Source organism: Pseudomonas sp. Hz4, assembly GCF_054898165.1.
On sequence record NZ_CM142719.1, the window covers coordinates 2,572,295 to 2,683,228 of the forward strand.

Here is a 110,934-nt window from a genome sequence, read left to right on the forward strand (position 1 = left end):
TGTGATGCGAACCGGCAGGCGTGATCGCCTGAGGAGGTTTTCAAATGAGTTCCTCATCGCCAACCCTCTTGCAGGACCGGACCGCGGCCGGTCGACGTCTTGTGGAGCCGTTACTCAAATACGCGCATAGACCCGATGTCATCGTCCTCGCCTTGCCCCGTGGCGGTGTGCCGGTCGCCTATGAAGTGGCTACTGCCCTGGAGGTTCGCCTCGACCTGATGCTGGTGCGCAAGCTCGGGGTTCCGTCCCATCAGGAGCTCGCCATGGGCGCCATCGCCAGCGGCGACATCCAAATCCTCAATGAACACGCGTTGCGGGCCCACCCGATTGATCAGGCCACGTTCGACACCGTGGTCGCCCGGGAAACCCGGGAGCTGTTGCGCCGCGAGCAGGTTTACCGGGGAACGCGCGCGCCTGTGCAACTCAAGGGTCAGGTGGTAATTCTGATCGATGACGGCCTGGCGACAGGCGCCTCGATGATGGCGGCGATCCACGCGGTACGTGTGCAGGCGCCGTCTCGTATCGTCGTCGCCGTGCCGGTGGCGCCGATTGAGACGGCGCAGGCGCTGCGCAGCGAGGTGGATGAGCTGATATGCCTGCTTATTCCCGACTGGTTCATGTCGATCGGCCGTTGGTACATGGACTTTACCCAGACCTCGGATGCCGAGGTCATCAAGCTGTTGCAGCGGGCCTGGCTGCGAGAGTCCAGCGCCGCTCAACAGCTTTCCGGTCATTAGTGTTGATGCTTGACTCTGTCCCACGGGGCAGAGTCTATGGTTGTCCTCGCCAAAACGGATGCTTGGTCAAGCGAGGGGGACAATTGTATGAGTCAGTTATGTCTGGTCACGGGGGCCAATGGTCATTTGGGCAATTCCTTGGTCAGAGCCTTGCTCGATCAGGGTTACCGAGTTCGCGCTGGGGTTCGTGATGCAAACGATACGGCAGCGTTCGAGGGGCTGGATTGCGAAAGGGTGTATGCCGAACTGCTCGACGAAGCGGCCATGCTCGAGGCGTTGAACGGAGTCGACCTATTGTTTCAGGTCGCGGCGGTGTTCAAGCACTGGGCGAGGCATCCGCACGCCGAGATTATCGAACCGAATGTGGAGGGGACACGTCGCGTTTTGCAGGCGGCGAAGAAGGCCGGGGTCAAGCGCGTGGTGTATGTCAGTTCCGTTGCGGCCATCGGTCAGAACGGCCAGGCGCTCGATGAAGAACACTGGAATGACGAGGACGAGAATGCCTATTACGCGTCCAAGATTCTGTCGGAGCAAATGGCCTGGCGCACGGCGCAGGCCCTGAACCTTTGGATGGTCTCGGTGTTGCCCTCGGCGATGATCGGCCCCAACGCGGCAAAGCTGACTGACACCATGAAATTTGTCGATTCGATCAGACGGCGACAGATGCCTCTGGACCCGGGCTTTCATTTCAATTTTGTCGACGTGCGAGATGTCGCGCTGGGGATGATCCTCGCGGCAGAAAAAGGCCGGTCAGGGCAGCGCTACATTCTGGCGAATGAGCGATCCTCTTCACTGGCCGAGATCATTGAAGCAGCGAACGCGGTTTTACCTGGCTATCGCCAACCACCGCCGGCACCCAAATGGCTGTTGGTCGCTGTGGCGTGGATGCAGGAGCGTTGGGCTGGCTTGACGGGTCGGCCTGCCGAAATGTTACTCAGTCAGGTCAGGATGTTCCATGACGTTAAGCAGGAATACGACATCACCAAGGCCAGGGCCGAATTGGGCTTCCGTCCACGAGCGCCGGAAGTCGCCCTTCAATCGGCGTTCATCTATCTAGGCCAGCGCTCGACGCTGCTTTATGAGGCGTCGCCACTGTCCCCGGTTCAAAAAGTGAATTGATCTCGCTTTTGAGTTCGCCGAGGTGAATAGCCAGCGCTTGCAAACCGGCTATTTGCTCGACGATTTGTTGGCACTTCAGGTCGATCGCCTGGTTGGTCAGTTCCAAGGGAAAGGCGTTCAGCGTGTTCTTGGCAGCGATCAGTGGAACCATCTCTGCGAGCTTGAAGCCGGCGACCTGTGCCCGACGGATAAGGCGCACGAGCGTAAGGTGATGTGAGGTGTAGACGCGATATCGACCCTGGCGATCCGGTTCCGGGATCAGACCCATTTGTTCGTAAAGTCGAATGGCTTTCGGGGTGCAACCGGTGAGCCCGGCGAGTCTTCCAATGAACATCAGCAATCCTTCTCGCCACGCGAGTTGCTATCGTAAATCCGCAAGCCATCCTATCGCAGTCCGGTTTGCTGGCAAGCCGTTGCCTGTGAATAGCTGATACCTGACGGCAAGAGCGGGACCCGCTGATCATCATCGTCAATAGCGACTCAAGACGGATGCGCGGTCTCTAGCCAGTCTTCAAACCGGGTCGCTCCGACAATGGGCTTATCGCCTGGCGTGAGGGATTTGTCATTGATCGGGGCACCAAAGTAAGGAACCGTGTCGTCCGAAACCGCCTCGCGCGGGTCCTTGGTGTGTTTGAGGTACTCACTCACGAACTCGACAATGGGGCGGCGATCCGGGCCGGCCACTTCCACGGTCTGATTGATCGGCGCTTTTTGAGCGATAGCCGTCAGTGCGGCCGCGACGTCGACCGAGGCCACCGGTTGCAGCGCGGCAGACGTTAGATGGATGGTGTTGCCCTCCTCGCGACCTGAGTAAGCAATGGCACTAATGAATTCGAAGAACTGCGTGGCCCGCAGGATGGTGTAGGGAACGCCCGACGCCTTGATGAGTTTTTCCTGGGCCATCTTGGCCCGAAAATAACCACTGTCGAGCATACGTTCGGTGCCGACGACTCACAGCGCGACATGGTGTTTGGTGCCGGCTACCTTTTCGGCAGCGAACAGGTTGTGCCCGGCGGTTTCGAAAAAGTGCAACGCCGCGTGGTTCTCGAATGAGGGCGAGTTCGCCACGTCGACCACCACGTCTGCGCCTTTTAACGCCTCCGTCAGCCCTTCGCCGCTGATGACATTGACGCCGGTGCTCGGCGACGCCGCCAGGGCTTCATGCCCCAGATCCTGGAGGTTCTTGCAGACTTTGCTGCCGATCAGACCACTTCCTCCGATGATGACGAATTTCATGGCCTGTCTCCCGATGCGGTGAGTTGGACCGTCATTAAACACCCGGACGGCGGCCGTTTCGGGGCGGCCATTGGCGTGGGCCGACAGGTGGTCGGAAGTCTGAGTGCCAGGTGGAATAAACGGCGTTTTTTTGCTTTAGTCCACCTATCGCTGGCTAACGTTGTGCGGGCGCTTCAGCTCATGACGGGAGCCCCGACCGGAGAATCCCATGAAACATCGATTCCCGACCTGCGCGGTGCTGGTTGCCGCCCTCGCATTCGGCGTGTTGCCTTGCGTCCAGGCGGTCGAGTACACGCAGGTGAATGAAACCGCCAGCACGATATCCTTCACGTATAAACAGTTCTCATCGCGGGTATACGGCACGTTCGGCAAGTTCGAGGCCACGCTTGATTTCGACACGGCGAACCCGTCAGCAGCCCACACCGCGCTCACCATCCAGCTCGACAGCATCGATGCCGGAAGCAGCGACGCCAACAGCGAACTGCAAAAACCTGCCTGGTTCGACTCGGCAACGTATCCAGTGGCGACGTTTGAATCGATCGGCGTGAAGGTATTGAGCGACAACCGTTACTCGATTACCGGCAAACTCACGCTCAGGGGAATCACGCGTGAAGTGGATGTACCGGTGCTGCTGAAGTCCGAGAATGACATAGGGATTTTCGATGGCCAGTTAACGCTCAAACGCAGCGACTTCAAAGTCGGTGAAGGTGAATGGGCCGACGGTGTCGTCTCCGACAAGATCAATATCCGGTTTCGCATGGTTGCGCCGGAGCAGTGACTCGGTCAGCGGGTTTAATAATCACGGCGTCAATGCAGATCAGGACTCATCAATCGAGCCAACGCAGATCGTTCCCACGCTCCCGCGTGGGGAATGCCTCAACGGACGCTCCGCGTTCGGCTCCGGTAGGGACGCGGAGCGTCCCGGGCCGCATTCCCACGCAGAGCGTGGGAACGATCGTCCTGCGGCAGCGATCCATCGTTATTGGCGCCTGACGAGCCCCTTCGCCACAGGGACTCGTCCATGCCGGCGAGTACTTTTGTGAGCCGCGCAGTTCCAGCACGTTATGATAGGCACGTCCGCCCCAGAGTCAGAGCCACGAATGCCCCAGATCACCCATTTCAAAACCCCGTGCCCCGAGCACATCAATAGCCAGATCCTGCAGATGGTGGTCGATTACCTGACCGACATCAGCATGGTCGCTATCGCGCCGAGCAACCTGTTGTACAACGTGTACCAGTACGCGATCGGCTACGAGGTTCATCTCTATCTGGAAGCATTGAACGGGGCGAAAGGGATAGCCGTGGAGTTGCTCGTCGCGACCGACGAAGACGACCCGGAGAAGGTTGTCGGCTTTCTGTTGTACCTGCCGGTCAAGGACGATCCTGAGGCGTGCGGCGTGGCGTATATGGCGGTGCATGCGAGCCATCGGCGTCAGGGTGTCGCCCGAAAGATGCTGCGGGAGATGGTCGGCCGCTATCCGCATGCCGAACTGACGTGCGCTGTGACCAAGGTTGCGTATTTTGAGGCAATGGGATTTCAGCTAGTGGGCGTGCGCGGTACTCAGGTGCTGATGAACACCCGTGACCATGGCACCGACGGCTTGATGGCCCTGCTGGACGTGGCGTCGATCTACAGCTCGCTGGAGGTGCGACAGATTCATACGTACCTGCTGCAAAAACACGGTAAGCGCGCGATGCTCGATGCGGAAAAGCAGCGTGACCGGCATCTGGACCAGATGACGCGCAAGGCGAAAGAGTGTGTCCGCGAGCGACTGGGTGAAGGTGCGGTACTCGCCCATTCCCCTCGACTGCGGTTGGTCTAGTCACCTTCGACGCAATGCAAAAAAAGCCCTTGTGCGGGCAACGCGCCAAGGGCTTTTTGGTATCTGTTTCAGGCATCAACCCCGGCGACCTCTCCAGCGTCTCCACGCGCACTCCTTTCAACCATCCCCACGATGGTTTCAAACAATTCGTCCTGTGCCTGCACGGCGGTGATTTCTCCATTTGCCGCGGCGTGGGACAAGGCTTCCGCCGCACCGAGCATCGCCCGCAATCCCGCTGCCTTGATATCACCCGAGCCAGCAAAAGGGGCGAGGGCGGTCCAGCACTTGTTCAGGAAAATCGCTTCGTACTCGCGTTTGATCTTCTCCAGCTCCGGGGAGCTGGCCAGTGCCGCGATGACGCCGGGGATTTCGTTGCCCTGAAGCAACACGCAGTCGACGTACGACGAAGCGATCACCCTGGCGGTGCCGGGCAAAGTCGGTTCGCTGTTCTGAAGCGCAGTATCCATCAGCGCAGTCTGTCGGGCATCGAAGTCCTGGTAGAGCGCCGCCAGTAACCCGGATCGCGTGGTGAAGTGATCGTAAACCACCGGTTTGGTCACCCCGGCTTGCTCGGCGAGCCGACCCAATGTCAGCGCGTCCGTGCCTTCTTCCCGAACGAGTTGCCAGGCGACGTCCAGCAACTGGCGTTGGCGGTCCTCCCGGGACATTCGTCGTCGCGGTGGCGGGGTGGAATCTTGCGCGTCTGATTCGGTGGTTGACATGGCTATGTACCAAAAGTAACTTACTGATCGTAACTTACCAAGAGTATATAAGGTCCGCCTTGTGCTCTCAATCAGGAGTTTTCAGCATGCACGCGCTTATCGTTGTGGCTCATCACGATCCTCGTTCGTTGACGCAAAGCCTGGCCGCGCAAGTCGCTCAGGGCATAGCCCTGGACGATCCCGGTCATACCATTGAAATCGCCGACCTCTCGGCCGAAGGGTTCGATCCGAGGTTCAGCGCCGCTGATCTGGCAGTGCATCACCGGGAGGCACCGCCCCCTGCTGATGTGGTTGCCGAGCAAGCGCGGATAGACCGCGCCGATGCGCTGGTGCTGGTTTATCCCGTCTACTGGTGGTCGATGCCGGCGCTGCTCAAGGGCTGGATTGATCGGGTATTTGCCAACGGCTGGGCGTTCGATTTCGGTGCAGATGCCAAGCTGGAGAAGAAGCTTGGCCATCTGCAAGTTCACCTGATCGGAGTGGGCGGTGCCGACGCTGCAACCTACGCCCGGCACGGTTATGCCGAGGCCATGAAGACGCAGATTGACCATGGGATTTTCGATTATTGCGGTGCGCAGGTGGTGACGTCCGAACGGCTGCTCGAATCGGAAATTCAGGATCCGGCGGTTCATCTGGATGCCGCACGGGCCTTGGGGCGCGAGCTCTTTGCGGCATCCAGCCCCATCACCTCTGCTAGGCCTGTTCGCCTGGCCAACCCGCCCGACGCAACGCGTTGAGCAGCGTCCCGGCGTCCAGTCCCCGCACCGCATGGCCATTGCCTTCGGCAGTGTCGGAGGCCAGCAAGGCATTGATGATCGCTTCCTCAACCGCTTCGGTGGCGGCCAGGAACAACTCGCTGATGTGGTCGTTGTTGACCATGCTCAGGTTGTTGCAGGTCGGTGCGCCTTTGCCTTCATACGCGGCCGGTGGCACGTGTTGGTTGCCGGTGGCGAAAGCGATGAAGATGTCGCCGCTGTGGTCTTCATTGCCGCCGCCGGTGCGGGCGAGGCCGAGGCTGGCGCGCTGCGCGAGGCGCGTGCACTGGTGTGGCAGCAACGACGCATCGGTGGCCAGGCAAACGACGATCGAACCCATGCCAGGATGCGGCAAGGACGCCTTGAGGAACGGCGAGTCGGCGTTTTCCATGTAGCGCCCGATGGCGCCGTGCTCGGTTTGTCCCTGGGTCGCTCGACGCGGTTCAGCCCTGAAGAGCAGGGCCGCCTGCTCTGTGTGCGTGATTGGGTGCTGGCGGCGATGCGACGTCACCTGCAATTGATGCCGCCGGAAGGTCCAGCCGCCGAAGCGGTGGCCGGGGATCTGGCGACCTTGCTGGATCGCCTCGACGCGCGCCTGTCGGTGCGGGAAATCGAAACGGCGCGACTGATTCTCCAGGGCTTCTCAAGCAAGGCCATCGCCCAACAGATGGGCATTTCCCCGGAGACGGTGAAGGTGCACCGGCGCAACCTCTATCACAAGCTCAATGTGAATGGGCATGGTGAGTTGTTTGCGTTGGTGCTCAATCCTCCAGCCTGAACACCAACGCCTTCAACCCGCATTCAACATCGGCGTCCGGAAATTCCGGCGGATTGTCCAGCCGTTGCTCGAAACGCAGGCTCGGTGCTTCGCGGGTGACGCCGTCGATGAGAAAGTCCGCACCGAACGCCGGATCGTTCATGCACGCCAGAACCGTGCCCTGGGGGCCGAGCAATTCCGGCAGCCGACGCAGCACGCGCTGGTAGTCCTTGGTCAGCAGAAAACTGCCTTTCTGAAAGGACGGCGGGTCGATGATCACCAGGTCGTAAGGGCCCTTGCCGATCACCTTGCCCCAGGATTTGAACAGGTCATGACCGAGGAACGTCACCTTGCTCAAGTCGTGGCCGTTGAGCCGGTGATTGTCGCGGCCACGGCTCAGGGCCGGGCTCGACATGTCCAGATTGACCACGTGCGTTGCACCACCTTCGATGGCCGCCACCGAGAATCCACAGGTGTAGGCGAACAGGTTCAGCACGCGCTTGCCCTGGGCATTGGCCCGCACCCAGTCGCGGCCGTAACGCATGTCGAGGAACAGGCCGGTGTTCTGTTTACGGCCCAGGTCCACCCGGTAATGCAGACCGCCCTCGGTGATCGTCATCTCGTCGATCGCGTCCCCCAACAGCCACTCGGTGGTGCTTTGCAACAGGTAGCGATGTTGCAGCAACAGCGTGTGCGCGCCGGATTGCGTCCACGCAGGCGATTGCGTGACGTCCATCAGCTTCTGTTCCAACGCGTCCAGTTGCGATGCTTCGGGTTCCTTGAACAGCGACACCAGCACCACGCCCTGCAGCCAATCGACAGTCAATTGCTCCAGTCCCGGCCAGCACCGGCCACGGCCGTGGAGCAGCCGACGGGTTTCGGCGGGGGGCGCTGCCAGGGCCGTCAGTAAATGGTCGTGGAGGGTGGAGAGGGCGTCTGAGTTCATCGGGCAGCGTCGGCAATGAGAAGGGGCGCATTTTAAACACAATTGCGGCGCGAGGACCGCTGCAAGGCGCCGAGAGTTATCACGTTTAATTTAACTTTACGTGAGGATTTGGCGATCTATCGGCTCACATAATCGGCTCCAACGATCAACCGCCGGGAGCCCATCATGTCGCAGCTACCTGCTTCACCCACGGTCAGCACATTTCCCCGCTGGCTACGGCTGACCCATTGGCTGAACGCCCTGGCGGTGCTGGTCATGGTCACCAGCGGTTGGCGAATCTATAACGCGTCCCCACTGTACGACTTCAGTTTTCCCAAAACGATCACCTTGGGTGGCTGGCTCGGCGGGGCGTTGCAATGGCATTTCGCTGCGATGTGGCTTCTGGCCGCCAACGGCCTCATCTATCTGATCATCAACCTCGTCAGTGGTCGTCTCAAACGGCGCTTTTTCCCGGTGTCGCCTAAAGGTGTCTTGCATGACCTGTGGGCGGCGTTGCGAGGGCGGTTGGGGCATGCCGATCTGAGTCATTACAACCAGGTGCAACGGGTGGCGTACCTGTTCGTGATGGTCGACATCACGCTGCTGGTGATTTCCGGGCTGGTGTTGTGGAAGTCCGTCCAGTTTCCGCTGTTGCGTGAACTGATGGGCGGTTACGAAGGCGCACGGCACGTGCACTTCATCGCGATGTCGCTGTTGGTGGCCTTTGTCGCGGTTCATCTGGTGATGGTCGCGCTGGTTCCCAAAACGTTGTGGGCGATGATTGTCGGTCGCAAGGAGCCCGTATGAAAAGGCGCATCGAAGGAACAGGGCTGGATGAGTCGTCCATCCTGACAGACGCCAGAAAGATCCTTGCACCGCAGATCGAGGACCGCTCACGACGATCGTTCCTGATGCGCGGCCTGACCCTCGGCGGCGTGGCCATGTTGTCCGGCTGCAACCTCACCGACAACGCAAGCGTTGAAACCGCGTTGTCCTCCATGTCGCGATTCAACGACCGGGTGCAGGGCTGGTTGTTCAACCCCAACGCACTGGCGCCGACCTATCCCGAGTCGATGATCACCCGGCCGTTTCCCTTCAATGCCTTTTATGGCATCGAAGAGGCGCCGACGGTGGAGGAAGAGCGTTATCGACTGGAAGTGACCGGGCTGGTCGCGGACAAGCGCAGCTGGCGGCTCGAAGAGCTGCGAGCCATGGCGCAGACCGAACAGATTACCCGGCACATTTGCGTCGAAGGCTGGAGCGCGATCGGGCGCTGGGGCGGCGTACGGTTCAGCGACTTCCTGAAGCGGGTCGGTGCCGACACGGATGCCAAATATGTCGGCTTCAAATGCGCGGACGACTACTACACCAGCATCGACATGGCCACCGCACTGCATTCGCAAACCTTGTTGACGCTGACCTATGACGGCGCGGTGCTGCCTCGCCAATACGGCTTCCCGATGAAGCTGCGCATGCCCACCAAGCTGGGCTACAAGAATCCCAAACACATTCAGGCGATGTTCGTCACCAACACCTATCCGGGTGGCTACTGGGAAGACCAGGGCTACAACTGGTTCGGTGGCAGCTGATGGCGCCTGGGTACTTCACTGCGCAGCGCTCGCTGCGCTCATCCACAACCTGTGCTTCAAGGAGTTTCATCATGAAAAAGTTAGCGACCACCGTACTGTCCATGTGCCTGGCATTTGGCGCCACCAGCGTGTTTGCCGCCGATGCAACAACCCATAACGGCATGAGCAACGACAGCATGAGCAAGGACTCGATGTCCAAAGACGCCATGCAAAAGGACACGATGAAAAAGGATGCCATGTCCAAGGATTCCATGAGCAAGGACACGATGAAGAAAGACACCATGTCCAATGACGCCATGGGCAAGGACGAAGTGAAGAAGGACGCGATGTCCAAGGACACCATGAAAAAAGACGCCCCGTCGTACTGATCCGAACACCGTCAAATGGGGGTATGACTTGAAGTCATGCCCTCATGACTTTTAATGGTTACAGCCCCGCAAACCCCCAGTGTTAAAAAATCGCAAACACAGCTCATCAACAACAAAAAAGAGCGTTTGCACCCATGACTAATCCTCACTGCCGCGTCCTCGCCAGCCCCGTGCTGCGCTCTTCGAACCCCGACATCTGCCACGTGATCCTCAAGATTCGCGTGCACTTCTGATCAACCCCAAATCCCTGAAGAGTAATAACTCATGAAAGAACTCGACCTGTACATCGGTGAAGGCTTCGAAGGCCCTGGCGTGAATGCCGCGCACATCAACATTCTGGTCGGTCCGCGCAACGGCCCGGCAGGGCAGGCGTTTGCCAATAGCCTGGCATCGCCAAGCCAAGGGCATTGCCCGTTCATGGTGATCGCCCAGCCGAACATTCCGGTCAAGCCGATGACCCTTTACGTCAACAAAGCCGCGATCAGCAGTGACCTGCACGGCAACGCCACGTGGGGCGCGTCGCAGGCCGGGATCGCCAAGGCTGTGATTGAAGCGCTGCTGGACGGCACCTTGCCGCCGGAAGCCGAAGACGAGTGGGCCATCGTGACCGCGAACTGGGTCAACCCGGCCTGCGACGACCTGGATGCGGTTTACCTGAACAACTACAACGCCTGCCGCACGGCGATTCGTGCGGCGTTGACCGGCAAGCCGGAAACCGCGCAACTGGCGGATGTGGTCAATCACATCAGCAACCCTTTCTACACCCCAAAAGCCTGAGGTCCGCGCCATGCAATACATTCGTTTGGGCAACTCCGGCCTGCAAGTCTCCCGCCTCTGCCTGGGCACCATGAACATGGGCACCCCGGACTGGAAACCGTGGATCTTCGATGAGAAGAAAAGCGAGCCCATCGTCGCGCATGCGCTGGACAACGGTGTGAATTTCATCGACCTCGCGGACTTCTACTCCGCCGGTGTCGGCGAGGAAGTGGTGGGGCGCATCGTCAAGCGCCTGGCCCGTCGCGAAGACCTGGTGATCACCACCAAGGTCGGCTACGGCACTCGCACCGGGATCAACGCCAGCGGTCATTCGCGCAAGCACATCATGGACAGCATCGATGCGTCGCTGAAGCGTCTGAACATGGATTACGTCGATGTGTTCATGCTGCATTACTTCGATGTGAATACCCCGGTCGAAGAAACCATGAGCGCCATGAACGACATCGTGCGTTCCGGCAAGGCGCGATACATCGGCGTCTCGACCATGCTCACCGGGCAACTGGCTAAAATTCTCGTGGCCTGCGAGCGCCATGGCTGGGTCAAGCCGATCAACATGCAGCTGCAACTGAACTGCGCCTACCGCGAAGAAGAACGCGAGATGATCCCGTTCTGCCGTGATCAGGGTTTGGGCGTGTCGGTGTTCAGTCCGTTGGCTCGCGGGTTGTTGACCGGTGATGTGCAATCGACTCGCAACCAGACCGACTTTTTTACTCAGCAGATGTACAGCGACGAAGCTTCGTTCGAGATCGCGCGTTCGGTGCAACGCGTGGCCCGTGCTCGCGGCGTGTCCAACGCACAGATCGCGCAGGCTTGGGTCGCCAATCATCCGGGCGTGGATTGCATGCTCGTGGGCGCCGACACCACAGAACAGTTCGACAGTGCCTTGGCAGCGCTGGAGACCAAACTCGATGCAGATGAGCTCTACGAGCTGGAACGCAATTACACCCCGTGCGACGTGATCAACGATTACACCGCCGGCAAACGTATCTTGCGTTCGGCCCGTCCGGGTCTGGAGCGCTTCAACCTGACTGAGGCTGTGGCATGAGCGCGCTGATCCGCAACGGCAACTTCATCGACGGCCAATGGTTCCGCGGTGGTTCGACCTACTCGGTGTTCAACCCGGCCAATGGCGAGTTGATTACCGACGTACAAAAAGCCGGCACTGAAGAAACCAACCGAGCCATCGACGCCGCCCACCGCGCTTTGCCAGCCTGGCGCACGTTGACTGCCAAGGAACGCAGCCAGAAGCTCAAGCGCTGGAGCGAATTGATGCTGAGCAATCAAAAGGATCTGGCGACCCTGCTCAGCCGCGAACAAGGCAAACCGCTCGCCGAAGCCATGGGTGAAGTGGTCTATGCCGCGAGCTTTCTGGAGTGGTTCGCTGAAGAAGCCAAACGCGCTTACGGCGACGTGATTCCAAGCCACAAGGCTGATGCGCGGATCATCGTGGTCAAGGAAGCCATCGGTGTAGTCGCTGCGATCACCCCGTGGAACTTCCCGCTGGCCATGGTCACCCGCAAGGTTGGCCCGGCACTGGCGGCGGGTTGCACGATGATTCTCAAGCCGTCGGAAGAGACGCCTTTGTCGGCCTTCGCCCTGGCGGTGCTGGCTGAACAGGCAGGCATTCCGGCCGGTGTGTTCAACATCGTTTCCGGCGACGCCGTGGCCATCGGTGGTGCGTTGCAAGCCTCCAGCATCGTGCGCAAACTCTCGTTCACCGGTTCCACCCGCACTGGCAAATTGCTGATGCGTCAGGCCGCCGACACATTGAAAAAAGTCTCGCTGGAACTGGGCGGCAACGCGCCGTTCATTGTCTTCGACGATGCTGATCTGGACGCTGCCGTGAAAGGCGCGATGGCCTCGAAATTTCGCAACACCGGACAAACCTGCGTCTGCGTGAACCGCTTCTTCATTCAGGAGGGCGTCTACGAAGCCTTCACCGGCAAGCTCGCCGAGGCGGTCGCCGCAATGCGCGTGGGCAGTGCGCTGGAGGGTGAAACCGAGCAGGGTCCGCTGATCAACGCAGCGGCGCTGGCCAAGGTCGAGCTGCATGTGGGCGATGCGCTGGAGAAAGGCGCCAAGCTGTTGTGCGGCGGTCGTCGCCATGCGCTGGGCGGCACTTTTTATGAGCCGACCATCCTCACCGAAGCCAACAGCGACATGCTGATCGCTCAGGACGAAACCTTCGGCCCAGTGGCCGCGTGCTTCCGCTTCAAGGACGAGGCCGAGGTGCTGCAACGGGCCAATGACACGCCGTACGGTTTGTCGGCTTATTTCTATAGCCGCGACATTGGCCGGGTCTGGCGCATGGCCGAAGGCCTGGAAGCCGGCATGGTGGGGATCAACGAAGGGATCATTTCCACGGAAGTGGCGCCATTCGGTGGCATCAAGGAGTCGGGCCTCGGTCGCGAGGGTTCGAAGTACGGTCTGGAGGACTACCTGGAAATCAAATACCTGTTGATGGGCGGCCTTTAAGCCCACCAACGTACCTGTGGGAGCGAGCTCCCACAGGGTACGTTGGTGTTCTATGGATTACTGACCAACCCCAACCAATCCGTAAACAACCGCACCTTCGACAGTCCCAGTTTGTCATTCGCCACATCCAGCCAATAACCATAGGGCCCCACCACCTCAACCGGGGTGATCGGCAACAGGCTGCCATTCGCAAGTTCCTTTTCGATCATCTGCCGATCAATCACCGCCAACCCGCCACCGGCCAGCGCCGTGTGAATCACCTGATCCAGGGTGCTGAATTCCAGCCCTTGACCGGCATCGATATCCTCACGGCCCATCGCCGCCAACCAGTTCTCCCACACCTTCAAACGCTTGCCGTCGTGCAGGATGTGCAGCAATGGAAACTGGCGCAGATCCGGCGGTTGGCCATTGATAAACAACTCCGGACTGGCCACCGCCATGTGCCGTTCCATCACCAGCAACTGACTGCTGCAGTGGCTGGCCGCTTCGAGACCGAAACGAATGTGGCAGTCGATTTCCGCAAGGTTGTCGTGGCCGGTCTGGTTGGTCACGCTCAAGCTTATGTCGGGGTAGCGTTGGCAGAACGCGCGCAAGTGCGCCGATAACCAACGCGTGGCCCAGGTCGGTGGCGCGGCGATGCGCAGGCGTTGGCGCAGGTTGGGTACGCGCACCGCTTGCAGAGCGCGTTCGACATGGTCGAAGGCATCGCTCAGTTGCGGGGAGAGGGCGAGACCGGTTTCGGTCAGCGACAGGCCCTGCGGCGTGCGGATGAACAGCGCCACACCGAGATAATCTTCGAGCTGCTTGATCTGACGGCTGACCGCGCCTTGGGTGACGTTCAGCCCCAGGGCCGCCTGGCTGAAACTGCGATGACGCGCAACTTCTTCAAAGACGCGCAGCATGTTGAGCGAGGGCAGTTGACGCATGAAAGGGTGACTCCGGACCGGCCTCGGGTGTCGGGTCGGTTTATTGTTTTTGGATTGTTTTATGGTGCCTATCTGACTATTGGGGAGGGTCTGATGCAAGTGTTGTTTGGGCTATTCGCGAGCAGGCTCGCTCCCACAGATTACTCATTCAATCTGTAGATACTCTGCTCGCGAAGGCGCTTTCAGAAACGCCAAATAATGTGGATCAGAAGTAATACCCAATGTTCATGTACAACTGATTCTCCCACTGGTTACTACCCCCAGCCCCCAGACTCTGTGTATAGCTGCTGCCACCGATATACGGATCATTCTTGCCATACAGCCACTCAGTCGCGATCCACAGTTTGCTGAAGGAAAACGAGGTGCCCAGGATCAACCGCTGCGAAGTCTTGAACTCATCGGCGGATTTGTCGAAGGCGCTGTAGTTAGCGTACAGCTTCACGCCGCTGATCTGGTCGAACAGGTACTTGCCGCCGACGTCGTAGCTCAGGTCTGCCACGTACAAATTTCCGCGACTGGCGACGTTGTAGGTGCCGTCGTAACCGCCGAGGGTGACCACTTCATCGGTGCCGGCGTTGCGCGGCGACATCTGTTGCCGCGCCGCTTGCAGTTGCACGCCCCACGGGCCGTTCTTGCCGAGGTAGTGCACGGCCACGGCGTTGCGGCGGCCGTCGTTGTCGGTGTCCTTGTTCTGCAGGGTCGAGGTCAGGCCGGAGATCCCGACTTCGGATTTCCACGGCCCCAGGTCCAGGGCCTTGGCCACCCGCAGCACCACGGTGTTGCGTTCCTGGTTGTCGCTGCCATCGCCAACGTAGCTGTCGGCCCCGGACACCACGCTGGAGTAAGTGACGCCTTTGCTGGTGCCTTTGCCTTGCCACGCCGGGCGCAAGTAGTAGCCGGCCTGGATATTCCAGTCGCCACTTTGCTGGATGTACTTGGCGCCGACCTGTTGCACATCTTCCAGGCCGATGACGTTGCCCAGGGTTTCGTAAAAGGTGCTGCCGAAGTAGGGCTGCAAACCGAACGGCACCGTGTTCAGGCCGACCTGCACTTGCTGGTCGGGGTTGAACTTGTAGCCGGCCCACGCAAACTTGGCGAATTGGATATCGCCGTAGTTCTTGGTGTACTGGTAAGGGTAGGAGCGTCCGTAGAAACGGTACTGGGCCTCACCGATCCAGGTGTCGGAGTTGTACTTGGCGCTGAGGAACACCGTGTCCAGGCCAAACTTCTGGATGTCGCGGTCCGGGTCATAGTCCCAACGCGCCCGAATGGCGCCGCCAAGGTCGAGGTTGTCGCTGACCTGCACCGCCATGGCCGGGGCCGCGAAGGCGCCGAGCAGCGCAATTAGAGCGATGGAACGGACCGCAAGAGGGGTCGTTGTGCGCACAGTGATACTCCTGATTTTTTAATTATCGTTGGCAACAGCAGCCCGGGCCGCAGCGAACGCTGCGGCATGGGGAAAGGGTTATGGGGTCAGTTGGCTTAAGGTCGGATCAGCCTCAGCGGTGGTGCGGCGACAGATACCACCGGTATCGCCGAAGCGCCGGGTGCTGCCGCCAGCAAGGTCTGGGTGTAGGTGTTTTGCGGTCGCAGCAACACCTGCTCCGCCGTGCCGTATTCCACCACTTCGCCCTTGTGCATCACCGCGATGTAGTCGCTGATCTGCGCCGCCACGCGCAAGTCGTGGGTGATGAACAAAATGCTCAGGTTGAGGCGCTGTTGCAGCTCGGCGAGCAACTCCAGCACCTGCTTTTGCACCGAGACATCCAGCGCCGAGACGCTTTCATCGGCGATCAACACTTGCGGACGCATCGCCAGGGCCCGGGCGATGCCGATGCGCTGGCGCTGGCCGCCGGAGAACTGCCGCGGCTTGCGCTTGAGCGCATCGCGTTTGAGCCCGACTTGCTCCAGTAAATCGCCGGCCTCGGTCCACGCATCCTTGGCCGATAACCCGCGCAGTTGCGCCGCGCGGGCGATGATGTCGCCGATTCGATGGCGCGGATTGAGCGAGCCGTAAGGGTCCTGAAAAATCATCTGGATCCGCCGCCGATTGGCCGCCAGCGCCGAACCGCGCAACGCGAGGAAGTCCGTGTCACCGACCCAGACATGACCGCTATCACTTTCTACCAGCCGAATCGCGGCTTTTACCAACGTGCTTTTGCCTGAGCCGGACTCGCCTACAATCGCCAGGGTCTTTCCCCGAGGCAATCGCAGCGACACATCCTTGAGCGCCGGCACTAAACGGCCACCGACGTTGTAGGTTTTGGTCAGATGTTCTATGCGCAACGCCAACTCACCCTCGGCACACGGTGCGTGCAATTCGGGATGCAGCGCCGGCACGGCGGCGATCAACTTGCGGGTGTACGGGTGTTTCGGCGCATTGAGCACTTGATCGCACTCACCGATTTCCACCAGCACGCCGCCCTCCATGACGGCGATGCGATCAGCGATTTGCGCCACCACGCTGAAGTCGTGGGTGATGAACAGAATGCCGTGCTGTCCGCGACCGCGCAGGTCGCACACCAGTTTCAGCACCTGGGCTTGAGTGGTCACGTCCAGTGCGGTGGTCGGTTCGTCGGCAATCAATAAGTCCGGGTTCATCGCCAATGCCATGGCAATCACCACCCGTTGGCATTGGCCGCCGGAGAGTTGATGGGGAAAGCTGTTGGCGATCAGTGGCGGGTCGGGCAATTGGGTCGAGTCGAGCAGGGCTAGCATGCGTTCCCGGCGCTCGGCGGCGGGCATGGTCGGTGCGTGAATGTCGAAGATTTCCTCGACCTGCTGACCGATGCGAATTGCCGGGTTCAGCGCCGCCATCGGTTCCTGGAAAATCATCGCGATGCGGTTGCCACGCAACTTGCGCAACGTGTGTTCGTCCATCTGACAGATGTCATCGCCAAAGAAATCGATCACCCCTCCGCTGTGCCGCAGTCCCTTGGCGTAATCACCCATGATCGCCGCCGAAAGCACCGATTTGCCGGAACCTGACTCGCCGATCACGCAGAGAATTTCACCCTTGCGCACGTCGAGGCTGATGCCTTTGACGGCATGACTGCGGTCGGCGCCGGCAGGCAGTTCGATAGAGAGATTCTCCACTCGCAGCACCTGTTGCAAGTTCTGTTGCTGACTCATGCTCAACTCCTTGTGCCTTTCTGGGCGTGTTCGTCCAGACCGTCCGCCAACAGGCTCAGGCCCAGCATCAGGGTGGAGATGGCAATGCACGGGAAGATCACCAGGTGCGGGAAGGCGATGGCCATGCTGCGGCCTTCGTTGATCATGCCGCCCCAGTCCGGGGTTGGCGGTGGCAGGCCGAGGCCGAGGAAGCCGAGGGCGCCGATCATGATCGCGGTGTAGCCGATGCGCAGGCAGAAATCGACGATCAACGGGCCGCCGCAGTTAGGCAGGATTTCCACCAGCATGATCCGCAGCGACCCTTCGCCCTGGGTGATGGCGCTGAGCACGTAGTCCCGGGATCGAATGTCGATGGTCAGTGCGCGCATGATCCGGAAGATCGCCGGGGCGCTGGTGAAGGTCACCGCGATCAGGATATTCAGCGCCGAGGCGCCCAGGGCGATGATGATCACGATGTACAGCACCAGCACCGGAAACGACAGCACGGTGTCCGCGACATACGACAGCAACCCATCGACCCAGCCATTGAAGTAACCGGCGCACAGGCCCATGGCGATGCCGACGGCGAATGCGGTCAGCGTCGCGAGGATCGACCAGAACAACACCGTGCGCGTGCCCCAGATCAGCCGAGAAAGAATGTCCCGGCCGATCATGTCAGTCCCCAGCAGGAAACTCAGGCCGTTGCCATCCGGGCTCATCGGCGTCAGCAACGGCGTGAAGCTTTCCAGTGGATCGTGGGGCGCCAGCCACGGCGCGAACAGCGCCATCACCACCCAGCCGCCGACCAGCAGCAAACCGAGCAACGCCAAGGGGTGTTTGAACGAAGTGAGGACGTTCATTGGCCGCCTCCGCCAAGACTGCGCAAGGTGATGCGCGGGTTGAGCCAGGTGTAGGCCAGGTCCGAGAAGATTTTGGTCGCGCCGACGACGATGCCGCTAATCATCGCGCAGGCTTCGATCAGGTAGACGTCATGGTTCAACGACGCGGTGTAGAGCAGCGAACCGAAGCCTTTGTAGGCGAAGAACACCTCGACCACGATCACGTTCGACAGCAACCAGGGGATGTACAACATGATCACGGTGATCGGCGCGATCAGTACGTTGCGCAGGGCATGACGCAGCACGATGCGTGAGGTGGACGCGCCTTTGAGGCGGGCGGTGCGGATGTACGGCGCCTGCATCACTTCGACCATCGAGGCGCGGGTGATCCGGGCCAGATAACCGATGCCGAACAGGCAGAGCACCATCAGCGGCAGCGCCAGTTCCACGGGGTTGAAACCGTCGCTCATGCGGCTCACGCCCGGCAGCCAGTTGAGCCAGAACACGAAGATCGCCGAGACAAACACCGCGCTGGCGAAGTCCGGGATCGAGGTGGTGACGATCGACAGAAACGACACCAGCCGATCCACCGCCGAACCCTGGCGAATGCCGGCCAGGATGCCAAGGGTCAACGCCACGGGCACCATCACCAGCAAGGCCAGCCCGGCGAGGATCAACGTTTGCCCGAGGTTCGGCAGTAGCAGGTCAATCACAGGAGTACGAAAATGCACCGAGGTGCCCCAGTCGCCGCTGAGAAAATCCTTCAGCCACACCAGATAACGCCAGACAAAGGGTTGGTTGTAACCGTGTTCCACCAGCCACGCGGCGCGTTGGTCGGCGGCGGAGTAGGGGCCGAGGACGTTGATTGCGACGTCCTCGATGTTCAGCTCCAGGGCCAGGAACACGATTACCGACACTGACAGCAAGGTTGCCGCCAGCGCCAATAGCTTGCGCAATAGAAATTCAGCCATGCTCGCACGCTCCGGCTAATCAAGGGATGACGGCCCGCCGCACCGCAGTGGGCGAGCCTGGTTGGGGGCGCTTGAGTCAGGCGCTCAGCCAGACTTCATCCATTGGGTAGAAGTCCGACGGGTGAACCTGGAAGCCCTGGACCTTTTTGCTCGCGGCAGTGAACTTGTCGCCCCAGAACGGCTGCACCATGACGCAGGCGTCTTGCAGGATTTGCTCAACGCTTTGCATCGCTAGGGCCCGTTGTTTCGGGTCGATGATGCCCATGGCCTTATCCAGCGCGGCATCGAAAGCCGGGTCGCTGTAATGGCTTTCGTTCCAGGCCGCGCCGCTGCGGTAGGCCAATTCCAGCGACATCACGCCCAACGGGCGATGCGCCCAATAGGTGAGGCTGAACGCGGCTTTGTCCCAGATCGGCCAGTACTGGGTGGCCGGGATCACTTTGAGATTTATGCGGATGCCGGCCTCGGCGCAGTTTTGTTGCAGGATCTGGGCGCAATCCTGTTCGTAGCGGCCCTGGGTGTTGCCGACGATCAAGTCGATGTCGATGCCGTTCGGATGCCCGGCTTCAGCGAGGAGTTTCTTCGCGCCGGCCACGTCACGAGCGCGTTTGGGCAACGGGAAGTATTCCGGGTGGGACGGGGCGACGTGGTGGTCTTCGCCCAAGGTGCCCATGCCGCGATAGGCGATTTTCAGCATCTGCGCGTTGTCGGCGCAGAGCACCACCGCTTTGCGGATCCGCACGTCGTCGAACGGCTTCTGGTCGCAGGCCATGCGCATGACAATGGTTTGCGCTGATTTGCAGGTCAGCAACTGCGCACCCGGCAAGCGTTTGGCCAGGTCGAGTTCGGCGACCGTTACCCGGTACAGCACGTCTACTTGGCCAGCCTGCAACGCGGCGAGGTGGGTGGAAATATCGGTGCCCATGTCGACGTAGCGCAACTCGTCGAGGTTGGCCGGTTTGCGCCAGTAATCGGCACGCTTGGCGAAGGTCGCTTGCTTGTTGACCGCGAACGACACCAGTTTGAATGGCCCGGTGCCCAGCGGGTTTTTCGCCCAGTCGTCACCGGCCTTGAAGCTGCGGTGAACGATCGCGCAGGTGAAGGCGTTGAGCATTTCCGGAATCGCCAGCATCGGCCGCTTGAGCACCAGGCGGAACTGGAAGTCGCTGACTTTTTCGAAGGCCGTAATGTCCTGGAATGCGGTGCGGTTGACCGACTTCGAGTCGGCGGCAATCCAGCGCTCGATGTTGTGCTGCACGTCCTCGACGTTGAAGGTGTCGCCGTTGCTCCACTTCACGTCCTGACGCAGGTTGAAAGTCCAGGTCTTCAGGTCGTCGGACGGGCTCCAGCTCTCGGCCAGGTACGGGTGTGTGATGTTGTCGGCGTCGACCCAGGTCAGGTATTCCAGCGAGTTGCGCAGCAGGTTCGAGGCTTCGATCCAGGTGATCAGCATCGGGTCCTGGATTTCCTGAATGGCGCAGGCAAACCGCAGCGTGCCGCCCTGGCGCGGCGGCACGGCCTCGGCGGCGCGGGCCGAGTTACCCAGCAGGGCGGAACCGAGGAAGGTGCTGGCGCTGGCAGCGGTGATGCCCAGCAGCGCGGCGGTACGCAGGAACTGGCGACGGTTGATCTCGCCAGTTTTGACTTGGGTGCACAGGTCGGTGACTGCTGGATGCGGCAGGGCGCCGTCCAGAGTTGTTAGCTCGTCGAGATGGGGCATGGGGCAGCTCTCATGTTGTTTTTATTTGAGATGGCCGCAGTTTTGTCATGGGCGTAAAGATCGACAAACGATAAATTCAACGCGCAAACGTTCGATAAAAGCATGTTACTGAACGCAGGGAAGGCCGGGGCTTGAATTAGACGGCCCGTCATCGGCCAATGAGGTCAACTGTGGGAGCGAGCTTGCTCGCGATGGCGGCGTATCAGTCGACATTGATTTGACTGACACACCGCTATCGCGAGCAAGCTCGCTCCCACTCAAAGCCAAATCAGGCCAGACCACACAAATCGTCCTGCATAACACAAAAATGCATGTTACTCAGGAAATTTCCCGCAAGCCGTGGGATGCTTGGCGCTCGTCAGCCCCTGCGCGAGTAATCTTCATGAAACGCAAAATGCCCGCGCTCAATGCGCTCAAAGCCTTCGAAGTGGCCGGCAGCACCGGCAGCTTTACCCGGGCGGCGGAGTTGCTCAATGTCACCCAGAGTGCAGTCAGTCGGCAGGTACGTCAGCTCGAAGAACAGCTCGGCGAGAACTTGCTGGAGCGCCGGCATCATCACCTCGAACTGACCAGCGCCGGTCGGGTGTTGCTGCGGGCGCTGCATCAATCCTTTGACAAGATCGAGCTGACGGTGCGCAGCATCCAGCAGAAATCCCACGCCAATCGCCTGCACATCAACGCGCCGCCAACCTTCACCAGTCGCTGGTTGATGCCGCGCCTCGGACGGCTGCGGGAGAAGCACCCGGAACTGGAACTGAGCATCACCACCCGTTTGCAGGACAGCCTGGCGGAAACCAGCACCCTGGACTGCGCGATCCGGTTCGGCGATGGCGAATGGGATGGGCTGGACAGCTCGCTGCTGATCCAGGAGCGGCATATCGCGGTGTGTGCGCCGTCGTTGTATGCCCGGGAATGGAGCGAGGGCGGCATTGACCTCAATCGCCTGACCCTGCTGCATGTGCTGGCCCGGGAAGACCAGCGCTACCTGACCTGGAAACACTGGCTCGACGCGGCGAAAATCAGCGGCGTCGACACCCAGGGCGGTTATGAATTCGACCTGCTGGACCTGGCGATCCGCGCGGCCACCGACGGTTTGGGCATCACCATTGCCGACTGGCACATGGTCGCCCCGGAGCTGGCCAGCGGGCAGTTGACCCAGGTGCTGAACGTGCACGTGGAAGGGCATCAATCCTACTGGCTGGTGACCCGGCCGGAGCAGACCTTGATGCCGCAATTGCAGGTGTTCAGCCAGTGGTTGCAGGAGGAAATCTGGTTGGCGCAACGCCAGCTCGAACCCTCCACCGCCGCCCACTAATCTCCCCCAAAACCCATGTGGAACAGGGAACTTGATGTCGTTCGCGGGTAACGTGCAATTTTCGAATGTTCCCCCGTTCAATAAATCGTTTGTTCAACCCGCCCAGGATGCCAAGACTGGGGAACTGGATAAAAACAACGATGGGCGATGCACATGCGACTCGAGCGAAACTTTGTAAACGGTCACTTCATTGAGCCTGCCAGCGATGCGCTGATTGCAGTCTACAACCCGGCGACCGAAGCCTTGGTCGGCCAGGTTTCAGCGGCCACCACCGCTGAAGCCACCGCAGCTGTCGATGCCGCCGCCGCTGCCCAGAAGGTCTGGGGCAAGCTCACGAGCATCGAACGCGCCGAACACTTGCGTTCATTCGCCGACGCCCTTGAAGCCTGTGCCGAAAATATCGGTGCAGCGCTGGCCGCCGAATCCGGCAAGAGCGTTGTCGATGCCAGCAACGAAGCCCGTTACGCCGCGCAGATCACCCGTTACCACGCCGAGTGGGCGCGCCGGATCGAAGGCGAGATTATTCCCAGCGACACCCCGAACGAAAACCTCTTCCTGCACCGCGAGCCGATTGGCGTGGTCGCCTGCCTGATACCGTTCAACTATCCGGTCTACACCTTGCTGCGCAAAATCGCCCCGGCGCTGATTGCCGGCAACACCGTGGTGGTACGCCCGAGCAACAACACCCCGACCTCGGCATTTGAAATCGCCAAGGCTGTGCAGCAATCCGGTTTGCCGGCGGGTGTCGTGAATATCCTGACCATGGACCACGCCACGGCCGCAGCGGTTTGCACCCACAAGGCCGTCGGTTTGATCACCCTGACCGGCAGCGTCAACGCCGGGCGCATCGTGCTCGACTATTGCAAGGCCAACATCGCCAAGCCATCGCTCGAGCTGGGCGGTAAAACCCCGGCGATCATTGAAGCTGACGCCGACCTTGAAGCCGCCGCCAGCGCAATCGTGGCCTCCAAGACCACCCATTGCGGCCAGTTGTGCACGGCGGTGGAGCGGGTCTATGTGCAGGAAAGCGTCTACGAACAATTCCTCGCGCTGCTTAAAGCCAAGATCAGCGCAGTGAAGTTCGGCGACCGCGCCACCGACGCCAGCCTGATGGGCCCGTTGGTCAACGCCAGTTCGCAACAGAACATCCACGCCATGGTCGAGCGCGCCGTCGCCGACGGTGCTGTACTGGAAACAGGCGGTTTTATCCCGCAAGGCAACGGTCATTTTTACCCGCCGACGCTGCTCAGCAACTGCCGCCAGGACATGGAAATCATCCAGGAAGAAATCTTCGGCCCGGTGCTGCCGGTGCTCAAGTACCGCGACATCGACGAAGCGCTGGCCATGGCCAACGATCATCAGTTCGGTCTGTCCTCGGTGCTGTACACCGAGAATTACCGCACCACCATGAAAGTCGCCAACGCCATCGAGGCCGGCGAGTTGTACGTCAATCGGACCCCGGCCGACCCGTATCAGGGCTTCCACGCCGGCTGGAAACGTTCCGGTCTGGGCGGCGATGACGGCAAGCACGGCATGCTCGAATTTACCCAGACCCGTCTGGTCGTCATGAAGTATTGATCCACCCGCACCACGCCTCACGCCACACCCATAAAAACAATTATTTGGGGCACCCGGACCACCGGCTGCCCGAGGTCTCACAGATGTCCAAGCCTGCAACCACTGTTGCCGCTGTTCAGGGTTCGAACGCGGGTGCGAAAAGCCACAGTGACAAGGGAAGTCGCTATGTCCAGTTGATGTTATTGGTGCTGGCCGCCGGGGCGATCTACCCGATCCTGTACCTGCGTCAGGTCTACCAGACCACCATGCTCGAAGTGTTCCAGATCAACCACAGCGAGCTGGGTTATCTGTACTCGATGCTGGGGACGATTTTCCTGCTCAGCTACTTGCCGAGCGGCTGGCTGGCGGACCGGATTGCACCACGGTTCCTGATTTTCTTTTCGCTGGTGGCCACCGGAGCCCTGGGGCTTTGGTATTCCACGGCGCCGTCGATGACCGGTTTGATGATCATCTTCGGTTGCTGGGGCCTGACCACTGGCCTGACGTTCTGGGCCTCGGTGCTCAAGCGGGTGAAGATGATTGCCCATCACACTGAACAGGGCCGGTTCTTTGGCATACTCGACGGCGGTCGCGGCCTGGTGGAAGCCCTGCTGGCGACGGTTGCTCTCGGTCTTTTCGCCTTCGCCACCGAAACCCGTGGCGAGTCAGCCGCCGAAGGCTTCAAGCACGTGGTCTACCTGTACGCCTTCACCTGTATCGCCATCGGCTGCGTGCTGGTGCTGATCAAGGACCCGAAGTCGATGGAAGACACGGCGGCGGTGGAGAAGGGCAAATACAACTTGCTCAGCGACCTGACTACGTTGGTGAAAATTCCTGAGCTGTGGCTGGTAACGGCCATCGTGTTCTGCGGCTATCACATCTTCTGGGCCACCTACAGCTTCTCCGATTACCTGCAAGGCGGCGGCATGACCGCGGTCATGGCCGGCACCATCACCACCATAAAATTGTGGATGCGCCCGATCGGCGGTATCGGCGGTGGCTGGCTGGGTGACAAGTTCTCGAACATTTCGGTGCTGATCGTGGCGCTGTTTTTGGCGACATTGGCGATGGTCGGCCTGATCGTGTTCCCGGCACTCAACAGCATGGGCCTGCTGATTGGCACGGTGATTTTCATCGGTTTGATGACCTACGCCATTCGCGGCTTGTACTGGGCGATCCTCGACACCTGCAATATTCCGCTGCGCATCACCGGCCTGGCCATCGGCATTGTCTCGGTGGTCGGTTACCTGCCGGATGCTTTCATTCCCTTGATCAACGGCTACCTCACCGAACATTTCCCCGGTGCCTTTGGTTACAAGCTGTATTTCGGCTACATCGCCTTCGTCGGCCTGCTCGGGATCCTCGCGGCCCTGACCTTGCGCGCTCGTATCAACCGTCAATCTTTGATCAAGACTTCTTTGAATTAAACAGGTGCCTGAGATGAAAATCGTCGCCCTTGAAACCCATATCGTTGCCGTACCGCCACCGCACATCGGCGGCATGTACTGGCTGTTCGTCAAGCTCAAGACCGATTGCGGCATCGAAGGCGTGGGCGAAATCTACGCCGCAACCTTCGGCCCCAAAGCCATGCTGCCGATCATCGAAGACGTGTTCGAACGCTACCTGCTCAATCACGATCCTCACCACATCGAACGCTTCTTCCGTCAGGCCTATTCGAGCGGTTTCACCCAGCGTCCGGACCTGACAATGATGGGCGTGGTCAGTGGTCTGGAGATGGCGTGCTGGGACATCATTGGCAAAGCGGCGAACAAGCCGGTGTATGAACTGCTGGGCGGCAAGGTCAATGAACGCCTGCGTTCCTACACCTACCTGTACCCGGTCAACAGCAAAGGCGAGTACGACTACGACGACCCGGACCTGGCCGCCGAATGCGCCATCGAGAACATGAACAAAGGCTTCACCGCCGTGAAGTTTGACCCGGCCGGGCCTTACACCGCGTACTCCGGGCACCAGATCTCGCTGGAAGTGCTGGAGCGTTGCGAAACCTTCTGCCGCAAAATCCGCGAAGCGGTGGGCGACAAGTGCGATTTGCTGTTTGGCACCCACGGGCAAATGGTGCCGTCCTCGGCGATCCGCTTGGCCAAGCGCCTGGAGAAATACGATCCGCTGTGGTTCGAAGAACCGGTGCCGCCGGGTCAGGAAGAGGCCATGGCGCAAGTCGCGGCCAAAACCAGCATCCCGATTGCCACCGGCGAACGGCTGACCACCAAGTACGAGTTCTTCAAGCTGTTGCAGGCTGGCGGTGCGTCGATTTTGCAGATGAACGTGGCCCGCTGTGGCGGTCTGCTGGAAGCCAAGAAAATCGCCAGCATGGCCGAAGCCTATTACGCGCAGATCGCCCCGCACCTCTACAACGGGCCGATTGGCGCAGCGGCGAGTTTCCAATTGGCCACGTGTACGCCGAACTTCCTGATCCAGGAAAGCATCATGACCTGGGGCGGTTTCCATGCCGAAGTCCTGACCAAACCGTTGCAATGGGAGGACGGCTACATCATCCCGTCCACCGAGCCGGGACTGGGGGTGGAGCTGAACATGGATGTGGTGCGCAAGCATTCGCCGTATACCGGCGAGCGCCTGCACCTGCAAATGGCGCCAACCCCGGCTGACGTCAAAGACACATCGCCAGCCAGAGGCTGACGGGAATGGCGCAGCCCGCTCCCACAGGTTTTGCGCCTCCCCATCGGGCGGTTTTTTTTGTACAACGACTTACGCGGTAACCGTGCATGACTTACGACTACATCATCGCTGGCGCAGGCGCCGCAGGTTGCATCCTTGCCAATCGGCTCTCGGCATCGGGCAAACACTCGGTGCTGCTGCTGGAAGCGGGCGGCAAGGACAGTTCCTTGTGGTTCAAGATCCCGGTCGGCTTCGCCAAAATGTATTACAACCCGACTTTCAACTGGATGTACTACAGCCAGCCGCAAAAGCAGCTGAACAACCGCGAAATCTATGCCCCGAGGGGCAAGGTGCAGGGTGGTTCGGGCTCGATCAACGCGATGATCTACGTCCGTGGCCAGGCACATGACTTCGACGACTGGGCGGCCAACGGCAACGACGGTTGGGGCTTCAAGGAGGTGCTGCCGTACTTCCGCAAACTGGAAAACCATCCGTTGGGCGACAGCGAGTACCACGGCGGCAGCGGCCCGATCAGCATCACGCCAATGAAGGGCCAGACCCATCCGATTTGTGACGTGTTCCTCAAGGGTTGCGATGAACTGGGTTATCCCCATAGCGACGACTTCAACGGCCCGAAATTTGAAGGCTCGGGCATTTACGACGTCAACACCCGCAACGGTCAGCGTTGCTCCAGCAGTTTTGCGCATCTGCATCCTGCACTGAGCCGGCCGAACCTGACGGTCGAGCATTACGCGCTGGTGGACCGGGTGTTGTTCGATAACGGTCGGGCGACCGGGATTTCCATCGCCCAGCACGGCGTGGTGCGCACCTTTACCGCCAACAAGGAAGTCATTCTTTGCGCCGGTGCCGTGGACACGCCGAAGATTCTGCAATTGTCCGGTGTCGCGGATCAGGCATTGCTGGCCAAACACAACATCCCGGTGGTCAAACACTTGCCGGCGGTGGGGCGGAACCTGCAAGACCACCTGTGCGCCAGTTACTACTACAAGGCCAGCATCCCGACGCTCAACGATCAACTGAGCTCGCTGTTCGGTCAGTTCAAACTGGGTTTGAAGTACCTGTTCACCCGCAAGGGCGCACTAGCGATGAGCGTCAATCAGGCCGGCGGATTCTTCCGTGGCAACGAACTGCAGGCTAATCCGAACCTGCAGTTGTACTTCAATCCGCTGTCGTACCAGATCCCGAAAAACAACAAGGCCAGCCTCAAACCCGAACCTTATTCAGGCTTCCTGTTGTGCTTCAATCCCTGCCGCCCGACCAGTCGCGGGCACATCGAGATAGCCTCGAAAAATCCGCGGGACGCGGCGCTGATCGACCCGAATTACCTGAGCACGCAAAAGGACATCGACGAGGTGATCCAGGGCAGCCGCTTGATGCGCAAAATCATGCAGGCACCAGCGCTCAAGGGCATCACCGTTGAGGAAGTATTGCCGGGGCCGGTCGTCGAAACGGATGAACAGATGCTGCAGTATTTCCGCGAGAACAGTGGTTCGATTTACCACCTGTGCGGCTCATGCGCCATGGGTGTGGACGAGCAAAAATCGGTAGTCGACAAACGCCTGAAAGTGCACGGCCTGAAAGGTCTGCGTATCGTCGACGCGTCGATTTTCCCCAACGTCACCTCGGGCAATACCCATGCCGCAGTGCTGATGGTGGCGGAGAAGGGCGCCGACCTGATTTTGCAGGACGCCTGATTTCATCGTTTGCCTGTATCAAAAATGAATTTTCCGCCGAGTCCGCTGCTCATACCTGATAGGCAGCGGAGTTGAGCCCGCGAATTTATTTTTGGCAATCAGGGAGTGGCACAGTCATGAGTCCAGTATCGATGGCGGGCGATCATCTCCCTGGCGGGTTGATTCTTGTGGTTGAGGACGACCCGCTGATCCTCGAGTTTCTCTGTGAAATTCTTAAGGAGGAAGGCTTTGTGGTTGAACCGCATGTCAGCGCGGATGCCGCATCAGCGTATTTGGAGCAACACTCGGACGGCGTCTGTCTATTGCTCACGGACATCACCATGCCGGGCAAACTCAATGGCGCGGGCTTGGCCAATCTGTTTGGCGACCGCTGGCCGGACAAACCGATCATGATCATGTCTGGCTTCGAAACGCCGCTAAGCGCCGGGGTCAGGCATTCGGTTTCATTCATCCAGAAACCGTGGGCGCCTAGGAAGTTACTGGACTGTGTGGACGGTGCCTTGAAGTCGAAACGTACCCTGTAGAACCTGCGGCAACTTCTACCTCGCCAATGCTACATTGCTCGGCGAACCCGCCTGGCACTTGCGAGAGGAAGCCCCCCCTTTGTCTGCTCACGACTCCATCTTCAACACCCCGTACCGCGCTTTTCTGTTCGATATGGATGGCACCGTCCTCAATTCCATCGCCGCTGCCGAGCGGATCTGGGCGGCCTGGGCCTTGCGCCACGGCGTAGATGTCGACACCTTCCTGCCCACCATCCATGGCGTTCGCGCCATCGACACCATCAATCGTCTGGCGTTGCCCGGGGTGAATGCCGAGGCTGAAGCGGCGTTCATCACTGAGGCAGAAATCGAAGATGTCGAGGGGATCATTGAGGTGCCTGGCGCGGCAGACTTTCTGAAGTCGCTGCCCGTCAACCAATGGGCGATCGTCACCTCGGCGCCGAAGGCACTGGCGCTGCGGCGGATGGCGGCGGCGGGCATTGCGCAACCTTTGGTGATGGTCACTGCCGAAGACGTCAGTGCCGGCAAACCCGATCCCGCGGGCTACCGACTGGCGGCTGAGAGGTTGGGCGTTGAACCTGCCGATTGCCTGATTTTCGAAGACGCCAGCGTGGGAATTCTCGCGGCCGAGGCGGCGGGCGCGGACCTGATCGTGGTGACCTCGACCCACGACCATCCGCTCCAGACCCCGCACGCCACACTTACCAGCTATGAGTTAGTTATCACGCTATTGGACCCCAACGGGCATATCCGCCTACAGAAAATCTGATAATGAAATGGCTACCCCCATCGCGCCCTGAGCCTCTCCTCAAAGCGGTTTTTGCTGTGTCCAGCTCGCTGGTCAACGGTGAGCCGTGCCGGAACAAGGACTGTCAATAAACCTTTTCGTCGTACACGGTGCTGGTCTTCCAGCACTCTCGCCGATGCCCCAAACCGCGAGGCCGAAATAGGCGAGGGTGGTGACAATGGCGAAAAACGCCAGTTTGGCCGAGATTTTCATCTGTATCTCCACGCGTGGGCCCGACACGTTTCATCCTACGCCGAGCGGGCATTGCGTCGAATCACCTGTGGCGGCTGCCCAAACGCTCGAAGGAAAGCTTCGCGCATGCGGCGGCAGTCGCTGAAGCCCGACTCCTCGGCGATTTGATCGAGGGTCAGTCGCCCGCGCTCCAGCATCTGACGCGCCGTTTCCAGACGCAGGTTTTCGATGGCCTTGGCCGGCGATTGACCGGTTTCCGCCCGGAAGGCTCGGCTGAATTGCCGAGGGCTGAGGCGCGCGACGTCCGCCAGTTGCTCCACCGACAACGTCTCGGTGAGGTGTTCTCGCGCATAGCCGAGGACGGTTTGAATGCGGTCGGATTTCGCTTCCAGTTCCAGCAGCGCCGAGTGCTGCGACTGGCCGCCCGCGCGGCGGTGGTACATCACCAGTTTCTGCGCCACGGAACGGGCCAGTGCGGCGCCGTGATCCTTTTCGACCATGGCCAGCGCCAGGTCGATGCCGGCGGTCATCCCGGCGGAGGTCCAGATCGAACCGTCGACGACGTAGATGCGGTCTTCTTCCACTTTGATCGACGGAAACCGCGCTTGCAGCTCCCGTGCATAAGCCCAATGGGTGGTGGCCCGCCGTCCGTCGAGCAAACCCGCCTGGGCCAGGACGAATGCTCCGGAGCAGATCGACGCCGTTCGTCGTGCGGTTTTAACGTTTGCGCGCAGGTAATTCAGCACACCCTCGGGTGCCTGCTCGAGGATCGCATCGCCGCCCACCACGATCACCGTGTCGAACACCTGCTCACCAAAGGCCTGCGTGCCGACACTCAAACCGCCGGAGGCGCGCAACGTGCGGCCATCTTCGGACACGACGCTCACTTCATAGAGCGTCTCGCCAGCGCTGAAGTTGGCGTACTCGAACACCGGCATGGCCGCCAGCGCCATGGACTGGAACCCTTCAAACACTACAAACGCTACGGAAGTCATTGAGGTGTCCTCAAAAGGTCATGTCCGAAAAACGTACTTTAAACGTCATTTGAGACGAGCGTAAGTCAATCTATAACGGTTCACACCGGCGAAGATATCGCCTCACTGTGAAGGAAATCGACATGGCCCTCTCATCCAAAGGCACCGCACTGATCACTGGCGCATCTTCGGGCATCGGCGCGGTGTATGCCGACCGACTCGCCCGACAGGGTTACGACTTGATTCTGGTCGCCCGCAGCCAGGCGAAACTGAACACCCTGGCCAACCATCTGAGTAACGAAACCGGCCGCGCCGTGGAAGTGGTCGCCGCCGATTTGAAAGACAAGGCCGACTTGCTGCGGGTCGAGGCGATTCTGCGCTCCGACGCCAGTATCACCCTGTTGGTCAACAATGCCGGGGTCGGCGCTGTCATGCCGCTGCTCGGCAGCCCCGTGGATGACATGGAAGACATGATCACCCTCAACGTGACCGCGTTGATGCGCCTGGCTTACGCGGTGGTGCCAGGCTTTGTTGCTCGCGGCACCGGCACTGTGATTAATATCTCTTCGATCGTTGCCATCGCCCCGGAAATTCTCAACGGCGTGTATGGCGGGACCAAGGCGTTTGTTCTCGGCTTGAGCCAATCCATGCATCACGAGCTGGCGGACAAAGGCATTCGTATCCAGGCCGTGCTGCCCGGTGCCACCGCCACCGATTTCTGGAGTGAGGCCGGCAACCCGGTGGAAAACCTGCCGCAAGAGATCGTGATGTCTGCCGAGGACATGGTCGATGCCGCGTTGACGGGGCTGGCGAGCGGCGAAGTGGTGACCCTTCCGGGCCTGCACGAAGGCGATCAGTGGGACGCCTACGAAGCCCAGCGTCAGACGCTTTCAGGTTTGTTCGGCAATTCCTCGGCGGCACCGCGTTATCGCTGAGACGGTAACCGCCGGGGCAGGGTGAACTAAGCTTGGATTAGGGCCGTTCACCCTTAAGGAATTCCACCATGCTTCACATTAGAACCCCGTTGATTCTGCACCCGGGCCTGTCGACGCCGGCCCGGCGGATCTGGCTCAAACTGGAAAACCTGCAACCCAGCGGCTCGTTCAAATTGCGCGGCATGGGCCTTTTGTGCAGTCAGGCAAAGGCGCAGGGCAAACGCAAAGTCGTCTGTCCTTCCGGCGGCAATGCCGGGTTTGCCACCGCCGTGGCTGCCGCCAGCCTGGGGTTGAAAGCCTGCATTGTGGTGCCGCACACCACACCGGAAGCCACCCGCGCACGGATCAGGAAAACCGGTGCCGAGGTGATTGTCCACGGCAAGCTCTGGGACGACGCAAATCAACGGGCGAAGGAACTCTCACAGCGCGCGGACACCGAATACGTGCCGGCCTTCGATCACCCGGTGTTGTGGGAAGGACACAGCACAATGGTCGATGAAATCCTCGAGGATTGTCCTCAAGTCGATGCCGTGGTGACGTCGGTTGGGGGCGGTGGTTTGCTGGCGGGCATCCTCACCGGGCTGATTCGCCATGACCGCATGGATTGCCAGATCATCGCTTGCGAAACCCGGGGGGCGGCTTCTTTTGCGGCCGCGGTTGCTGCCGGGCATCCGGTCAGACTGCCGCGGATCGACACCGTTGCCACTTCGCTTGGTGCTGCTCAGGTAGCCGCCTGGCCGGTGCAGCACATCCTCGACTTCCCCCACGAGTGTGTGGTGCTCAGCGATGACGAGGCGATCATGGGCGTGGTCCGTTACGCCAACGACTTGCGTCAGTTGGTCGAGCCGGCGTGCGGCGTTTCGTTGGCGATTGGATACCTGGACCATCCGGCGATTGCTGATGCCCATGATGTGGTGATTGTGGTGTGCGGCGGCGTGAGCATCAGCGCGCAATTGGTGGCGGGTTGGGCGCGTTTATCAGGCGCTGAAGCAAGGTAGGGCTGCAAACGCTATCCGGGCGCCGCGAGCCCCACCGCTATTTTTCAGCCTTCAAATGCCATCCTGGACGAGAATCGCTCTGGCCAGCTCTTCGTCGCTGGCGTTGAGACCGGGATTGTCCTGACGAATCTGTTTTAAGACCGACTCCAGATAAACCCCACGAATCGCACCGCCACTGGCAACAAAGCTGGAGGCGTCATCCCGGGCAGGAATCATGAGTTTGTCGTCCTTGAACGTCGAGTACAGCGATGCGGAAACCCCGGCTGACGTGGCGACATCGCCTGTATCCACTTTGGCAATAGCGGAGCCGAAGGGTAAACACAGCAGAAGGGAAGAAATAATTATCAGACGGCGCATGACGGTGTCCTCTAAAAGCGTGAAGCAAAAAAGGAAGTACCTCATCTATTAGGAGGCGTGGCAGTCGTCAGGAGTTCCCTGTCGATGCGTGATCAGTCCAAAGACTGCCAACCTGGTGGCGTGGCGACTATCAGGCTCTGCTGGCAATCGAGCACCAATCGCGCACCGCCGAGTTCACTGCTGCCCACCTCCAGCGTAAACCCATGCAGGCTGACAATTGCCGCGACAATCGACAGCCCCAGCCCAAACCCGCTTTTCTGGTTGCCAGCGTCGGCGCGATAAAAGCGTTGGAACACCGCCTCGCGCTCTGCCTGCGCAATACCAGGCCCCGAATCGAGCACTTCGATTCGCGTACGCCCGCCTTCATTGAGCCCACGCAAAATCACCTCGCCACCCGGCGGTGTGAATTTGATCGAGTTGCTCAGCAGGTTTGCCACGGCTTCGAACAACAGCGCTCGATCGCCGTTCAACGCAGGCAACGACTCGGGCAACTGCAGTTGAAAAACCAGCTCACCTTCTTCTGCCAACGGCAGATAAAACTCGTGCAACTCTTGCAGCAACGGCACCGGATCCAGCTGCACAAAACCTGAGCGGCGCTGACGATCTTCCAGCTCGGAAATCCGCAGCAACCCGCGAAAGCGCGCCATCAAGGTATCCGCCTCGCCGAGCACTGAATCCAGTTGCACGGCCAGCGTTGAACCCTCGTCAGCTTGCTGCTGAATCCGGTACAGCTGCGCCCGCAGGCGGGTCAGCGGCGTGCGCAAGTCATGGGCGATGTTGTCGCAGACGCCCTTGACCTCGTTCATCAAGCGCTCGATGCGTTCGAGCATGGCGTTGACGATGGCGGCGAGCATATCCAGCTCATCGCGGCGATTGGACAGTGGCAGTCGCCGGGTCAGGTCGCCGGCAACGATAGCCTCGGCGCTGGCCTGAATCCCGCGTATTCGTCGCAGTGGCCGACGGCGCAACAGGTGCCAACCGGCAATGCCCGGAAGGATCGTCAACGTCACGCCCCAGAGCAACGCATGAAGGATGATCCGGGTGACGGCGAACAACGAACCGTTGTCCCGCACCAGCACCAGCCAGCGTCCGTCCTTTGTCTGGGTCGCCACCGCATCGCAGCTGTCGGCGGGCAGGGTCGGGTCGTCGGAATCGGCGCAGTCGCTGAGCATGTGGATCTTGCCGTCCAGCGGCAGGCCTTCGGGAATATGGCGCAGAGCGCCGCTAAGGTAGCGATGCTGGTCATCGAACAGTCCATAGGCGTCGATGCCGCGAATGTCGAAGGTCATGCTGACGGCGAGGGCGTCTGCCAGTTGTTCGCCCGAAAAGTGCGAAAACAGGTGCTGACGTTGCATCAGCGAGTGTTTGGCCAGGTTGTCCAGGTAAGCCGAAACCTCGTAGTACATGACCCCCATGAGAATCCCGCTCCAGAGCACGAACAGCGAACTGTAAAGCGCCAGCAAACGGCTGCTGGAAGAGCGCCAGCCGTTAGAGGGGTTCAGCAATGACATAACCCGAGCCTCGCACGGTTCGAATCAGTGGGACATTGCCTGGCGGGTCGATTTTCTTTCGCAGCCGGCCGATGTGCACGTCGATCAGGTTGGTGCCGGGGTCGAAGTGGTAACCCCAGACCTCTTCGAAAATCATCATCCGCGACAGAATCTGCCCGGTGTTGCGCATCAGGAATTCCAGCAATTTGTACTCGGTGGGCAACAGCGTCAGCAGCTGACCGTCGCGACTGGCTTCATGGCTGATCAGGTTCAGCTCCAGATCCGCCACCCTCAGCGTGGTGGCCTGGGCGGTCACGGTGTTCTGCCGACGCAGCAAGACTTCCACTCGGGCGGCCATTTCATCGGTGGCAAACGGTTTGGTCAGGTAGTCGTCACCGCCAGCGCGCAAGCCGCGCACACGCTCATCGACGTCGGAGAGGGCGCTGATCATCAGGATCGGCGTGGCCACGCCCATGGCCCGCAACGTGGTGACAATCGCTAGACCATCCAGCTCGGGCAGCATGCGGTCGAGGGTGATCAGGTCGTAGTTGCCACTGACCGCGCGCGCAAGGCCTTCTCGGCCGTTGTCGACCCAATCCACGTCGAGGCCGTGGCTGCTCAATTCGGCGACGATTTCCCGGGCAGTCACGGCGTCGTCTTCGATGGTCAAGATGCGGGTCATAGGGCGGGCCTTGATTAAGAGTTCACAACGTTGCGCGGCATTTTGCCAAGAAATGAACTCAGACTTTCTAAATAAACCTTCATGCAGGCGCCTATGGGGTCAATGCATAAAACCCGCTGCGATTGGCAGATCCTTGCAAATTGCATGGTCATGGGAAGCTGAAATTTTATAACTTATTGAAATATCGCGATTTATTGAAAGTTGGTAACTGGCACGGTGACTGCAATTCCTCCTTTGAAGAGTTGTAACACCATCTTTCCTGCCTGGAGCGGTATAACAATGAATAGATCCTCTGATGGTTTCTCTCCTGCCTTCGAAGAAACGAGTACGCTTTCTGGCGTGTCCTGGGGGGCGATATTCGCAGGGGCCGCTGCGGCGGCGGCGTTGTCGCTGATCCTCGTGTTGCTCGGCTTTGGTTTGGGTTTTTCGGCAGTGTCGCCTTGGGCCAATGAAGGCATGAGCGCCAAGGGCCTGGGTATTTCAACGATTGTCTGGCTGGCCGCTACGCAAATCGTTGCTTCCGGGCTTGGCGGTTATATCGCCGGTCGTCTGCGGGTGAGATGGGCGTACATGCACGGTGATGAGGTTTACTTCCGTGACACCGCCCATGGTTTTCTGGCCTGGTGCGTGGCGACGCTGGTGACGGCGATGCTGGTGGTCGGCTCGGTCAGCAGCATTGTCAGCGGTGGTGTGCAGGCTGGGGCAAGTGTGGTCGGTGGCGCCGCGAGTGCCGCGACTCAGGCTGCTGGCACTGCGGTCGGCAAAAGCGACAGTGACCAATATGGTTACTTCGTCGACAGCCTGTTCCGCGATGATCGTCCGACTGCGGTCAGTGATGACGCCGTTCATGGCACCGTGACGCGCATCTTCGTGCGCAGCCTGAGCAATGACGGTCAACTGGCTGCCGAAGATCGCACCTATCTGGCGCAACTGGTGGCTCAACGGACCAACCTCACTCAAGCGGACGCTGAACGTCGCGTTGATGAAGTGTATGCCCGCACGCAAAAAACTGTGGCCGACGCCAAACTCGCTGCGAAACAAGCGGCGGACACCGCAGCCAAAGTCGCTGCCTGGACTTCGCTGTGGATGTTCATTGCACTGCTGATTGGCGCGTTTTTCGCCAGCCTTGCTGCAACTTTCGGTGGCCGTCGTCGGGATGCGGTCGAGTACCTCGAAACCGACGTTTATGTATCCACCACTTCAGTACCTGTTCGTTAACCCAGGAGAACTCTCATGCGCTCACTACTGCTGCTCTTTCTTGGCATACCCATCCCGATCATCATCCTGATCGCTCTGTTTACCTGATACCGCTGGGGCTCATGCCTGCGCCGCTTCTGCCTCTGGTGGAAGCGGCGTTTTTGTGTGAATGATATTTACAATGTTGTTGACGGGTAGTCCGCCATATCGCGAGCAAGCTTGCTCGCGATGGGGACAAATCTATCTACTCGATTGGCGTACTCACAAACACCTCAAGCCCCTCGGCATACGCGGTAAACGCGCTGATCCGCGGAAACCGCACAGCCTCAACCTGATCCGGTACCACCAGATTGGTAAAACTCCAGGCCACCGCCAAGGTAATTCCGTCCTGATCAATCGAACCGTCAGTTTTCAGCGGCTGCTTTTCCAGCTCCCGCTCCAGCGCTGAATACGCCGCCGCCAATTGCTCTTCGACCCGTTCCACCCACGGTTCGAATTGGATCTCCGCCGGGCGCAGGTTGCGTTCGTAGTAGAGCTGCACGGATTTCTCGCAGGCCACCAATCCCAGACCGATCAGGCGCAACGCGCGCAGTCGTTGATCGAGATCACCCGGCATCAGACGCTTGCCGGGGTCGGCCAGCGCTTCCAGGTAATCGATGATCAGCGTCGAGTCCATCAACACCTCACCGTCATCCAGCACCAGGGTGGGGGCCTTGACCACCGGGTTGATTTGCTGGAATTGCTCGAAGTGCCGAAACACCGAAACCGATTGATGTTCCAGCGAGATGCCAAGGCGTTTGGCAGAGATGGCGACGCGCCGTACGTAGGGCGAATCCAGCATGCCGATTAACTTCATTCAACCACTCCTTTAGATGTCCATTCGGGATGGACTACCTTAGCTGAGGTTCCGCGCGCTGCAACCGGCGACGCGCTAATCCTCGAAGCCCACCTGTTCGTGAATCTCATCCACCTTCAATTCCAGCCGATAGGCCACGGCGATGAACAGCGCCTGGCACAGGCACAGCGTTGCACTCAACGAACGGAAGGCAAACGAGCTACCTTCGTTGACCAGCAGCACGGTGTTGGCGCGCTTGGCCAGGGGCGAGAGGTTGCTGTCGGTGATGATCAGGGTTTTTGCCTGATTGTGCTGGGCGATGCGCAGGCAATGCTGGGTTTCCTTGCCGTAGGGCGTGAAGCTGATGGCGATTACCAGGTCATTGGCGCGCACGCTGCGCATTTGCTCGCGGTAGCTGCCGCCGAGGCCGGAGACCAAATGAATGCGCTTGTTGGTGTGCTGCAGGTTGTAGACCAGGTAGTCGGCCACCGCGAACGAACGACGCACCCCGACCACGTAGATGTTGTCGGCATTCACCACCAGGTCGACAGCTTTGTCGAAGGCCTGGTCATCCAGTTCCAGTCCCAGTCGTTCGATGCCCGAGAGGGTCGCATTGATGCACTCGCGCGCCAGGTCGCCGCCGCTGGCCTTCTGCGACTTGTTGGCGATCATGCTGCGAATGCGCTGCTGGTAGTTCTGAACCGGCGTGGTCTTGTGGGTATAGGCTTCGCGGAACAACGCCTGCATTTCGCTGAAGCCGCTGAACCCGAAGCGCTGGGAAAACCGCACGATCGCCGAGGGGTGCACTTCGCACTCGCGGGCGATGTCGCTGATGCGGTCAACCATGATCCGGTCGCTCTGCTGGCTCATGTAGCTGGCGATGCGCTTGAGCTGGCGCGGCAGGCTTTCGTATTCGTGGGTGATCAGTTGCAGCAGACGCTCGGCATTGATCGGGGGGCTGGCGAGATCGCTGTCGGGCGTGCTCTCGGTCGTCGCCGGCTGATCGGTGCGGGTCATAAGGAATCCTTCTGGCTTGTTCTTATAGGGACGACAGAGAACGTCATCCCCTGACAATAGGTTGGCTGTGCGCAGTCTACAGGGTAGGCCGGAATAAAATCTTGAGCGTGCAGTCAGTACGCGCTCTGCTGAAACGATGCACTGCCTCTGTCACGCTTTCACCAAAGCTTATTGGAAAAAATATTCCACGTAAAAAATATTTGGAATAATTATTGATTGTTCGGTCCCGGACGTTTTAGTCTGCATCCACCCAGCGTGTTCGGCGCGGTCATCGCCCCGAATGCAGGCTGATAAAAATAACAGGAGCCAACATGGGCCAGACTCGTTTTGCCAGTGGGCGTCAATTGGATCTGATTTGCCTGGGGCGCCTTGGCGTCGACCTCTATGCGCAGCAAGTCGGAGCGCGATTGGAAGATGTTTCAAGCTTTGCCAAGTACCTCGGTGGATCATCCGCCAACATCGCATTCGGCACCGCTCGGCTGGGTCTGAAATCGGCGATGCTGAGCCGGGTCGGGGACGACCACATGGGCCGCTTCCTCGTGGAATCCCTGGCCCGCGAAGGGTGCGATGTCAGCGGCATCAAGGTCGATCCGGAACGCCTGACCGCCATGGTTCTGCTGGGCCTCAAGGATCGCGAAACCTTTCCTTTGGTCTTCTACCGCGAAAACTGCGCCGACATGGCGCTGCGGGCCGAAGACATCAGCGAAGCCTTCATTGCTTCGAGCAAAGCCTTGCTGATCACCGGCACCCATTTCTCCACCGACGGCGTCTACACGGCGAGCATCCAGACGCTGGATTACGCCGAGAAGCACAACGTCAAACGCGTTTTGGACATCGACTACCGCCCGGTGCTCTGGGGCCTGGCCGGCAAGGCGGACGGTGAAACCCGCTTTGTCGCCGACCAGAACGTCAGCCAGCATGTGCAGAAAATTCTCCCGCGTTTCGACCTGATCGTCGGCACTGAAGAAGAATTCCTGATTGCCGGCGGCTCCGAGGATTTGCTCACCGCGCTACGTAATGTGCGGCGCCTGAGTGCGGCGACCCTGGTGGTCAAGCTCGGCCCGCAGGGCTGCACGGTGATTCACGGAGTGATTCCGGTGCGTCTCGAAGACGGCGCCATTTATCCTGGAGTTCGGGTAGAAGTGCTCAACGTATTGGGTGCCGGCGATGCCTTTATATCGGGCTTCCTCGCTGGTTGGCTGGAAGACGCCAGCGACGAGCGCTGCTGCCAGTTGGCCAATGCCTGCGGTGGTCTGGTGGTGTCGCGTCACGCCTGCGCCCCGGCCATGCCAACCCGTGCCGAACTCGACTATTTGTTCAACAGCCCGGTGCCGATTACCCGGCCGGATCAGGACGCCACGCTGCAACGTCTGCATCAGGTCAGCGTGCCGCGCAAACAGTGGAAGCAACTGTTCATTTTTGCCTTCGACCATCGCGGGCAACTGGTGGAATTGGCGCACAAGGGCGGTCGCGACCTGAGCGCTATCGGCGAACTCAAGCAACTCTTTATCAACGCCGTGGAGCGGGTCGAAGCCGACTTGCGCAAACAGGGCATCGAGGCCGATGTCGGGCTGCTGGCCGATCAACGCTTCGGTCAGGACGCGTTGAACGCCGCCACCGGTCGCGGCTGGTGGGTGGCGCGGCCGGTGGAAGTGCAGGGTTCGCGGCCATTGGCGTTCGAACATGGGCGCTCCATTGGCAGCAACTTGATCGCCTGGCCGCAGGAACAAATCATCAAGTGCCTGGTGCAATTCCACCCCGACGACGAGCCGCTGCTGCGACTGGAACAGGAAGCGCAGATCAAGGGTTTGTATCAGGCCTCCCAAGTCAGCGGTCATGAGCTGCTGCTGGAAATCATCCCGCCCAAGGATCATCCATCGACCCATCCGGACGTGCTGTATCGCGCCCTGAAACGCCTCTACAACCTGGGTATTTACCCGGCCTGGTGGAAGATCGAAGCGCAGAGTGCCGAGGAGTGGAAACAACTCGACGAACTGATTCTGGCGCGTGATCCGTACTGCCGTGGTGTGGTGTTGTTGGGGCTGAATGCACCGGCAGCGGCACTGGCCGAAGGGTTTCAACAGGCCAGCCAGAGCCAGACCTGCCGTGGTTTCGCCGTGGGCCGGACGATTTTCCAGGAGCCGAGCCGCGCGTGGCTGGCCGGTGAAATCGATGACCAAGCGCTGATCAGCCAGGTGCAGGGCACGTTCGTTGAACTGATCGATGCCTGGCGTAAAGCCCGGGCCTGACGAAACACCGTGGGATCCTGTGGGAGCGAGCCTGCTCGCGAAAGCTGACTGACAGTCAACATTAATGGCGCCTGACACACCGCCTTCGCGAGCAGGCTCGCTCCCACAAGGGTTCCATGCGGGTCTTACTGATTTATGTAAAACAACAAAAGGTGCAGCCATGCCCGCTATTCGAATTGGCATCAACCCGATCTCCTGGAGCAACGACGACCTGCCGTCCCTCGGTGGGGAGACGCCGCTGAGCACCGCCCTGAGTGAAGGCAAGAAGATCGGCTACGAAGGTTTCGAACTCAACGGCAAATTCCCCAAGGACGCGAAGGGCGTCGGTGATGTGCTGCGGCCTTATGACCTGGCGCTGGTGTCCGGCTGGTATTCCAGCCGTCTGGCCCGCCGCTCGGTGGCCGAAGAAATCGAGGCCATCGGCAGCCATGTCGAGCTGTTGGCGAAGAACGGCGCCAAGGTGCTGGTTTACGGCGAAGTCGCCGACTCCATTCAAGGCCAGCACATTCCCCTGGTTGAACGCCCGCGTTTCCACACCGAACACGCCTGGCAGGAGTATGCCGACAAGCTCACTGAGCTGGCACGTTTCACCTTGTCCCAAGGCGTGCGCCTGGCGTATCACCACCATATGGGCGCCTACGTGGAATCCCCGGCGGACATCGACACGTTGATGGCGTTGACCGGCAGTGAAGTCGGTCTGCTGTTCGATTCGGGCCATTGCTACATGGGCGGCGGCGAACCGTTGCAGGTGCTGCGCAAACACATCGAACGCGTCTGCCACGTGCATTTCAAGGACGTGCGCAAACCGGTGGTGCAGCTGGCGCGCAACAACTTGTGGAGCTTCCCGGACTGCATCATCAACGGCACGTTCACCGTGCCCGGTGACGGCGATATCGACTTCGGCGCCTTGCTCGACGTGTTGCTGGCGGCCGATTACCACGGCTGGCTGGTGGTCGAAGCCGAGCAGGACCCGGCGGTGGCACCGAGCTACGTCTATGCCAAAAAAGGCTACGACACCTTGCGCACGCTGCTCGACGAGAGGACTAAGTGATGAACCTGCTGGTCAAAAGCAATGCCCGTGGCCGGACTATGGTCGAGCTGGGTAAAGGTGAGCTGGAATACGTCGGCTTCGCCGCTTACCGCTTGAGCCTGGGAGAAACCTTGCCGGTGTCGGCCGGTGATAAAGAACTGTGCCTGGTGCTACTCAGCGGCCGGGTCAGCATCAAGGGCGAAGCACCGGGGCAGGGCGCGTTCGACTGGGACAACATCGGTGATCGCCAGTCGGTGTTCGAAGACAAATCGCCCTTCGCTGCGTACTTGCCGCCTGGCAGTCAGGCGCAAGTGGTGGCGCTCAGCGACGTGCAGATCGCTGTGTGCGCCGCACCCGGTTCGACGAGCAACGGCCTCGCCCCACGGCTGATCAACCCCGACACCATGAAGCGCAGCGTGCGCGGCAAAGGCGCCAACACCCGTTACGTCTGCGACATTCTGCCGGACACCGAACCGGCCCATTCGCTGCTGGTGGTGGAAGTGCGCACGCCGTCGGGTCACTCGTCGAGCTACCCGCCGCACAAACACGACACCGACGATTTGCCGCACCAGAGCTTTCTCGAAGAAACCTATTACCACCAGATCAACCCGCCTCAGGGCTTCGTGTTCCAGCGGGTGTACACCGACGATCGCAGCATCGATCAGGCCATGGCCGTGGAAAACAGCGACCTCGTGGTCGTGCCCAAGGGCTACCACCCGGTCAGCGTGCCGTACGGTTACGAGTCGTATTACCTGAACGTGATGGCCGGCCCGAAACGTGTCTGGCAGTTCCATAACGATCCGCAGCACAGTTGGCTGCTTGATCTCTGATTTTCAACGTCTGAATTCAACTTCTGCACGGAGAACACGATCAATGAGTGACGCCCCGGTAATCGGCCATTACATCCACGGTCAAGTGCAAGACAGCAGCGAGCGGTTCAGCAACGTCTTCAATCCGGCCACCGGCAGCGTCCAGGCGCGCGTCGGGCTGGCCAGCGAGAAGACTGTCGACGAAGCCGTCGCCTCGGCCCTGAAAGCGTTTCCTCAATGGTCCGAACAATCGTCGCTACGCCGTTCGCGGGTGATGTTCAAGTTCAAGGAATTGCTCGACCAACATCACGATGAGCTGGCAGAAATCATCAGCCGCGAACACGGCAAGGTGTTTTCGGACGCCAAGGGCGAAGTCACCCGTGGCATCGAAATCGTCGAGTACGCCTGCGGTGCGCCGAACCTGCTGAAAACCGAGTTTAGCGACAACATCGGCGGCGGCATCGACAACTGGAACCTGCGCCAGCCGCTGGGCGTGTGCGCCGGAGTCACGCCGTTCAACTTCCCGGTGATGGTGCCGCTGTGGATGATCCCGCTGGCACTGATCACCGGTAACTGCTTCATCCTCAAGCCGTCCGAGCGCGATCCGTCCGCCAGTTTGCTGATGGCCCGTCTGTTGAGCGAAGCCGGTTTGCCGGACGGTGTGTTCAACGTGGTTCAGGGTGACAAGAGCGCGGTCGATGCGTTGCTGCAACACCCGGACATCGAGGCGATTTCCTTTGTCGGCTCGACACCGATTGCCGAGTACATCCACCAGCAAGCCACCTCCCGCGGCAAGCGCGTGCAGGCGTTGGGCGGGGCGAAGAATCACATGATCGTCATGCCCGACGCGGATCTGGATCAAGCCGCGGACGCCTTGATCGGTGCCGCTTACGGTTCGGCCGGCGAGCGCTGCATGGCGATCTCGATTGCCGTGGCGGTGGGCGATGTCGGCGACCCACTGATTGCCAAACTGCTGCCGCGTATCGATCAGCTCAAGGTCGGCGACGGCCTGAAGGGCGACAGCGACATGGGGCCGTTGGTGACCGCCGAGCACAAGGCCAAAGTCGAAGGTTTCATCGGCGAAGGCGTGGCCCAGGGCGCGCAGCTGATTGTCGATGGCCGCAACTTCAAGGTGCCGGGCGCCGAGAACGGCTTCTTCGTCGGTGCGACGCTGTTCGATAACGTCACGACCGAGATGAGCATCTACCAACAGGAAATTTTTGGCCCGGTGCTGGGCATCGTTCGGGTGCCGGACTTCGCCAGTGCCGTCGCGTTGATCAACGCCCACCAGTTCGGCAACGGCGTGTCCTGTTTCACCCGCGACGGCGGCATCGCCCGAGCTTTCGCCCGCACGATCAAGGTCGGCATGGTCGGCATCAACGTGCCGATTCCGGTGCCGATGGCCTGGCACTCCTTCGGCGGCTGGAAGCGCTCGCTGTTCGGCGATCACCACGCTTACGGCGAGGAAGGCATCCGCTTCTACAGTCGCTACAAAAGCGTGATGCAGCGCTGGCCCGACAGCATCGCCAAGGGCCCGGAATTCAGCATGCCGACGGCCAAATAATTCACCTGTGCGGAGAACAACAATAATGAGCAAACCCTTGCGTTTCGCCCTGAACCGTATGGTCGCCCCACGTTTGTCCCTGCCCGCGTTCATTGAGCTGGCGGTGACCCTCAAGGCCGACGCGATCGAAATTCGGAACGACCTTAAAGACGTCGAGATCGAAGACGGCACCGCGCCCGAGCGCGTCCGTGAGTTGTGTGACGCCAACGGCATCACCGTGCTATCGATCAACGCGCTGTATCCGTTTGATGTGTGGAATGACGAGCGCCGCGCACACGCCTTGAAACTCGCCGCTTATGCCCGAGATTGCGGCGCTCAAGGGTTGGTCATGTGTCCGCTCAACGACCGTGCCGACCCGCGTGACGAGGCCGCACGTGTTTCAGGTCTGCGCACAGCGTTGAGTGAACTGGCGCCGATCCTGCGCGAACACGGCATTCTCGGTTTCGTCGAGCCGCTGGGATTTAAAGAGTGCTCGCTACGCCGTAAACGCACGGCGGTGGAGGCGATCAAGGCCATCGGCGGGCTGGATGTGTTCCGTCTGGTTCACGACACCTTCCACCATCACTTGGCCTGCGAGCATAAATTCTTCCCCGAGCTGACCGGGTTGGTGCACATCTCCGGTGTCGAGGATGCCGAGGCACCGTTGGCGACCCTACGCGACGGCCACCGAGTGCTGGTGGGCGAGGGCGACATCCTCGGCAACGCGGCACAAATCGACGCCTTGCTCAGCAGCGGTTACAGCGGCTACCTGTCGTTCGAACCGTTTGCCGACAGTGTCCATGGCCTGGTGGATATCCAACAGGCGATCGGCGCGAGCATGGATTACCTGCAAAAATCCCTGGCCTGAAAGGTGCGGTTATGACCACAACAAGACTGACCATGGCCCAGGCCCTGGTGAAATTCCTCGATAACCAGTACATCGAGGTCGATGGGGTTCAAAGCAAATTCGTCGCCGGGATCTTTACCATTTTCGGCCACGGTAATGTGCTCGGCCTGGGCCAGGCCCTGGAACAGGACAGTGGCGACCTGATCGTCCATCAGGGCCGCAACGAGCAAGGCATGGCCCACGCGGCCATCGGTTTCGCCAAACAACACCTGCGGCGCAAGATCTACGCCTGCTCTTCATCAGTAGGGCCGGGCGCGGCGAACATGCTGACGGCCGCCGCGACGGCGACCGCCAACCGCATTCCCTTGCTGCTGTTGCCCGGCGATGTCTACGCCTGCCGCCAACCGGACCCGGTGCTGCAACAGATCGAGCAGTTCCACGACCTGAGCATCAGCACCAACGATGCCTTTAAGGCCGTGAGCAAATACTGGGACCGCATCAACCGTCCCGAGCAACTCATGACGGCGGCGATCCACGCCATGCGTGTGCTCACCGACCCTGCCGAAACCGGCGCGGTGACCCTGGCCTTGCCACAAGATGTGCAAGCCGAGGCCTACGACTACCCCGATTGTTTCCTGCAAAAACGCGTGCACCGCATCGAACGTCGTCCGGTCACCGAAGCGATGCTCGGCGATGCCTTGGCGCTGTTCAAAGGCAAGCGCAAACCGCTGATCATTTGCGGTGGCGGGGTCAAATACTCCGGCGCCAATGCCGCCTTGCAAGCGTTTGCCGAGCGCTTCGACATTCCCTTCGCCGAAACCCAGGCCGGCAAGAGTGCAGTGGTGTCCAGTCACCCGCTGAACGTTGGCGGAATAGGTGAAACCGGCTGTCTGGCGGCGAATCTGTTGGCCAGGGATGCGGACCTGATCATCGGTGTCGGCACCCGCTACAGCGATTTCACCACCGCGTCGAAATCCCTGTTCCAGCATCCTGAGGTGCAATTTCTCAACCTGAACATCAGCCCCTACGACGCCCTGAAACTCGATGGCGTGCAATTGCTGGCAGACGCCAAAACCGGTTTGCAAGCGCTGGCCGAGGCCTTGGGTGATTACCGCGCCGCGTGGGGCGATCAACCGCGTCAGGCCAAGGCGCAACTGGACGAGGAAGTCGACCGCCTCTATCAAATCGACTACCAGAGCAAAGACTTCATCCCGCAAATCAACGACCACATGGACCCGGCGGTGCTGCGCGAATTCATTGAGCTGACCGGTTCTTGCCTGACCCAGAGTCGAGTGCTCGGTGTGCTCAATGAAACCCTCGCCGATGACGCAGTGATCGTCGCCGCCGCCGGCAGTCTGCCCGGTGACTTGCAACGCAGCTGGCGCAGCAAGGGCGTGAACACCTATCACGTCGAGTACGGCTATTCCTGCATGGGTTACGAGGTGAACGCCGCGTTGGGTGTGAAGCTCGCCGAGCCTGAGCGCGAGGTCTATGCGCTGGTCGGCGACGGCTCCTACTTGATGCTGCATTCCGAGCTGGCGACCTCGATTCAGGAGCGACGCAAGATCAACGTGGTGCTGCTCGACAACATGACGTTCGGTTGCATCAACAACTTGCAGATGGAGCACGGGATGGACAGCTTCGGCACCGAGTTCCGTTTCCGCAACCCGCAAACCGGCAAGCTGGACGGCGGTTTCGTGCCGGTGGATTTCGCCATGAGCGCGGCGGCCTATGGCTGCAAAACCTACAAAGTGAACACCGTTGAAGAACTGAAAGCGGCATTGGCCGATGCGCGATTGCAGACGGTGTCGACGTTGATCGACATCAAGGTTCTGCCCAAAACCATGATTCACAAATACCTGTCGTGGTGGCGGGTCGGCGTGGCGCAAGTCTCCACCAGCCCCCGCACCGATGCGGTGGCCAAGACCCTGAATGAACGACTGGCCAAGGCCCGTCAGTACTGATTGCTCTGAAACGAACAACAACAAGTCTTCACAGGAGAGTCTTCATGTCTTTGCTTTCGAATCCATTGCGGCTGGGCGTCATCGGCACCGGGGCTATCGGCCAGGATCACATCCGTCGTTGCAGCCAGACCTTGCTCAATAGCCAAGTGGTTGCTGTCACCGACATCAACTTGCAACAAGCCGCCAACGTCGTTTCCGACCTGAAGCTGACCGCCGAGGTCTATCCCGATGGCCATGCGCTGATCAAGGCGCCGGAAGTCGATGCCATTTTGGTCACCTCCTGGGGGCCTAGCCACGAAGAGTTTGTGCTGGCTGCGATTGCCGCCGGCAAACCGGTGTTTTGCGAGAAACCGCTGGCGGTCACCGCTGAAGGCTGCCGCAAAATCGTCGAGGCCGAAGTGGCCCACGGCAAGCGCCTGGTGCAGGTCGGCTTCATGCGGCCGTATGACGAAGGTTATCGGGCACTTAAAGCCGTGATCGACAGCGGTCAGATTGGTGAACCGTTGATGTTGCACTGCGCGCACCGCAACCCGACCGTAGGTGAAAACTACAAGACCGACATGGCGATCACCGACACGCTGATCCATGAACTTGACGTGTTGCGCTGGTTGCTCGACGACGATTACGTGTCGGTGCAAGTGGTGTTCCCGCGCAAGAGCAGCAAGGCACTCGCGCATTTGAAAGACCCGCAGATTGTGCTGCTGGAAACCGCCAAAGGCACGCGCATCGACGTGGAAGTGTTCGTTAACTGCCAATACGGCTACGACATCCAGTGCGAAGTCGTGGGGGAGACCGGCATCGCCAAACTGCCTGAGCCGTCGCAGGTTCAATTGCGCAGCGGGGCGAAATTGTCCAACGCGATTCTGATGGACTGGAAGGATCGCTTCATCGCCGCGTACGACGTTGAGTTGCAAGCCTTCATTGATGGTGTACGGGCAGGGCAGGTGGGTGGGCCTTCGGCATGGGATGGGTTCGCGGCGGCGGTGGCGGCGGATGCGTGTATCGAGGCGCAGAACAGTGGGGCGATCGTAAAAGTCAGTCTGCCAGACCGCCCACACTTCTACGGCTAACCCCCGTAATGATCGTTCCCACGCAGAGCGCGGGAACGATCATCAGGAGAACAATATGCGTATCGGACTTGTCGGTTACGGCCATGGTGGCCGGTTTTTCCATGCTCCGCTGATCAGCAGTTTACCGGCGGCGAAGTTTGTGGGTGTGGTCACTCGTTCACCTGAACGCCGACAGTTGCTGGCGGCCGAGCATCCAGGGGTGCCCGCGTTTGACAGCATCGGCCAGTTGGTGGAAGCCGGGATCGATGTGCTGGTGGTGTCCACTCCGCTCAAGGGCCGTCCGGCGCTGGTGCTCGATGGCATCGAACACGGTGTGGCGGTGGTCAGCGACAAACCGTTCGCCGCTGACGCGCAGCAGGCGCAAACCCTGATCACCATGGCCGAGCGCCAGGGCGTGCGGCTCAGCGTCTACCAGAACCGTCGCTGGGACTCAGACTTCCTCACCGTGCGCAAACTCATCGAGTCCGGCGCACTGGGCCAGGTCACCCGTTTCGAATCGCGGATCGAGCGTTACTCACCGCAAGCGGTGAACAACGGCAGTGGTGGTGGCTTCCTGCGCGATCTCGGCAGTCATCTGGTGGATCAGGCGTTGCTTATATTCGGTCCGGTCACACGGGTCTACGCCGAACTGGATTACCTGGAAAAAGGCCAGGTCTTCGACAACGGCTTCTTTATGGCCCTGACCCATGCCAGTGGCGTGACTTCGCACCTGGGCGGCAGTTGCCTGCAAAACACCCCCGGCCCGCGCTTTCGGGTGACCGGCACCCAAGGCTGTTACAGCGTCGATGGCCTGGACGGACAGGAAGCCTCGGCGCTCGCCGGGCTCTCGCCCAAATCCGAAGGTGAACGCTGGGGCTTTGAAGAGCATCGCCGATGGGGCTGGTTCGAACAGGGCGAAGTGCGCGAACGGGTGCCCTCCGAGCGCGGTTGCTGGAATCAGTTCTATTTACAGCTGCAAGCCGCGTTACAGAGCGGTGGCCCACTGCCCGTGGACGCCCGTGACGCACTGGCGACCACCCGCGTGCTAGACGCTGCGCGACTGAGTTTCGAGCGCCATCAAGTGGTGGAGTTGAGCCCGTTCGAAAGCCATGGAACAAAATTAGAATAAAATTCTAAAATGAGTTGATATAGAAATTATATTCTAATAGAGTCATTTCCAGCGACCTGCCTCGCGACGCGTTTTCACTCTTTTGCCGCTTACTGAAATCGTCACGCCTCATCCATAAAACCAACAAGAATGTGGAGAAAGACTTTTCATGAAGACCAAGATCCGTTTCGCCTCACTTGCCTTGTCCCTGATGTTCGCCAGCGGCGCTGTACTCGCCGATATGAAGATCGGCGTCAGCATGTCGCAGTTCGATGACACCTGGCTCACCTATCTGCGCGAATCCATGGACAAGAAAGCCAAGTCCTATCCCGATGGCGTCCAGCTGCAATTCGAAGACGCCCGCAGCGACGTGGTCAAGCAGTTGAGCCAGGTCGAAAACTTCATCAGCCAGAAAGTCGATGCCATCGTGGTCAACCCGGTGGATACCGCCGCCACCAAAAAAATCACCGAAGCCGCTGTCAAGGCCGGCATCCCGCTGGTGTACGTCAACCGTCGCCCCGATGACCTGAAGTTGCCCAAAGGCGTGGTCACTGTAGCCTCCAACGATCTGGAGGCCGGCGAAATGCAGATGCAGTACCTGGCCGACAAAATGGGCGGCAAGGGCGATATCGTGATTCTGCTGGGCGACCTCGCGAACAACTCCACCACCAACCGCACCAAGGGCGTCAAAGAGGTGCTGGCCAAATACCCGAACATCAAGATCGAGCAAGAGCAGACCGGCACCTGGTTGCGGGACAAGGGCATGACCCTGGTCAACGACTGGCTGACCCAGGGCCGCAAGTTCGACGCGATCGTGGCCAACAACGACGAAATGGCTATTGGTGCTGCGATGGCCCTGCAACAGGCCGGCGTCGACAAGGGCAGTGTGCTGATCGCCGGTGTCGACGGCACGCCGGACGGCTTGAACGCAATCAAGAAAGGCAACATGGCGGTGTCGGTGTTCCAGGACGCGAAAGGTCAGGCGGATGGTTCAATCGACACGGCAGTGAAAATGGCCAAAAACGAGCCGGTTGAACAGGCCGTGTGGGTGCCATACCGCTTGATCACCCCGCAAAACGTCGACACGTTCAAATAGCCCGTCCGTTCAAATAACAACAATAGATACGCAAGGTGGCGACCGCGACCTTGCTGATGGAGTACCTGATCATGTTCGCTTCAGCGACTGCTTCGAGCACCCCGTTGGTGGGTATCCAGCCAACTGCAACACCTGTCGATGAGCCGTACCTGTTGGAGATCATCAACGTCAGCAAGGGATTTCCCGGTGTGGTGGCCTTGTCCGATGTACAGCTTCGGGTACGCCCCGGTTCCGTGCTGGCCCTGATGGGCGAAAACGGCGCCGGCAAATCCACCCTGATGAAAATCATTGCCGGCATCTATCAGCCGGACGCCGGTGAACTGCGCCTGAGGGGCAAACCGGTGGTCTTCGAAACGCCACTGGCAGCGCTCCAGGCCGGGATCGCGATGATCCACCAGGAACTCAACCTGATGCCGCACATGAGCATTGCCGAGAACATCTGGATCGGCCGTGAGCAGCTCAATGGCCTGCACATGATCGATCACCGCGAAATGCACCGTTGCACGGCGCAACTGCTGGAACGCCTGCGGATCAACCTCGACCCCGAAGAGCAGGTCGGCAACCTGAGCATCGCCGAACGGCAGATGGTCGAGATTGCCAAAGCGGTGTCCTACGATTCTGACATCCTGATCATGGACGAACCGACCTCGGCCATTACCGACAAGGAGGTTGCCCATCTGTTCTCGATCATTGCCGACCTCAAGCGTCAGGGCAAAGGCATCATTTACATCACCCATAAAATGAACGAAGTGTTCAGCATCGCCGATGAAGTGGCGGTGTTCCGTGACGGGGCCTACATTGGCCTGCAGCGGGCCGACAGCATGGACGGCGACAGCCTGATTTCGATGATGGTCGGCCGCGAACTCAGCCAGTTATTCCCGGTGCGGGAGAAGCCGATTGGCGATCTGCTGCTGTCGGTGCGCGACCTTAAACTGGACGGCATTTTCAAAGGTGTTTCCTTCGACCTGCACGCCGGCGAGATCCTCGGCATCGCCGGGTTGATGGGCTCGGGGCGGACCAACGTCGCCGAAGCGATTTTCGGCATCACGCCGAGCGACGGTGGCGAGATTCGTCTCGACGGTGAAGTGGTGCGCATCAGCGATCCGCACATGGCGATCGAGAAGGGCTTCGCATTGCTGACCGAGGATCGCAAGCTCAGCGGCCTGTTCCCGTGCCTGTCGGTGCTGGAGAACATGGAAATGGCGGTATTGCCGCATTACGCCGGCCACGGTTTCATCCAGCAAAAAGCCCTGCGCGCCTTGTGTGAAGACATGTGCAAGAAGCTGCGGGTCAAAACCCCGTCGCTGGAGCAGTGCATCGACACCTTGTCCGGCGGTAATCAGCAAAAGGCGTTGTTGGCGCGCTGGCTGATGACCCATCCACGGGTCCTGATTCTCGACGAGCCGACCCGCGGTATCGACGTCGGCGCCAAGGCCGAGATCTATCGGCTCATTTCCTGCCTCGCCAGCGAAGGCATGGCGGTGATCATGATTTCCTCGGAACTGCCGGAAGTGCTCGGCATGAGCGACCGGGTGATGGTTATGCACGAGGGCGACCTGATGGGCACCCTCGACCGCAGCGAAGCGACCCAGGAACGAGTGATGCAATTGGCTTCGGGCATGTCCCAATGCCATTAATTCAAGGGTGGACGCAGTTCTGTGGTGAGGGGATTTATCCCCGTTGGGCTGCGAAGCGGCCCCAAAAGAATGGGACTGCTGCGCAGTCCAACGGGGATAAATCCCCTCGCCACAAGCAAGCTCCCTCGCCACACAGATTTCATTTGAAAGGTAAGTGTTTATGAACGCGATACTGGAAAACAAGCCAGCAACGGCACCGGTCAAGAGTCGCCGGCGCTTTCCGACCGAGTTGAGTATTTTCCTGGTGCTGATTGGCATCGGCCTGGTCTTTGAAGTGTTTGGCTGGATCGTGCGCGACCAGAGCTTCCTGATGAACTCTCAGCGTCTGGTGCTGATGATCCTGCAGGTGTCGATCATTGGCCTGCTGGCCATCGGTGTGACCCAGGTCATCATCACCACCGGCATTGACCTGTCCTCCGGCTCGGTGCTGGCGCTATCGGCGATGATCGCTGCCAGTCTGGCGCAAACGTCGGACTTCGCCCGGGCGGTGTTCCCGTCGCTGACTGACTTGCCGGTGTGGATTCCAGTGATTGCCGGGCTTGGGGTGGGACTGCTGGCGGGGGCCATCAACGGCAGCATCATTGCTATTACCGGTATCCCGCCGTTCATTGCCACCCTCGGCATGATGGTCTCGGCGCGTGGCCTCGCGCGTTACTACACCGAAGGCCAGCCGGTGAGCATGCTCTCGGATTCCTACACGGCTATCGGACACGGCGCGATGCCGGTGATCATTTTCCTGGTGGTCGCGGTAATCTTTCACATCGCCCTGCGTTACACCAAGTACGGCAAGTACACCTACGCCATCGGCGGCAACATGCAGGCGGCGCGTACCTCGGGGATCAACGTCAAGCGGCATCTGGTGATCGTCTACAGCATCGCCGGGTTGCTGGCAGGCCTGGCGGGGGTGGTGGCTTCGGCACGGGCCGCGACCGGGCAGGCCGGGATGGGCATGTCTTATGAACTGGACGCGATTGCCGCGGCAGTGATCGGCGGTACCAGCCTGGCCGGTGGCGTAGGACGCATTACCGGCACGGTCATCGGCGCACTGATTCTCGGGGTCATGGCCAGCGGTTTCACCTTTGTTGGCGTCGATGCTTACATTCAGGACATCATCAAGGGCCTGATCATCGTGGTGGCAGTGGTCATCGATCAGTACCGCAACAAGCGCAAACTCAAGCGCTGAGCCACCGATAAAACAGCCAATGCGCCACGCCTGACCCGCGTGGCGCAGCCGTTTGTCTTCTATATACAGCCGCTCGATTGAATTTCTTGCTATAAACGCACTCCGATAACCATCACAAAGGTTGCCAAAGAGCACTTTCTGGGCTTTGTCGGACAAATTCGCTGTCTTTTCAGTTGCTGAGGCCTCAAGTCGGCCTTAGACTGCCGCCCCTCGTAAATTGAGTGCCGGGTGGCGCTTGGAATAAACGGCGCCTTTGCGATGGCCAACCCAGGTCCGCCGGAACGCTCCCTAATTCGCCTTAATGCACGTTTTTTTATAGAGATATCAATGACAAAGGACAAGTTGCTGGCCATGCCGGCGGATGACTACATGAATGCCGAGCAACATGCTTTTTTCTTTGAGCTGTTGCAGAACATGAAAGTCGAAACCCACGAGCGCATCGAGCAGAACCGCATCGCCATCGAAAGCCTGGACACCCCGGCCGATCCGGCTGACGCTGCTTCTGTTGAAGAAGAGCGCACCTGGCTGGTGAACGCGATCGATCGCGACCAGCGCATGCTGCCTCAGTTGGAACAGGCTCTGGAACGCATCAAGGAAGACAGCTTTGGCTGGTGCGACGACAGCGGCGAGGCCATTGGCCTGAAGCGCCTGCTGATCAGCCCGACCACCAAGTACTGCATCGAAGCTCAAGAGCGTCACGAACAGATCGACAAGCACCAGCGTCAGGCCTGATTTCGTAACGCCCCGCATCGCGGGCTAGCCTCACTCCTCTCAGGAGCAAGGCTTGCCCGCGATGCTTTTTTTCGTCTGCGAAAAACTCGCGCACTTCTATTGATCTGCTGCAACGCCCACTACTAATGGACCATAGATAATGGCCTTGTAGTGGCGTTTAATGCCGATACAACAATTAGAATGATGGGTGGGGTGACGAAGATGACGCGTGACGGATCTCTGGTTGCGGCAGTGCCTGCACCCACACGTTTGCCGAAAAACCTTTGGCTGACGCCGACCCTGCAAAGCATCGCCCTGATGCTCTTGTTGTGCGGCATGACGCTGGGGGGCTGGTCGCTTTACCTTGGCCTGCCATTGGCCGTGTTGGTGATTTGGCTACCTCGCTTGCGCTCGCGCGCCATCCCTGAGGCAACCCCCGTCGACAGCGCCAGCGCGATTGCCGAGTTGACTCGCGATCTTTCCTACACAACCAGTCATAACGCTTTGTCTGCCGCCGGTGTGGCCTTTTCGGTCAAGCAACTGGCCGACAAACTGCAATCGCAGCTCGGTGCCGCGGCGCAGATCGTCAGCAACGCCGAAGTGATGATCGCTACCGAACAAGCCACCTCGACACTCAGCCGGGAAGCCCTCAATGCGGCCAGCGAGGCTCATCAGAGCAGCGCGGCAGGGCGTACGGAGCTGATCGAGTCCATCGCCCGTATGCATCAACTCAGTCAGCGCGCCAGTAACAGCCGTGAACTGATCGAAGCCCTGAGCCTGCGCAGTGACGATATCCAACGGGTCACCCTGGTGATCCAGTCCATCGCCAGCCAGACCAATCTGCTGGCATTGAACGCTGCTATCGAGGCGGCACGGGCCGGGGAGCATGGTCGCGGATTTGCGGTGGTGGCCGATGAGGTTCGCGGTCTGGCCGCGCGCACGGCGACGGCTACCGGTGAAGTGGGGGAAATGGTCGCGGATATTCAGCAACGCACCGCACAAGTGGTAGAGCAGATCCGTCAACTGTCCAGCGACCTCGACACCGGGGTCAAGCAGGTCGAGCACACCGGTGAGCACCTGGAGAACATTGCGCGTCTGGCCGCTGGCGTCGAAAGCCAGGTCGGGGAAATCGCCAGGGGCGCTGACACCAACCGCGAGCAACTCGATAGCCTGTTTCACGCCATCGAACAGATGCGCAGCGACCTGGCTATCAGTGCTCAACAGACCCAGCGCCTGGCCCAAGCCGCGGTGCAAATGGAAGGTCAGGCCGAAACCATCAGCGAACGCCTCGCGGAAGTCGGACTGGATGACTATCACCAGCGGATTTATGACCTGGCCCGCGAAGGCGCGAGTCAGATTGCGGCGCGCTTTGAAGCGGATATCGACGAGGGCCGCGTCAGCCTCGATGACCTGTTTGATCGCAATTACCAGACCATTCCCAACACCAGCCCCGCCAAGTACCAGACTCGCTTCGATCGCTATGCCGATCAGGTCTTGCCGGCGATCCAGGAACCGTTGTTGCCGCGCCATGAAGGCCTGGTGTTCGCCATCGCCTGCACGCAGCAGGGCTATGTGCCGACCCACAACAAAGTCTTCAGCCAACCTCTGACCGGTGATGCGCAAGTCGATACCTTGCAAAACCGCACCAAACGCAAATTCGCCGACCGCACCGGGATCCGTTGTGGCAGCCATCAGCAGGCCGTACTGCTGCAAACCTACACCCGCGACACCGGTGAGCTGATGCACGACCTCTCGGTGCCGATCATGCTCAAGGGCCGGCATTGGGGTGGTTTGCGATTGGGCTATAAACCCGAGAATCCTCGCTAGTCGCGTGATGCTGGCTTTTGTGGCGAGGGGATTTAGCGAAACGTCGCACCGCCCCGTTCGGCTGCGCAGCAGTCGTCAATCCGGACAATTCAGTATGTCTGAACGGGCGCTGGGGGCCGCTTCGCGACCCAACGGGGATAAATCCCCTCGCCACAGTCAAGGTATTTGGGCTAGTGGGCCTGATGCATACGCAGGTTCAGGTCGTCGACCACCCGTGCCCAATCGGCGTCTTCACGTAATTGTTCTTTCAGGAAGCCGGCTTGCTGCGGGGTCCAGAACTCGGCATCGATGAGCTTCTTGTCGTCGGCCAGCGGGGAATGACGGGCAATAAAATCGTCGATGGCCTTCTCGCTGGAGTCCAGACCGAGTTGGTCGAACAAGCCTTTCAAGTCGTGTGTAGGTGAATCCATGTTCATCTCCTTGCGGGTCGCGTCGAGTGCGAGATCTGAGGGGCGGCTTCAATACATCTGAGGGAGCCGCGCTTCAGGAGTTCGATGGCGATGTTCGAAAGCAGAAGTGAGCATAGACTGCAAACCGACTATCAGGCTTTCAATGCCCCTTCATCCACCGCAAGCTTCAGCGCCTTGGCGGCTTCCTGGGCGGCAATGGCGGCGATGTCCGAGGTCTTAAACCAGCGATCCTTCTCGACCTGGTGATACGTCACAGTGGTCAGCGGTGGTTTGGCGCGCATGACAATGACTGCCTGGAATTCGCCTTCGACGTCTCTGGCTTCGCCCCGGATGAAAAATTCGCCGATATCAAATTCGGTCACGTTGCAGCCTTCCTGGAAATATTCTGTTGTTTTGAACACCGCCCGCCCTGGGGACCGGTTTCATTGGTCCGGCAGTATGGCAGTAGTTGCATGCCGGCGGCTGAGATAAGTCGCCGGCATGACGAAGCGTCTATAGAAATGAATTCAGCGGGACCGTCAACTGCGTAACTCGAGAGAGCGGGCAAGGGCGCAGGCTTCGTTATGCTTGCTGCGGAAACCTCTGACGCGGCCGGTGGAAATTTCCTTGATATGGAAGAAGGCATTGCCGGCCAAAAACACCTGAAAGCGTGGCCGGGCAAGCTCTTCAGGGTGGTATTCATGCGGTTGAAACATCACCGAGTGCAGGGTCGGCGAGCTGTTTGTGTAAGGGGCCGGGGGGTGAGCGAAGTGTGTCAGCGTGCACATATGAAGTCCTTTTCGTTGTTTTACCGACGTGTGTTTGTCGTTTTGGGTAGTCTCGGTGAGCATCGCTGCTCTAGAATCACCACCACTGGTTGGCGATTCATGCTTATCTAAAGCAATTTTCTGCAGGCGATATGTAGGAAAAGTGCTTTTATTAAAGAGTTTGTTCCCTAAGGTTGGTAGTCCGGTTTTATCTGGCCGTCAGAAGGGCGTTTTCCTTCAACCTCTGACGAAAACCAGGCAAGACGACGTGAGTGACGTTCCAGTAGTCTTCTTAAACCTCGCGATGAATGAGTGCTCTGCTCGTTTCAGGATTTCAACCCGGGTCATTTGGCTACACCTTCGGCATTGCCGCTTTTTTCTGCTGTGCGCTATTTTCCTGCGTGCAGCATCATTTTCAGATGTGGGGATGTTTCCTTGGCAGTAAGTAATCTCGATATGCATGCTTTGTTCGTGCTGGGTGATTTGCGCGCAAAGCTGGTTAAACAGTTCCAGTCACGTTTTGTTTACATCACCGAACAGAACGCTGAAGGCATTTATATTGCCGAGATCGACACCGAAGAAGCGTTGGTGGTTGATGACAAACCTGGGCTTAAACTCAAGGTCGGCGATCATTTCAGCGCCTCTGTATTGCCCAGTCGCGAAGGCGGCAAGCTGGACATCAAGTTCCGCGAAATCAAACTCACGGTTTACGGCCTGGGTGATTACGCGTTCGTCACCACCGCTGATGGCCACGGGATCGTGTTCAAGGAAGGTCATAGCGTGGTGATGGTGTTCGCCGCTCACCAACAGTTGCAGGAAGGCCTGACCAAAACCCTGAAAGCCGTGACCGCCAAGGCTGCCAAGTGGCGCAAAGGCGAACTGATTACCTTCAAGGCCAGCGAGTAATGACCCTGACCCGCGCCGACTTCCACGTACAGAACCAGGCCAGCGCGCAAGTCGAGGCCCGACGGCTGTTCGACCAGAAGGCTGTTTTGCAAGGTGCATGGCTCGGTTGGGTGGCGTCACAGATCTATACGTTGCGTCCGGCGGAGTACGCCAGCATGGTACGAAGGGAGCTGGCGCGCTTGCAGGAAACTTCCGAAAATTAGTTGACCCCCCCTCGAAAGCAGGAACCTCTACTACAGTCAGTTGACTGAGTATTCAGAGGCTTTGCGGTCTTCTGCCAGGCCATCCTGCTATTGTTGCGAACAGCACGAGGTGCAAAAGCATGAACGGATTTCGACGGTTGCTGGCCGCTACCCTGGCCACTTTCGGTTTGCTGGCTTCACCCGTTCCAGTGTTCGCTGCCCAGGCGCCGATCCACTTCGCCGACCTGAACTGGGAAAGCGGCAGCCTGATCACCGATATCCTGCGGATCATCGTCGAGAAGGGCTACGGGCTGCCGACCGATACCCTGCCGGGGACGACCATCACCCTGGAGACCGCGCTGGCCAACAATGACATTCAGGTGATTGGCGAAGAGTGGGCCGGTCGCAGTCCGGTCTGGGTCAAGGCTGAGGCCGAAGGCAAAGTCGTGAGCCTCGGCGATACGGTCAAGGGCGCGACTGAAGGCTGGTGGGTGCCCGAATATGTGATCAAGGGCGATCCGGCGAAAGGCATCAAGCCGCTGGCGCCGGACCTGCGCAGTGTCAGCGACCTGCCGCGTTACAAGGGTGTATTCAGCGATCCGGAAACCCCGGGCAAGGGGCGCTTCCTCAATAGCCCGATCGGCTGGACGTCGGAGGTGGTCAACAAACAGAAGCTCAAGGCGTATGGGCTGGACGACAGCTATGTGAATTTTCGCAGTGGTTCGGGGGCGGCACTGGATGCGGAGATCAGTTCTTCGATTCGTCGCGGCAAACCGGTGTTGTTCTATTACTGGTCGCCTACGCCATTGCTCGGCCGCTTCAAACTGATTCAGCTCGAAGAGCCGCCGTTCGACGCCGAAGCCTGGAAGACCCTGACCGACGCCGACAACCCGAATCCGAAACCGACACGCTCACTGGCCTCGAAGTTGTCCATCGGTGTGTCCACGCCATTCCAGAAACAGTATCCGCAGATCGCCGAGTTCTTCAGCAAGGTCGACTTGCCAATCGGTCCGCTGAACAAGGCGCTGGCCGAGATGAGCGAAAAACACACCCCGCCACGGCAGGCGGCAGAGGCGTTCATGAAGGCGCACCCGGACGTGTGGCAGGCTTGGGTGCCCAAGGATGTGGCGGAAAAAGTATCTGCCGAGTTGAAGTGATGCGGTGAGTTTGATGCCGCCTTCACGCCCTGAGCCTTTCCGTCAACACGATGTTGCTGTGTCCGGCTCGCTGATCAAAGGCGAGCCGTGCCGAAGCAAGGTCTGTAAATAAACCTTTTCGTCGTACACGGTGCTGCTCTTCCAGCACTGATAAACGATCCGGATCCACTTGAACGCCAGGGCCCTGAGGGCTGCTTGGTAAGAGCTGCCTTTGGCCCTTTGCTGGCGATAATACGCCTCTGCCCACACCGATTGATTGATGCTGTGGGCAGCCCACTCAACAAAGGTCTGGCGCAAAAAAGTTGCGCATTGATAGCGCCAGTGGACGACTTTTTTCTTGCCACTGCGTTCGGTGACCGGGGCAATTCCGGCATATCGCTGCACCGCACTGGCATCCTTGAAGCGATCACGCTGCTCACCAAAGGCGACCATCAACCGTGGGGCAAGCTGTTGTCCCGCGCCGGGCAAGGCCTTGAAGAGTCGATAGTCGGCCAGGGTGTTGGCAGTTTTTTCGATCTCCCGATCAAAATCTTTGATCGCCGTGATGACCCCTTTCAGTTGCGAGACCAGGGCCAGCACATACAGCGCTGAAGGACTGACCACGCCTGGATCTTCAGTCAACGGCATGGCTTTGGCGATCAATGCCAAACGCTGCTGATTGAGCTCAGCATGGCGAACATTATGCGCGTGAAGGAACTTCAAAACGCTGGCTGGCCGAGCGCGCTTAAGCGTTTCAAAGGTCGACCAGCGCGCCAGAAATTCACAAAAAACCAGCGTGTCATGGTCATGAAACAGCTCCAGGGCCAACGGGTAGTACTGTTTGAGCATGCAGACCAGACGGTTGCTGATCTTGACCCGGTCATCGACCAATCCGCGGCGATGTTCGGTCAGGCTGGCGAGCGAACGCATGGCGGAGCTTTGCTGGACCAGTTGAGGAAACCGTTCGGGATGATTCAGCAACAGCTCAAGCGCCCATTGAGCATCCGTTGGATCATCCTTGGCGCCACTGGGGACGAAGGTTTTACGGTGCCGGGCCAAGGTGCTCGGATTGATCGGAAAGATACAAAAAAACTCATATTTTTGCAGAGCCGCTATCAGTGGGCCTTTGTTCAACTCCACGGCGATCGCGATCGGGCCACCGTAACGTTGATGCAGCGACCTGGCCCAGCGATCAATCGACTCGGGCTCGTGGTCGATGACCTCGAAACTGCGCTGAGCCTCTCCAGCTATCTGCAAACAGATGTCGTGCTTGGCGTCTGCCCAATCAATTCCGATATAAGCAGTGAAACTCTGAGACAGGAGCGTTTGCATGGAACACCTCAACAGGCGCTAAAGTACATGCAGGGACATGCATGCTTGCGTCCAGCGAAGGCGATATAGAGAGCCGTGTCGGGCTTTCCCTGAGAATTCGTTAGAGGGCGCAAGCGCACCTGTGGACTCGAAGGTGAAGGCGTAATCATCGAGTGCTGCGCGAGCAAATTCGTAGCCCACAGGTGCATGTTCCTTCCTCGCCGACAACCGACTTCCAGCGAATATCAGTATGGAAGAGAAAGGAACGGACTACCTATATCGCGAGCAAGCCCGCTCCGACTGCAGGCGAACACGTTGTACAGGACGCAGCAATAAAGCATCCAGGCCATCATTGTGCGATCAGTTCGGGCGAGTTTCATGGGGCGGCACTTTATCATTGCCGATGACGAATACCCTTACAAAATCGTTCAAGGAAGTTCATCCTGCTGCGACATTTCACGCTGGAAGTCTGAACATGAGCCTATTGATCGCGCAATGGATGGCTGCCATCTTCCTGTTGATCAGCCTGATCCACCTGTACTGGGCGGCAGGTGGAAAGTTGGGTAGCGAGGCGGCGATCCCGCGAATATCCGCAAAGGGCGGCGGGGAATCCAGGCCGGCCTTCAAACCTTCAGGCTTTGCCACGTTATTGGTGGCGGTCGGGTTGCTGCTGATTGCGATGCTGGTGTGCTTGCGGGTCGGCCTGTATTTGCCGACGGTGCATCACTGGTCGCTGCAATGGGTGATCAGCGCCATTGCGATGCTGATGTTCGCCAGGGCGATCGGCGATTCGAATCTGATTGGGTTCTTCAAACAGGTGAAGGATTCGAAGTTTGCGCGGCTCGACACCTGGGCGTATTCGCCGTTGTGTGTGGTGCTGGGGGCGGGATTGTTGGCAGTCGCCTGGATTTGATCTGAGGTAATGCAAGATCAAAAGCTCGCAGCCTAACTCACGCTCTCCGTGCGCCGACTGCTCACCTCAGCCGGCACATCATCCCCGGCCATGCGCTTGCGAAACAGCGCCGCCCGCGCCAGCAGCAACGTGGTCACCGGCACCGTAATCGACAACAGGATCGGAATCATCCAGGCATGCAGCACTGGCCCGGATTTGAGTGCTGAAAAGTAAATGATCGAGGCCAACGCCACGCACCAGGCACCCAATGTCGACGCCAGCGCCGGCGGGTGCATGCGCTGGAAGTAATCTTTCATCCGCACCAGGCCAACGGCGCCGATCAGTGTAAACAGACTGCTGAGCACCAGCAGGACCGCCACCGGAATTTCAACCCACAGAGACAGTTCAACGCTCATTCGATCACCTCGCCACGTAACAGGAATTTCGCCAGGGCAAACGAGCCGACGAAGCCGAACAGCGCAATCAGCAGCGCTGCCTCGAAGTAAGTGTCACTGGCATACCGAATGCCCAGCGCCAGCATCATCAGCATCGCAATGATGTACAGGTAATCCAGCGCCAGAACCCGGTCCTGGGCCGACGGCCCCTTGAACAGCCGGATCAGCGTCAGAATCATCGCCAGGGAAAAGATGAACAGGCTCAGCAGGATTGCGTTCGACAGCAAGGCGCTCATTCGAAGATCTCCATCAAGGGGCGCTCATAGGTCGCCTTGAAGTGCTGGATGAACAGCGCTTCGTCGTCCAGATCGAAGACGTGCAGCAATAGAATGCTGCGGTCCAGCGCCAGTTCCGACCAGACCGTGCCGGGGACCACCGTGCAGATCATCGACAACGCGGCCAGGCCGTTGGCGTCACGCAAGTGCAGCGGGACCTTGATGAAGCGCGAGCGCGGTGGACGGCGACCGGCGTTGAGCACGCTCCAGGCCACGGCGAGGTTGGACACCACCACATCGCGACCGACCAGAAAGAACAAACGCGCCATCACGCCCGGCCGACGAATGCGGATCGGCAGGGGTCGCAGCTTGCGCATCATCAACGGCGCGCAGAACCCCAGCACCGCGCCCAGCAGCAGATTGCCGGGGCTCATCGACAGGTTCAGCACCAGCCACAACAACCACAGCGCCAGCGACAACCACGGGGCCGGAAACAGACGCTTCATGGATTGACCTCCGCTACTGCGGGTTTGGCTTCCGGGCTTGGAATCGCACGGGTACCGAGCACCGCCATCACGTATTGCTGCGGGTTGTTCAAGGCTTGGGCGGCCGCCTGGGTGTAGCGCAGCAGCGGTTCGGCCTTGAAGGTCAGCGCAATGCTCAAGCCCAGCAGCGCGATGATCGGCACGCATTCGAAACGTCGCAACAATGGCGACGGCCGCTCCTCCGGTGTCCAGAAGCGCTGGATGCCCAAGCGCGAGAAGGCAATCAACGACGCCAGCCCGGAGAGGATCAACAGCGCGAGCAAGCCCCACGCCGCGTTCGAAACCGGCTCATCGCTGCCATTGCCCAGGCCCAACGGATTGAGCAGGGCGCTGAGCAGGCTGAGTTTACCAATGAATCCCGAAAGCGGCGGCATGCCGATGATCAGCAGCGCGCAGGCAATGAAGCTCAACCCGAGGAACGCCATGGTCCAGGGAATCACTTGCCCGACCACGGCTTTCTGCTCGTCATCGAGGTTGATGCCTTTGGGCGGCTGCAAGGATTCCATCGGACGCGGGAGCAGATCGCCGTCATCGAACAACGGCATCTCATTGGCCGAACGCGAACGCTCGATCAGTTCGGCCAACAGGAACAACGCGCTCAACGCCAGGGTCGAGCTGACCAGATAGAACAGTGCCGCACCGATCAGGTTCGGCTGGGCGAAACCGATGGCCGACAGCAGAATCCCGGCCGACACCAGAATGCTCAGGCTGGCCAGACGCTCCAATCGTTGTGCGGCGAGAATCGCGACGGCGGCGCAGACGATGGTCGCCATGCCGCCGTAGATCAGCCAGTCGCCGCCAAAATACGCCGAGGCGCCGGCCTGGCCGGAGAACAGCAGGGTCCACAAGCGCAGCAAGGTGTAGACGCCGACCTTGGTCATGATCGCGAACATCGCCGCCACCGGTGCGCTCGCCGCGGAATACGCCGGCACCAGCCAGAAGTTCAGCGGCCACATCCCGGCCTTGGCCAGGAACGCCACCGCGAGAATTCCCGCGCCGGCATGCAGCAGGCCCCGATCAGCCTCGGGCACTAGCGGGATCTTCAGCGCCAGATCGGCCATGTTCAGGGTGCCGGTGACGCCGTAGATCAGCGCCGCGCCGATCAGGAACAGTGACGAGGCCAGCAGGTTAATCGAGAGGTAATGCAGCCCCGACGACACCCGCGACCGACCCGAACCGTGGAGCATCAGGCCGTAAGAGGCCGCCAGCAGCACTTCAAAAAACACAAACAGGTTGAACAGGTCCGCCGTCAGGAACGCGCCGTAAAGCCCCATCATCTGGATCTGGAACAACGCGTGGAAACTTGAACCGGCGCCGTCCCAACGGGCCATGGCAAACAGCAGGGCGCAGACGCCGATGATCCCGGTCAGCACCAGCATCAGCGCCGACAGTCGATCGACCACCAGCACGATGCCGAACGGCACCTGCCAGTTGCCCGGCAGGTACACGCCGATGGAGCCGGGGACGTCCGTTTCCTGAGTCCATTGCAGCAACAGCACGGCAATGCCCAGCCCCACCAGACTGGAGAGCAGGTTGATCTTGGCCTTTAACGGCCGGTGTTTCTCGCCCAGCATCAGCATCACGGCGGCGGTCAGCAGCGGCAGCAGAATCGGTGCAGCGATCAGGTGCGGCATCAGATTCATTCTTTAGGCTCCCGGCCATCCACATGGTCGGTACCGGTCAGGCCCCGGGAGGCCAGCAGCACCACCAGAAACAGCGCGGTCATGGCGAAGCTGATGACGATCGCGGTCAGCACCAGCGCTTGCGGCAGCGGATCGGTGTAGTGCAACAGGTCTTGCGGCACGCCGTCCTTGATGATCGGCTCCTTGCCGATAAACAGGCTGCCCATGCTGAAGATGAACAGGTTGACGCCGTAGGACAGCAGGCACAGGCCCATGACCACCTGAAACGTCCGCGGTCGCAGGATCAGCCAGACCCCGGACGCCGCCAATACGCCGATGGCGATTGCGATGACTTCTTCCATCAGACGGCTCCTTGCGTGGCGACGGATCTAGGCAGGGCAGCGGTCTTGTGACCGCGTACCGATTGGTGAGCGAGCGCGGTGAGGATCAGCAGGGTCGAACCGACCACCACGGCGTACACGCCGATGTCGAAGAACAGCGCACTGGCGATGTGAATATCGCCCAACACCGGCAGATCCAGATGCCAGGTGTGGGTGGTCAGGAACGGATAACCGACCGCCATCGCCCCAAGCCCGGTGACCGTAGCGAACAACAATCCAGTGCCCATCCAGCGCAGTGGTCGCAGGCTCATTTGCGCCTCGACCCACTGGGTGCCGGCGACCATGTATTGCAGGATGAACGCCACCGACATCACCAACCCTGCGACAAAGCCGCCGCCCGGTTGATTGTGGCCGCGCATGAACAGGTAGACCGATACCACAAACGCAATCGGCAACAGCAGGCGCACCAACACCGCCGGCACCATCATGAAACCGAGCGCGGTGTCGCTGGCCTGGCGCGGGTTGACCAGGTCGGTGACCACGTCGGGTGCCAGCAGACGTTGCTGGGCGGGCAATTGCAGGCTTTCTTTCGGAGGTCGGAAGCGTCGCAGCAGGGCGAATACGGTCAAGGCCACGGCCACCAGCACGGTAATTTCACCAAGGGTGTCGAAGCCGCGGAAGTCCACCAGCATCACGTTGACCACGTTGCTGCCGCCGCCTTCGGGCAGGGCACGGCTGAGGTAGAACGATGAAATGTGGTTCGGTGTCTGGCGCGTCAGCATCGCGTAGGCCAGCAGCGCCATGCCGCCGCCGACCACGGTCGACAACAGCAAGTCGCGGATACGGCGGGTGCGTGCCTTGCGCAGGGTGCTCGGCAGCGGCGACACCTCTTCGATCCGGCGCGGCAACCAGCGCAGACCGAGGAGGATCAGCACCGTGGTCACCACTTCGACGGCCAGTTGCGTCAGCGCAAGATCGGGCGCCGAGAACCAGACGAAGGTCACGCACGTCATCAGGCCGCAGACGCTGACCATGGTCAGGGCTGCGAGCCGGTGATACTTGGCCTGCCACGCCGCGCCGAGGGCACAGGCAATCGCCAGCAGCCAGAGGGTCACGAACACGATCGAGCCGGGAATCTTCGGCCGGTCACCCCAACTCAGGCTGCTGTGGAGCATCGGGATCAACCCGGCCAGCACTGCCGCGAGTACCACCAGGAATAATTGGGCTTGCAGGCGCTTGGTGCTGATCCGCCGCTCGAGACGACGGGCCAGGCGCATCATGATCACCAGGCTGCGCTCGAACAGCCGCTTGCCGTTGAACCGGCCAATGAGCGGCGGGTACTTGAAGCGCCCGCGCTTGAGCTGATTACGTAGCAGCAGATAAAGCACGATGCCGCAGGACATGGCGATCAGGCTCATGATCATCGGTGCGTTCCAGCCGTGCCAGATCGCCAGGCTGTATTCAGGCAAGGTTCCGCCCACCACCGGCAGGGCGGCAGCAGCCAATAGCGGGCCGACCACCTGCGCCGGGAAAATCCCCACGACCAGGCAGACGAACACCAGCAGTTCCACCGGTGCGCGCATCCAGCGTGGCGGTTCGTGCGGGGTGTGCGGCAGGTCGGTGGCGGTCGGGCCGAAGAACACGTCGACGGTAAAGCGCAGCGAGTAGGCGACGCTGAACGTCCCGGCGATGGTCGCGACGATCGGCAGGGTCATCTCGATCCACGCTGTCGCGTTGATGAACACCGTTTCGGCGAAGAACATCTCTTTCGACAGGAAGCCATTGAGCAACGGCACACCGGCCATCGAGGCGCTGGCGACCATGGCCAGGGTGGCGGTGAACGGGATCAGCTTGATCAGGCCGCTGAGCTTGCGGATGTCTCGGGTGCCGCTTTCGTGGTCGATGATCCCGGCGGCCATGAACAGCGAGGCCTTGAAGGTCGCGTGGTTGAGAATATGGAACACCGCGGCCACGGCGGCCAGCGGACTGTTCAGGCCCAACAGCAGCGTGATGAGGCCCAGGTGACTGATGGTCGAGTAGGCCAGCAGACCCTTGAGGTCGTTCTGGAACATCGCGCAGTACGCGCCGAGCAACAGGGTGCAGGCGCCAGCGCCGCTGACGATATAGAACCATTCTTCACTGCCCGACAGCGACGGCCACAGTCGTGCGAGTAGAAACACGCCGGCCTTGACCATGGTCGCCGAGTGCAGATAGGCCGAAACCGGTGTCGGCGCCGCCATCGCGTGGGGCAGCCAGAAGTGGAAGGGGAATTGTGCGCTTTTGCTCAGGGCGCCGATCAGGATCAGGGGGAGCAGAATAGGGTAGAGGGCGTGCGCGCGAATCAGATCGCCCGCGGCCAGGACCTTGTCCAGGTCATAGCTGCCGACCACATGGCCGAGCAGCATGACCCCCGCCAGCAGACACAAACCGCCTGCGCCGGTGACCATCAGCGCCATATAAGCACCGCGTCGCGCATCGGCGCGGTGGTGCCAGTAGCCGATCAGCAGGAACGAGAAGAGGCTGGTCAGCTCCCAGAAAAACACGATCTGGATCAGGTTGCCGGAGATCACCAACCCGAGCATGGCGCCCATGAACGCCAGGAAAAATGCGAAGAACCGCGGTACGGGATCGTCCGGTGACATGTAATAGCGGGCGTACAACGAAACCAGCGTGCCGATGCCCAGCACCAGCATCGAGAACAGCCAGGCGAAACCGTCCATGCGCAGGACGAAGTTCAAGCCCAGGCTGGGCAACCAGAAAAATTCTTCGCGGATCACGCCGCCATGGGCGATTTGCGGGTACAAGAGGGCGACCTGAACGGTGCCAATCAAGGCAACCAGGCCAGCCAGCAGAGATTCGGTATTACGCGCGTTGTGCGGCAGCAAGGCTGCCAGACAGCTGCCGATAAAAGGCAGAAGCAGTAGAACTATCAGGGACATAGGCTTCTAATCTGCGGAAGTTTGTGAAGCATCATACGTGCCAGTTCCCGGATCGCCAAACGCCAAGCTGTCGCAGAATCCTACAAGGTAGACGGAAAAAACCTGTTTTTCATGGTTTCAGAGAGTGGGATTTCGCCTTACCCGGCCCCATCGCGGGAAAGCCCGCTCCCACAGAGATTTTGGTTGTACCCAAATCGCGTGTACACCTCCAGACCCTGTGGGAGCGGGCTTGCCCGCGATGGCTGACTATCAAGCAACGTAGAAATGGGGCTTATCGCTGGGTTTCTTGTTCCAACTCTTCCTCAGTCACTACAGCCTTACCCTTGGTCTTCAACTCACTGACAATCACTGCCGCCACAATCAACCCCGCGCCGACCAGCGCAATGGCCGGCAACCGCTCCCCGGCGATCCGCCCGACAATCCCGGCCCACACCGGCTCACCGGCATAGATCAACGTCGCCCGGGTTGGCGAAACACTCTTTTGCGCCCAGTTCATCGCCACTTGAATTGCAGCACTGGCCGCGCCCAACCCCAACGCGCTGCACAACAACAGCCACGAGAAGTCGGGAATCGCTTCCTGAGTCGGCACCACCATCAAAAACGCCAGCACCGAAGTGACCGCCAATTGCACCACCGTCACCCGGCGCACATCGACCTGTCCCGCATAAGTGCTGATCAAAATGATTTCCGCCGCAATCGCCACGGCGCTGATCAGCGTGGCGATTTCACCGGGGCTGAAATTCAACGAAGCGCCGGCCGGCCCCGACAGCAACATCAACCCGGTAAACGCCAACATGATCCCGATGCTCGGCATCAGACCCGGACGCCGACCCAGCACCAGCCATTGCAGCAACGGCACGAAGGGCACGTACAACGCGGTAATAAACGCCGACTGACTGCTGGCAATGCTCTGCAACCCGACGGTCTGCAAACCATAACCAAGCATGATCGCCACACCGATAAAGGCCCCGGCCTTCAATTCGAACAACGTCAGTTCACGCAGGTGACGCCAGGAGAACAGCGCAACAATGAGCGCCGCCGCGGCAAAACGCAGACCGACAAAAAACATCGGCCCGCTGACGGTCATCGCGTGCTGCACCAGCAAGAAGGTGCCGCCCCAGACCATGGTGATCAGCACCAGCACGCACTCGGCCTTGCTGAATCGCGAGAAACGGGGGGAAGTGTGAGAGGTGTTCACCGACGTCATGACCTTGCGCGCTACCTGAGGGGGACGCACAATGCGCCGAATGTTGCGCAGTATACTGCCCAACCCCATCAAGTGAGCAATATAGTGCACAAAGATTCCACGCATCGGGCTTCGGTCCTTCAGCACGTCAGCCAAAACGTTCGACGCTTGCGCCACGCCGCCGACATGAGCCAGACCGCACTGGCCGAAAAGTCCGGGGTCAGCCGTCGGATGCTGGTGGCCATCGAAGCCGGCGAGAAGAACGTCAGCCTCACCACCCTCGATCGTGTGGCCGAAGCGCTGGACGTGGCCTTCAGCGACCTGATCCAGGCCCCGGATGCCCGCGATCCAAGCCGCATCAACGAACTGGCTTGGGCCGGGGCTATTCCTGGCAGCAAAGCCGTTTTATTGTCCAAAGCCACCGCCACCCGTGAAGTCGAACAGTGGGAATGGTGCCTGCAACCGGGGGAAATTTACCCGTCGCAACCGGACGCCGAGGGCTGGAGTGAACAAATCTACGTCTTCGAAGGTTGCCTGACGTTGATGCTGGGCGACGTGCCGCATGAGATAGTCGCCGGCGAATTCTACATGTTTGCCAGCAACCAGCCCCATGCCTATCGCAACGATGGGCCGGTGGCGGCGCGGTTTGTGCGAAACGTGGTGATCTAACTGTTTGCCGATCAACACTGGATAGACACTTTGCTGTTTTGAAGCTGCATGTCTTTCTCGGATGATTCTTTAACCTATTAAAAACAAAGTAATTTAGTCAGGTTGGCCTGGGGCTGCCTGATAGCTTTGCAAAACATTAATGGGCAATCTGCACGCCTAGTTTTTAGGTAAACACTGACCAGTGAGAACGGCATGAGTGAAATCCAGAGCGGCCAGGCGACCGACGTCCTCCGCCACGCAGACATCCTGATCGTCGGCGGCGGCCTCAGCGGTGCCATGCTGGCAGCGCAGTTGCTACGTCTGCCGGGCAAACGTCAGGTGCTGGTGATCGAACCCCGCGCCGAATTGGGACGGGGCGAGGCGTACAGCGCGGTCGAGTTGGGCCATACGCTCAACGGCAATGCGGCGCGCATGAGCGTCGACCCGGACAACGCTGACGACCTGACCCAATGGCTGACCGAGTACATCGCGGCCGGCGGCTGGCCGGAGTCTGACGAGCAACATGTGCCGCTCAGCGAATTGTTCCCGCCTCGGGGGATTTTCGGTCTGTACGTGCAGCAGCGCCTGTCTGAAGCGCAAGCGGTGGGCGCTGTGAACGGTTCAACGGTCGAGCATGTCCGGGCCGAGGTGGTTGACCTGCAAACCCGGGACGATTCGGTGCTGCTGACGTTGAGGGACGGGCAACGCTTGCAGGGCGCTTATGCGGTGTTGGCGACGGGGATGTTTCCCGCTGCGCGCACGCCCCAGACCGAGTCCAGCGGCTTGAACGCCGCTGCGCTTGATCCGTGGGATGTTGCCGCCATGCAACAACTCGAGCCGCCGTCGACCGTGCTGATCATCGGTTCGGGCCTGACCATGGTCGATGCCGTGGTGTCGCTGGAACAGGCTGGGCATCGCGGGCCGATCGAAGTGTTTTCCCGTCATGGCTTGCTGCCTCACGTGCGTCGACAGCCACCGGCCTGGGCAGATTTTCTCTCCGAGGATCAGAGCATTCGTACGCCGCGTCAGCTGGTGCGCGAACTGCGTCGGCATTGCATGGACGCCATTGCTCAAGGCATCGACTGGCAGGCGCCGCTCGACACCGTGCGGGTACATATCGGCCGTTTATGGAATCAGGCGACGGACGTGCAGCGTCGACAATTCGTGCGGCATGTACGGCCGTGGTGGGAAAGTCACCACCACCGCTCGCCGCCGTTGAGTGCTGAGTTGGTGGAACGCTTGCACAAGGAAGGGCGGTTGCGGATTCAGGCGGCGTCGTTCAAAGGGCTGGAGCCTTCAGTGGACGGAGCAGTGAGCATCCGCATTCGGCGTCGTGGTGAATCAGAAATCACCGTTGTCAGCGGCGCGGCGTTGATCAATTCCAGCGGCATCGAATACGACTGGCGACGGGTCGCCCGACCGTTGCCACAGCAATTGCTGGCGCGAGGATTGATTCGGCCGGGACCGTTGGCGCTGGGGATCGCAGCGGCGGTGGATGGCGCGGTGTTGGGCGCCGATGAACACGTTGCCAGCCGTCTGTTTGCCCTGGGACCACCGTTGCGTGGCATGTGGTGGGAAAGCACCGCAGTGACCGATGTGGCGAGTCAGGCAAAAGCCCTCGCAGCACGACTGGCAACAACGCCGCCCCTGTAGCAGCAGCCTCGCGGGCTCGGCAGCTGTTACAGGATATTGGTGGTCAGCTATTACGAACAAACCCCGAATAGATCAGATCTACCCGGGGTTTGTTGTTTCAAACGGCGCAAAGCCGTTAATCAATAACGCTGGTACTTCGAACCGAACTCAGGGCGGTTTTCAGCGACGTAGAGTTTACTCGCCTGACTGTCTTTGTGATCAACGCTGACGGTGTTTACGTTCAGTGTGGTGGGTTGGCTGACTTTAGCCGCTGCAACGACTTGCGAGGTGGTATGTGGGGCGGCGATGGCGGATGTAGCGCCAAGAACCGAAAGGGCGAAACCAAGACCAATGATGCTTTTCATGATGTTGCTCCAGAGAGTGGGGAGAAGATGTGGCCACTGTAGTGCTGGAGCGCCGTGATGAAAAAACACCCTGACGCATAGTTGTTATCGAGAGCGTTGATCCACCGTCGTCCTTGATGAAATGAGGCGCAGATCTTAGTACGGGCGCGCTGCAACTCCCCCGGGGAGTTGCCGGGGCTTTTGCGTCAGATCTCAGGTCTTATGGGTGTGGCTTGTTGTAGCGGCCAGGCGCAAGATATAGCACGATATCCCCACAGCGATCACTACCGTTCTACCTGATCAGACTTTCGTAATAATTGTCCGACCGGCTTTGCTGAAAGTGCACATCGTTCAAAAAGGCTTTTAGTGGGTTGAGATTTCGATCATCCGACAGCGTTCGAACAGTTTCGAAATGCTGTTGCAGTTGCTTGTAACTGTCTTCCATGACCGTTATCGCCTCTGCAAATACGCCATCGTTGCCGAATTTGAGAATGATCTTGCGTTTTTGCTCGTCGGTTCTTTTCTGTTTGATCAATGGATTGTTGGCCAGAATCATGAGGAAAGATTTAGGACCACCCTCAAGATCAGGTGCGAAGCCTTTTTTCTTGAAGTGAGGAGTATGATTTATGTCGCAATAGTCATTGACGTAGCGGTAGTAGACCGCGAGTTCAAGCATTAGCGCTTCGAGTTCTAAATAGATCTGTTCATCCAACGCTTGAATATATTGGCAGGACTCAAGGATGAACAAAAAAAAGCATCCGGTATTGGTTTGAGCAATAAAACGATATTCGCCCAATGTCGGCAAAACATCACCGTCGCTCACCTGCGTGTCGAGGTATTGACCGATGTGCAGAGCTTCAAGGCTCTTCAGGCCTATCTCTATGAGATCGAAATTATGTAACTCACTCAGTCTTTGCAGGCCATCGATATACCCGTACATGCCCGAGATCAGTGCAGTACCCACACCAAATTTAACCCAGACAGAGGGCGCTCCACGTCTCGTTCGGTCCTGATCGACAATGTCATCATGCACCAGAGATGCCGTATTGAACTTCTCTACGACATGACAAAGTGCTTGCGCCTGTATCGGTTTGACTCGATAAAGAGCGGCCAGCGCGAAGGTCAGTGCGGTTCTGACTTGCATGCCGGCGTGTTGTTCCTGATATTCAAACGGTAAGGCCCAACTCGATTTTGCCGATAAGTATTGCGTTGAAAGTGGCAGCGGCATGGCAGGTGACTCCCTTGGTCATTCGCCAACTGCGCACGTCTGGCAGATTTTCTAGATGGGTCGATATATCAGATAGTGGCCGATTTAGAGAGAGGATAGCCATGGCGCCGGTTTGCGCCAGCATGACATAGAACCAAATCGCGATAGCCTTTGCATCGTAACGGTATATTAACTTTCAAGATGGCTGGATTGAACTTGCGATGAATGGCAGTAATCTGCTCTTGCAATCCACGGTGTGCGGTCTATTTTTTATTCACTAAGAAGTCTGGCCCGTCGTATCGTCCAGTAGCGGGGGTATCATTTTGGAGCCTTACTGTGGAAGAGCGACTCATACTTGTCGATGTCAAGGACAACCCGACCGGCCATGCCCCGAAGAGGTGGGCTCATCGTCGCGGGCTTCTGCATCGTGCCTTTTCGATATCCTCGATTGCGAAACCCTGATCGAAGTTTATGCATTCGTCTATCGAGAGCAGGTATCCAATCGACTGATCGAGCATGAATACGATCACGTCTATGTCGGACTAAGTCACGTTGATCCCGTTGCCAATCCAGACGAGGCGCTCGATTGGCAATGGCTGACGCTGGTCGATCTTGACGCGAACGTCAGGGATACACCTGATTTGTTTACAGTTTGGTTCCGGAAGATTCTTTACCATAAAGGTTATGAGCGTATTGGCACATGGAAAGATCGGCTTTTGTGTGCCCGCTCATAGTGGCGTCATGTTTGAGTTGCTGAACGCCATCCACCCTCTATCGGCAAACCTGGGCACTGTCGAATTGTCGTCACGGCAGGTCTTCGCCGCGGACTCCTCGACGAAACCTTCTCGGCCCTTCAAGGGGCGAATAGCCCAAAGAGCGTTCAATGAAATACTCACTTCCACCTTTTTTGCAGGAACGTTCCTTTGCTCTGAGTCCCTTTAGCGAAGACGCAGAGCAACACACCCGTCAATGGCTCAAAAGCCTCGGACTTGAAGCCACCTCGCATGCGGCGCATCAGCTAGATATCTATATGCCGGGCAAATATGCGGGGTTCATGTGGCCGAACGCAACGCGCGAAACTCTAGGTATCCTTTCCGACCTGACAGGTTGGTTCAGTTGCCAGGACGATCTAGCCGACGAGGATCTTAGCCGAGTGCCTGAGGCATTGGAAAATGCGATTCGCGAAGTGTACAGCGCTGCATCCGACACCAGTGGCAAGCCTTACGGAGCACTTGCCGCCGGGTTGGCGGACATCATCGGTCGGGCGGGAGCCAATATGCCGGTGCAGTGGATGCAACGCGTGGTCGAGCAGTACGGTAGTTATCTCTACCCATGCGTGTGCGCCGCGATGCATCGTCGACAGGGCACGCAACCTCCGGTCCAGGATTACGAAAGTGTCTGGCGCAATGCGGGAGGTTTTCAGGTGTGTCTGGAATTTACATACTTCGCGTCCGGCGTGCACCTGCCATCTAGCCTCTATTACAGCGCTGTATGGCAGGAACTGCGCTTACTGACCCTGAATTTGCTCAAAGCAGTGAACGACCTGCTTTCATTCAGCATCATGGAAGATCCCAATGAGGACGTTTACAACCTGTTGACTCACTTGAGACACCATCAACAATATTCTCCTGACGAAGCGGCGGCTGCTGTTTGCTGTCGTATCAAGGAGTGGGCCGAACGTTTTCTTGAGATCCAGGCCCGGTTGCCCGATGAGCTGGAGCGGTTCAACTGCGACGGTGTTTTGTACGAGCAGGTGGTGCGCTGTGCCGAGGCCTTTAGGTTGCAATGGCTCGGCAACATTGGCTGGCATCTGACTGCACCTCGCTACCAGGAAATACGGTTCAGCAATAGTTAAGCAGGCCGGAACTCAAGGCAGTAACCCAACAGGTATCGGAGCGAGCTGCGTTGTCGCGATTATTTGTGCTCGACACTAACCAATGTGTGCAGGCTTGCTCGCGAAGAGGGCGTGTCAGTCAACATTGATGTTGATTGTCATACCGCTTTCGCGAGCAGGCTCGCTCTATCATTCGATCTCTGAAAATTTAAGGATCTGATCAATACCGCTGATATTTCGAACCGAGTTCAGGACGGTTTTCAGCTAAGACCACACCGCCGCGTACTGCATTGCTCGGGCTGACCGAGGCCACACGTTCGCGCAGTTCTTGCAGACGATCAGCACCACCCTCGGCGACGCGGTTCTGTTGCAGCCGATCCGAACCACCTTCCACCAACAGTTGCTGGCTTTGGCTGTGGTACACAGCGCTCACAGTGTTGGCCGACGCCAGGTTCGACAGGCCGAGACCACCTACCAGCGCCAGACCGAGTGCCAGGGACGAGACTTTCGAGAAGTTGAACATGGGTGATTCTCCGTGCGTTTAGTTTGAGTGGGTCGGTAGCGGCTGCTATCCGGTGATCACAGTTAAACGCTCGGGTGTATCGGTGATGTGTGCTCGAACAAGCCGAAATCGGTGTCTGCGTATCTGTCGCGGGTTCTTATACAGAGGGATACAAAACCCTATGAAAAGCGCTCCTCAGGTTCTGCTGGGGAAAGCTTCATGATTCTGCGCCGAGCAATTCCACCGGGTAGGAGAACGCGTAACCTTCGCTGCGCACGGTTTTGATGTAGGTCGACTCGCGCGAGTCATCCATCAATCGCTGGCGCAGTCGGCTCACCAGCAAATCAATCGAGCGGTCGAAGAGGTCAGCGTCGCGGCCTTGGGTCAGGTTGAGCAACTGGTCTCGGCTGAGCACCCGTTGCGGATGATCGAGGAACACGCGCAGCAGGCGGTATTCGCCGCCACTGAGGGCAACCATCGTGCCGTCTTCGTCGAGCAAATGGCGGGCGGTGGTGTCCAGGCGCCAGCGGCCGAAACTCAGCAACCGGCCGCTTTCGGTGATCAGCAGATTGGGCGGCAGCATCCGCGTACGGCGCAATACGGCGTTGATCCGCGCCAGCAACTCGCGGGCGGCGAAGGGTTTGGTCAGGTAGTCGTCGGCGCCCATCTCCAGGCCGAGGATGCGATCGGCTTCGTCATTGCGTGCGGTGAGCATCAGGATCGGTGTGGCTTTGTGTTTGCCCGAGCGCAATTCGCGGCACAGCAGCAGGCCGTCATCGCCGGGCATCATGATGTCCAGCACGATCAGGTCCACCTGATTGGTTTCCAGAAAACTGCGCATCTGCCGGCCATCGGCGACCACCGTCGTGCGCAGGCCGTTTTTCTTCAGGTAATTGCCGACCAGTTCACGAATCTCCCGGTCGTCGTCGACGACCAGGATGTGGTTCATATGTTCCATCGCTTAACCCCTCTTGTTTTTCTCACGTTGCGCATTCCAGGGAGCCACGGCGCACCTGCCCATAAGGCTTTGTATTGCGCTGTATCTGGCGCCCTTTGTGACACCTTACGCCTTAATACGCCTGGTTTTACGACACATGGCAGATACCTCGGGCCGGTTAAATGGGTTCAATCGAGACAAGACAACTTGCCTCGCCGCCACCGCCCTTTGCAACCCTGAGGAAACCACCATGAACTGGAACACACTGATTGCCGCCAGCTTCTTCGCGGTCCGTTGCAGCGTCTACATCACCATGAAGATGAAGCTGTTGAGCAAAAAAAACGACGCACGTCGTCGTTTCTTTGGCCCGTCGGTCCTCGCTTTCGCGCTGATGCAGTTGGCTGCCCTGGGTGCTGCCAATGCGCAAACTGCGACGCCAGAGCCAGTGGTGGCCAGCGCCGGCACCCTGAAGGCGGACTCGTTCGGCCCGCTGAAGCATGTCAACGCCGGGTTGCTGAATGTGGCTTACGCCGAAGTCGGCCCCGCCGAGGGTCCGGTGGTGATTCTTCTGCACGGTTGGCCCTACGACATTCACAGCTATAGCGAAGTGGCGCCCTTGTTGGCGGCCAAGGGTTACCGGGTGCTGATCCCGTATGCACGGGGCTACGGCGACACGCATTTCCTGTCCGACAAGACTGTTCGCAACGGCCAGCCCGCCGCGCTGGCCAGTGACGTCATCGACTTTATGGATGCGCTCAAGATCAAAAAAGCGGTGCTCGGCGGTTACGATTGGGGCGCGCGCTCGGCGGGCATCGTCTCGGCACTCTGGCCGGATCGGGTAGAGGCACTGGTCTCCGTCAGCGGCTACCTCATCGGCAATCAGGCCGCAGGCAAAAACCCGTTGCCGCCCAAGGCCGAGCTGCAATGGTGGTACCAGTTCTACTTCGCTACCGAACGCGGCCAGGCCGGTTACGAAAAAAACCGCCACGACTTCGCCAAGTTGATCTGGGAGCTGGCCTCCCCGAAATGGAGCTTTGACGACGCTACTTTCGACCGCAGCGCTGCGGCCCTGGACAACCCGGACCATGTGGCTATCACGATTTTCAACTATCGCTGGCGGTTGGGCATGATTCAGGGCGAACCTCAATACGAAGCGCTGGAGCAGCGGCTGGCAAAGGCTCCGGTCATAACGGTGCCGACCATCACGATGGAAGGTGACGCCAACGGAGCGCCGCATCCGGCTGCCGAGGATTATGTCAAGCGCTTCACCGGCAAATACGAGTACCGCCTCATCAACGGCGGCATCGGCCACAATTTGCCGCAGGAAGATCCGCAGGCCTTTGCCAAGGCAGTAATCGACGCGGATCACCTCTGAGCATTAGTGCCGCGAATAGTGTGCTTTAGGCATGATCGTTCCCACGCGGGAGCGTGGGAGCGTGGGAGCGATCTTTATTAGATTTTTGTTATTCATCTGGCACTGGTCAGGACTGCTCCATCATTTGGATCAGGTTTTCTGGCCAGACTGTTTCAGCGGTACCTTTTAGCTCGGCGACTGACCACCATTTGTGTTCAGTCATCACCCGGGCTTCATCGGCAGTCCAGCCATCACGCGTCAGCCGTTCACCGTCGGCGCGGACGACGAAGTAGCGTTCCACGGACAAGACGGTTTCGCCGCTGGGCAACATCATCGAAAAACTGCGCTCTGCCACGCTAGTGTCCACGGTGTCGACGTGCAGTCCGGTTTCTTCATGCAGTTCGCGTATGGCGGCGGCTTCAAAGGTTTCACCTTCCTCAAGCCCGCCACCCGGCGTAGCCCAATAGTCGCGTCCGTCCAGGGCATCGCCCTTGTGCTGGAAGCGAAACAGCAAGACCTGACGGGCGGGATTGATCACGAGGAGTCGGGAGGCGTTGCGTTGGCGCATCAAAAATTCTCGTTACAGTTAACATTGCTGATCGTTCCCACGCTCTGCGTGGGAATGCAGCCCGGGACGCTCCGCGTCCCTTCGTCGCCGTACGCAGAGCGTCCGTTTAGCATTCCCACGCGGGAGCGTGGGAACGATCTTTAGCCGAGCTACGCAACCACCTGATAACACGGCACATACGCCGCGCCACCGGGCAGTTTCATCCGGTGCTGGGCGACGAAGGCTTTGAGCAGTTGATCCAGCGGTTGCATGACGGCTGCATCACCACGGATCTGATACGGCCCGTGCTCTTCGATCAGGCGGATGCCCTTGTCCTTGACGTTGCCGGCGACGATGCCGGAGAACGCACGGCGCAGGTTGGCGGCCAGTTCGTGGGCCGGCAGGTTGCGGCTCAGTTTCAGGTTGGCCATGTTTTCGTGGGTGGGATCGAACGGGCGCTGGAAGCCTTCGTCTATCTTCAGCAGCCAGTTGAAATGGAATGCGTCGTTGCGCTCGCGGCGGAACTGTTTGACCGCTTTGAGGCCTTGAGTCATTTGACGCGCGACTTCAACCGGGTCGTCGATGATGATCTCGTAATGTTGTTTTGCCGCTTCACCCAAGGTGGCGCCGACAAACGCGTCCAGTTGCTCCAGATACGGCGCGGCATGTTTCGGTCCGGTGAGGACCACGGGGAAGGGCACGCCTGCATTGTCCGGGTGCATCAGGATGCCGAGCAGGTACAGGAACTCTTCGGCCGTGCCGGCGCCGCCCGGGAAAATGATGATGCCGTGGCCCACGCGGACGAAGGCTTCCAGACGTTTCTCGATGTCCGGCAGGATCACCAGTTCGTTGACGATCGGGTTGGGCGCTTCGGCGGCGATGATGCCTGGCTCGGTCAAGCCGAGGTAGCGGCCGCCGTGGATGCGCTGCTTGGCGTGGGCGATGGTCGCGCCTTTCATCGGGCCTTTCATCACGCCGGGGCCGCAACCGGTGCAGATGTCGAGGCTGCGCAGGCCCAGTTCGTGGCCGACTTTTTTGGTGTATTTGTATTCTTCGGTGTTGATCGAGTGGCCGCCCCAGCACACCACGATCTTCGGCTCGACGCCGGGGCGCAGGGTACGGGCGTTGCGCAGCAGGTGGAACACGTAGTCGCTGATGCCCTGGGAGGTGCTCAGGTCGATGCGTTGGGCGTCGAGTTCGTTTTCGGTGTAGACGATGTCGCGCAGGGCGCTGAAGAGCATTTCGCGGGTGCTGGCGATCATTTCGCCATCGACGAAGGCGTCGGCCGGGGCGTTCAGCAGTTCGAGACGTACGCCGCGATCCTGCTGGTGAATGCGGATTTCGAAGTCCTTGTAGGCTTCGAGGATGGTTTTGGCGTTATCAACATGGGCGCCGGTATTGAGGATGGCCAGGGCGCACTGGCGGAATAAGGTGTAAGTGCTGCCGGATCCGGCTTCGCTCAGTTGCTGTACTTCACGTTGAGAAAGGGTTTCCAGGCTGCCTTTAGGGCTGACCGAGGCGTTGATTACTTGTCGTTGGGTCATTCAATGGTCCTTAAAACGATGCCATTCATACAGGCAACTGGCATCCGAATGGTATGTATCCATGAAAGAAGATGGCACGAACTGCGCTGTATCGCCATTTCCCCGTTTGACGATGAAAAAGATGAAAAGGAGCCCCAGCATAGCTAAATCCCCTGCAGAGGCGATAATGCCCCGCAGTCTTTTTACCCATGCCCTCAAGGAAACACGTCGCGATGTTCGAAATACAGCCGCAGAACCCCGAACGCTATCGAAGCCAGACGCGACGCAGCACAGTAATCATAGCTCTGATTTTCCTGGCCCTGGCGATGGTGCTCTCTACCGTGGCGGTGACGCTGTTCGGTGAGCCCGGCGGCGACAATCTGCGCTTTAACGTCGGTGGCGTGTTTGTGGCGGTGCTACTGATGGCGGCGCTGATGCGCGGCACGTTCTGGACCCAGCCATGGATGGCCCCGGCGGTTTACGGCTGGCGGCTCAAGCGCAGTTTGATGAGCATCACCAACGTCATGCATCAAGTGACGGCGGCGGTGGAGGCCGGCGATCCGACCGCGATGAAGCTGCTGCGTTTCTATCATCTGGGGTTGAACCAGATGCATGAGTTGGACGGCAACTCCAGTGATCACAGCCAATTGACCCGCGAGATGGATCAGCACAAGGTGCGGATGGAAGCGCTGGGCATCGAGACTGATCAGACGCAATTGAATCCCGCCTGGATCGAGGCCGTGAAGCAGGCCTCGAAGTAAAAACAAGGGTGCGGGCGAAATCCGCACCCACGTTTTGGGCGTGGAAGGCGGCGGGCCGTGCGACTGCTCTTGCTTAACCGTACGAATACTTCTCGCGCAGATCACCCTACCGGGTGTTTGATGAGGCATAGTCGCCTGCCACCAGGCGGCTCATACCCGCCTGGGGTCAAAAAAAGGGCGAGCGGGATTCGCCATGTGGTCAGAAACCAGGGAGCGTCATGGGTCATCCGTCCGTTAAAGATCGAATTGAACAAGCCCGCCACGGCATGCCCTTGGTAGCCGAGCAGGTCGGGGTAACGCTCAAGGTTCGCTCTGCGGTGTTTCTCCTGATTGCGGTGTGCCTGTCCATGACGGCTATCGTTATTTGGGAGGCCTGGAACTCGCGCCAGTACCATCTGCATGACAAGGAAGTGGCGATGTCCAACCTTGCGCAGACCCTGGCCTCGCAAGCGCAGGCGTCGATCAAACAAGCCGATACGCTGCTGTTTACCCTGGTGGATCGCCTCGAAAACGACGGTTTCGACCAGGCCCGGCTGCCCGGGCTGGAGCGATTGCTCAGGGCCCAGCGCAGGGAGTTGGGCCAACTCCATGGCTTGTTCGTGTATGACGAAAAAGGTCGCTGGGTTGTCAATTCCAATGGTGCCGTCGTGCCCGATGCGAACAATGCCGACCGTGAATATTTCATCTTCCATCGTGATCATCCCGATCGAGGGCCCCACATTGGCCCGTCGATCAAGAGCCGTTCGAGCGGTGAATGGATCATGACGGTTTCCCGCCGGATCAATCATCCGGATGGCAGCTTTGCCGGGGTGGCGCTGGCGACCCTCTATCTCAGCCACTTCCTTGCGCTCTACAACAGCATCGACATGGGCGGTAACGGCGTGATCAACCTGATCGCCGACGACGCCACCATCGTCGTTCGCCGGCCGTTTAAAGAAGCTGAAATCGGCATCAGCGTCGCCAAGGGGCCGCTGTTTACGCAACTGTTGCCCAAGGGCAATTCAGGCACGGCAACGGTCCCCTCCTATGTGGATGGCGTCGAGCGTGTGGTCGGATTTCGCAGGGTCGACGGTTATCCGCTGATCATCTTTGCTGCGCTGAATAAAGATGAAGTCCTGGCAGCCTGGCGTAAGGAGGTACTGCTAAGTTCCGGGATCGTCTCGTTATTCCTAGGGTTTCTGGGCGTACTCGGTTATCGCCTCATTCGCCTCATGATGCAGCAGAATCACGTGCAGAACGTATTGCTGGATGCGCAGGAAAAACTACTCGAGGTCAATCGCAGTCTTGAGATGCTGGCCCTGGAGGATGCACTGACCGGGCTTTCCAACCGGCGTCAATTCGATCATTTCATCCTTGCCGAAATGGGCCGCGCCAGGCGCAACCAGACCCACCTCGCGCTGCTGATGATCGATGTCGATCACTTCAAGAGCTTTAACGATCTTTACGGCCATGTGGCCGGCGATGAGTGTTTGCGCAACATCAGTACGATCATCAGGGACAACATGAAGCGCCCCGGCGACCTGGCTGCGCGCTATGGCGGCGAAGAGTTTGCGGTGGTACTGCCCGGGACCGACTATGTGGGGGCGTTTATGGTGGCGGAAAAAATCCGTCGCGCGGTTCAGCAGGCAGGCATCGAGCACCGTGAAGGGGCTGAAGGCACGGTGACGGTCAGCCTGGGCGTCGCCGCTTACGATCCGGCGTCCCAGGCCCAGCCCGATGACTTGGTGGGGACCGCCGACAAGGCGCTTTACGTGGCCAAGGCCAGCGGCCGGAACATGAGCGTCATTGCCAACTGAATTCAAACAAACCGGTCACAGGGGAATCCTTGAGCGGAAAAGATCAAAAGATTGTCCGAACGCGGCGGCAGCTACGCGCCCGTTGGGCGCTGCCACAGCTTGATCACCCGAAGATAGACCAGCACGTTGATCGCCAGCACCACGCTGCCCAGTCCCAGCTGAATCGCTGGCGTCAGGCCCGCCGGGTAAATGACCGGCCACACGTAATGTTCGATGAAACCGCCGCCATAGCCGGTTTGCCCGGCCGCGTGACGCATCAGGTTTTCCCACTCGGTCAGCGGGCAGGTCAGGTGGAAGACTTCCACCGATACGCCCCACGCAGCCACGGGCAGGTGCCACCAGATCAGTGGGCGCCATTTGAGCACCAGCAGCCCGCCGAACAGCACGAACAGAATGAACAACAGATGAAACAGCACCAGCCCGTCGGCGGCGATTCGGTACAGCATGTCGACTCCCTGACGCGTTATGGGAATCGCTCCATGGTACTCGGGCGGGTTGCTCGTGCTCTATCGATTGTTTGCGGCTCCGCGCTGCGAGCGGCCCTTCATCAATCGCGAAAGTCAGCCAACTCCGCACGCATCCTTGCGTTGTGCTTGGCGAATCAGCCGTGCAGTCGATGAATGGCACAAGTTCTCAGCAGTGCGCAAGATTGTTCAAGCCTTCGGCCGCGACTGCTGGCACAGTCTGAGGTCTTTCCCTGGTTGTAGAGCGTTATGTCCAATTCACTCATGCCGCGCAGTGCCTTTCTTCGCGGCGCTACGGCGATCATGCCGTTGTCCCTGGCGACCGCGCCTTGGGGACTGCTGGCCGGCTCCATGGCCATCGAGGCCAATCTCACGCCCCTGCAAGGCCAGGGTTTGTCGAGCATCGTGTTTGCCGGGGCGGCGCAACTGGTGGCTATCGGCATGCTCAAGGGCGGTGCCGGGATCTTTTCTATTCTGCTGACCACGCTGCTGCTGACGTCCCAGCATTTGCTGTACGGCATGAGCCTGCGTCCGATGATTTCGCCGTTGCCGGGTCGCTGGCGTGTGGGGTTGGGCTTTTTGCTCACTGACGAGCTGTTTGCCCTGACCAGTCAGCATGACAAACAACAGTTCAACCGCTGGTACGCGTTGGGTGTCGGCCTGACTTTTTACATCGCCTGGAACCTCTTCACTCTGGCCGGCATCGTGCTGGGCAGCAGCATTCCGGGGCTGGAACATCTGGGGCTGGACTTCTCCATCGCGGCGACTTTTATCGCCTTGATCACCCCGGTGGTGCGAAACGTGCCGACCGTGGTGTGCGTGGCGGTGTCGCTGTTCTGCTCGGTGCTGTTCAGCTACTGGCAATGGGGCTCGGCACTGGTGCTGTCGGGGTTGGCGGGCATGACCGCAGGCTTTATCTGCAACAAATTCTACGGTGGACGCACATGATGGTCTGGGCGGTTATTGTCGGCATGGGGATACTGGTTTTCCTGAACCGCTATGTGTTTCTGGAGCCTCGGTTGCCCGTGCGCTTGAGCAGTAATGCGCGGCAGTTCCTGGGTTTTGCGGTACCGGGCATGCTGACCGCGATCTGTGGGCCGATCGTGTTCATGCCCGACAAGCAGCTGAATCTGCAGTGGGACAACCCGTACCTGATCAGTTCGCTGGTCGCGGTGGGGCTGGTGCTCTATACCCGCAATACCTTGCTCAGCATGGTATTGAGCATGGGGTTTTTCTTTTTGCTGCGCTGGTGGCTCTAAATCGTTCCCGTCGAAACTGTTCTACGCTAAAAGGAGATTCCTTCAGGAAGAGAGGTGAGCATGGCAAATGATCCAAAGCGACCGGACCCGGATGAAGAGCTGGATGAACCCACGGAAGATGAGCTCAAGCGGCAGCGGCGTTCGACGCCAGACTGGAAGCACCCCGACGACGGTAAAGAGCTGTCAGATCGCGACCAGGAGCGTCCGCTGAGGCCTTGACCGATTTGCACATGCAAAGAAGCCCCGCTATCAAGCGTACTGCTGTTCACTTAAGCTCGGTGTTTCCAAGCACACACACATGCGTAGCGAGGGGGCGGTGGATCAAAAGCAAAAGCGAAGCGGTCGACCTGTCTTTTGTTGATCGTGTGCATATCCGTTTCTGCGTAACGGCGGCTTATGGTTCTGCTCTTACAGCAGGTCACTTGGAAATACGGAATGCCGCCCAACCCCAAGTAACCAAGGGCTCTTGCCCCTTTCGTTCGGTGCCTCGCCTAGGCTCGGCATCCCCTCCCTCCGGTCCTGCTCCGTGGGCCCGCCGCCATCGGCCATCCATGGCCGGGGGTGGCTAACCCGGCATCCATGCCGGGTTGCCCACTGCGCAGGGCCTCCACTCGGCCTCTCGAGGGGGCGTGCACCGCAAAAACCAACGCGAGGCGGCCTACCGGCCGGCCTGGCTTCAAGTGAACGCATTCCCTGTAGGAACTGTCGAGCGAAGCGAGGCTGCGATCTTTTGATCTTGCCGTTGCTGTTGCTTTGCTTTGGCTTCAGATCTGCCGCCCCTTTCCCAGAGGCCGAACGCAGGCGTTGCGCAGGGGGCACCGCGGCAAGGATGCCGCGGTAGCCGCCCCCGGCCATGGATGGCCGATGGCGGCGGGCCCCCGGAGCAATGCCGGAGTGAGGGCATGCCGAGTCTAAGCGAGGCACCGAATGGCGGGGCAAAAGCGTTTGGTTACTTTGGGCTTTTCAAAGTGACTCGCTGTAAGAGCGAAACCGCTAGCCGCCGTTACCGCAGAAACGGATATGTACCCCAACCTTAAGTGAACAGCATTACGCTATCAAGCGGGGCTTTTCTTTCGGCGATTATTTAATTCAGATCGCCTCGTTCCAGCGAATGTGCGTAATTGCCCAATTACTGCGCTTCGATACGCGCGGTTTCGAGGTTGGCGTGTGCAGCGATTTGAAGACCAGAGTCGGGATAAGCATGGGCGGAGGCGGAATGTATCTCCTCGACATCCGAAAACTGTTCGGCCAGTTTGAAAAAGTGCCGACGAACGCCGTCGAACATAGAGTGCACGGCATAGGGGACGAGTTTGCTCATGTATTCCTCCTTGGGCCGAGCCTCTGTTATTGAGAGTGGTTGGATGTCGGGTTCGTTCTGTACTTTGGCTGAGTAGACATAGTGTTGTTTCAAACGTCTTCCAGCTGCAGAAAATCCGGGTGGAAGGCCCGAAAACCCAAGGTCCTGTCGATCCAGGCGTTCAGCTCGTTGACCATGACCGGAGGTTTACCCGGATAGATTTCGAGGGTTGAACGAAGGAGGTGGTTGATGGTGGGGGTTGAACCCAGGTTGCGGGTCTTTATGTATTGCCCGATAAAACAGTCGAGCGGGCAGTGTTCTGTCTTCGAAAGATAAACACACGCCAGACCACCGACTTGATTAATTGAAAAATCGTCGCGCAATTTAATTCTCTGCAAGGCTTGTTGTTGTAGGGATTTCCTGGGTTTATTGACTCTTTGGTCAATTGGGCGGTGCCGAGGGAAACGCGGCGCGCATGCTATCCATAGTTGTTCTAAATGTATCGAAGTGTCAGACAGGCGGTGGCCAAGTTTAATCGCCAAACATAGGCACGTTAATCTTCGGTGAGACAACAGGTGTAACGATCAATTGTTCAATATGTATTTACGACTGATACTTATTTCTGCATTTATGTCCGAGTTGATACGCTCAGGGTGTTTCATCAATCAGTGCCGCGGCTTGATTTTTTGAATTTCCAACCGCTTTGTCCACCTTGTGCCACTCGAAAACCTCGCTGACTTCACCCTGCAACAGCGCCATGTGTTCAGCGCGTTCTTTGGGGGTGGCCGAGTCAAGCCATTCCCGCGCCAGTTGCGCAGACAACACCACGGGGCGCCGGTCATGAATGTCGAGCATGCCGCCCATGCTGTCGGCGGTGATGATCACAAAACCGTCGTCGGCCCGCGGCCCACCCCTCGCGTCGGGAAACTGTCCGATTGCCGCGCATAAAATCGGCGCCCGGTCCCGTCGGCGGATTAGCCACGGTTGCCTCGTCGAATCCCCGGCGTCGACCCATTCAAACCAGTTGTCGATCGGCACAATAGCGCGGTGTGGCCAGATCGCCCGGAAGAACGCGCCGTGGGCGACTTTTTCGACACGCGCATTGGTCGGTGCCGCACGATCCTTCGCCCAGTGTGGCCGCCATCCCCAGCGCTGGAAATCGGCGTGCAGGCCGTTGCTCTCCAGGTGCAGGAGGGCGAGTTGCGTGGTGGGCGCCGCGTTGTAGCGGGCCAGCGGTTCATCACCGACGTGGTTGGTCAACGCGTCGGGGATGCTCAGGGCCGCGACAAAATCGTGAATGCCACGGTACTGCGACAGGCGTCCGCACATAGGCTGATCCTGTGATTGAAGAGCCCTGATTGAAGCGCTCTGATTGAAGAGCGCTGACTGGAGATTTCAGCTTAGTTGCTCAGATCACATGGGCGCGCTGCAACTCGGTCAACGACAAGGCCTTGAGGCGCACCAGCAGCGGGTCTCGCCGGTCACGTTCCTGTTCAAGGTAAAAGCGCTGCCGGCAGCGCTGGCGACGGCGCCAATTATCGACAGCTCGTTTCAGCAGGCGTTTCCCACGATGCCGGGCAGCACTGGAACCAAACACTGTGTACCCTTATCCAACCTCGGCCCGCAGCGACAGGCGGGTCGACGAAGGATAAATGGGCGAAGGATTTTTGCCCTTTGACGTGTTGACCATCGCGCTCTGGCCCAAGGCAAAACATGAAACAGCTGTTCAAGGTTCTATCTGCACTCGTCATCACCACAGGGCTGGTCGGGTGCATTGCTTCTCCCATTGAAATGACGCCGCAGACTGAACAGAGTCTGAGTGCGCAACCACCGATCCGTTTTCTGCTGACCTTTGACGACGGTCCCAGCGCATCGAGTTTCTGGAACCCGACGATGACGGTGCTCGACAGTCTGGCCACTAACCCGGTGCAGCCGAACCTCAAAGCAGTGTTTTTCGTGCAGACCCGCGCCTCACGAGCCGGTGGCAGTGAAATAGGGCGCCAGGTCATGCACCGCGAACAAGTCGAAGGTCAGATCCTGGGCTTTCACACAGCCACGCCCGGGCACTCCAATCATCGCTCCCTGGACCCGCACGCACTGGAGCAGTCCCTCACCCGCGGCAGCGCCGACATCGCCGCGATCACCGGCGCGCCGCCGACGCTGGTGCGCCCGCCGTTCTGGAGCTACGACAAACGCACCTTCGCGGCCTATCAGCAACATGGCATGCAGGTGCTGCTGACCGATTTGAGCGCCAATGACGGGAAGATCTGGGGTTTCAACGCCAGCCCCCGGCGGCGGGCCCATATGCTGCGCTCCATGTCCGAAGTGCGCGAGCGCATCGCCCTTGGAGAGTTACCGGTGGTGGATGGGGTGATCCCGGTGGTGGTGACCTTTCACGACCTCAATCGCTACACCGCCCGGCACACGCGGGAGTACCTGCAAATCCTCCTCGACAGTGCGAACGCCACCGGTCTGAAAACAGCTCAGAGACCTTTTTATGACGACACGGCAGCGCTGCAACGCGCGGCCATGGCGCGCACCGTCCGCGACGGTTCAGAGGCGGTTAAATTGCCGGGGATCTGGAACTGGATCTGGGAGGGGGATTCTCACTGAGAGGGCTCCTAAGTGAGAAACAGTTAACACATATTTTGAGCATTGGCGGGCGCAGGATGGGAAATGTGCATCTATGCTGAAAAAGTTGGATCCGATTAACGGCCACGGAGGCGCCAGATATGGTTTCAGTTCCTGAGCTTTGCCGCATTGTTGAGTGCGGTTTTCAACCGCTGTCCTGTGCTTGCACGGTGAACCCCGACGGAACGTTACGGATCAAGGTCTACGAACCCGCCATCGGGCGAATTGATCTGTTGATCACCGGAGTATCGCCAGCACAGCTGACCACCGTTCGCGCTATCTCCAACCTGATTGGCGAGTTGCGCACTGAAATGCGTGCCGGGCGCCGGGCGTTTGCCGGCTAGTCCCGCGGCAGCAGCTCATCAATTATCTGCAAGCAATGATTCAACCCCGGTGAAACGTCGCCCACGCGCCGGCTGAGAATAATCGGCGAGGTCGCGTTGTCTTCCAGCAGCGGCGTGAAACCAATGTCGTCGCGGTGCAGCAATTGCACCGAGGCCGGCACCAGGGTCACCCCGATTCCCGCCCCCACAAGGCCGATGGCTGTTTGCAGTTCGTTGGTCCATTGCGCCACATGGATGCTCACGCCGTAGGATTCAAACAACGCGATGACATGGTCGGCGTAGCTGGGGCGCGGGTTGCCGGGGTACAGCACAAAAGGTTCTTTCGCCAGGTCGCGAAGGCTGATCGGGCCAGCCAGTAATGGGTGGCCAGCGGGCAGCGCGGCGACCAGCCGATCTTCGGATAAAACCGTCTGGATGATGGCCGGGTCGTCGATGCGGATTCGGCCGAAACCGATATCGATACGCCCGGCCTTGAGCGCCTGAACTTGCTGCAGCGTAGTCATTTCCGAGAGCCCCAGTTCAAGTTCCAGGGGCTCGCCGCTGCGCAAACGGCGAATCAGTTCCGGTAGCACGCCGTAGAGCGTCGACGGTGCGAAACCGATGCCCAGCCAGGTCTTTTCTCCCAGACCGATCCGTCGCGTGTTGTCGCACACCTTGCTCAGTTGCTCGAGCAGCGCGGTGGAGTGTTCATGGAAAAACCGACCGGCGTCGGTCAGCTTCAGCGGCCGCCCGCGTTCCAGCAACAACACCCCGAGTTCATCCTCCAGTTGCTGCATCTGCCGGCTCAGGGGCGGTTGGGCAATGTGCAGGCGCTCGGCGGCACGGGTGAAATTGAGGGTTTGAGCCAACACCTGAAAATAACGCAGGTGACGCAGTTCCATGGAACCTCCAGACACAAGTCGTTTGCATACCTTAAAGGTATCAAGTCAGACCAATTCTATATTGGCTTCCGGAAAAAAGCCGTACGAGAATCGGTTCCAGAACTCCAAGAACCTGACGGGTATCGACATGCTTGCAGCAGCCATTGAATCGATCGAGACGATCATCGTCGATCTGCCGACCATCCGTCCGCACAAGCTGGCGATGCACACCATGCAGAACCAGACGCTGGTGATCATTCGTGTGCGCTGTGCCGATGGCATCGAGGGTATCGGCGAATCCACCACCATCGGTGGCCTGGCATACGGCAACGAAAGCCCTGACAGCATCAAGACCAACATCGACCGACACTTTGCGCCGCTGCTGCTGGGCCAGGACAGCGCCAATGTGAATGCCGCGATGTTGCGCCTTGAGCGCAGCATCCGTGGCAACACATTCGCTAAATCAGGTATCGAAACCGCCTTGCTCGACGCTCAGGGCAAACGCCTTGGGTTGCCGGTCAGCGAGCTGCTGGGCGGTCGCGTTCGCGATGCCTTGCCGGTGGCGTGGACCCTGGCCAGTGGCGACACCGACAAGGACATCGCCGAAGCGGAAAAAATGCTCGACCTGCGCCGCCATCGGATCTTCAAATTGAAAATCGGTGCGGGTGAGGTCAACCGCGACCTGGCCCACGTTATTGCAATCAAGAAAGCCCTGGGCGATCGCGCCAGCGTGCGGGTCGATGTCAATCAAGCCTGGGACGAAGCGGTCGCGCTGCGCGCCTGCCGGATCCTCGGAACCAATGGCATCGACCTGATCGAACAGCCGATCTCGCGCAATAATCGCGCCGGCATGGTGCGCCTGAATGCGATGAGCCCGGCGCCGATCATGGCCGACGAATCCATCGAATGCGTGGAAGATGCCTTCAACCTGGCACGGGAGGGCGCTGCCTCGGTGTTTGCCCTGAAGATCGCCAAGAACGGCGGCCCGCGCGCCGTGCTGCGAACCGCTGCCATCGCCGAAGCCGCCGGTATCGGGTTGTACGGCGGCACCATGCTTGAAGGTGGTATCGGCACACTGGCCTCGGCCCATGCCTTTATCACGCTGAATAAACTGGCGTGGGATACCGAGCTGTTCGGCCCGTTGCTGCTGACTGAAGACATTCTCAGCGAGCCGCTGGTCTATCGCGATTTTGAGCTGCACGTTCCGAAAACACCGGGCCTGGGTTTGAGCCTGGATGAAGAGCGCCTGGCGTTTTTCCGTCGCCACAAGCCATCCACTTCCGTTCATCAAGCCTGAGGAGAGCATCATGCTATTCCACGTAAAAATGACCGTGAATCTGCCGGTCGACATGAGCCCGGAAACGGCCACGAAGCTTAAGACCGACGAGAAAGCCCTGGCCCAGCGTCTGCAAGAGCAAGGCAAGTGGCGTCACCTGTGGCGCATCGCCGGGCACTATGCCAATTACAGCGTTTTCGACGTCGACAGCGTTCAGGAACTGCACGATTTGCTCATGCAATTACCGCTGTTTCCGTACATGGCGATCGAGGTCGACGCGATGTGCCGGCATCCTTCTTCCATTCGCGAGGATGACCGCTGAACCCGCCTGTTCGGTTCGCTACGCTAATAATGACAAGATGAGGAACCCACCAAAATGAACGTCAAGATTTCCCACACTGCCAGTGTCCAGAAGTTTCTCGAAGAGGCCAGTGGTCTGCTCAACGACGCCGGCGACCCGCGGGTCAAGGCCCTGGTTTACCGCATCCTGCGTGATTCGGTGAACATCATCGAAGACTTGGCCGTCACCCCGGAAGAGTTCTGGAAAGCCGTCAATTACCTCAACGTGCTGGGTGCGCGTCAAGAGGCTGGATTGGTGGTGGCCGGGCTCGGCCTGGAACATTACCTCGACCTGCTGATGGACGCCGAAGACGAGCAGGCCGGCAAGGCCGGCGGCACGCCACGGACGATTGAAGGCCCGTTGTATGTCGCGGGCGCGCCACTGTCGGAGGGCGAGGCGCGACTGGATGACGGTGTCGATCCGGGTGTGGTGCTGTTCATGCAGGGCCAGGTCAAGAATACCGCCGGCGAACCGTTGGCCGGCGCGGTGGTGGATGTCTGGCACGCCAACACGGGCGGCACTTACTCCTACTTTGATACCACCCAGTCGGAATTCAACCTGCGTCGCCGTATCGTCACCGATGCCGAAGGTCGTTACCGCTTTCGCAGCATCGTGCCGTCGGGCTATGGCTGTCCGCCAAACGGTCCGACCCAGCAACTGCTTGATCAACTGGGCCGTCATGGCCAGCGTCCGGCGCACGTGCACTTCTTCATCTCGGCACCGGATCATCGTCACCTGACCACCCAGATCAACCTCGATGGCGATCAATACCTGCACGACGATTTCGCCTATGCCACACGGGATGAGCTGATCGCGAGAATCACCTTCAGCGACGATCAAGCGCGTGCGGCGGCCCATGGTGTGAGCGGTTGTTTTGCCGAAATCGACTTCGATTTCACCTTGCAGACCTCCGCGCAACCCGACGAGCAGCAACGTCACGAGCGGGTCCGCGCGCTCGAGGACTGATATCCTCGGACAGCGGGACCGGGCCACGAGAAACGACGGTTTATCTCGTGGCCTTCTGTGTTTCGACCACTGCCCTGCAATGACCCGACGCAACCTATAACAACAATGAGAATGACCCGATGATGCAAGCGCAACTGTTGAGTCAGCGCAGCACCGTATTCGACCACGCCGATCCTTACGCGGTGTCGGGCTACGTCAATCAGCATGTCGGTAACCATTGCATTCTGATGCCCCGGGCCGGGCGACCGCTGGCCAGCCTCAGTCACCGCAAATTTGCCAGCCTTGACCTGTGCCGCATCAGCTATGGCGGCAGCGTACGGGTCACCTCCGGTGCTCTGGAAAGCATCTATCACCTGCAAGTCTTGCTGCGCGGCAACTGTCTGTGGCGCGGCCACGGCCAGGAACACTACTTCGCGCCCGGCGAGTTGCTGTTGATCAATCCCGACGATCCGGTGGACCTGACCTACTCTGACGATTGCGAAAAATTCATCCTCAAAGTCCCCACCCCGTTGCTGGAGTCCGTGTGCGATGAGCAGCGCTGGCGGTATCCGGGGCAGGGCGTGCGGTTTCTGGAAAACCGTTATCAGCTCGATGAGCTGGAAGGCTTTGTCGGTCTGTTGGCGATGATGTGCCAGGAGGCCGAGGCCACCGAGCAAATTCCCAAGGTGCAGGAGCATTACGCACAGATCATCGTCAGCAAGATGCTCAGCCTGATGAAGACCAATGTCAGCCGAATCAGTCTCGGCTCACAGACGGCTACGTTCGAGGTGATTGCCGACTACATCGCAGGCCACCTCAAACAGGACATCGACAGCGAAGAACTGGCACGCCAGGCGCGGATGAGCCTGCGCTCGTTGTATGGATTGTTCGAACGCAATGCCGGTACCACGCCTAAAAGCTACATCCGGCAAAAACGCCTTGAGCGCATCAACGCCTGCCTGAGCGACCCGACCTGTAACGTGCGCAACGTCACGGAAGTGGCGATGGATTACGGCTTCCTGCACCTGGGCCGGTTCTCCGACAGCTACCGCAAACAGTTTGGCGAATTACCGTCGGACACCCTCAAGCGCCGCGACAATTAGATGCCCGTCAGTTAAAGCATTGAACGATGAAACTCCTGTGGGAGCGGGCTTGCTCGCGAAGAGGGAGTTTCAGTCGACATTGATCTTGCCTGACACACCGCCTTCACGCCCTGAGCCTTTCCGTCAACGCGGTTTTGCTGTGTCCAGCTCGCTGGTCAACCGTGAGCCGTGCCGGAGCAAGGCTTGTAAATAAACCTTTTCGTCGTACACGGTGCTGCTCTTCCAGCACCGATAAACGATCCGGATCCACTTGAACGCCAGGGCCCTGAGGGCTGCTTGGTAAGAGCTGCCTTTGGCCCTTTGCTGGCGATAATACGCCTCTGCCCACACCGATTGATTGATGCTGTGGGCAGCCCACTCAACAAAGGTCTGGCGCAAAAAAGTTGCGCATTGATAGCGCCAGTGGACGACTTTTTTCTTGCCACTGCGTTCGGTGACCGGGGCAATTCCGGCATATCGCTGCACAGCACTGGCATCCTTGAAGCGATCACGCTACTCACCAAAGGCGACCATCAACCGTGGGGCAAGCTGCTGCCCCGCGCCGGGCAAGGCCTTGAAGAGTCGGTAGTCGGCCAGGGTGTTGGCAGTTTTTTCGATCTCCCGATCAAAGTCTTTGATCGCCGTGATAACCCCTTTCAGTTGCGAGACCAGGGCCAGCACATACAGCGCTGAAGGACTGACCACGCCTGGATCTTCAGTCAACGGCATGGCTTTGGCGATCAATGCCAAACGCCGCTGATTGAGCTCAGCATGGCGAACATTATGCGCGTGAAGGAACTTCAAAACGCTGGCTGGCCGAGCGTGCTTAAGCACTTCAAATGTCGACCAGCGCGCCAAAAACTCACAGAAAACCAGCGTGTCATGGTCATGAAACAGCTCAAGAGCCAACGGGTAATACTGTTTGAGCATGCAGACCAGACGATTGCTGATCTTGACCCGGTCATCGACCAACCCGCGGCGATGTTCGGTCAGGCTGGCGAGCGAACGCATGGCGGAGCTTTGCTGGACCAGTTGAGGAAACCGTTCGGGATGATTCAGCAACAGCTCAAGCGCCCATTGAGCATCCGTTGGATCATCCTTGGCGCCACTGGGGACGAAGGTTTTACGGTGCCGGGCCAAGGTGCTCGGATTGATCGGAAAGATACAAAAAAACTCATATTTTTGCAGAGCCGCTATCAGTGGGCCTTTGTTCAACTCCACGGCGATCGCGATCGGGCCACCGTAACGTTGATGCAGCGACCTGGCCCAGCGATCAATCGACTCGGGCTTGTGGTCGATGACCTCGAAACTCCGCTGAGCCTCTCCAGCTATCTGCAAACAGATGTCGTGCTTGGCGTCTGCCCAATCAATTCCGATATAAGCAGTGAAACTCTGAGACAGGAGCGTTTGCATGGAACACCTCCACAGACGCTAAAGTACATGCAGGGACATGCATGCTTGCGTCCAGCGAAGGCGATATAGAGAGCCGTGTCGGGCTTTCCCTGAGAATTCGTTAGAGGGCGCAAGCGCACCTGTGGACTCGAAGGTGAAAGCGTAATCATCGAGTGCTGCGCGAGCATATTCGTAGCCCGCAGGTGCATGTTCCTTCCTCGCCGACAACCGACTTCCAGCGAATATCAGTATGGAAGAGAAAGGAACGGACTACCTATATCGCGAGCAAGCCCGCTCCCACAGGTTCCGAGTCTTGATTGACAGGTATTTCGGGAAACCTGACTCCGACCACTTTGCACAAAACGGATACAGGTCTGCACCCATCGGATAGTCCGCCACACCCCCCCGTTCTAGCATGGCCCTGCCTGAATAAAAACAATGGAGGCGGCGGCCATGACCCTGCGACCCGAATACCTTCACTCCCTGCTCGAAGATGACAAAGAACAGGGCATCTATCGCTGCAAGCGCGAGATGTTCACCGACCCGCGGCTGTTCGATCTCGAGATGCAGCACATCTTCGAAGGCAACTGGCTGTACCTGGCCCACGAAAGCCAGATCCCCAACAAAAACGACTTCTACACCACCACCATGGGGCGCCAGTCGATCTTCATTGCGCGCAACAAGGACGGTGAGCTCAATGCGTTCCTCAACGCCTGCAGCCATCGTGGCGCGACGCTGTGCCGGCACAAGTCCGGCAACAAAAGCTCGTACACCTGCCCATTCCATGGTTGGACCTTCAACAACTCCGGCAAGCTGCTCAAGGTCAAGGATCCAGCCGAAGCGGGCTACCCGGCGAGCTTCAACTGCGAAGGCTCCCACGACCTGACCAAAGTCGCGCGTTTCGAATCCTATCGTGGCTTCCTGTTTGGCAGCCTTAAGGCTGACGTCGTGTCGTTGGTTGAACACCTGGGCGAGTCGGCAAAGATCATCGACATGATCGTCGACCAGTCCGCCGATGGCCTGGAAGTGCTGCGCGGTTCCTCCAGCTACATCTACGAAGGCAACTGGAAACTCACGGCCGAAAACGGCGCCGACGGCTATCACGTCAGCTCCGTGCACTGGAACTACGCGGCCACCCAGAACCAGCGCAAGCAGCGCGAGGCCGGCGATTGCAATCCGACCATGAGTGCCGGCAGTTGGGCCAAGCAGGGCGGGGGTTTCTACTCGTTCGACAAGGGCCACATGCTGCTCTGGACCCGCTGGTCCAACCCCGAGGATCGTCCGCTGTACGAGCGTCGCGATGAATTGGCTCAGGATTTTGGCAAGGCTCGCGCCGACTGGATGATCGAGAACTCGCGCAACCTGTGCCTGTACCCGAACGTGTACCTCATGGACCAGTTCAGTTCGCAGATCCGTATCGCTCGGCCGATCTCGGTCGACCGCACGGAAATCACCATTTACTGCATCGCCCCCAAAGGTGAAAGCGACACCGCACGTTCGAGTCGGATTCGTCAGTACGAGGACTTCTTCAACGTCAGCGGCATGGCCACTCCGGACGATCTGGAAGAGTTTCGCTCCTGCCAAACCAGTTACCAGGGCAGCGTGACCGCCTGGAACGACATGTCCCGTGGCGCCGAGCACTGGGTCGAAGGCGCCGATGAAGCGGCTAAAGAAATCGACCTGCATCCGTTGCTCAGCGGCGTGCGCACCGAAGACGAAGGCCTGTTCGTGCTGCAACACAAGTATTGGCAGCAGACCATGCTCAAGGCCTTGGCCGCAGAGCAGTCGGAACTGATTCCTGTGGAGGCCGTGCAATGACCATCACCTATGACGCCGTGTGCGAATTTCTCTACCGCGAAGCGCGCTACCTCGATGACCGGCAATGGGACGAATGGCTGGAGTTGTACGCCCCTGACGCGACGTTCTGGATGCCGTCCTGGGACGACAACGACGAGCTGACCGAAGACCCACAACGGGAAATCTCGCTGATCTGGTACGGCAACCGCACCGGTCTGGAAGACCGCGTCTTCCGCATCAAGACCGAACGCTCCAGTGCGAGCATTCCAGACACCCGCACCTCGCACAACATCAGCAACATCGAGCTGCTCGAGCAGGCCGACGGACTGTGCAAGGTGCGTTTCAACTGGCACACCCTGAGCTTTCGCTACAAAACCGTCGACAGCTATTTCGGCAGCAGTTTCTACACCCTCGATGTGCGCGGTGAAAACACGCAGATCTTGGCCAAGAAAGTGATCCTGAAGAACGATTACGTTCGTCAGGTCATCGATGTCTACCACCTCTGAGGCGGCCGTCATGACTCATTCCATTGCATTCAATTTCGAAGACGGCGTCACCCGGTTCATCGACGCCAACGCCGGCGAAACCGTGGCCGATGCCGCGTACCGCCAGGGCATCAATATTCCGCTGGACTGCCGCGATGGCGCCTGCGGTACCTGCAAATGCTTCGCCGAGGCCGGCCGATATGATTTGGGCGAGGAGTACATCGAAGATGCCCTCAGCTCGGAAGAAGCCGAGCAAGGGTTCGTCTTGACCTGCCAGATGCGCGCCCAGAGCGATTGCGTGATTCGCGTGCCGACCTCCTCGCAGGTTTGCCGTACCCGTCAGGCCAGCTATGACGCCACCATCAGCGCCGTGCGCCAGCTGTCCGACAGCACCATCGCGTTGTCGATCAAGGGCGAAGCCCTGAGCAGACTGGCGTTCCTGCCGGGGCAATACGTGAACCTCGCGATTCCCGGCAGCGAGCAGACCCGCGCTTATTCGTTCAGCTCGTTGCAGCGCGACGGCGAGGTCAGTTTCCTGATCCGCAACGTGCCCGGCGGCTTGATGAGCAGCTTCCTTACCGGCATGGCCAAGGCCGGCGACAGCATGAGCCTGGCCGGGCCGTTGGGCAGTTTCTATCTGCGCGATATCCGTCGTCCGCTGTTGCTGCTGGCCGGTGGTACGGGGCTGGCACCGTTCACGGCGATGCTGGAAAAAATCGCCGAGCAGGGCAGTGAACATCCGCTGCATTTGATCTACGGCGTGACCAACGATTTCGATCTGGTGGAACTGGATCGACTCGAAGCCTTTGCCGCACGAATCCCGAACTTCAGCTTCAGTGCGTGCGTGGCCAACCCGGACAGTCAGCACCCGCTCAAGGGCTACGTGACCCAACACATCGAACCGCAGCATTTGAACGATGGCGACGTCGATGTCTACCTGTGCGGCCCGCCGCCGATGGTCGAAGCCGTCAGCCAGTTCATCCGTGAGAAAGGCATCGCGCCGACAAACTTTTACTACGAGAAATTTGCCGCCAGCGCGGCCTGAGCCGCACTGTTGTGGGAGAGAGACATGAACAGATTTCACGAAAAAGTCGCGCTGATTACCGGCGCCGCTCAAGGCATCGGTCGGCGCGTTGCTGAACGCATGGCGGCAGAAGGTGCGCGGTTGATTCTGGTCGACCGCTCCGAACTGGTATTCGAGGTGCAGAAGGAATTGGGTGTGGTGAGCCAGGTGCTGGCGTTGACCGCCGATCTTGAGCAATACAGCGAATGCAGCCGCGTGATGCAAACCACCGTCGAACGTTTCGATCGTCTCGACATTCTGATCAATAATGTCGGCGGGACGATCTGGGCCAAGCCCTTCGAGCACTACGACGCGCAGCAGATCGAGGCTGAAGTCCGCCGTTCGCTGTTGCCGACGCTGTGGTGCTGTCATGCCGCGCTGCCGTTCATGCTTGAACAGGGCAGCGGCGCCATCGTCAACGTTTCGTCCATCGCCACTCGCAGTGTCAATCGCGTGCCGTACGGTGCGGCAAAGGGTGGGGTCAACGCGCTGACCGCTTGCCTGGCATTCGAAACCGCCGGTCGTGGGGTTCGGGTCAATGCCACCGCGCCCGGTGGCACCGAAGCACCGCCGCGGGTGATTCCGCGCAACAGCGCCGATCAGAGCGCGCAAGAGAAGGTCTGGTATCAGCAGATTGTCGACCAGACGCTGGATAGCAGTCTGATGAAACGCTACGGCACGCTGGATGAACAGGCAGGCGCTATTTTGTTTCTGGCCAGCGACGAGGCGTCCTATATCACCGGCATGATCATGCCGGTCGGTGGCGGCGACCAAGGCTGACCAGCTTACAGGCGACGCTGAAACGCCTTGATGATTCTGAGCGTAGCGTCGCTTGTGTGCAGGTTGTGTACCGCGTCCAGCGGATACCAGATGCAATCGAAAATTTCGTTTTGTGGGCGGGCCTCATCCGGGTTCTCCACTGAGGCTTCGTAGACGTGGTGTCGGGTGCTGCCCGTTTGCAACTCCATCAGATACAGCAACCCGTCGACCTCTAGCCCTGTCTCTTCCTGAAGCTCTCGCGTGGCGGCGTCAGCATTGGTTTCACCGCGCTCAACTTTCCCGCCGGGCAGCGTCCAGCGACACCTTGGCTTGCGCACCAGGAGAATGTGCCGGTCCTGCTCGCATATAACGGTCGCGCGTACTTTCATGTGTTACCTAATTGCCGTTTGTCACAACACAGCCATAAAAATGCAATATTCGGGTCGAGCACGTCTGTCTCAAAGGTTGGAGGGATCGTCGAGATGTAAGTGCAACCGGATGCCGAAATCCCGGCGCGACGTCTGGTCGGCACTTCAACAAAGGTCGGGTGTAAGGTGTCCAGGTGAATCCAGGATCATCACTGCCGAAATGGAGATGACTATGAGCGTTCCGATGCTTATCAAAATGCACATGAACGGTTATGACGTACTCAGCGTGAACAATGGCCCGTGGCGGGTGTGCACTAAAGGTGACCGGCTTGGAGCCTTTGGCAGCAGAGAGGAAGCGCTGGCCTTTGCGGCCTCTCTTCCCGGCTACAAGGCCAGATCAAGTCGGCCTGCACGTAGCCAAAAGTCAGATTGATAGCGCGCTAGCAGCCCCGGTTCGCCGGGGCTTTTCTTTCCTTCATGGCTTCTGCTAAAGAGCTTTCGTTCGAGTGATAACCTTGGCTTTCACTTCCTCGGCATAGCCCTTCAGTCGTTCTTCATCTCCCTGAAACAAATCGCACATCTTTTCGGCTGCTTTCGCATCCACATCATTGCCAGCCAGGCGTAGCTGCTCTGCGATGCGCAAAAGCTCTACCGATGACCATCTCAAGTCCGACGCAAGGCCTTGCAGGTCACGCCGAAGTTCGTTTTCAGATTCGTTGAGCCACATGATGATCTCCTGAAAGTCTCTGCTACGAAATTTTAGTCCCATTTCCCAAGTCAGGGCGTTTTGTTCGTCCGGGCCGTTGGCGTAGCCTTCTGTCGGGAAAATGACGCGGATGAGCAAATCTGATGTCGTAGTGAGGTAGTGAATTTTCGCTACGTCGAGGCCACTTCAAATGACGATCACTGATGACTTTCGATTTCATGCCCATGAGCTGATGGTTGACATGGACGCGGCTACCACGGAAATGATGAAGCTGATTTCCGCGCATCAGCTGAGCGGCCCGGAATGGGAGCGGGTCACTCAGTGGCAACATGAAGCGTACGAAAGATGGATGACCTATCTCAACGAGAGGTCATACCCGGATCCGGGCGATAACAACGCGCCTCGCTGAGTGCTGTTCAGCGGATGGATGTCTGGGCAGCGACGCGCTACATTTCTCTTTTTCGGATAAGGAAGCGTCATGCGCAAGTTGATTGGGGGAGCAGGGTTGGCGTTGCTGGCGGGCTGTTCGTTGCCCGCGTCCTTGGTGCCTGGTGAGCCCAATGTCAGCAAGTACAGCAACAAGGCGCCAAAAGACTATGCCGCGTGTGTTGCGCCGGCGTGGCAGCAGGAAATACCCAATACAACCCAATCGGCGATTTCCAACGGCTACAGGATCACGGCGCCGAGCATCATTTCGGCCGACGAGATCGTGGATATCGTGAAATCGAAGGATGGCAGTCACGTGTCGCTTTATCAGGGGCCGCCGTGGGCGAAATCAGGGGCGCTGCGCAAGGCAGTGCGTGATTGCCTGTAAGGTTTAGCCGGTGATCTCGGTCACCTGGATGATGTCGTCGATTGCCTGAGTGCTCGCACTGGTTTTCTTTTCCCGACGTTCGTTCATCCAGTCGTCCACCTGAGCATTGAATTGCGCCGGCGCTTTTCGTCCGACTTTCCTGGCGAGATCAAGAATGGTCTGCTGGGCGAGGGCGTCTTCCATACGTTTCTGCGCGACCATCATGGCGGCATGGACTGAGCAGTGATCAGCCACCGCCCACGCCGGCGCGGAACCTTCGAACAAGGCGCAACGCCCCCGAATCTCTCGGCAATCGAAGATGAGCTTCTGGCCGTCGATGGCATTGACGATATCCAGAAGACTGATTTCGTCAGAAGGCCGGGCCAGCTTGAACCCCCCGCGCACGCCTTCAGTGGCGACCACCAGTTTTGCCTTGGCCAGTTTGGTGAAGATTTTTGCCAGATAGTCCTGAGGTACGCCTTGCAGTTCAGCAAGGTCGCGCACGCTCGCCTCACGGGTGTCGCCGCAATTTCCCACCAGAAAAATCAGGCAATGAATGCCGTACTCAACGCCCGCGCTGTAAAGAGACATATCGATCTCCGACTAAAGTAGTCGTAAATGTTAGCAGCGGGAAGTGAGCTGAGCAATGAATTCGATCTCGTATTCACTGCGTCTGCTCTAGCGTCGTGTGCTGGTGCGACGATTTATTGCTCTTCCTGAGGACAAATCAAAAATATATCGATGGTAACCATCAGTCATTTTGTTTGCATCAGCCAACTGGGATCAATATAGTCGCAGTTATTAGGTCGGCAGCCGCTACCGAAGAACGTGACCTTTAACGAACTCATCACTTGGTCTTCTCCCCCGGAGTTAAAAATGAAACAGCACATCTTGGTTATCGGCGCAGGTTTCGGTGGCATGTGGACGGCTTTGAGCGCCACGCGCCTGTTCGACATTCATGGTCACAACGACGTTGAAGTGACTGTTCTGGCCCCTCAGGCCGAGCTGCGTGTACGTCCGCGCTTCTACGAGCCGAATGCGCACCTACTGGCCGCGCCGATTGGCGAACTGTTTGATGCGGTCGGCGTGAAGTTCATCAAAGGCGCCGCAGAGAGCATCGACGTTGCGCAAAAACGCGTCGGTTACGTCGATGCATCGGGCAATCAGCAAGTGTGCAGCTACGACAAACTCGTTCTGGCGACTGGCAGTCGTCTGGCACTGCCGAACACTCCAGGTGTGGCGGAACACGCCTTCGATGTCGACCAGATCGAACCGGCCGTACGTCTGGAAAATCACCTCAAATCTCTGGTAAACCTGCCAGAAAGCAAAGCCCGCAACACCGTAGTGGTTGCCGGTGGTGGCTTCACTGGGATTGAAACGGCGACTGAAATGCCTGGGCGTCTGCGTGCCATCTTGGGTGATCGTGCCGACATCGAAGTGATCATCGTTGATCGTGGCGAGAAAGTTGGCGGGTCCATGGGCGACGAGATTGCCAAGTCGATCGCTGAAGCCAGTATTGAAACCGGCGTGACCTGGCGCTTGAAATCGTCGGTGGTCGCCGTCGACGAATGCGGCGTGACCCTGGCCGATGGTCAGCGCATCGATGCCAAAACCGTGATTTGGACCACCGGTGTGCGCGCCAGCTCGCTGACCGAGCAGATTCCGGCCGAACGCGATCACCTCGGTCGTCTGCACGTCGACGCGCATCTGAAAGTCATTGGTCAAGAAGACATCTTCGCCACCGGCGACGTCGCCTACGCCGCCAGCGATGACATCGGCAACTTCGCGTTAATGACCTGTCAGCACGCCATCTCGCTGGGTCGTCATGCCGGCAACAACGTTGCCGCGCAGATCCTGGGGGTGGATCCGACTCCGTATAGCCAGCCTAAATACGTGACCTGTCTGGATCTGGGCGCCTGGGGAGCGGTTTACACCGAGGGTTGGGACCGCCAGGTGAAGTTGATCAAGGCGGAAGCCAAGGCGCTGAAAACCCAGATCAACACGACGTGGATTTACCCACCTGCGGCTGACCGTGTCACTGCGCTGGCTTCAGCGGATCCGATGATTCCAATTGCCTGAAGCGTCGGCAGCGTTGCTTCGATAACGCTGTCGGCTTGAAAAAAATCCCGCCCGGGTTCTCTTGGGCGGGATTTTTTTTGCGCCTTGATGCGCCTTGAACAGTTGCGGTAATGAAATTTAGCCTGTATTTTTTCATGAAATTAAAAGTATAAAAATTCACGGGGCCCGCATGTTTCAGCAATCTACCCAGCACGTCTCCAGCTATTACGCCCACACCTGCGCGGATCGTCTGTTGGATCGAGTCCCTTTGCAGGGCGAACAGGACACTGAAGTGTTGATCATCGGGGCCGGCTTCAGTGGATTGCATACGGCATTGCGTCTGGCCCTGGCCGGCAAACGCGTGACCTTGCTGGAAGCCAGTCGGGTGGCCTGGGCCGCCTCGGGCCGCAATGGCGGTCAGGCCATTCTCGGTTGGTCGTGTGACATGCCGCCGTTGGAGGCGGCGCTGGGTTATGAGCGCGCGCGCCGGTTATGGGACAGCATGCGCTGGGCTGCACGAGAGTTGCGAGCGTTGCCCGCACGCCATGATTTCGACTGCGACTATCGGCCCGGCCACCTCTGGACGTCGGTGATGCCGCGACGGGTGAGTCTGCTGACAGAGTGGCAACACGAGGCCAGCCACAAGTGGGGCCACGATGGTTTGCAGTTCATAGCGCGCGAGGAGTTGCCGGAATGGGTCGCCAGTGAGCGCTACCAGGCAGGCCTGTTTGATCCTGAAGGCGGGCATCTGAATCCGCTGAAACTGGCACTCGGGCTGGCCGCCGCGATTGAACGTGCCGGTGGATGCATTCATGAACACAGCAAGGCGCTGAGTTATCGCGAAGAAGGCGATCGTTATGTGGTCACCACTGAGCGCGGACGCATTCAGGCGGACGTGTTGGTGCTGGCGTGCAACGCCTATCTGGATCGACTTGATCCGAAACTGTCGAGTTGCGTGTTGCCGGTCGGCACCTACCAGGTGGCCACCGCGGCACTTTCAGAGAAGCAGGCGAGCGCGTTGCTACCGAGCAATGTGTGCGTCACCGACAACCAGTTTGTCCTTGATTATTTCCGCCGTACGCCGGACAACCGCCTGCTGTTCGGCGGTGGTTGCACGTATCTGGGTGGCATGCCGAAGGACATCGCGGCCGCGACGCGGCCTTATCTGGAGCGCGTATTTCCCCAGCTCAAGGGCGTCGAGCTGGATTTTGCCTGGGGAGGGCATATCGACCTCACCCTCAAGCGCACGCCTGACATCGGTCGACGTGGCGATCTCTACTGGCTACAGGGTTACTCCGGGCACGGGGTGCTGCCGACATTGGCCGGTGCACGCGCCGTGTCCGACGCGATACTTGGCCAGCCGGATGAGCTGGCGTTGTACCAGGGCTTGATCAACGGCAGTTTTCCCGGTGGCAAGTATTTGGCAGCACCGCTGGAAGCCATCGGCAAGGCCTGGTATCGGCTGCGCGACAGCCTTTGAAACATCAATTTCTGGAAGCCTTTAGATGGACATGCAAGAAGAAATCTCGGCGCTGGCGATCTTGATCCAGGACCTGCGCAAACACAAAAAATACACGCTGAAAGACTTGGCGGACAAAATCGGTCGTTCGGTCGGCTTTCTCTCGCAAGTCGAGCGGGGGCTGTCGCGTCCCACGGTGGCGGACTTGACCGCGATCAGCGAAACCCTTGGCGTGCCGACCACTTATTTCTACAGCTTGCCCAAGCCTATGGCATTGCCTTGGGTAACCCGCCCGGATGAGCGACGCACGCTGTATTACGCCGACGGGATTACCGACATCCTCGTTTCTCCAAAGATGAGGGCGTCTTTTTCAATGCTTGAAAGCCAATTGGAGTCCGGCGCCAGCAGTGGCGATCGGCACATGAATGACAGCTCGGAGCAGGGTGGCTATGTCCTCGAGGGGGAGCTGACGCTGTGGCTGGATGACAATCAACCAGTGACATTACGTGCCGGCGACAGTTTTCAACTGGCCAGTCACACGCATTGTCGCTACGGCAACCTCTCGGATCAGCTCACCCGGGTGCTTTGGGTTTACACCTGATAAAAACAACAAGGAACACTAACGATGGATGCTGTCTGCTCTGATCTGGTTGCTGAGGTTCGCGCGTTTCGTCAGCGCTTCCCGCAGGTGCGTTACGTTGACCTGATTTCCCTGGACATTCCCGGGCATTTTTACGGTAAGCGCTACCCGATAGAAATGCTCGAGAAGGTTGCCGCAGGCAGCGTGCTCAAGCTGCCGCAAAACTGTGTGTTGCTTGGCACGCAGGGCGGTCTGTTCAAAATCGGCGACTACTGTTTTAACGACGGCGATCCGGATGCTCCCCGCCGACTGGTGCCCTGCACGCTCAAGCCAGTGAGTTGGGAAAAACAACCGCTGGGGCAGATGCTGATTACCTCAAGCGGTACTGAAAAGCCTATCGTCTTCGAGCCGCGAGAAGTGTTGGCGCAGGTGCTCGAGCGCCTTGGCCGAAAAGGGATTTTCCCGGTGGTCGCGTTCGAGCTGGAGTTCTATCTGTTCGATCGCCAGCTACGTGACGGCTTGCCACAGTTCCCTCGCGATCAGCTGACGGACGATGCCGATGATCAGCCGAATATGCACATCGAACGGCTGTCGAGATTTTCACCGGTGCTCGATGACATGGTCGAGACCGCGCGGGCGCAAGGCATCGATACCACGGTAATCACTGCGGAGCTGGGCCCTGGCCAGTTCGAGATCAATTTTGGTCACCTTGACGACGGCCTGCGTGCGGCCGACTGGGCGGCCCTGTTTTGCCGCAGCACACGGGGGGTGGCCCTCAAGCACAACCACCGCGCCAGCTTCATGGCCAAACCCTACTTGCAGCACCCCGGTAGCGGCATGCATGTGCATGTGAGCCTTTATGACGAGGCCGGAAATAACCTGTTGGCGGCTGACAATCAGCAGGCGTTGCGCCATGCAGTGGCCGGTTGCCTTGAAGTGTTGCCGCATTGCATGCCGATCTTTGCACCGAATCACAACGCAATGCGTCGTTTGAGCGGCACGGTGAACGTCGCGACGCGCGCCAGTTGGGGGTTTGAAGATCGTGACGCATGCCTGCGGGTGCCTGAGTCGGACGCTAAAAATCTTCGCATCGAACATCGCCTGGCGGGCGCGGATGCCAACCCTTATCTCGTATTAGCGGCGATTCTAGTAGGGCTGGAGCAAGGGCTGGAAATGGGTCGTGAACCGATTGCATCCCTCAACGAAGATCGTGGCAGCGGTATCGACTTCCCGCTGGAGATGCTGGAGGCCGTGCGTTCGATGCAAAACAATGCTCAGCTGCGCGAAGGTTTGGGTGCGGAGTTTGTGGATGTCTACTGTGAAAACAAGCGCCAGGACCATTTGGCATTCCTGCAGGACATCAGTGCGCGGGAGTATCGCTGGTTCCTGTAAATCAGTCCTTGCCGATCATCGACCATAAAAAACGTGTGGATATTTAACGAGTTAGACGTTTTAGTAACTGGATAGTGAATCAGAATATCTTGTTACAGGCAGAAGTATTAAGTAATATTCGCCCCGCGTTCACCACCACGGTTTATGCATTTTGAGTCCCGGGCGTCCATCAGCTGCCTGGGATTTTTTTTGTCTGAGATTCGGGCCGGTGCGCGCAACTTGCTCCAGCGCAGGACCAGAATCACAGCGGCCAATGATCCCTATCCGCTACCGAGAAATGATCCCGTGATCAATCGCGTATTTGACCAGGGCCGCCGGTTTGTCGATGTTGAGTTTGCGACGGATGCTCAGGCGATGGGTTTCTACCGTCCGCACGCTAATGTCCAATTCACGGGCCATCTCCTTGTTGTTCAGCCCCTGAGCCATCTTGTACAACACTTGGCTTTCGCGCGGTGTCAGCTCGTTGTCGGTACTTTTATCGGCGATGAGTCGCTGGGCGATCTCGGCGCTGTAGAACGTGCCGCCACTGGCGATCGCTTCGATCGCCGCAATGATTTCCCGCGACGGTGAGTTCTTCAGTACATAGCCGCTGGCACCCGCGCGAACGGACTCGCTCACGTATTCATTATTGTCGTACATGCTGAGCACCAGCACCTTGAGCGACGGGTACTGGCTGCGTAACACCCGGGTCAGCTCAAGCCCGTTCATGTCCCGCAGACTAATGTCGACCAGCAACAGGTCCGGCTGGCAGCGTCCGACCATTTCAATGGCATCCGCGCCATTCTCGGCTTCGCCCACCACTTCCAGGGGGGCCATGACCGCCAGCAGCGCTTTGATGCCGTCGCGGACCAAGGAGTGATCGTCGACCAGGGCGACGCGGATCGGGTAGGGCAGGTTCATCGCGGGTATTCACTCTAGTTGTTGTGGGGCGCGTCAGCGTTTTGCGCCGGGGATTTTCATCGGCAGCAGAACGTCCAGCTCACTTCTTCCCGGCATTGAGATCAGGTCGAATCGTCCACCAAAATGCTCGACTCGCTCACGAATATTACGCAGGCCAATGCCCGCATGACGACGTTCGACCTGGGCGACGTTGAAGCCGATACCGTCATCGACCACCGTCAACCGTACGGACTCTTCAGACCCGTGCAGGGTAATGGAGACGTTTTTTGCCTGGGCGTGGCGTTCGATATTCGTCAGTCCTTCTTGCACGATGCGAAACAGCGCGACCGCTGCGCCATCGACCCAATGACAGTCGAATTCGTTGTCGTTGTAGGTCACCACCAGGCCGCTGCGCTGCTCGAATTCTGCGGCGAGTTGACCGATCGCCGCCGGCAGGCCCAGGGTGTCGAGCAGCGACGAGCGCAGGTCGTGGGAGAGGCTGCGAACTTCGCCAATCGCTTCCCCCAGGCGTTCCGTGGCGTCCCTCAGCGTGCTCAAACCCTTGTCTTGTGCTTGCCCGTTCTCGAGCAGATGGCTGGCCAGCTCGAACTGAAATTTGATGGAGACAAGTAGCTGGCTGATGCCGTCGTGCAGTTCGCGGGAAACCCGGGATCGCTCTTCCTCCTGCAAGCTGACGATACGCTGAGTCAGGCGCTGCAGTTTTTTGTCGGCCAGACGATGCTCGCTGACGTTGAGCGTCATGCCGCTGGCGAAGACAAACAGCACCGCCACGAGGGCCACCGCGGCAATCGCCAGCATGGTTTTACGAATGCCCTGGGCCACTTCGTCACGCGCCTGTTGGGTCGCGCGCTCAACGTCTTCAAGGTAGATGCCGGTGCCGAGCATCCAGCCCCAACGATCCAGCATCACCACATAAGCGAGCTTGTCGGTTATTTGGCCGGAGGAGGGTTTGTTCCAGGCGTAGCGTTGAAAACCTTCGCCTGATTGCGCACTTTTGAGCAACGCCTGGATCACTGGCAAACCGTGAGGGTCCTTCATGTCCCACAGGTATTTGCCCACCAACTCCGACTGGCGCGCGTGCATCAGGCTGCGACCTTCGTGGTCGTAGACGAAGAAGTAGCCATTGATGCCAAAGCTGAGCTTGCGCAGTTCTTCCAGCACTTGTTGCTGTGCGTGTTCGTCACCGTGGCCGTCGTCGTACAGCGGCTCGATCAGGCTTTGCGCCATTTCGACGTAGTTCTTAAGTTCTGCGCGCTTGCTCGCCAGAATGCTGTCTTGGATCAGTTGCGCCTGTTGTTCACCCAGTTGTCGGTTCATCGAAATCACCAGCGCGCAGATGACGGCGATGGCCAACACCAGCGGCAGAATCCCGAGCGCGACGATTTTGTGTTTGAGCTGCATCTCTGCTCCTGTCCGGACCGAGGGAAGGCGAAGGCTCGGCATCATATGCCAAAGATACGCGCGTCCAGTAGCGGGGCGGGACGGGATGACCAACCGTCTACGTAGAACTACGTAGACGCCGCGTACGTAGTAACGCGGATTTCTTTGTAGACGACATGCGGGGATATTGGGCCAGCTCCGCACAGCGGACACAATTATAAAAATTACCGCCGCAGTCCACTGGCTGTCGGCAGGAGACACGCTATGCCCCGTCTGGCTAAACACCTCGCCTGGTTTGCCGTGGCTGTCCTGGGAGCGTTTGCGCTGAGTGTCGTGGCCCTGCGCCGCGGCGAAGCGATCAATGCCCTCTGGATCGTAGTCGCAGCAGTCGCTATCTATCTCGTCGCTTATCGCTACTACAGCCTGTTCATCGCCAACAAGGTGATGCAACTCGATCCCAATCGTGCCACCCCCGCCGTACTCAACAATGATGGTCTGGACTACGTCCCCACCAACAAACACGTCCTCTTCGGTCACCACTTCGCGGCCATCGCTGGCGCGGGGCCGCTGGTCGGTCCGGTCCTGGCGGCGCAGATGGGCTATTTGCCCGGTACGCTGTGGCTGATTGCCGGTGTAGTGCTGGCCGGTGCCGTTCAGGACTTCATGGTCCTGTTCATGTCCACCCGCCGCAACGGCCGTTCCCTCGGCGACATGGTTCGTGAAGAAATGGGCCGCATCCCCGGCACCATCGCGCTGTTTGGCTGCTTCCTGATCATGATCATCATCCTCGCGGTGCTGGCGCTGATCGTGGTCAAGGCCCTGGCCGAAAGCCCGTGGGGCATGTTCACAGTGATGGCGACCATCCCGATCGCGATGTTCATGGGCATCTACATGCGCTACATCCGTCCGGGACGCATCGGTGAAATCTCGGTGATCGGTGTGGCGCTGTTGCTGGGTTCGATCTGGCTGGGCGGGCAGATCGCTGCCGATCCGGTCTGGGCCAAAGCCTTCAGCTTCACCGGTGTGCAGATCACCTGGATGCTGATCGGCTACGGTTTTGTTGCCGCAGTGTTGCCGATCTGGCTGATTCTGGCACCGCGTGATTACCTGTCCACGTTTCTCAAAATCGGCACCATCGTGGCGTTGGCGATCGGCATCCTGATCACCATGCCTGACTTGAAAATGCCGGCGCTGACCCAGTTCATCGACGGCACCGGGCCGGTGTGGAAGGGCGGTCTGTTCCCGTTCCTGTTCATTACCATCGCCTGTGGCGCGGTCTCGGGTTTCCACGCGCTGATTGCGTCCGGGACCACACCGAAGTTGCTGGCCAGTGAAGGCCATGCCCGTTACATCGGTTACGGCGGCATGCTGATGGAGTCCTTCGTGGCCATCATGGCGATGGTTGCCGCGTCGGTGATCGAGCCAGGCGTGTACTTCGCCATGAACAGCCCGGCGGCGATTGTCGGTTCCGACGCTGTTTCGGTCGCTCAGACCGTCAGCAGTTGGGGTTTCGCAATTACCCCGGAAGCGCTGCAAGCGGTGGCCAAGGACATCGGTGAAACCACCATCCTCGCCCGTGCCGGCGGTGCGCCGACCCTGGCGGTCGGTATCGCGCAGATCCTGCACAGTGTCCTGCCGGGTGAAAACACCATGGCGTTCTGGTACCACTTCGCGATCCTGTTTGAAGCGCTGTTCATCCTGACCGCGGTGGACGCCGGTACCCGTGCCGGACGGTTCATGCTGCAAGACCTGCTTGGCTCCTTCGTGCCAGCGCTGAAGCGTACTGATTCCTGGACCGCCAACCTGATCGCAACCGCAGGATGTGTGGCGATGTGGGGTTATTTGCTGTACCAGGGCGTGATCGATCCGCTGGGTGGCATCAACACCTTGTGGCCGCTGTTCGGTATCTCCAACCAGATGCTGGCCGGTATCGCGCTGATGTTGGCGACCGTTGTGCTGATCAAAATGAAGCGCCAGCGTTACGTCTGGGTCACCATGCTGCCAGCGGTGTGGCTGCTGATCTGCACCACCACCGCCGGTTTCATCAAGCTGTTCGACGCCAACCCGGCGATCGGTTTCCTGGCCTTGGCCAAAAAATACAGCGATGCCCTGGCCAACGGTCAGATCCTCGCGCCGGCCAAGAGCATCGACCAGATGCATCACGTGATCTACAACGCCTACACCAATGCAACGCTGACAGCGCTGTTCCTGCTGGTGGTCTTCAGCATCCTGTTCTTTGCACTCAAGGTTGGTATTGCTGCCTGGGGCACCAAAGAACGTACGGATAAAGAAGCTCCGTTTCAGGCTATTCCGGACGCTTGATCGAGGATTGCAGCATGTTCAATGACCTGAGTCGCCTCGGTAAATACCTCGGTCAGGCCGCGCGCCTGATGGTCGGGATGCCCGACTACGACACGTACGTCGAGCATATGCAAAGCAAGCACCCGGACAAACCGGTGATGAGCTACGAGGTGTTCTTCCGGGAACGCCAGGAAGCTCGTTACGGAAGCAAGGCTGGGCCGAAGTGCTGTTGAGGGTCGGTGGCAGTGATGCCATCTAAATAGCAAATTAAAGAACCCGGCTGATGAGGCCGGGTTTTTTATTATGTGAATTCCATCGGCCGATCCGTATTTAGTCAGGAGGCGGGGATGGTTTCGAGCGTTTCGAGATTCAGCAGGGTGAAATAGCCACGGTCCGGCCTCCAGCCAGCCGTATCGATGTGAATCACATTGCCAAGGCTGACAGGCATAAGAAGCGGCGTATGCCCTACGACAAGTGCGCGTAGGCCATCAACGCCATGCTTTTGCATCTGATCGATCCGCCGGCGTGACCACATGCAGGCGTGCTGGACCACTCGCAGCTGCTCGTTGCTTTCTGGCGATTCCAGTTCCTTACGCAACTGTTCCCATGATGGAAATGGACAATCGGCGTGCACGATGCCGATCAGGCCGCGTGCTGTTTCGACTTCGATCGCGATAGGGAGCTTGGCGAACTGCGCCGCGAATGCTCGCTTCTCGAATGGCGACAGGTCCGTGAACCATGAGCCGCCGTTGCCGATCCAGCTGTCGAAGTCGCAGGTGTCGAAACACACCACGTAGTCGTCATGGTTGCCCCGCACTGGGTGGAACCATGGTTTGTCCAGCCAATCGAGCGCGTCACGGCACTCGGGTCCACGGTCAATCAGATCGCCAACACTGAACAGGCGATCTACTGAGGGGTTGAGCCCGACTGCATCCAGAGCGGCCTGCAACCGAGTGAAATGGCCGTGAATGTCACCGACCACGAAATCTCGGCCGGCAACGTTTGCGGCGAAGCGCTTCACGCGCGGCATCTCGATAGCTTCGAGCATGGGATTAACTCTCCCGCAGCTCCCCAACGGGCTGGTAGTCAGTTGAGTTTAGGCCAGGAAGTGCTGGTCGACGATTACCGAGGCGGCAAGAAGACTTTTACCGCCTCGACCCAGCGCGGTTAGAGTCAGTAGCCAGTTGCTTGCCCGAAGTGGTTGTCCTGCACGCCGGCGATGAGGTGCAGGGGCACGTGCTGCGCATCAATCGACGGGACTTCGAACGTTTCCACTATTTGGGTTTGGCGCTCACTCAGCCCGGTCGATTTTTCTGCAAGAGCCTTAGCCATTCTCGCGTGGTTCGCTGCGATTTCATTGAGAGTTGACACGTTACATCTCCCGGTGACTGACCAAGCGTATCGCTGGAGTCCTTAAGCGTTAATTAAGTGCCGCCGCGTCAGAATTCCGTCGCTCTGGGGCCGCTACGAGCGTCTTTTGCAATCCTTGAGCCAGGAATAGTCAATAAATTCGCGCCACGTTTCTCATGCGACGAATGGTTGGGCGAGGCGGGAGAGGTCAGGAATATCAGCGTCTATTCGAGCGCCAGGCAGGGTGTTTCGACGAGGAACGAGGGCAACGCGTTATTCTTTTGCCTCCTTTATCCGGGATATTTCCTCAGCCTGTAGGCCGGGGGAACGCGCACCAGGTCATTGAGCTCATTGATCCCCTTTCGTTTGCGCAGGTTGATCCTTTCCGAATCCCGCTACCCCCTGTTGCCAAGGTGCAGCAGTGATGCTTTCCGGCAGCCCGTGTCTTTAGTCAGGCCGAGTAGGTGGTATCAGGCGTGAGTGATGGACAAATCGCTGATGAGGCAGATTGAACCGTCTTCCGGGTTCGTGGTTTCGGAGTAATCGATCTGGTTGTACACGCCACCGTGGAAGGCGAGTGTTCGTGTC

At 59.1% G+C, this 110,934-nt stretch carries 110 protein-coding genes and 8 pseudogenes (1 of these 118 running past the window's edge); 67 read left to right on the forward strand and 51 right to left on the reverse strand.

The genetic code is table 11. The features are described from left to right. The first annotated feature begins 44 nt into the window (after nt 1–44). Nucleotides 45–737, forward strand: a complete 693-nt coding sequence (locus ACYZTR_RS11745; protein WP_461978966.1) for a phosphoribosyltransferase — start codon at nt 45–47, stop codon at nt 735–737. Between the two features lie 87 nt (nt 738–824). Beyond that, nucleotides 825–1,856, forward strand: a complete 1,032-nt coding sequence (locus ACYZTR_RS11750) for an NAD-dependent epimerase/dehydratase family protein (protein ID WP_461978968.1) — start codon at nt 825–827, stop codon at nt 1,854–1,856. Here ACYZTR_RS11750 and ACYZTR_RS11755 read toward each other — a convergent pair. Beyond that, nucleotides 1,783–2,190, reverse strand: a complete 408-nt coding sequence (locus tag ACYZTR_RS11755) for a MerR family transcriptional regulator (RefSeq protein ID WP_461979672.1) — start codon at nt 2,188–2,190, stop codon at nt 1,783–1,785. The two genes, ACYZTR_RS11750 and ACYZTR_RS11755, sit on opposite strands and share 74 nt — an antisense overlap. Before the next feature lie 146 nt (nt 2,191–2,336). Beyond that, nucleotides 2,337–3,092: pseudogene (locus ACYZTR_RS11760) on the reverse strand (SDR family oxidoreductase). Between the two features lie 208 nt (nt 3,093–3,300). Here ACYZTR_RS11760 and ACYZTR_RS11765 point away from each other — a divergent pair. Both ACYZTR_RS11765 and ACYZTR_RS11770 read left to right on the forward strand, forming a co-directional pair. Beyond that, the gene (locus tag ACYZTR_RS11765) at nt 3,301–3,870 is read left to right on the forward strand and encodes a YceI family protein (protein ID WP_461978970.1); all 570 of its coding nucleotides are present in this window, start codon (nt 3,301–3,303) and stop codon (nt 3,868–3,870) included. Nucleotides 3,871–4,192: 322 nt separating this feature from the next. After that, nucleotides 4,193–4,915: a GNAT family N-acetyltransferase gene (locus ACYZTR_RS11770; RefSeq protein WP_461978972.1), complete on the forward strand. Its 723-nt coding sequence runs from the start codon at nt 4,193–4,195 to the stop codon at nt 4,913–4,915. Nucleotides 4,916–4,983: 68 nt separating this feature from the next. Here ACYZTR_RS11770 and ACYZTR_RS11775 read toward each other — a convergent pair whose 3' ends face one another. Continuing rightward, on the reverse strand, nt 4,984–5,637 hold the full coding sequence (locus tag ACYZTR_RS11775) for a TetR/AcrR family transcriptional regulator (RefSeq protein ID WP_461978974.1): 654 nt from the start codon (nt 5,635–5,637) through the stop codon (nt 4,984–4,986). 86 nt (nt 5,638–5,723) lie between these two features. Between ACYZTR_RS11775 and ACYZTR_RS11780 the strand changes: the two genes are divergently transcribed. Beyond that, nucleotides 5,724–6,374 carry an NAD(P)H-dependent oxidoreductase gene (locus tag ACYZTR_RS11780; RefSeq protein WP_461978976.1) on the forward strand — a complete coding sequence of 217 codons (651 nt, stop codon included), beginning with the start codon at nt 5,724–5,726 and terminating at the stop codon, nt 6,372–6,374. On the opposite strand, the pseudogene ACYZTR_RS11785 reads toward ACYZTR_RS11780, so the two are convergent. Then, nucleotides 6,331–6,795 (reverse strand): annotated as a pseudogene (locus tag ACYZTR_RS11785) (P1 family peptidase); the annotation flags it as partial. The gene ACYZTR_RS11780 and the pseudogene ACYZTR_RS11785 overlap by 44 nt on opposite strands. Nucleotides 6,796–6,798: 3 nt before the next feature. Here ACYZTR_RS11785 and ACYZTR_RS11790 point away from each other — a divergent pair. Next, a pseudogene (locus tag ACYZTR_RS11790) lies at nt 6,799–7,170 on the forward strand (helix-turn-helix transcriptional regulator); the annotation flags it as partial. Here the strand turns inward: ACYZTR_RS11790 and ACYZTR_RS11795 are convergent. Beyond that, a complete protein-coding gene (locus ACYZTR_RS11795) occupies nt 7,154–8,095 on the reverse strand; it encodes a class I SAM-dependent methyltransferase (protein ID WP_461978977.1) in 942 nt (313 codons plus the stop codon). The pseudogene ACYZTR_RS11790 and the gene ACYZTR_RS11795 overlap by 17 nt on opposite strands. 165 nt (nt 8,096–8,260) lie before the next feature. On the opposite strand from ACYZTR_RS11795, the gene ACYZTR_RS11800 reads away from it, so the two are divergent. The 6 genes from ACYZTR_RS11800 to ACYZTR_RS11825 all read left to right on the forward strand — a co-directional run bounded on the left by ACYZTR_RS11800 (nt 8,261) and on the right by ACYZTR_RS11825 (nt 13,283). Beyond that, complete coding sequence (locus ACYZTR_RS11800) at nt 8,261–8,881, forward strand: cytochrome b/b6 domain-containing protein (protein ID WP_461978979.1); 621 nt, start codon at nt 8,261–8,263, stop codon at nt 8,879–8,881. Further along, nucleotides 8,878–9,663, forward strand: coding sequence for a molybdopterin-dependent oxidoreductase (locus ACYZTR_RS11805; RefSeq protein ID WP_461978981.1), 786 nt, complete (start codon nt 8,878–8,880; stop codon nt 9,661–9,663). The genes ACYZTR_RS11800 and ACYZTR_RS11805 overlap by 4 nt, the downstream gene beginning before the upstream one ends. Before the next feature lie 71 nt (nt 9,664–9,734). Further along, nucleotides 9,735–10,031 carry a pentapeptide MXKDX repeat protein gene (locus tag ACYZTR_RS11810; protein ID WP_461978983.1) on the forward strand — a complete coding sequence of 99 codons (297 nt, stop codon included), beginning with the start codon at nt 9,735–9,737 and terminating at the stop codon, nt 10,029–10,031. Nucleotides 10,032–10,295: 264 nt separating this feature from the next. After that, complete coding sequence (gene fae, locus ACYZTR_RS11815; protein WP_461978984.1) at nt 10,296–10,808, forward strand: formaldehyde-activating enzyme; 513 nt, start codon at nt 10,296–10,298, stop codon at nt 10,806–10,808. 10 nt (nt 10,809–10,818) lie between these two features. Next, entirely contained in the window at nt 10,819–11,853 is a 1,035-nt protein-coding gene (locus ACYZTR_RS11820; RefSeq protein WP_461978986.1) for an aldo/keto reductase, read from the forward strand. Further along, a complete protein-coding gene (locus ACYZTR_RS11825; RefSeq protein WP_461978988.1) occupies nt 11,850–13,283 on the forward strand; it encodes an NAD-dependent succinate-semialdehyde dehydrogenase in 1,434 nt (477 codons plus the stop codon). Before ACYZTR_RS11820 ends, ACYZTR_RS11825 begins: the two co-directional genes overlap by 4 nt. Nucleotides 13,284–13,333: 50 nt before the next feature. Here ACYZTR_RS11825 and ACYZTR_RS11830 read toward each other — a convergent pair whose 3' ends face one another. From ACYZTR_RS11830 to ACYZTR_RS11855, 6 genes are all read right to left on the reverse strand, one after another. Next, nucleotides 13,334–14,209, reverse strand: coding sequence for a LysR substrate-binding domain-containing protein (locus ACYZTR_RS11830; RefSeq protein WP_461978990.1), 876 nt, complete (start codon nt 14,207–14,209; stop codon nt 13,334–13,336). Nucleotides 14,210–14,414: 205 nt separating this feature from the next. Further along, nucleotides 14,415–15,521, reverse strand: coding sequence for a hypothetical protein (locus ACYZTR_RS11835; protein ID WP_461979674.1), 1,107 nt, complete (start codon nt 15,519–15,521; stop codon nt 14,415–14,417). Between the two features lie 170 nt (nt 15,522–15,691). Continuing rightward, entirely contained in the window at nt 15,692–17,341 is a 1,650-nt protein-coding gene (locus tag ACYZTR_RS11840; protein ID WP_461978992.1) for a dipeptide ABC transporter ATP-binding protein, read from the reverse strand. Between the two features lie 2 nt (nt 17,342–17,343). Continuing rightward, nucleotides 17,344–18,180, reverse strand: coding sequence for an ABC transporter permease (locus ACYZTR_RS11845; protein ID WP_461978994.1), 837 nt, complete (start codon nt 18,178–18,180; stop codon nt 17,344–17,346). After that, on the reverse strand, nt 18,177–19,130 hold the full coding sequence (locus ACYZTR_RS11850; protein WP_461978996.1) for an ABC transporter permease: 954 nt from the start codon (nt 19,128–19,130) through the stop codon (nt 18,177–18,179). The genes ACYZTR_RS11845 and ACYZTR_RS11850 overlap by 4 nt, the downstream gene beginning before the upstream one ends. 76 nt (nt 19,131–19,206) lie before the next feature. Continuing rightward, nucleotides 19,207–20,850: an ABC transporter substrate-binding protein gene (locus ACYZTR_RS11855; protein WP_461978998.1), complete on the reverse strand. Its 1,644-nt coding sequence runs from the start codon at nt 20,848–20,850 to the stop codon at nt 19,207–19,209. Between the two features lie 382 nt (nt 20,851–21,232). On the opposite strand from ACYZTR_RS11855, the gene ACYZTR_RS11860 reads away from it, so the two are divergent. The 7 genes from ACYZTR_RS11860 to ACYZTR_RS11890 all read left to right on the forward strand — a co-directional run bounded on the left by ACYZTR_RS11860 (nt 21,233) and on the right by ACYZTR_RS11890 (nt 29,346). Continuing rightward, complete coding sequence (locus ACYZTR_RS11860) at nt 21,233–22,165, forward strand: LysR substrate-binding domain-containing protein (protein ID WP_461979000.1); 933 nt, start codon at nt 21,233–21,235, stop codon at nt 22,163–22,165. A 153-nt stretch (nt 22,166–22,318) separates the two neighbouring features. Then, nucleotides 22,319–23,743 carry an aldehyde dehydrogenase gene (gene aldA / locus ACYZTR_RS11865; RefSeq protein WP_461979676.1) on the forward strand — a complete coding sequence of 475 codons (1,425 nt, stop codon included), beginning with the start codon at nt 22,319–22,321 and terminating at the stop codon, nt 23,741–23,743. Between the two features lie 83 nt (nt 23,744–23,826). After that, a complete protein-coding gene (locus ACYZTR_RS11870) occupies nt 23,827–25,149 on the forward strand; it encodes an MFS transporter (protein WP_461979002.1) in 1,323 nt (440 codons plus the stop codon). A 13-nt stretch (nt 25,150–25,162) separates the two neighbouring features. Then, nucleotides 25,163–26,380, forward strand: coding sequence for a mandelate racemase/muconate lactonizing enzyme family protein (locus ACYZTR_RS11875; protein ID WP_046046632.1), 1,218 nt, complete (start codon nt 25,163–25,165; stop codon nt 26,378–26,380). 86 nt (nt 26,381–26,466) lie between these two features. Further along, complete coding sequence (locus tag ACYZTR_RS11880; protein WP_461979004.1) at nt 26,467–28,074, forward strand: GMC family oxidoreductase; 1,608 nt, start codon at nt 26,467–26,469, stop codon at nt 28,072–28,074. 116 nt (nt 28,075–28,190) lie between these two features. Then, a complete protein-coding gene (locus tag ACYZTR_RS11885; RefSeq protein ID WP_461979006.1) occupies nt 28,191–28,598 on the forward strand; it encodes a response regulator in 408 nt (135 codons plus the stop codon). A 79-nt stretch (nt 28,599–28,677) separates the two neighbouring features. After that, nucleotides 28,678–29,346, forward strand: coding sequence for an HAD-IA family hydrolase (locus ACYZTR_RS11890; RefSeq protein ID WP_461979008.1), 669 nt, complete (start codon nt 28,678–28,680; stop codon nt 29,344–29,346). Nucleotides 29,347–29,496: 150 nt separating this feature from the next. Here the strand turns inward: ACYZTR_RS11890 and ACYZTR_RS11895 are convergent. Both ACYZTR_RS11895 and ACYZTR_RS11900 read right to left on the reverse strand, forming a co-directional pair. After that, a pseudogene (locus ACYZTR_RS11895) lies at nt 29,497–29,577 on the reverse strand (isoprenylcysteine carboxylmethyltransferase family protein); the annotation flags it as partial. 35 nt (nt 29,578–29,612) lie between these two features. Next, nucleotides 29,613–30,551 (reverse strand): GlxA family transcriptional regulator, encoded by a 939-nt coding sequence (locus ACYZTR_RS11900; protein ID WP_461979010.1) that lies wholly within the window; start codon nt 30,549–30,551, stop codon nt 29,613–29,615. 122 nt (nt 30,552–30,673) lie between these two features. On the opposite strand from ACYZTR_RS11900, the gene ACYZTR_RS11905 reads away from it, so the two are divergent. Beyond that, a complete protein-coding gene (locus ACYZTR_RS11905; RefSeq protein ID WP_461979012.1) occupies nt 30,674–31,465 on the forward strand; it encodes an SDR family NAD(P)-dependent oxidoreductase in 792 nt (263 codons plus the stop codon). 68 nt (nt 31,466–31,533) lie between these two features. After that, complete coding sequence (locus ACYZTR_RS11910) at nt 31,534–32,463, forward strand: pyridoxal-phosphate dependent enzyme (RefSeq protein ID WP_461979014.1); 930 nt, start codon at nt 31,534–31,536, stop codon at nt 32,461–32,463. Nucleotides 32,464–32,514: 51 nt separating this feature from the next. On the opposite strand, the gene ACYZTR_RS11915 is transcribed toward ACYZTR_RS11910, so the two are convergent. The 3 genes from ACYZTR_RS11915 to ACYZTR_RS11925 all read right to left on the reverse strand — a co-directional run bounded on the left by ACYZTR_RS11915 (nt 32,515) and on the right by ACYZTR_RS11925 (nt 34,992). After that, nucleotides 32,515–32,820 carry a DUF2388 domain-containing protein gene (locus ACYZTR_RS11915; RefSeq protein WP_461979016.1) on the reverse strand — a complete coding sequence of 102 codons (306 nt, stop codon included), beginning with the start codon at nt 32,818–32,820 and terminating at the stop codon, nt 32,515–32,517. A gap of 92 nt (nt 32,821–32,912) precedes the next feature. Then, nucleotides 32,913–34,331 (reverse strand): sensor histidine kinase, encoded by a 1,419-nt coding sequence (locus ACYZTR_RS11920; protein WP_461979018.1) that lies wholly within the window; start codon nt 34,329–34,331, stop codon nt 32,913–32,915. Continuing rightward, nucleotides 34,309–34,992 (reverse strand): response regulator transcription factor, encoded by a 684-nt coding sequence (locus ACYZTR_RS11925; RefSeq protein ID WP_461979020.1) that lies wholly within the window; start codon nt 34,990–34,992, stop codon nt 34,309–34,311. The genes ACYZTR_RS11920 and ACYZTR_RS11925 overlap by 23 nt, the downstream gene beginning before the upstream one ends. A 279-nt stretch (nt 34,993–35,271) precedes the next feature. Here ACYZTR_RS11925 and ACYZTR_RS11930 point away from each other — a divergent pair, with 279 nt between their 5' ends. Further along, entirely contained in the window at nt 35,272–36,210 is a 939-nt protein-coding gene (locus ACYZTR_RS11930) for a hypothetical protein (protein WP_461979022.1), read from the forward strand. A gap of 223 nt (nt 36,211–36,433) precedes the next feature. On the opposite strand, the gene ACYZTR_RS11935 is transcribed toward ACYZTR_RS11930, so the two are convergent. Further along, nucleotides 36,434–37,045 (reverse strand): glutathione S-transferase family protein, encoded by a 612-nt coding sequence (locus tag ACYZTR_RS11935; RefSeq protein WP_461979024.1) that lies wholly within the window; start codon nt 37,043–37,045, stop codon nt 36,434–36,436. Nucleotides 37,046–37,120: 75 nt separating this feature from the next. Continuing rightward, nucleotides 37,121–38,041, reverse strand: coding sequence for a MurR/RpiR family transcriptional regulator (locus ACYZTR_RS11940; protein WP_283183980.1), 921 nt, complete (start codon nt 38,039–38,041; stop codon nt 37,121–37,123). A gap of 311 nt (nt 38,042–38,352) precedes the next feature. Between ACYZTR_RS11940 and ACYZTR_RS11945 the strand changes: the two genes are divergently transcribed. The 13 genes from ACYZTR_RS11945 to ACYZTR_RS12005 all read left to right on the forward strand — a co-directional run bounded on the left by ACYZTR_RS11945 (nt 38,353) and on the right by ACYZTR_RS12005 (nt 55,094). Beyond that, nucleotides 38,353–40,290: a bifunctional 5-dehydro-2-deoxygluconokinase/5-dehydro-2-deoxyphosphogluconate aldolase gene (locus ACYZTR_RS11945; protein WP_461979025.1), complete on the forward strand. Its 1,938-nt coding sequence runs from the start codon at nt 38,353–38,355 to the stop codon at nt 40,288–40,290. Between the two features lie 160 nt (nt 40,291–40,450). Next, nucleotides 40,451–41,341, forward strand: a complete 891-nt coding sequence (gene iolE / locus ACYZTR_RS11950; protein ID WP_461979027.1) for a myo-inosose-2 dehydratase — start codon at nt 40,451–40,453, stop codon at nt 41,339–41,341. After that, nucleotides 41,341–42,150: a 5-deoxy-glucuronate isomerase gene (iolB, locus tag ACYZTR_RS11955; protein WP_461979029.1), complete on the forward strand. Its 810-nt coding sequence runs from the start codon at nt 41,341–41,343 to the stop codon at nt 42,148–42,150. The genes iolE and iolB overlap by 1 nt, the downstream gene beginning before the upstream one ends. Nucleotides 42,151–42,193: 43 nt before the next feature. Beyond that, entirely contained in the window at nt 42,194–43,693 is a 1,500-nt protein-coding gene (locus tag ACYZTR_RS11960) for a CoA-acylating methylmalonate-semialdehyde dehydrogenase (protein ID WP_461979031.1), read from the forward strand. A gap of 25 nt (nt 43,694–43,718) precedes the next feature. After that, a complete protein-coding gene (locus ACYZTR_RS11965; RefSeq protein ID WP_461979033.1) occupies nt 43,719–44,540 on the forward strand; it encodes a TIM barrel protein in 822 nt (273 codons plus the stop codon). A gap of 11 nt (nt 44,541–44,551) precedes the next feature. Continuing rightward, nucleotides 44,552–46,483: a 3D-(3,5/4)-trihydroxycyclohexane-1,2-dione acylhydrolase (decyclizing) gene (gene iolD, locus ACYZTR_RS11970; protein ID WP_461979035.1), complete on the forward strand. Its 1,932-nt coding sequence runs from the start codon at nt 44,552–44,554 to the stop codon at nt 46,481–46,483. A gap of 44 nt (nt 46,484–46,527) precedes the next feature. After that, complete coding sequence (gene iolG / locus ACYZTR_RS11975; protein WP_461979037.1) at nt 46,528–47,553, forward strand: bifunctional inositol 2-dehydrogenase/D-chiro-inositol 1-dehydrogenase; 1,026 nt, start codon at nt 46,528–46,530, stop codon at nt 47,551–47,553. Nucleotides 47,554–47,608: 55 nt separating this feature from the next. After that, nucleotides 47,609–48,661 (forward strand): Gfo/Idh/MocA family protein, encoded by a 1,053-nt coding sequence (locus ACYZTR_RS11980; RefSeq protein WP_461979039.1) that lies wholly within the window; start codon nt 47,609–47,611, stop codon nt 48,659–48,661. Between the two features lie 148 nt (nt 48,662–48,809). Then, nucleotides 48,810–49,736: a sugar ABC transporter substrate-binding protein gene (locus ACYZTR_RS11985; protein WP_461979041.1), complete on the forward strand. Its 927-nt coding sequence runs from the start codon at nt 48,810–48,812 to the stop codon at nt 49,734–49,736. 71 nt (nt 49,737–49,807) lie between these two features. Then, the gene (locus ACYZTR_RS11990) at nt 49,808–51,373 is read left to right on the forward strand and encodes a sugar ABC transporter ATP-binding protein (protein ID WP_461979043.1); all 1,566 of its coding nucleotides are present in this window, start codon (nt 49,808–49,810) and stop codon (nt 51,371–51,373) included. 160 nt (nt 51,374–51,533) lie between these two features. Beyond that, nucleotides 51,534–52,556, forward strand: coding sequence for an ABC transporter permease (locus ACYZTR_RS11995; RefSeq protein WP_008153855.1), 1,023 nt, complete (start codon nt 51,534–51,536; stop codon nt 52,554–52,556). Nucleotides 52,557–52,883: 327 nt separating this feature from the next. Next, nucleotides 52,884–53,288, forward strand: coding sequence for a TraR/DksA family transcriptional regulator (locus tag ACYZTR_RS12000; protein WP_074875645.1), 405 nt, complete (start codon nt 52,884–52,886; stop codon nt 53,286–53,288). 582 nt (nt 53,289–53,870) lie between these two features. After that, nucleotides 53,871–55,094 (forward strand): methyl-accepting chemotaxis protein, encoded by a 1,224-nt coding sequence (locus ACYZTR_RS12005; protein ID WP_461979678.1) that lies wholly within the window; start codon nt 53,871–53,873, stop codon nt 55,092–55,094. Between the two features lie 170 nt (nt 55,095–55,264). Here ACYZTR_RS12005 and ACYZTR_RS12010 read toward each other — a convergent pair whose 3' ends face one another. The 3 genes from ACYZTR_RS12010 to ACYZTR_RS12020 form a co-directional block, all read right to left on the reverse strand. Next, nucleotides 55,265–55,504, reverse strand: coding sequence for a DUF2789 domain-containing protein (locus ACYZTR_RS12010; RefSeq protein ID WP_461979045.1), 240 nt, complete (start codon nt 55,502–55,504; stop codon nt 55,265–55,267). A 131-nt stretch (nt 55,505–55,635) separates the two neighbouring features. Next, nucleotides 55,636–55,866 (reverse strand): hypothetical protein, encoded by a 231-nt coding sequence (locus tag ACYZTR_RS12015; RefSeq protein ID WP_461979047.1) that lies wholly within the window; start codon nt 55,864–55,866, stop codon nt 55,636–55,638. A gap of 156 nt (nt 55,867–56,022) precedes the next feature. Beyond that, nucleotides 56,023–56,271, reverse strand: coding sequence for a hypothetical protein (locus ACYZTR_RS12020; RefSeq protein ID WP_461979680.1), 249 nt, complete (start codon nt 56,269–56,271; stop codon nt 56,023–56,025). Nucleotides 56,272–56,685: 414 nt separating this feature from the next. Between ACYZTR_RS12020 and ACYZTR_RS12025 the strand changes: the two genes are divergently transcribed. From ACYZTR_RS12025 to ACYZTR_RS12035, 3 genes are all read left to right on the forward strand, one after another. Beyond that, nucleotides 56,686–57,156, forward strand: coding sequence for a hypothetical protein (locus ACYZTR_RS12025; protein ID WP_461979049.1), 471 nt, complete (start codon nt 56,686–56,688; stop codon nt 57,154–57,156). Then, complete coding sequence (locus ACYZTR_RS12030; protein ID WP_449643925.1) at nt 57,156–57,359, forward strand: hypothetical protein; 204 nt, start codon at nt 57,156–57,158, stop codon at nt 57,357–57,359. The genes ACYZTR_RS12025 and ACYZTR_RS12030 overlap by 1 nt, the downstream gene beginning before the upstream one ends. Nucleotides 57,360–57,478: 119 nt before the next feature. Next, the gene (locus tag ACYZTR_RS12035) at nt 57,479–58,495 is read left to right on the forward strand and encodes an ABC transporter substrate-binding protein (protein ID WP_461979051.1); all 1,017 of its coding nucleotides are present in this window, start codon (nt 57,479–57,481) and stop codon (nt 58,493–58,495) included. Nucleotides 58,496–58,537: 42 nt separating this feature from the next. On the opposite strand, the gene ACYZTR_RS12040 is transcribed toward ACYZTR_RS12035, so the two are convergent. After that, nucleotides 58,538–59,806, reverse strand: a complete 1,269-nt coding sequence (locus tag ACYZTR_RS12040) for an IS110 family RNA-guided transposase (RefSeq protein WP_461972154.1) — start codon at nt 59,804–59,806, stop codon at nt 58,538–58,540. Between the two features lie 278 nt (nt 59,807–60,084). Next, nucleotides 60,085–60,165: pseudogene (locus tag ACYZTR_RS12045) on the reverse strand (DUF2946 domain-containing protein); the annotation flags it as partial. Nucleotides 60,166–60,260: 95 nt separating this feature from the next. On the opposite strand from ACYZTR_RS12045, the gene ACYZTR_RS12050 reads away from it, so the two are divergent. Next, nucleotides 60,261–60,698, forward strand: a complete 438-nt coding sequence (locus ACYZTR_RS12050; protein WP_461979053.1) for a DUF3995 domain-containing protein — start codon at nt 60,261–60,263, stop codon at nt 60,696–60,698. A 32-nt stretch (nt 60,699–60,730) separates the two neighbouring features. On the opposite strand, the gene ACYZTR_RS12055 is transcribed toward ACYZTR_RS12050, so the two are convergent. The 7 genes from ACYZTR_RS12055 to ACYZTR_RS12085 all read right to left on the reverse strand — a co-directional run bounded on the left by ACYZTR_RS12055 (nt 60,731) and on the right by ACYZTR_RS12085 (nt 68,106). After that, nucleotides 60,731–61,093: a Na+/H+ antiporter subunit G gene (locus tag ACYZTR_RS12055; protein WP_461979055.1), complete on the reverse strand. Its 363-nt coding sequence runs from the start codon at nt 61,091–61,093 to the stop codon at nt 60,731–60,733. After that, nucleotides 61,090–61,368: a K+/H+ antiporter subunit F gene (locus ACYZTR_RS12060; protein WP_008151692.1), complete on the reverse strand. Its 279-nt coding sequence runs from the start codon at nt 61,366–61,368 to the stop codon at nt 61,090–61,092. The genes ACYZTR_RS12055 and ACYZTR_RS12060 overlap by 4 nt, the downstream gene beginning before the upstream one ends. Then, on the reverse strand, nt 61,365–61,853 hold the full coding sequence (locus ACYZTR_RS12065) for a Na+/H+ antiporter subunit E (protein WP_461979057.1): 489 nt from the start codon (nt 61,851–61,853) through the stop codon (nt 61,365–61,367). The genes ACYZTR_RS12060 and ACYZTR_RS12065 overlap by 4 nt, the downstream gene beginning before the upstream one ends. Continuing rightward, on the reverse strand, nt 61,850–63,535 hold the full coding sequence (locus ACYZTR_RS12070; protein WP_461979059.1) for a monovalent cation/H+ antiporter subunit D: 1,686 nt from the start codon (nt 63,533–63,535) through the stop codon (nt 61,850–61,852). The genes ACYZTR_RS12065 and ACYZTR_RS12070 overlap by 4 nt, the downstream gene beginning before the upstream one ends. Beyond that, on the reverse strand, nt 63,532–63,876 hold the full coding sequence (locus ACYZTR_RS12075; protein WP_007986256.1) for a Na+/H+ antiporter subunit C: 345 nt from the start codon (nt 63,874–63,876) through the stop codon (nt 63,532–63,534). Before ACYZTR_RS12075 ends, ACYZTR_RS12070 begins: the two co-directional genes overlap by 4 nt. Then, the gene (locus ACYZTR_RS12080; RefSeq protein ID WP_461979061.1) at nt 63,876–66,794 is read right to left on the reverse strand and encodes a monovalent cation/H+ antiporter subunit A; all 2,919 of its coding nucleotides are present in this window, start codon (nt 66,792–66,794) and stop codon (nt 63,876–63,878) included. Before ACYZTR_RS12080 ends, ACYZTR_RS12075 begins: the two co-directional genes overlap by 1 nt. Nucleotides 66,795–67,065: 271 nt before the next feature. Next, nucleotides 67,066–68,106, reverse strand: coding sequence for a DMT family transporter (locus ACYZTR_RS12085; RefSeq protein WP_461979063.1), 1,041 nt, complete (start codon nt 68,104–68,106; stop codon nt 67,066–67,068). Between ACYZTR_RS12085 and ACYZTR_RS12090 the strand changes: the two genes are divergently transcribed. After that, the gene (locus ACYZTR_RS12090) at nt 68,086–68,649 is read left to right on the forward strand and encodes a helix-turn-helix domain-containing protein (protein ID WP_461979065.1); all 564 of its coding nucleotides are present in this window, start codon (nt 68,086–68,088) and stop codon (nt 68,647–68,649) included. The two genes, ACYZTR_RS12085 and ACYZTR_RS12090, sit on opposite strands and share 21 nt — an antisense overlap. A gap of 192 nt (nt 68,650–68,841) precedes the next feature. Then, nucleotides 68,842–70,281, forward strand: a complete 1,440-nt coding sequence (locus tag ACYZTR_RS12095; protein WP_461979067.1) for an FAD/NAD(P)-binding protein — start codon at nt 68,842–68,844, stop codon at nt 70,279–70,281. 119 nt (nt 70,282–70,400) lie between these two features. Here ACYZTR_RS12095 and ACYZTR_RS12100 read toward each other — a convergent pair whose 3' ends face one another. Both ACYZTR_RS12100 and ACYZTR_RS12105 read right to left on the reverse strand, forming a co-directional pair. Then, nucleotides 70,401–70,625 (reverse strand): hypothetical protein, encoded by a 225-nt coding sequence (locus tag ACYZTR_RS12100; RefSeq protein ID WP_461979068.1) that lies wholly within the window; start codon nt 70,623–70,625, stop codon nt 70,401–70,403. A 271-nt stretch (nt 70,626–70,896) separates the two neighbouring features. Beyond that, the gene (locus ACYZTR_RS12105) at nt 70,897–71,832 is read right to left on the reverse strand and encodes a polyprenyl synthetase family protein (RefSeq protein ID WP_461979070.1); all 936 of its coding nucleotides are present in this window, start codon (nt 71,830–71,832) and stop codon (nt 70,897–70,899) included. A gap of 862 nt (nt 71,833–72,694) precedes the next feature. Between ACYZTR_RS12105 and ACYZTR_RS12110 the strand changes: the two genes are divergently transcribed. After that, nucleotides 72,695–73,666 (forward strand): terpene synthase family protein, encoded by a 972-nt coding sequence (locus ACYZTR_RS12110; protein WP_461979072.1) that lies wholly within the window; start codon nt 72,695–72,697, stop codon nt 73,664–73,666. Between the two features lie 199 nt (nt 73,667–73,865). On the opposite strand, the gene ACYZTR_RS12115 is transcribed toward ACYZTR_RS12110, so the two are convergent. Together ACYZTR_RS12115 and ACYZTR_RS12120 are read right to left on the reverse strand one after the other, a co-directional pair. Further along, nucleotides 73,866–74,168, reverse strand: a complete 303-nt coding sequence (locus tag ACYZTR_RS12115; protein ID WP_461979074.1) for a phage infection protein — start codon at nt 74,166–74,168, stop codon at nt 73,866–73,868. Nucleotides 74,169–74,364: 196 nt separating this feature from the next. Beyond that, nucleotides 74,365–75,105, reverse strand: coding sequence for a response regulator (locus ACYZTR_RS12120; RefSeq protein WP_461979076.1), 741 nt, complete (start codon nt 75,103–75,105; stop codon nt 74,365–74,367). Between the two features lie 292 nt (nt 75,106–75,397). Here ACYZTR_RS12120 and ACYZTR_RS12125 point away from each other — a divergent pair, with 292 nt between their 5' ends. Next, nucleotides 75,398–76,459, forward strand: a complete 1,062-nt coding sequence (locus ACYZTR_RS12125) for an alpha/beta fold hydrolase (protein ID WP_461979682.1) — start codon at nt 75,398–75,400, stop codon at nt 76,457–76,459. Nucleotides 76,460–76,565: 106 nt separating this feature from the next. On the opposite strand, the gene ACYZTR_RS12130 is transcribed toward ACYZTR_RS12125, so the two are convergent. Both ACYZTR_RS12130 and ppnN read right to left on the reverse strand, forming a co-directional pair. Then, nucleotides 76,566–77,006, reverse strand: a complete 441-nt coding sequence (locus tag ACYZTR_RS12130; RefSeq protein WP_461979078.1) for an NUDIX hydrolase — start codon at nt 77,004–77,006, stop codon at nt 76,566–76,568. A 149-nt stretch (nt 77,007–77,155) separates the two neighbouring features. Continuing rightward, nucleotides 77,156–78,529 (reverse strand): nucleotide 5'-monophosphate nucleosidase PpnN, encoded by a 1,374-nt coding sequence (gene ppnN, locus ACYZTR_RS12135; RefSeq protein ID WP_282377853.1) that lies wholly within the window; start codon nt 78,527–78,529, stop codon nt 77,156–77,158. A gap of 212 nt (nt 78,530–78,741) precedes the next feature. Here ppnN and ACYZTR_RS12140 point away from each other — a divergent pair, with 212 nt between their 5' ends. Both ACYZTR_RS12140 and ACYZTR_RS12145 read left to right on the forward strand, forming a co-directional pair. Next, a complete protein-coding gene (locus ACYZTR_RS12140; RefSeq protein ID WP_461979080.1) occupies nt 78,742–79,269 on the forward strand; it encodes a DUF3087 domain-containing protein in 528 nt (175 codons plus the stop codon). 218 nt (nt 79,270–79,487) lie between these two features. Beyond that, the gene (locus tag ACYZTR_RS12145) at nt 79,488–81,065 is read left to right on the forward strand and encodes a sensor domain-containing diguanylate cyclase (RefSeq protein WP_461979082.1); all 1,578 of its coding nucleotides are present in this window, start codon (nt 79,488–79,490) and stop codon (nt 81,063–81,065) included. Nucleotides 81,066–81,136: 71 nt separating this feature from the next. Here ACYZTR_RS12145 and ACYZTR_RS12150 read toward each other — a convergent pair whose 3' ends face one another. Continuing rightward, complete coding sequence (locus ACYZTR_RS12150) at nt 81,137–81,511, reverse strand: DUF2784 domain-containing protein (RefSeq protein WP_461979084.1); 375 nt, start codon at nt 81,509–81,511, stop codon at nt 81,137–81,139. 267 nt (nt 81,512–81,778) lie between these two features. Here ACYZTR_RS12150 and ACYZTR_RS12155 point away from each other — a divergent pair, with 267 nt between their 5' ends. From ACYZTR_RS12155 to ACYZTR_RS12165, 3 genes are read left to right on the forward strand one after another with little or no spacing between them, the layout of a single operon-like run. After that, entirely contained in the window at nt 81,779–82,477 is a 699-nt protein-coding gene (locus ACYZTR_RS12155) for an AzlC family ABC transporter permease (RefSeq protein WP_461979086.1), read from the forward strand. After that, nucleotides 82,477–82,788 carry an AzlD domain-containing protein gene (locus ACYZTR_RS12160; RefSeq protein WP_282377912.1) on the forward strand — a complete coding sequence of 104 codons (312 nt, stop codon included), beginning with the start codon at nt 82,477–82,479 and terminating at the stop codon, nt 82,786–82,788. Before ACYZTR_RS12155 ends, ACYZTR_RS12160 begins: the two co-directional genes overlap by 1 nt. Before the next feature lie 60 nt (nt 82,789–82,848). Continuing rightward, on the forward strand, nt 82,849–83,007 hold the full coding sequence (locus tag ACYZTR_RS12165; RefSeq protein WP_461979088.1) for a hypothetical protein: 159 nt from the start codon (nt 82,849–82,851) through the stop codon (nt 83,005–83,007). 910 nt (nt 83,008–83,917) lie between these two features. On the opposite strand, the gene ACYZTR_RS12170 is transcribed toward ACYZTR_RS12165, so the two are convergent. The 4 genes and pseudogenes from ACYZTR_RS12170 to ACYZTR_RS12185 all read right to left on the reverse strand — a co-directional run. Then, entirely contained in the window at nt 83,918–84,106 is a 189-nt protein-coding gene (locus ACYZTR_RS12170) for a DUF6555 family protein (protein WP_461979089.1), read from the reverse strand. A gap of 89 nt (nt 84,107–84,195) precedes the next feature. Continuing rightward, on the reverse strand, nt 84,196–84,468 hold the full coding sequence (locus ACYZTR_RS12175; RefSeq protein ID WP_461979091.1) for a hypothetical protein: 273 nt from the start codon (nt 84,466–84,468) through the stop codon (nt 84,196–84,198). 265 nt (nt 84,469–84,733) lie between these two features. Then, a complete protein-coding gene (locus ACYZTR_RS12180) occupies nt 84,734–85,414 on the reverse strand; it encodes an SOS response-associated peptidase family protein (RefSeq protein WP_461979093.1) in 681 nt (226 codons plus the stop codon). A gap of 79 nt (nt 85,415–85,493) precedes the next feature. Then, nucleotides 85,494–85,583 (reverse strand): annotated as a pseudogene (locus tag ACYZTR_RS12185) (ABC transporter ATP-binding protein); the annotation flags it as partial. 215 nt (nt 85,584–85,798) lie between these two features. On the opposite strand from ACYZTR_RS12185, the gene ACYZTR_RS12190 reads away from it, so the two are divergent. After that, nucleotides 85,799–86,698 (forward strand): polysaccharide deacetylase family protein, encoded by a 900-nt coding sequence (locus ACYZTR_RS12190; RefSeq protein ID WP_461979095.1) that lies wholly within the window; start codon nt 85,799–85,801, stop codon nt 86,696–86,698. A 119-nt stretch (nt 86,699–86,817) separates the two neighbouring features. Next, entirely contained in the window at nt 86,818–87,060 is a 243-nt protein-coding gene (locus tag ACYZTR_RS12195) for a DUF1652 domain-containing protein (RefSeq protein WP_461979097.1), read from the forward strand. Here the strand turns inward: ACYZTR_RS12195 and ACYZTR_RS12200 are convergent. Beyond that, entirely contained in the window at nt 87,057–87,941 is an 885-nt protein-coding gene (locus tag ACYZTR_RS12200) for a LysR family transcriptional regulator (protein WP_461979099.1), read from the reverse strand. The two genes, ACYZTR_RS12195 and ACYZTR_RS12200, sit on opposite strands and share 4 nt — an antisense overlap. Nucleotides 87,942–88,068: 127 nt before the next feature. Here ACYZTR_RS12200 and ACYZTR_RS12205 point away from each other — a divergent pair, with 127 nt between their 5' ends. The 4 genes from ACYZTR_RS12205 (at nt 88,069) to ACYZTR_RS12220 (ending at nt 91,584) form a co-directional block, all read left to right on the forward strand. After that, the gene (locus ACYZTR_RS12205; RefSeq protein ID WP_461979101.1) at nt 88,069–89,217 is read left to right on the forward strand and encodes a muconate cycloisomerase family protein; all 1,149 of its coding nucleotides are present in this window, start codon (nt 88,069–88,071) and stop codon (nt 89,215–89,217) included. Nucleotides 89,218–89,227: 10 nt separating this feature from the next. Then, nucleotides 89,228–89,518 (forward strand): muconolactone Delta-isomerase, encoded by a 291-nt coding sequence (gene catC, locus ACYZTR_RS12210; RefSeq protein WP_461979103.1) that lies wholly within the window; start codon nt 89,228–89,230, stop codon nt 89,516–89,518. A 54-nt stretch (nt 89,519–89,572) separates the two neighbouring features. Next, on the forward strand, nt 89,573–90,502 hold the full coding sequence (catA, locus tag ACYZTR_RS12215) for a catechol 1,2-dioxygenase (protein WP_461979105.1): 930 nt from the start codon (nt 89,573–89,575) through the stop codon (nt 90,500–90,502). A 119-nt stretch (nt 90,503–90,621) separates the two neighbouring features. After that, nucleotides 90,622–91,584 carry an AraC family transcriptional regulator gene (locus tag ACYZTR_RS12220; RefSeq protein WP_461979107.1) on the forward strand — a complete coding sequence of 321 codons (963 nt, stop codon included), beginning with the start codon at nt 90,622–90,624 and terminating at the stop codon, nt 91,582–91,584. Nucleotides 91,585–91,707: 123 nt separating this feature from the next. On the opposite strand, the pseudogene ACYZTR_RS12225 reads toward ACYZTR_RS12220, so the two are convergent. After that, nucleotides 91,708–92,976, reverse strand: a pseudogene (locus ACYZTR_RS12225) (IS110 family RNA-guided transposase). A gap of 432 nt (nt 92,977–93,408) precedes the next feature. Here ACYZTR_RS12225 and benA point away from each other — a divergent pair. From benA to ACYZTR_RS12245, 4 genes are read left to right on the forward strand one after another with little or no spacing between them, the layout of a single operon-like run. After that, nucleotides 93,409–94,773, forward strand: a complete 1,365-nt coding sequence (gene benA / locus ACYZTR_RS12230) for a benzoate 1,2-dioxygenase large subunit (RefSeq protein ID WP_461979109.1) — start codon at nt 93,409–93,411, stop codon at nt 94,771–94,773. Beyond that, entirely contained in the window at nt 94,770–95,258 is a 489-nt protein-coding gene (gene benB, locus ACYZTR_RS12235; protein WP_461979111.1) for a benzoate 1,2-dioxygenase small subunit, read from the forward strand. The genes benA and benB overlap by 4 nt, the downstream gene beginning before the upstream one ends. Before the next feature lie 10 nt (nt 95,259–95,268). Next, a complete protein-coding gene (gene benC, locus ACYZTR_RS12240) occupies nt 95,269–96,282 on the forward strand; it encodes a benzoate 1,2-dioxygenase electron transfer component BenC (RefSeq protein WP_461979113.1) in 1,014 nt (337 codons plus the stop codon). A 24-nt stretch (nt 96,283–96,306) separates the two neighbouring features. Continuing rightward, the gene (locus ACYZTR_RS12245) at nt 96,307–97,080 is read left to right on the forward strand and encodes a 1,6-dihydroxycyclohexa-2,4-diene-1-carboxylate dehydrogenase (RefSeq protein WP_461979115.1); all 774 of its coding nucleotides are present in this window, start codon (nt 96,307–96,309) and stop codon (nt 97,078–97,080) included. A gap of 5 nt (nt 97,081–97,085) precedes the next feature. Here ACYZTR_RS12245 and ACYZTR_RS12250 read toward each other — a convergent pair whose 3' ends face one another. Then, the gene (locus ACYZTR_RS12250) at nt 97,086–97,448 is read right to left on the reverse strand and encodes an NUDIX hydrolase (RefSeq protein WP_461979117.1); all 363 of its coding nucleotides are present in this window, start codon (nt 97,446–97,448) and stop codon (nt 97,086–97,088) included. A gap of 211 nt (nt 97,449–97,659) precedes the next feature. On the opposite strand from ACYZTR_RS12250, the gene ACYZTR_RS12255 reads away from it, so the two are divergent. Further along, nucleotides 97,660–97,860 (forward strand): DUF2188 domain-containing protein, encoded by a 201-nt coding sequence (locus ACYZTR_RS12255; protein ID WP_461979119.1) that lies wholly within the window; start codon nt 97,660–97,662, stop codon nt 97,858–97,860. 54 nt (nt 97,861–97,914) lie between these two features. On the opposite strand, the gene ACYZTR_RS12260 is transcribed toward ACYZTR_RS12255, so the two are convergent. Further along, a complete protein-coding gene (locus tag ACYZTR_RS12260; protein WP_461979684.1) occupies nt 97,915–98,154 on the reverse strand; it encodes a hypothetical protein in 240 nt (79 codons plus the stop codon). Nucleotides 98,155–98,323: 169 nt separating this feature from the next. Here ACYZTR_RS12260 and ACYZTR_RS12265 point away from each other — a divergent pair, with 169 nt between their 5' ends. Further along, on the forward strand, nt 98,324–98,542 hold the full coding sequence (locus tag ACYZTR_RS12265) for a hypothetical protein (RefSeq protein ID WP_461979121.1): 219 nt from the start codon (nt 98,324–98,326) through the stop codon (nt 98,540–98,542). A gap of 69 nt (nt 98,543–98,611) precedes the next feature. Then, nucleotides 98,612–98,947: a hypothetical protein gene (locus tag ACYZTR_RS12270; RefSeq protein WP_461979123.1), complete on the forward strand. Its 336-nt coding sequence runs from the start codon at nt 98,612–98,614 to the stop codon at nt 98,945–98,947. Between the two features lie 3 nt (nt 98,948–98,950). Here the strand turns inward: ACYZTR_RS12270 and ACYZTR_RS12275 are convergent, their stop codons facing one another. Beyond that, nucleotides 98,951–99,517, reverse strand: coding sequence for an RrF2 family transcriptional regulator (locus ACYZTR_RS12275; RefSeq protein WP_461979125.1), 567 nt, complete (start codon nt 99,515–99,517; stop codon nt 98,951–98,953). A 285-nt stretch (nt 99,518–99,802) separates the two neighbouring features. On the opposite strand from ACYZTR_RS12275, the gene ACYZTR_RS12280 reads away from it, so the two are divergent. The 4 genes from ACYZTR_RS12280 (at nt 99,803) to ACYZTR_RS12295 (ending at nt 104,415) form a co-directional block, all read left to right on the forward strand. After that, entirely contained in the window at nt 99,803–101,005 is a 1,203-nt protein-coding gene (locus tag ACYZTR_RS12280; RefSeq protein WP_461979127.1) for an NAD(P)/FAD-dependent oxidoreductase, read from the forward strand. A 169-nt stretch (nt 101,006–101,174) separates the two neighbouring features. Then, nucleotides 101,175–102,464 carry an NAD(P)/FAD-dependent oxidoreductase gene (locus ACYZTR_RS12285; RefSeq protein ID WP_461979129.1) on the forward strand — a complete coding sequence of 430 codons (1,290 nt, stop codon included), beginning with the start codon at nt 101,175–101,177 and terminating at the stop codon, nt 102,462–102,464. A 25-nt stretch (nt 102,465–102,489) separates the two neighbouring features. Next, nucleotides 102,490–103,044, forward strand: coding sequence for a helix-turn-helix domain-containing protein (locus ACYZTR_RS12290; RefSeq protein WP_449643960.1), 555 nt, complete (start codon nt 102,490–102,492; stop codon nt 103,042–103,044). Nucleotides 103,045–103,068: 24 nt separating this feature from the next. After that, entirely contained in the window at nt 103,069–104,415 is a 1,347-nt protein-coding gene (locus tag ACYZTR_RS12295) for a glutamine synthetase family protein (RefSeq protein WP_461979131.1), read from the forward strand. Nucleotides 104,416–104,682: 267 nt separating this feature from the next. Here ACYZTR_RS12295 and ACYZTR_RS12300 read toward each other — a convergent pair whose 3' ends face one another. Next, complete coding sequence (locus ACYZTR_RS12300; protein ID WP_461970536.1) at nt 104,683–105,315, reverse strand: response regulator; 633 nt, start codon at nt 105,313–105,315, stop codon at nt 104,683–104,685. A gap of 33 nt (nt 105,316–105,348) precedes the next feature. Beyond that, nucleotides 105,349–106,716 (reverse strand): cache domain-containing protein, encoded by a 1,368-nt coding sequence (locus tag ACYZTR_RS12305; RefSeq protein ID WP_461979133.1) that lies wholly within the window; start codon nt 106,714–106,716, stop codon nt 105,349–105,351. Between the two features lie 243 nt (nt 106,717–106,959). On the opposite strand from ACYZTR_RS12305, the gene ACYZTR_RS12310 reads away from it, so the two are divergent. Together ACYZTR_RS12310 and ACYZTR_RS12315 are read left to right on the forward strand one after the other, a co-directional pair. Then, nucleotides 106,960–109,017, forward strand: a complete 2,058-nt coding sequence (locus ACYZTR_RS12310; protein ID WP_461979135.1) for a carbon starvation CstA family protein — start codon at nt 106,960–106,962, stop codon at nt 109,015–109,017. 14 nt (nt 109,018–109,031) lie between these two features. Further along, nucleotides 109,032–109,229, forward strand: coding sequence for a YbdD/YjiX family protein (locus ACYZTR_RS12315; protein ID WP_109631600.1), 198 nt, complete (start codon nt 109,032–109,034; stop codon nt 109,227–109,229). Between the two features lie 101 nt (nt 109,230–109,330). Here ACYZTR_RS12315 and ACYZTR_RS12320 read toward each other — a convergent pair whose 3' ends face one another. The 3 genes and pseudogenes from ACYZTR_RS12320 to ACYZTR_RS12330 all read right to left on the reverse strand — a co-directional run. Then, the gene (locus ACYZTR_RS12320; RefSeq protein WP_461979137.1) at nt 109,331–110,044 is read right to left on the reverse strand and encodes a metallophosphoesterase; all 714 of its coding nucleotides are present in this window, start codon (nt 110,042–110,044) and stop codon (nt 109,331–109,333) included. A 125-nt stretch (nt 110,045–110,169) separates the two neighbouring features. Next, nucleotides 110,170–110,367 (reverse strand): hypothetical protein, encoded by a 198-nt coding sequence (locus ACYZTR_RS12325; RefSeq protein ID WP_461979139.1) that lies wholly within the window; start codon nt 110,365–110,367, stop codon nt 110,170–110,172. 449 nt (nt 110,368–110,816) lie between these two features. Continuing rightward, nucleotides 110,817–110,934: pseudogene (locus ACYZTR_RS12330) on the reverse strand (polysaccharide lyase family 7 protein); it runs 473 nt beyond the window's last position.

Coding starts and splice junctions, on each gene's coding strand:
- ACYZTR_RS12060 (WP_008151692.1), bottom strand. CDS start 61,368: ATGAGCGCCTTGCTGTCGAACGCAATCCTGCTGAGCCTGTTCATCTTT.
- ACYZTR_RS12220 (WP_461979107.1), top strand. CDS start 90,622: ATGATGCAAGCGCAACTGTTGAGTCAGCGCAGCACCGTATTCGACCAC.
- ACYZTR_RS12275 (WP_461979125.1), bottom strand. CDS start 99,517: ATGTCTCTTTACAGCGCGGGCGTTGAGTACGGCATTCATTGCCTGATT.
- ACYZTR_RS12180 (WP_461979093.1), bottom strand. CDS start 85,414: ATGTGCGGACGCCTGTCGCAGTACCGTGGCATTCACGATTTTGTCGCG.
- ACYZTR_RS12285 (WP_461979129.1), top strand. CDS start 101,175: ATGTTTCAGCAATCTACCCAGCACGTCTCCAGCTATTACGCCCACACC.
- iolG (WP_461979037.1), top strand. CDS start 46,528: ATGTCTTTGCTTTCGAATCCATTGCGGCTGGGCGTCATCGGCACCGGG.
- ACYZTR_RS12295 (WP_461979131.1), top strand. CDS start 103,069: ATGGATGCTGTCTGCTCTGATCTGGTTGCTGAGGTTCGCGCGTTTCGT.
- ACYZTR_RS12170 (WP_461979089.1), bottom strand. CDS start 84,106: ATGAGCAAACTCGTCCCCTATGCCGTGCACTCTATGTTCGACGGCGTT.
- ACYZTR_RS11935 (WP_461979024.1), bottom strand. CDS start 37,045: ATGAAGTTAATCGGCATGCTGGATTCGCCCTACGTACGGCGCGTCGCC.
- ACYZTR_RS11795 (WP_461978977.1), bottom strand. CDS start 8,095: ATGAACTCAGACGCCCTCTCCACCCTCCACGACCATTTACTGACGGCC.
- fae (WP_461978984.1), top strand. CDS start 10,296: ATGAAAGAACTCGACCTGTACATCGGTGAAGGCTTCGAAGGCCCTGGC.
- ACYZTR_RS12035 (WP_461979051.1), top strand. CDS start 57,479: ATGAACGGATTTCGACGGTTGCTGGCCGCTACCCTGGCCACTTTCGGT.
- iolB (WP_461979029.1), top strand. CDS start 41,341: ATGAACCTGCTGGTCAAAAGCAATGCCCGTGGCCGGACTATGGTCGAG.
- ACYZTR_RS12160 (WP_282377912.1), top strand. CDS start 82,477: ATGGTCTGGGCGGTTATTGTCGGCATGGGGATACTGGTTTTCCTGAAC.
- ACYZTR_RS12270 (WP_461979123.1), top strand. CDS start 98,612: ATGCGCAAGTTGATTGGGGGAGCAGGGTTGGCGTTGCTGGCGGGCTGT.
- ACYZTR_RS12120 (WP_461979076.1), bottom strand. CDS start 75,105: ATGGAACATATGAACCACATCCTGGTCGTCGACGACGACCGGGAGATT.
- ACYZTR_RS12145 (WP_461979082.1), top strand. CDS start 79,488: ATGGGTCATCCGTCCGTTAAAGATCGAATTGAACAAGCCCGCCACGGC.
- ACYZTR_RS12070 (WP_461979059.1), bottom strand. CDS start 63,535: ATGAATCTGATGCCGCACCTGATCGCTGCACCGATTCTGCTGCCGCTG.
- ACYZTR_RS12290 (WP_449643960.1), top strand. CDS start 102,490: ATGGACATGCAAGAAGAAATCTCGGCGCTGGCGATCTTGATCCAGGAC.
- ACYZTR_RS12020 (WP_461979680.1), bottom strand. CDS start 56,271: ATGTGCACGCTGACACACTTCGCTCACCCCCCGGCCCCTTACACAAAC.
- ACYZTR_RS11915 (WP_461979016.1), bottom strand. CDS start 32,820: ATGCGCCGTCTGATAATTATTTCTTCCCTTCTGCTGTGTTTACCCTTC.
- catA (WP_461979105.1), top strand. CDS start 89,573: ATGAACGTCAAGATTTCCCACACTGCCAGTGTCCAGAAGTTTCTCGAA.
- ACYZTR_RS11980 (WP_461979039.1), top strand. CDS start 47,609: ATGCGTATCGGACTTGTCGGTTACGGCCATGGTGGCCGGTTTTTCCAT.
- catC (WP_461979103.1), top strand. CDS start 89,228: ATGCTATTCCACGTAAAAATGACCGTGAATCTGCCGGTCGACATGAGC.
- ACYZTR_RS12165 (WP_461979088.1), top strand. CDS start 82,849: ATGGCAAATGATCCAAAGCGACCGGACCCGGATGAAGAGCTGGATGAA.
- ACYZTR_RS12190 (WP_461979095.1), top strand. CDS start 85,799: ATGAAACAGCTGTTCAAGGTTCTATCTGCACTCGTCATCACCACAGGG.
- ACYZTR_RS11800 (WP_461978979.1), top strand. CDS start 8,261: ATGTCGCAGCTACCTGCTTCACCCACGGTCAGCACATTTCCCCGCTGG.
- ACYZTR_RS11920 (WP_461979018.1), bottom strand. CDS start 34,331: ATGTCATTGCTGAACCCCTCTAACGGCTGGCGCTCTTCCAGCAGCCGT.
- ACYZTR_RS11880 (WP_461979004.1), top strand. CDS start 26,467: ATGACTTACGACTACATCATCGCTGGCGCAGGCGCCGCAGGTTGCATC.
- ACYZTR_RS11995 (WP_008153855.1), top strand. CDS start 51,534: ATGAACGCGATACTGGAAAACAAGCCAGCAACGGCACCGGTCAAGAGT.
- ACYZTR_RS11765 (WP_461978970.1), top strand. CDS start 3,301: ATGAAACATCGATTCCCGACCTGCGCGGTGCTGGTTGCCGCCCTCGCA.
- ACYZTR_RS11930 (WP_461979022.1), top strand. CDS start 35,272: ATGAATAGATCCTCTGATGGTTTCTCTCCTGCCTTCGAAGAAACGAGT.
- ACYZTR_RS11885 (WP_461979006.1), top strand. CDS start 28,191: ATGAGTCCAGTATCGATGGCGGGCGATCATCTCCCTGGCGGGTTGATT.
- benC (WP_461979113.1), top strand. CDS start 95,269: ATGACTCATTCCATTGCATTCAATTTCGAAGACGGCGTCACCCGGTTC.
- ACYZTR_RS12075 (WP_007986256.1), bottom strand. CDS start 63,876: ATGGAAGAAGTCATCGCAATCGCCATCGGCGTATTGGCGGCGTCCGGG.
- ACYZTR_RS11780 (WP_461978976.1), top strand. CDS start 5,724: ATGCACGCGCTTATCGTTGTGGCTCATCACGATCCTCGTTCGTTGACG.
- ACYZTR_RS12245 (WP_461979115.1), top strand. CDS start 96,307: ATGAACAGATTTCACGAAAAAGTCGCGCTGATTACCGGCGCCGCTCAA.
- ACYZTR_RS11810 (WP_461978983.1), top strand. CDS start 9,735: ATGAAAAAGTTAGCGACCACCGTACTGTCCATGTGCCTGGCATTTGGC.
- ACYZTR_RS11855 (WP_461978998.1), bottom strand. CDS start 20,850: ATGCCCCATCTCGACGAGCTAACAACTCTGGACGGCGCCCTGCCGCAT.
- ACYZTR_RS12005 (WP_461979678.1), top strand. CDS start 53,871: ATGATCGCTACCGAACAAGCCACCTCGACACTCAGCCGGGAAGCCCTC.
- ppnN (WP_282377853.1), bottom strand. CDS start 78,529: ATGACCCAACGACAAGTAATCAACGCCTCGGTCAGCCCTAAAGGCAGC.
- ACYZTR_RS12110 (WP_461979072.1), top strand. CDS start 72,695: ATGAAATACTCACTTCCACCTTTTTTGCAGGAACGTTCCTTTGCTCTG.
- ACYZTR_RS11990 (WP_461979043.1), top strand. CDS start 49,808: ATGTTCGCTTCAGCGACTGCTTCGAGCACCCCGTTGGTGGGTATCCAG.
- ACYZTR_RS12150 (WP_461979084.1), bottom strand. CDS start 81,511: ATGCTGTACCGAATCGCCGCCGACGGGCTGGTGCTGTTTCATCTGTTG.
- ACYZTR_RS12115 (WP_461979074.1), bottom strand. CDS start 74,168: ATGTTCAACTTCTCGAAAGTCTCGTCCCTGGCACTCGGTCTGGCGCTG.
- ACYZTR_RS12195 (WP_461979097.1), top strand. CDS start 86,818: ATGGTTTCAGTTCCTGAGCTTTGCCGCATTGTTGAGTGCGGTTTTCAA.
- ACYZTR_RS12050 (WP_461979053.1), top strand. CDS start 60,261: ATGAGCCTATTGATCGCGCAATGGATGGCTGCCATCTTCCTGTTGATC.
- ACYZTR_RS11845 (WP_461978994.1), bottom strand. CDS start 18,180: ATGAACGTCCTCACTTCGTTCAAACACCCCTTGGCGTTGCTCGGTTTG.
- ACYZTR_RS12030 (WP_449643925.1), top strand. CDS start 57,156: ATGACCCTGACCCGCGCCGACTTCCACGTACAGAACCAGGCCAGCGCG.
- ACYZTR_RS12310 (WP_461979135.1), top strand. CDS start 106,960: ATGCCCCGTCTGGCTAAACACCTCGCCTGGTTTGCCGTGGCTGTCCTG.
- ACYZTR_RS11945 (WP_461979025.1), top strand. CDS start 38,353: ATGGGCCAGACTCGTTTTGCCAGTGGGCGTCAATTGGATCTGATTTGC.
- ACYZTR_RS11905 (WP_461979012.1), top strand. CDS start 30,674: ATGGCCCTCTCATCCAAAGGCACCGCACTGATCACTGGCGCATCTTCG.
- ACYZTR_RS12010 (WP_461979045.1), bottom strand. CDS start 55,504: ATGGATTCACCTACACACGACTTGAAAGGCTTGTTCGACCAACTCGGT.
- iolE (WP_461979027.1), top strand. CDS start 40,451: ATGCCCGCTATTCGAATTGGCATCAACCCGATCTCCTGGAGCAACGAC.
- ACYZTR_RS11910 (WP_461979014.1), top strand. CDS start 31,534: ATGCTTCACATTAGAACCCCGTTGATTCTGCACCCGGGCCTGTCGACG.
- ACYZTR_RS11900 (WP_461979010.1), bottom strand. CDS start 30,551: ATGACTTCCGTAGCGTTTGTAGTGTTTGAAGGGTTCCAGTCCATGGCG.
- ACYZTR_RS11805 (WP_461978981.1), top strand. CDS start 8,878: ATGAAAAGGCGCATCGAAGGAACAGGGCTGGATGAGTCGTCCATCCTG.
- ACYZTR_RS12085 (WP_461979063.1), bottom strand. CDS start 68,106: ATGCGTGGAATCTTTGTGCACTATATTGCTCACTTGATGGGGTTGGGC.
- ACYZTR_RS11820 (WP_461978986.1), top strand. CDS start 10,819: ATGCAATACATTCGTTTGGGCAACTCCGGCCTGCAAGTCTCCCGCCTC.
- ACYZTR_RS12305 (WP_461979133.1), bottom strand. CDS start 106,716: ATGCAGCTCAAACACAAAATCGTCGCGCTCGGGATTCTGCCGCTGGTG.
- ACYZTR_RS11825 (WP_461978988.1), top strand. CDS start 11,850: ATGAGCGCGCTGATCCGCAACGGCAACTTCATCGACGGCCAATGGTTC.
- benA (WP_461979109.1), top strand. CDS start 93,409: ATGACCCTGCGACCCGAATACCTTCACTCCCTGCTCGAAGATGACAAA.
- ACYZTR_RS12000 (WP_074875645.1), top strand. CDS start 52,884: ATGACAAAGGACAAGTTGCTGGCCATGCCGGCGGATGACTACATGAAT.
- ACYZTR_RS12315 (WP_109631600.1), top strand. CDS start 109,032: ATGTTCAATGACCTGAGTCGCCTCGGTAAATACCTCGGTCAGGCCGCG.
- ACYZTR_RS12130 (WP_461979078.1), bottom strand. CDS start 77,006: ATGCGCCAACGCAACGCCTCCCGACTCCTCGTGATCAATCCCGCCCGT.
- ACYZTR_RS11965 (WP_461979033.1), top strand. CDS start 43,719: ATGAGCAAACCCTTGCGTTTCGCCCTGAACCGTATGGTCGCCCCACGT.
- ACYZTR_RS11985 (WP_461979041.1), top strand. CDS start 48,810: ATGAAGACCAAGATCCGTTTCGCCTCACTTGCCTTGTCCCTGATGTTC.
- ACYZTR_RS11775 (WP_461978974.1), bottom strand. CDS start 5,637: ATGTCAACCACCGAATCAGACGCGCAAGATTCCACCCCGCCACCGCGA.
- ACYZTR_RS12200 (WP_461979099.1), bottom strand. CDS start 87,941: ATGGAACTGCGTCACCTGCGTTATTTTCAGGTGTTGGCTCAAACCCTC.
- ACYZTR_RS11875 (WP_046046632.1), top strand. CDS start 25,163: ATGAAAATCGTCGCCCTTGAAACCCATATCGTTGCCGTACCGCCACCG.
- ACYZTR_RS12040 (WP_461972154.1), bottom strand. CDS start 59,806: ATGCAAACGCTCCTGTCTCAGAGTTTCACTGCTTATATCGGAATTGAT.
- ACYZTR_RS12105 (WP_461979070.1), bottom strand. CDS start 71,832: ATGCCGCTGCCACTTTCAACGCAATACTTATCGGCAAAATCGAGTTGG.
- ACYZTR_RS11755 (WP_461979672.1), bottom strand. CDS start 2,190: ATGTTCATTGGAAGACTCGCCGGGCTCACCGGTTGCACCCCGAAAGCC.
- ACYZTR_RS12080 (WP_461979061.1), bottom strand. CDS start 66,794: ATGTCCCTGATAGTTCTACTGCTTCTGCCTTTTATCGGCAGCTGTCTG.
- ACYZTR_RS11870 (WP_461979002.1), top strand. CDS start 23,827: ATGTCCAAGCCTGCAACCACTGTTGCCGCTGTTCAGGGTTCGAACGCG.
- ACYZTR_RS11860 (WP_461979000.1), top strand. CDS start 21,233: ATGAAACGCAAAATGCCCGCGCTCAATGCGCTCAAAGCCTTCGAAGTG.
- ACYZTR_RS11960 (WP_461979031.1), top strand. CDS start 42,194: ATGAGTGACGCCCCGGTAATCGGCCATTACATCCACGGTCAAGTGCAA.
- ACYZTR_RS11925 (WP_461979020.1), bottom strand. CDS start 34,992: ATGACCCGCATCTTGACCATCGAAGACGACGCCGTGACTGCCCGGGAA.
- ACYZTR_RS12095 (WP_461979067.1), top strand. CDS start 68,842: ATGAGTGAAATCCAGAGCGGCCAGGCGACCGACGTCCTCCGCCACGCA.
- ACYZTR_RS12100 (WP_461979068.1), bottom strand. CDS start 70,625: ATGAAAAGCATCATTGGTCTTGGTTTCGCCCTTTCGGTTCTTGGCGCT.
- benB (WP_461979111.1), top strand. CDS start 94,770: ATGACCATCACCTATGACGCCGTGTGCGAATTTCTCTACCGCGAAGCG.
- ACYZTR_RS12280 (WP_461979127.1), top strand. CDS start 99,803: ATGAAACAGCACATCTTGGTTATCGGCGCAGGTTTCGGTGGCATGTGG.
- ACYZTR_RS11840 (WP_461978992.1), bottom strand. CDS start 17,341: ATGAGTCAGCAACAGAACTTGCAACAGGTGCTGCGAGTGGAGAATCTC.
- ACYZTR_RS11835 (WP_461979674.1), bottom strand. CDS start 15,521: ATGGCGGTGCAGGTCAGCGACAACCTCGACCTTGGCGGCGCCATTCGG.
- ACYZTR_RS12250 (WP_461979117.1), bottom strand. CDS start 97,448: ATGAAAGTACGCGCGACCGTTATATGCGAGCAGGACCGGCACATTCTC.
- ACYZTR_RS12260 (WP_461979684.1), bottom strand. CDS start 98,154: ATGTGGCTCAACGAATCTGAAAACGAACTTCGGCGTGACCTGCAAGGC.
- ACYZTR_RS11830 (WP_461978990.1), bottom strand. CDS start 14,209: ATGCGTCAACTGCCCTCGCTCAACATGCTGCGCGTCTTTGAAGAAGTT.
- ACYZTR_RS12320 (WP_461979137.1), bottom strand. CDS start 110,044: ATGCTCGAAGCTATCGAGATGCCGCGCGTGAAGCGCTTCGCCGCAAAC.
- iolD (WP_461979035.1), top strand. CDS start 44,552: ATGACCACAACAAGACTGACCATGGCCCAGGCCCTGGTGAAATTCCTC.
- ACYZTR_RS11850 (WP_461978996.1), bottom strand. CDS start 19,130: ATGGCTGAATTTCTATTGCGCAAGCTATTGGCGCTGGCGGCAACCTTG.
- aldA (WP_461979676.1), top strand. CDS start 22,319: ATGCGACTCGAGCGAAACTTTGTAAACGGTCACTTCATTGAGCCTGCC.
- ACYZTR_RS12265 (WP_461979121.1), top strand. CDS start 98,324: ATGACGATCACTGATGACTTTCGATTTCATGCCCATGAGCTGATGGTT.
- ACYZTR_RS12125 (WP_461979682.1), top strand. CDS start 75,398: ATGAAGATGAAGCTGTTGAGCAAAAAAAACGACGCACGTCGTCGTTTC.
- ACYZTR_RS12140 (WP_461979080.1), top strand. CDS start 78,742: ATGTTCGAAATACAGCCGCAGAACCCCGAACGCTATCGAAGCCAGACG.
- ACYZTR_RS12065 (WP_461979057.1), bottom strand. CDS start 61,853: ATGAAGCGTCTGTTTCCGGCCCCGTGGTTGTCGCTGGCGCTGTGGTTG.
- ACYZTR_RS12055 (WP_461979055.1), bottom strand. CDS start 61,093: ATGAGCGTTGAACTGTCTCTGTGGGTTGAAATTCCGGTGGCGGTCCTG.
- ACYZTR_RS12255 (WP_461979119.1), top strand. CDS start 97,660: ATGAGCGTTCCGATGCTTATCAAAATGCACATGAACGGTTATGACGTA.
- ACYZTR_RS11745 (WP_461978966.1), top strand. CDS start 45: ATGAGTTCCTCATCGCCAACCCTCTTGCAGGACCGGACCGCGGCCGGT.
- ACYZTR_RS12300 (WP_461970536.1), bottom strand. CDS start 105,315: ATGAACCTGCCCTACCCGATCCGCGTCGCCCTGGTCGACGATCACTCC.
- ACYZTR_RS12205 (WP_461979101.1), top strand. CDS start 88,069: ATGCTTGCAGCAGCCATTGAATCGATCGAGACGATCATCGTCGATCTG.
- ACYZTR_RS11770 (WP_461978972.1), top strand. CDS start 4,193: ATGCCCCAGATCACCCATTTCAAAACCCCGTGCCCCGAGCACATCAAT.
- ACYZTR_RS12155 (WP_461979086.1), top strand. CDS start 81,779: ATGTCCAATTCACTCATGCCGCGCAGTGCCTTTCTTCGCGGCGCTACG.
- ACYZTR_RS11940 (WP_283183980.1), bottom strand. CDS start 38,041: ATGACCCGCACCGATCAGCCGGCGACGACCGAGAGCACGCCCGACAGC.
- ACYZTR_RS11750 (WP_461978968.1), top strand. CDS start 825: ATGAGTCAGTTATGTCTGGTCACGGGGGCCAATGGTCATTTGGGCAAT.